Source organism: Streptomyces sp. NPDC001443 (assembly GCF_053597355.1).
The window spans coordinates 1-115,343 of sequence record NZ_JBSFIA010000033.1; the positions used below are offsets into that span (position 1 = coordinate 1).

General features: G+C 71.8%; 81 protein-coding genes and 1 other RNA gene (1 of these 82 running past the window's edge). 47 read left to right on the forward strand and 35 right to left on the reverse strand.

Going from position 1 to position 115,343, the window contains the following annotated elements:
• Window positions 1-174: 174 nt before the first annotated feature.
• Genes ACWC24_RS29055 through ACWC24_RS29075 form a run of 5 tightly spaced genes read right to left on the reverse strand, consistent with a single transcriptional unit; the run spans window position 175 to window position 5,770 of the window.
• The gene (locus tag ACWC24_RS29055; RefSeq protein WP_450665853.1) at window positions 175-1,485 is read right to left on the reverse strand and encodes a DUF58 domain-containing protein; all 1,311 of its coding nucleotides are present in this window, start codon (window positions 1,483-1,485) and stop codon (window positions 175-177) included.
• The gene (locus tag ACWC24_RS29060; protein WP_450665928.1) at window positions 1,485-2,474 is read right to left on the reverse strand and encodes an AAA family ATPase; all 990 of its coding nucleotides are present in this window, start codon (window positions 2,472-2,474) and stop codon (window positions 1,485-1,487) included. Before ACWC24_RS29060 ends, ACWC24_RS29055 begins: the two co-directional genes overlap by 1 nt.
• Complete coding sequence (locus tag ACWC24_RS29065) at window positions 2,474-3,670, reverse strand: DUF4350 domain-containing protein (protein ID WP_450665854.1); 1,197 nt, start codon at window positions 3,668-3,670, stop codon at window positions 2,474-2,476. The genes ACWC24_RS29060 and ACWC24_RS29065 overlap by 1 nt, the downstream gene beginning before the upstream one ends.
• The gene (locus tag ACWC24_RS29070; RefSeq protein WP_450665855.1) at window positions 3,667-4,455 is read right to left on the reverse strand and encodes a DUF4129 domain-containing protein; all 789 of its coding nucleotides are present in this window, start codon (window positions 4,453-4,455) and stop codon (window positions 3,667-3,669) included. Before ACWC24_RS29070 ends, ACWC24_RS29065 begins: the two co-directional genes overlap by 4 nt.
• Window positions 4,456-4,459: 4 nt before the next feature.
• A complete protein-coding gene (locus tag ACWC24_RS29075) occupies window positions 4,460-5,770 on the reverse strand; it encodes a hypothetical protein (protein WP_450665856.1) in 1,311 nt (436 codons plus the stop codon).
• A gap of 140 nt (window positions 5,771-5,910) precedes the next feature.
• Between ACWC24_RS29075 and mtnA the strand changes: the two genes are divergently transcribed.
• The 7 genes from mtnA to ACWC24_RS29110 all read left to right on the forward strand — a co-directional run bounded on the left by mtnA (window position 5,911) and on the right by ACWC24_RS29110 (window position 15,013).
• Window positions 5,911-7,053: an S-methyl-5-thioribose-1-phosphate isomerase gene (gene mtnA, locus ACWC24_RS29080; protein WP_450665857.1), complete on the forward strand. Its 1,143-nt coding sequence runs from the start codon at window positions 5,911-5,913 to the stop codon at window positions 7,051-7,053.
• A 191-nt stretch (window positions 7,054-7,244) separates the two neighbouring features.
• Window positions 7,245-7,934 (forward strand): two-component system response regulator MtrA, encoded by a 690-nt coding sequence (gene mtrA, locus ACWC24_RS29085; RefSeq protein ID WP_187284748.1) that lies wholly within the window; start codon window positions 7,245-7,247, stop codon window positions 7,932-7,934.
• A 1-nt stretch (window position 7,935) separates the two neighbouring features.
• A complete protein-coding gene (gene mtrB, locus ACWC24_RS29090) occupies window positions 7,936-9,999 on the forward strand; it encodes an MtrAB system histidine kinase MtrB (RefSeq protein ID WP_450665858.1) in 2,064 nt (687 codons plus the stop codon).
• The gene (locus tag ACWC24_RS29095; protein WP_450665859.1) at window positions 9,989-11,830 is read left to right on the forward strand and encodes an LpqB family beta-propeller domain-containing protein; all 1,842 of its coding nucleotides are present in this window, start codon (window positions 9,989-9,991) and stop codon (window positions 11,828-11,830) included. The genes mtrB and ACWC24_RS29095 overlap by 11 nt, the downstream gene beginning before the upstream one ends.
• A gap of 276 nt (window positions 11,831-12,106) precedes the next feature.
• A complete protein-coding gene (locus tag ACWC24_RS29100) occupies window positions 12,107-13,057 on the forward strand; it encodes a ComF family protein (protein WP_450665860.1) in 951 nt (316 codons plus the stop codon).
• 314 nt (window positions 13,058-13,371) lie between these two features.
• Window positions 13,372-14,064: a ribosome hibernation-promoting factor, HPF/YfiA family gene (gene hpf, locus ACWC24_RS29105; RefSeq protein ID WP_450665861.1), complete on the forward strand. Its 693-nt coding sequence runs from the start codon at window positions 13,372-13,374 to the stop codon at window positions 14,062-14,064.
• A gap of 205 nt (window positions 14,065-14,269) precedes the next feature.
• Window positions 14,270-15,013: a response regulator gene (locus ACWC24_RS29110; protein WP_152893678.1), complete on the forward strand. Its 744-nt coding sequence runs from the start codon at window positions 14,270-14,272 to the stop codon at window positions 15,011-15,013.
• Between the two features lie 58 nt (window positions 15,014-15,071).
• Here the strand turns inward: ACWC24_RS29110 and ACWC24_RS29115 are convergent, their stop codons facing one another.
• Window positions 15,072-16,241, reverse strand: coding sequence for a winged helix-turn-helix domain-containing protein (locus ACWC24_RS29115; protein WP_450665862.1), 1,170 nt, complete (start codon window positions 16,239-16,241; stop codon window positions 15,072-15,074).
• A 185-nt stretch (window positions 16,242-16,426) separates the two neighbouring features.
• Entirely contained in the window at window positions 16,427-17,005 is a 579-nt protein-coding gene (locus tag ACWC24_RS29120) for a GNAT family N-acetyltransferase (RefSeq protein WP_450665863.1), read from the reverse strand.
• Window positions 17,006-17,260: 255 nt separating this feature from the next.
• On the opposite strand from ACWC24_RS29120, the gene secA reads away from it, so the two are divergent.
• Complete coding sequence (secA, locus tag ACWC24_RS29125) at window positions 17,261-20,080, forward strand: preprotein translocase subunit SecA (RefSeq protein ID WP_450665864.1); 2,820 nt, start codon at window positions 17,261-17,263, stop codon at window positions 20,078-20,080.
• Between the two features lie 137 nt (window positions 20,081-20,217).
• Here the strand turns inward: secA and ACWC24_RS29130 are convergent, their stop codons facing one another.
• The gene (locus ACWC24_RS29130; RefSeq protein WP_450665865.1) at window positions 20,218-20,826 is read right to left on the reverse strand and encodes an Rv3235 family protein; all 609 of its coding nucleotides are present in this window, start codon (window positions 20,824-20,826) and stop codon (window positions 20,218-20,220) included.
• A 361-nt stretch (window positions 20,827-21,187) separates the two neighbouring features.
• On the opposite strand from ACWC24_RS29130, the gene ACWC24_RS29135 reads away from it, so the two are divergent.
• Entirely contained in the window at window positions 21,188-21,703 is a 516-nt protein-coding gene (locus ACWC24_RS29135) for a DUF6912 family protein (RefSeq protein WP_450665866.1), read from the forward strand.
• 50 nt (window positions 21,704-21,753) lie between these two features.
• Window positions 21,754-22,419, forward strand: coding sequence for an HAD family hydrolase (locus tag ACWC24_RS29140; RefSeq protein ID WP_450665867.1), 666 nt, complete (start codon window positions 21,754-21,756; stop codon window positions 22,417-22,419).
• A 98-nt stretch (window positions 22,420-22,517) separates the two neighbouring features.
• Here ACWC24_RS29140 and ACWC24_RS29145 read toward each other — a convergent pair whose 3' ends face one another.
• On the reverse strand, window positions 22,518-23,084 hold the full coding sequence (locus ACWC24_RS29145; RefSeq protein WP_450665868.1) for a DJ-1/PfpI family protein: 567 nt from the start codon (window positions 23,082-23,084) through the stop codon (window positions 22,518-22,520).
• Between the two features lie 875 nt (window positions 23,085-23,959).
• On the opposite strand from ACWC24_RS29145, the gene ACWC24_RS29150 reads away from it, so the two are divergent.
• Together ACWC24_RS29150 and ACWC24_RS29155 are read left to right on the forward strand one after the other, a co-directional pair.
• Window positions 23,960-28,900, forward strand: coding sequence for an NAD-glutamate dehydrogenase (locus ACWC24_RS29150; protein ID WP_450665869.1), 4,941 nt, complete (start codon window positions 23,960-23,962; stop codon window positions 28,898-28,900).
• Window positions 28,901-29,048: 148 nt separating this feature from the next.
• On the forward strand, window positions 29,049-30,506 hold the full coding sequence (locus ACWC24_RS29155; RefSeq protein ID WP_450665870.1) for a hypothetical protein: 1,458 nt from the start codon (window positions 29,049-29,051) through the stop codon (window positions 30,504-30,506).
• A gap of 302 nt (window positions 30,507-30,808) precedes the next feature.
• Here the strand turns inward: ACWC24_RS29155 and ACWC24_RS29160 are convergent, their stop codons facing one another.
• The 4 genes from ACWC24_RS29160 to ACWC24_RS29175 form a co-directional block, all read right to left on the reverse strand.
• Window positions 30,809-32,527 carry a glycosyltransferase family 2 protein gene (locus ACWC24_RS29160; protein WP_450665871.1) on the reverse strand — a complete coding sequence of 573 codons (1,719 nt, stop codon included), beginning with the start codon at window positions 32,525-32,527 and terminating at the stop codon, window positions 30,809-30,811.
• On the reverse strand, window positions 32,524-34,734 hold the full coding sequence (locus ACWC24_RS29165) for a CDP-glycerol glycerophosphotransferase family protein (RefSeq protein WP_450665872.1): 2,211 nt from the start codon (window positions 34,732-34,734) through the stop codon (window positions 32,524-32,526). The genes ACWC24_RS29160 and ACWC24_RS29165 overlap by 4 nt, the downstream gene beginning before the upstream one ends.
• A 219-nt stretch (window positions 34,735-34,953) precedes the next feature.
• The gene (locus ACWC24_RS29170; RefSeq protein ID WP_450665873.1) at window positions 34,954-35,829 is read right to left on the reverse strand and encodes an ABC transporter ATP-binding protein; all 876 of its coding nucleotides are present in this window, start codon (window positions 35,827-35,829) and stop codon (window positions 34,954-34,956) included.
• Window positions 35,822-36,736: an ABC transporter permease gene (locus ACWC24_RS29175; RefSeq protein WP_450665874.1), complete on the reverse strand. Its 915-nt coding sequence runs from the start codon at window positions 36,734-36,736 to the stop codon at window positions 35,822-35,824. The genes ACWC24_RS29170 and ACWC24_RS29175 overlap by 8 nt, the downstream gene beginning before the upstream one ends.
• Before the next feature lie 332 nt (window positions 36,737-37,068).
• Here ACWC24_RS29175 and ACWC24_RS29180 point away from each other — a divergent pair, with 332 nt between their 5' ends.
• Window positions 37,069-37,707, forward strand: coding sequence for a TetR/AcrR family transcriptional regulator (locus tag ACWC24_RS29180; RefSeq protein ID WP_450665875.1), 639 nt, complete (start codon window positions 37,069-37,071; stop codon window positions 37,705-37,707).
• A 49-nt stretch (window positions 37,708-37,756) separates the two neighbouring features.
• On the opposite strand, the gene ACWC24_RS29185 is transcribed toward ACWC24_RS29180, so the two are convergent.
• Window positions 37,757-39,391, reverse strand: coding sequence for a glycosyltransferase family 2 protein (locus ACWC24_RS29185; RefSeq protein ID WP_450665876.1), 1,635 nt, complete (start codon window positions 39,389-39,391; stop codon window positions 37,757-37,759).
• The gene (locus ACWC24_RS29190) at window positions 39,325-40,602 is read right to left on the reverse strand and encodes a glycosyltransferase 87 family protein (RefSeq protein WP_450665877.1); all 1,278 of its coding nucleotides are present in this window, start codon (window positions 40,600-40,602) and stop codon (window positions 39,325-39,327) included. The genes ACWC24_RS29185 and ACWC24_RS29190 overlap by 67 nt, the downstream gene beginning before the upstream one ends.
• A gap of 155 nt (window positions 40,603-40,757) precedes the next feature.
• On the opposite strand from ACWC24_RS29190, the gene ACWC24_RS29195 reads away from it, so the two are divergent.
• On the forward strand, window positions 40,758-42,290 hold the full coding sequence (locus tag ACWC24_RS29195; protein WP_450665878.1) for a glycosyltransferase family 39 protein: 1,533 nt from the start codon (window positions 40,758-40,760) through the stop codon (window positions 42,288-42,290).
• On the opposite strand, the gene ACWC24_RS29200 is transcribed toward ACWC24_RS29195, so the two are convergent.
• The gene (locus ACWC24_RS29200) at window positions 42,238-42,744 is read right to left on the reverse strand and encodes a MarR family winged helix-turn-helix transcriptional regulator (protein WP_450665879.1); all 507 of its coding nucleotides are present in this window, start codon (window positions 42,742-42,744) and stop codon (window positions 42,238-42,240) included. The two genes, ACWC24_RS29195 and ACWC24_RS29200, sit on opposite strands and share 53 nt — an antisense overlap.
• 122 nt (window positions 42,745-42,866) lie before the next feature.
• On the opposite strand from ACWC24_RS29200, the gene ACWC24_RS29205 reads away from it, so the two are divergent.
• Window positions 42,867-43,280 carry an organic hydroperoxide resistance protein gene (locus ACWC24_RS29205; RefSeq protein ID WP_450665880.1) on the forward strand — a complete coding sequence of 138 codons (414 nt, stop codon included), beginning with the start codon at window positions 42,867-42,869 and terminating at the stop codon, window positions 43,278-43,280.
• Here the strand turns inward: ACWC24_RS29205 and ACWC24_RS29210 are convergent.
• The 9 genes from ACWC24_RS29210 to ACWC24_RS29250 all read right to left on the reverse strand — a co-directional run bounded on the left by ACWC24_RS29210 (window position 43,270) and on the right by ACWC24_RS29250 (window position 60,802).
• Window positions 43,270-44,874, reverse strand: a complete 1,605-nt coding sequence (locus tag ACWC24_RS29210; protein WP_450665881.1) for a hypothetical protein — start codon at window positions 44,872-44,874, stop codon at window positions 43,270-43,272. The genes ACWC24_RS29205 and ACWC24_RS29210 overlap by 11 nt on opposite strands.
• Before the next feature lie 84 nt (window positions 44,875-44,958).
• The gene (locus ACWC24_RS29215) at window positions 44,959-46,332 is read right to left on the reverse strand and encodes a hypothetical protein (protein ID WP_450665882.1); all 1,374 of its coding nucleotides are present in this window, start codon (window positions 46,330-46,332) and stop codon (window positions 44,959-44,961) included.
• A complete protein-coding gene (locus ACWC24_RS29220; protein WP_450665883.1) occupies window positions 46,329-48,632 on the reverse strand; it encodes a bifunctional glycosyltransferase/CDP-glycerol:glycerophosphate glycerophosphotransferase in 2,304 nt (767 codons plus the stop codon). The genes ACWC24_RS29215 and ACWC24_RS29220 overlap by 4 nt, the downstream gene beginning before the upstream one ends.
• A 7-nt stretch (window positions 48,633-48,639) precedes the next feature.
• Entirely contained in the window at window positions 48,640-50,841 is a 2,202-nt protein-coding gene (locus ACWC24_RS29225; protein ID WP_450665884.1) for a bifunctional glycosyltransferase/CDP-glycerol:glycerophosphate glycerophosphotransferase, read from the reverse strand.
• Window positions 50,842-51,069: 228 nt separating this feature from the next.
• Window positions 51,070-53,331 (reverse strand): bifunctional glycosyltransferase/CDP-glycerol:glycerophosphate glycerophosphotransferase, encoded by a 2,262-nt coding sequence (locus ACWC24_RS29230; RefSeq protein ID WP_450665885.1) that lies wholly within the window; start codon window positions 53,329-53,331, stop codon window positions 51,070-51,072.
• Between the two features lie 142 nt (window positions 53,332-53,473).
• Window positions 53,474-54,316 (reverse strand): carbohydrate ABC transporter permease, encoded by an 843-nt coding sequence (locus ACWC24_RS29235; RefSeq protein ID WP_450665886.1) that lies wholly within the window; start codon window positions 54,314-54,316, stop codon window positions 53,474-53,476.
• Window positions 54,313-55,593, reverse strand: coding sequence for a carbohydrate ABC transporter permease (locus tag ACWC24_RS29240; RefSeq protein WP_450665929.1), 1,281 nt, complete (start codon window positions 55,591-55,593; stop codon window positions 54,313-54,315). The genes ACWC24_RS29235 and ACWC24_RS29240 overlap by 4 nt, the downstream gene beginning before the upstream one ends.
• A 70-nt stretch (window positions 55,594-55,663) precedes the next feature.
• On the reverse strand, window positions 55,664-57,043 hold the full coding sequence (locus ACWC24_RS29245; protein ID WP_450665887.1) for an ABC transporter substrate-binding protein: 1,380 nt from the start codon (window positions 57,041-57,043) through the stop codon (window positions 55,664-55,666).
• A 219-nt stretch (window positions 57,044-57,262) separates the two neighbouring features.
• The gene (locus tag ACWC24_RS29250; protein ID WP_450665930.1) at window positions 57,263-60,802 is read right to left on the reverse strand and encodes an FHA domain-containing protein; all 3,540 of its coding nucleotides are present in this window, start codon (window positions 60,800-60,802) and stop codon (window positions 57,263-57,265) included.
• A gap of 417 nt (window positions 60,803-61,219) precedes the next feature.
• On the opposite strand from ACWC24_RS29250, the gene ACWC24_RS29255 reads away from it, so the two are divergent.
• The 4 genes from ACWC24_RS29255 to ACWC24_RS29270 all read left to right on the forward strand — a co-directional run bounded on the left by ACWC24_RS29255 (window position 61,220) and on the right by ACWC24_RS29270 (window position 66,844).
• Complete coding sequence (locus ACWC24_RS29255) at window positions 61,220-62,905, forward strand: serine/threonine-protein kinase (RefSeq protein ID WP_450665888.1); 1,686 nt, start codon at window positions 61,220-61,222, stop codon at window positions 62,903-62,905.
• Window positions 62,906-63,052: 147 nt separating this feature from the next.
• Window positions 63,053-64,297: a serine/threonine-protein kinase gene (locus tag ACWC24_RS29260; protein ID WP_450665889.1), complete on the forward strand. Its 1,245-nt coding sequence runs from the start codon at window positions 63,053-63,055 to the stop codon at window positions 64,295-64,297.
• Between the two features lie 327 nt (window positions 64,298-64,624).
• Window positions 64,625-65,728 (forward strand): peptide chain release factor 2, encoded by a 1,104-nt coding sequence (prfB, locus tag ACWC24_RS29265; RefSeq protein WP_450665890.1) that lies wholly within the window; start codon window positions 64,625-64,627, stop codon window positions 65,726-65,728.
• 306 nt (window positions 65,729-66,034) lie between these two features.
• Entirely contained in the window at window positions 66,035-66,844 is an 810-nt protein-coding gene (locus tag ACWC24_RS29270) for a hypothetical protein (protein WP_450665891.1), read from the forward strand.
• A gap of 105 nt (window positions 66,845-66,949) precedes the next feature.
• On the opposite strand, the gene ACWC24_RS29275 is transcribed toward ACWC24_RS29270, so the two are convergent.
• A complete protein-coding gene (locus ACWC24_RS29275) occupies window positions 66,950-67,144 on the reverse strand; it encodes a hypothetical protein (RefSeq protein WP_392610630.1) in 195 nt (64 codons plus the stop codon).
• 263 nt (window positions 67,145-67,407) lie between these two features.
• On the opposite strand from ACWC24_RS29275, the gene ftsE reads away from it, so the two are divergent.
• From ftsE to ssrA, 5 genes are all read left to right on the forward strand, one after another.
• Window positions 67,408-68,097 carry a cell division ATP-binding protein FtsE gene (gene ftsE / locus ACWC24_RS29280; RefSeq protein ID WP_450665892.1) on the forward strand — a complete coding sequence of 230 codons (690 nt, stop codon included), beginning with the start codon at window positions 67,408-67,410 and terminating at the stop codon, window positions 68,095-68,097.
• A 34-nt stretch (window positions 68,098-68,131) separates the two neighbouring features.
• Window positions 68,132-69,049: a permease-like cell division protein FtsX gene (gene ftsX / locus ACWC24_RS29285; RefSeq protein ID WP_450665893.1), complete on the forward strand. Its 918-nt coding sequence runs from the start codon at window positions 68,132-68,134 to the stop codon at window positions 69,047-69,049.
• A gap of 67 nt (window positions 69,050-69,116) precedes the next feature.
• Window positions 69,117-70,292 (forward strand): S41 family peptidase, encoded by a 1,176-nt coding sequence (locus ACWC24_RS29290; RefSeq protein ID WP_450665894.1) that lies wholly within the window; start codon window positions 69,117-69,119, stop codon window positions 70,290-70,292.
• Between the two features lie 69 nt (window positions 70,293-70,361).
• The gene (gene smpB / locus ACWC24_RS29295; RefSeq protein ID WP_450665895.1) at window positions 70,362-70,904 is read left to right on the forward strand and encodes an SsrA-binding protein SmpB; all 543 of its coding nucleotides are present in this window, start codon (window positions 70,362-70,364) and stop codon (window positions 70,902-70,904) included.
• A 133-nt stretch (window positions 70,905-71,037) separates the two neighbouring features.
• Window positions 71,038-71,427, forward strand: a transfer-messenger RNA (tmRNA) gene (gene ssrA, locus ACWC24_RS29300).
• Window positions 71,428-71,475: 48 nt separating this feature from the next.
• Here ssrA and ACWC24_RS29305 read toward each other — a convergent pair.
• Window positions 71,476-71,916, reverse strand: coding sequence for an ATP-binding protein (locus ACWC24_RS29305; protein ID WP_450665896.1), 441 nt, complete (start codon window positions 71,914-71,916; stop codon window positions 71,476-71,478).
• Window positions 71,917-72,050: 134 nt separating this feature from the next.
• On the opposite strand from ACWC24_RS29305, the gene ACWC24_RS29310 reads away from it, so the two are divergent.
• The 4 genes from ACWC24_RS29310 (at window position 72,051) to ACWC24_RS29325 (ending at window position 78,899) form a co-directional block, all read left to right on the forward strand.
• Window positions 72,051-72,863: a helix-turn-helix domain-containing protein gene (locus ACWC24_RS29310; protein WP_450665897.1), complete on the forward strand. Its 813-nt coding sequence runs from the start codon at window positions 72,051-72,053 to the stop codon at window positions 72,861-72,863.
• A complete protein-coding gene (locus tag ACWC24_RS29315) occupies window positions 72,860-73,051 on the forward strand; it encodes a DUF397 domain-containing protein (RefSeq protein WP_450665898.1) in 192 nt (63 codons plus the stop codon). The genes ACWC24_RS29310 and ACWC24_RS29315 overlap by 4 nt, the downstream gene beginning before the upstream one ends.
• A 359-nt stretch (window positions 73,052-73,410) precedes the next feature.
• On the forward strand, window positions 73,411-78,252 hold the full coding sequence (locus tag ACWC24_RS29320) for a ricin-type beta-trefoil lectin domain protein (RefSeq protein ID WP_450665899.1): 4,842 nt from the start codon (window positions 73,411-73,413) through the stop codon (window positions 78,250-78,252).
• Window positions 78,253-78,266: 14 nt separating this feature from the next.
• The gene (locus ACWC24_RS29325) at window positions 78,267-78,899 is read left to right on the forward strand and encodes a hypothetical protein (protein WP_450665900.1); all 633 of its coding nucleotides are present in this window, start codon (window positions 78,267-78,269) and stop codon (window positions 78,897-78,899) included.
• An 87-nt stretch (window positions 78,900-78,986) separates the two neighbouring features.
• On the opposite strand, the gene ACWC24_RS29330 is transcribed toward ACWC24_RS29325, so the two are convergent.
• The 7 genes from ACWC24_RS29330 to ACWC24_RS29360 form a co-directional block, all read right to left on the reverse strand.
• On the reverse strand, window positions 78,987-81,902 hold the full coding sequence (locus tag ACWC24_RS29330; protein ID WP_450665901.1) for a glycoside hydrolase family 3 C-terminal domain-containing protein: 2,916 nt from the start codon (window positions 81,900-81,902) through the stop codon (window positions 78,987-78,989).
• A gap of 96 nt (window positions 81,903-81,998) precedes the next feature.
• Entirely contained in the window at window positions 81,999-83,009 is a 1,011-nt protein-coding gene (locus ACWC24_RS29335) for a LacI family DNA-binding transcriptional regulator (protein WP_450665902.1), read from the reverse strand.
• 76 nt (window positions 83,010-83,085) lie between these two features.
• Window positions 83,086-85,353 carry an alpha-xylosidase gene (gene yicI / locus ACWC24_RS29340; protein ID WP_450665903.1) on the reverse strand — a complete coding sequence of 756 codons (2,268 nt, stop codon included), beginning with the start codon at window positions 85,351-85,353 and terminating at the stop codon, window positions 83,086-83,088.
• Window positions 85,354-85,364: 11 nt separating this feature from the next.
• Entirely contained in the window at window positions 85,365-86,186 is an 822-nt protein-coding gene (locus tag ACWC24_RS29345; RefSeq protein WP_450665904.1) for a carbohydrate ABC transporter permease, read from the reverse strand.
• Window positions 86,183-87,148, reverse strand: coding sequence for a carbohydrate ABC transporter permease (locus ACWC24_RS29350; protein ID WP_450665905.1), 966 nt, complete (start codon window positions 87,146-87,148; stop codon window positions 86,183-86,185). The genes ACWC24_RS29345 and ACWC24_RS29350 overlap by 4 nt, the downstream gene beginning before the upstream one ends.
• Window positions 87,145-88,440, reverse strand: coding sequence for an ABC transporter substrate-binding protein (locus tag ACWC24_RS29355; protein WP_450665906.1), 1,296 nt, complete (start codon window positions 88,438-88,440; stop codon window positions 87,145-87,147). Before ACWC24_RS29355 ends, ACWC24_RS29350 begins: the two co-directional genes overlap by 4 nt.
• A gap of 194 nt (window positions 88,441-88,634) precedes the next feature.
• Window positions 88,635-89,921 (reverse strand): MFS transporter, encoded by a 1,287-nt coding sequence (locus tag ACWC24_RS29360; protein WP_450665907.1) that lies wholly within the window; start codon window positions 89,919-89,921, stop codon window positions 88,635-88,637.
• 83 nt (window positions 89,922-90,004) lie between these two features.
• On the opposite strand from ACWC24_RS29360, the gene ACWC24_RS29365 reads away from it, so the two are divergent.
• The 14 genes from ACWC24_RS29365 to ACWC24_RS29430 all read left to right on the forward strand — a co-directional run bounded on the left by ACWC24_RS29365 (window position 90,005) and on the right by ACWC24_RS29430 (window position 107,765).
• Window positions 90,005-90,976, forward strand: coding sequence for a LysR family transcriptional regulator (locus ACWC24_RS29365; RefSeq protein ID WP_450665908.1), 972 nt, complete (start codon window positions 90,005-90,007; stop codon window positions 90,974-90,976).
• 538 nt (window positions 90,977-91,514) lie between these two features.
• Window positions 91,515-92,198: a hypothetical protein gene (locus ACWC24_RS29370; protein ID WP_450665909.1), complete on the forward strand. Its 684-nt coding sequence runs from the start codon at window positions 91,515-91,517 to the stop codon at window positions 92,196-92,198.
• Window positions 92,198-94,381, forward strand: a complete 2,184-nt coding sequence (locus tag ACWC24_RS29375) for a polysaccharide deacetylase family protein (RefSeq protein WP_450665910.1) — start codon at window positions 92,198-92,200, stop codon at window positions 94,379-94,381. The genes ACWC24_RS29370 and ACWC24_RS29375 overlap by 1 nt, the downstream gene beginning before the upstream one ends.
• Window positions 94,378-95,640 carry an acyltransferase family protein gene (locus ACWC24_RS29380; RefSeq protein ID WP_450665911.1) on the forward strand — a complete coding sequence of 421 codons (1,263 nt, stop codon included), beginning with the start codon at window positions 94,378-94,380 and terminating at the stop codon, window positions 95,638-95,640. The genes ACWC24_RS29375 and ACWC24_RS29380 overlap by 4 nt, the downstream gene beginning before the upstream one ends.
• A gap of 83 nt (window positions 95,641-95,723) precedes the next feature.
• On the forward strand, window positions 95,724-96,380 hold the full coding sequence (locus ACWC24_RS29385; RefSeq protein WP_450665912.1) for a hypothetical protein: 657 nt from the start codon (window positions 95,724-95,726) through the stop codon (window positions 96,378-96,380).
• On the forward strand, window positions 96,377-97,408 hold the full coding sequence (locus ACWC24_RS29390) for a hypothetical protein (protein WP_450665931.1): 1,032 nt from the start codon (window positions 96,377-96,379) through the stop codon (window positions 97,406-97,408). The genes ACWC24_RS29385 and ACWC24_RS29390 overlap by 4 nt, the downstream gene beginning before the upstream one ends.
• Window positions 97,409-97,577: 169 nt before the next feature.
• Entirely contained in the window at window positions 97,578-98,957 is a 1,380-nt protein-coding gene (locus ACWC24_RS29395; RefSeq protein WP_450665913.1) for a nitrate/nitrite transporter, read from the forward strand.
• A gap of 191 nt (window positions 98,958-99,148) precedes the next feature.
• Complete coding sequence (locus tag ACWC24_RS29400) at window positions 99,149-100,300, forward strand: uroporphyrinogen-III synthase (RefSeq protein ID WP_450665914.1); 1,152 nt, start codon at window positions 99,149-99,151, stop codon at window positions 100,298-100,300.
• A 208-nt stretch (window positions 100,301-100,508) separates the two neighbouring features.
• On the forward strand, window positions 100,509-101,126 hold the full coding sequence (locus tag ACWC24_RS29405; RefSeq protein ID WP_450665915.1) for a CGNR zinc finger domain-containing protein: 618 nt from the start codon (window positions 100,509-100,511) through the stop codon (window positions 101,124-101,126).
• 329 nt (window positions 101,127-101,455) lie between these two features.
• A complete protein-coding gene (locus tag ACWC24_RS29410) occupies window positions 101,456-101,977 on the forward strand; it encodes a sigma-70 family RNA polymerase sigma factor (protein WP_010039908.1) in 522 nt (173 codons plus the stop codon).
• Window positions 101,977-102,786: an anti-sigma factor family protein gene (locus tag ACWC24_RS29415; RefSeq protein WP_450665916.1), complete on the forward strand. Its 810-nt coding sequence runs from the start codon at window positions 101,977-101,979 to the stop codon at window positions 102,784-102,786. Before ACWC24_RS29410 ends, ACWC24_RS29415 begins: the two co-directional genes overlap by 1 nt.
• A gap of 64 nt (window positions 102,787-102,850) precedes the next feature.
• A complete protein-coding gene (locus tag ACWC24_RS29420) occupies window positions 102,851-105,184 on the forward strand; it encodes a HelD family protein (RefSeq protein ID WP_450665917.1) in 2,334 nt (777 codons plus the stop codon).
• A gap of 524 nt (window positions 105,185-105,708) precedes the next feature.
• A complete protein-coding gene (locus tag ACWC24_RS29425; protein ID WP_450665918.1) occupies window positions 105,709-107,127 on the forward strand; it encodes a malic enzyme-like NAD(P)-binding protein in 1,419 nt (472 codons plus the stop codon).
• A 356-nt stretch (window positions 107,128-107,483) separates the two neighbouring features.
• On the forward strand, window positions 107,484-107,765 hold the full coding sequence (locus tag ACWC24_RS29430) for an HU family DNA-binding protein (RefSeq protein ID WP_004000874.1): 282 nt from the start codon (window positions 107,484-107,486) through the stop codon (window positions 107,763-107,765).
• Window positions 107,766-107,977: 212 nt separating this feature from the next.
• Here the strand turns inward: ACWC24_RS29430 and murA are convergent, their stop codons facing one another.
• Window positions 107,978-109,318 carry a UDP-N-acetylglucosamine 1-carboxyvinyltransferase gene (gene murA / locus ACWC24_RS29435; protein WP_450665919.1) on the reverse strand — a complete coding sequence of 447 codons (1,341 nt, stop codon included), beginning with the start codon at window positions 109,316-109,318 and terminating at the stop codon, window positions 107,978-107,980.
• Between the two features lie 251 nt (window positions 109,319-109,569).
• Here murA and ACWC24_RS29440 point away from each other — a divergent pair, with 251 nt between their 5' ends.
• From ACWC24_RS29440 to ACWC24_RS29460, 5 genes are all read left to right on the forward strand, one after another.
• Entirely contained in the window at window positions 109,570-110,139 is a 570-nt protein-coding gene (locus ACWC24_RS29440; protein WP_152885050.1) for a YqgE/AlgH family protein, read from the forward strand.
• A 29-nt stretch (window positions 110,140-110,168) separates the two neighbouring features.
• Complete coding sequence (locus ACWC24_RS29445) at window positions 110,169-110,465, forward strand: DUF3039 domain-containing protein (RefSeq protein ID WP_450665920.1); 297 nt, start codon at window positions 110,169-110,171, stop codon at window positions 110,463-110,465.
• A 762-nt stretch (window positions 110,466-111,227) separates the two neighbouring features.
• The gene (locus ACWC24_RS29450) at window positions 111,228-112,850 is read left to right on the forward strand and encodes a beta-N-acetylhexosaminidase (RefSeq protein WP_450665932.1); all 1,623 of its coding nucleotides are present in this window, start codon (window positions 111,228-111,230) and stop codon (window positions 112,848-112,850) included.
• A gap of 713 nt (window positions 112,851-113,563) precedes the next feature.
• On the forward strand, window positions 113,564-114,457 hold the full coding sequence (locus ACWC24_RS29455) for an FAD binding domain-containing protein (RefSeq protein WP_450665921.1): 894 nt from the start codon (window positions 113,564-113,566) through the stop codon (window positions 114,455-114,457).
• Window positions 114,454-115,343, forward strand: the 5' portion of a protein-coding gene (locus tag ACWC24_RS29460) for a 2Fe-2S iron-sulfur cluster-binding protein (protein ID WP_450665922.1). Its footprint extends 679 nt past the window's final position; only the first 890 of its 1,569 coding nucleotides appear in the window; the start codon lies at window positions 114,454-114,456; its stop codon lies off the right edge, out of view. Before ACWC24_RS29455 ends, ACWC24_RS29460 begins: the two co-directional genes overlap by 4 nt.

Here is a 115,343-nt window from a genome sequence, read left to right on the forward strand (position 1 = left end):
ATGGTACTGCAGGGGGGACCCTGTGGGAGAGTAGGACGCCGCCGAACAAATATTGAGAAAACCCCCGTGCCATTCGGCACGGGGGTTTTCTGCGTTTGGGGTCTGGTGACGTCGCATCGAGCGAGTTCGGCTGGGCCGGCCCTTCGGTTCAGAGAAGCTTGCCCAGCCGTCGTCTCAAAGGCGTCCTGCCGATTTCAGGGCCAGGTACGAGTCCGCCAGTGCGGGAGCCAGTTCATCGGGGGTCGCGTCGACGACCGTGACCCCGTGGCGGCGGAGTTGGTCGGCAGTACGCCGGCGTTCCGACTGGGACTGGGCGGCCGCCGCGGATTCGTAGACCGCGTCAACGGAGCCGCGGGCCGACGCCAGACGGGCGATGTTCGGATCGGCGACGGACGCCACCATCACCGTATGGCGCTGAGTGAGCCGACCGAGGACCGGGAGCAGCCCCTCCTCCATCGGAGCCGTGTCGAGCGTCGTGAGCAGCACGATCAGGGAACGACGAGGGGCCGTACGCAGAGCAGTCGCCGTAAGGCCCCGGGCGTTCGTCTCGACCAGTTCGGGTTCGAGCGTGGCCATCGCCTCCACCAGGGAAGGCAGGACGTCACGGGCGCTTCGGCCCTGGACGAGGGCACGGACCCGGCGGTCGTAGGCGAGCATGCCGACTCGGTCACCGGCGCGGGACGCCAGGGCGGCGAGCAGCAGCGCCGCGTCCATCGAGGCGTCCAGCCGGGGGACGTCGCCCACACGGCCCGCCGAAGTGCGGCCGGTGTCGAGCACCAGCAGGATGTGGCGGTCGCGTTCGGGACGCCAGGTGCGGACGGCGACGGTCGTGTGCCGGGCGGTGGCACGCCAGTCGATGGAGCGCGTGTCGTCGCCGGGCACGTACTCGCGCAGGCTGTCGAACTCCGTGCCCTCGCCCCGGGTGAGCACGCTGGTGCGACCGTCGAGCTCGCGCAGGCGGGCGAGCTTGGACGGGAGGTGTCTGCGGCTGGTGAAAGGGGGAAGGACGCGTACCGTCCAGGGGGCGCGGTGGGTGCCCTGGCGGGAGAAGAGACGCAAGGGACCGTAGGAGCGGATCGTCACCCGGTCCGCCTGGCGGTCGCCTCGGCGGGTGGGGCGCAGCCGGGTGGTGACACGCCGGCGCTCGCCCGCGGGGATCGTCAGGAGGTGACGGGAGGCGGGCCCCTCCGTGCCGGGCTGCCAACTGCTCGGCGGCCAGGCGTCCCGGAGCTGCGCGCGCAGCGGCCGATTGGTGGGGTTGGTGACAGTGAGGGTCACGTCGGCGGCCTCGCCCAGACGCACAGAGGTGTCGCCGGAACGGGCCAGGCCGAGACGTCGTACCGGCGCCGCGAGGGCGAAGTCGCAGGCGCACGCCACCGCCACGGAGGCGTTCACGGCGAGGACGCCCGTCCAGCCGGGGGCCCAGACGCCGAGGGGGACCGAGCCGAGTGCCGCGAGCAGGGCGGCGCGTCCGGTGAATCCCATCAGCGCGGGACGGGGACGTGGGCGAGGATCGCGTTGATGACGGAGTCGGCCGTCACGCCCTCCATCTCCGCTTCCGGGCGCAGTTGGACGCGGTGCCGGAGGGTGGGCAGGGCCAGGGCCTTCACGTCGTCGGGGATGACGTAGTCGCGGCCCGTGAGCCAGGCCCACGCGCGCGAGGTGGACAGCAGGGCGGTGGCACCGCGCGGGGAGACGCCGAGGGTGAGGGACGGCGAGTCGCGTGTGGCGCGGCAGATGTCCACGACGTAGGCGGTGATCTCGGGGGAGACGGTCGTCTTGGCGACCGCGGCGCGTGCCGCTTCCAGGTCGGCCGCGTTCGCGACGGGGCGTACGCCCGCGGCGCGCAGGTCGCGCGGGTTGAAGCCCTCGGCGTGTCGGGTCAGTACGCCGATCTCGTCCTGGCGGGAGGGCAACGGGATCGTCAGTTTGAGCAGGAAGCGGTCCAGTTGGGCTTCGGGCAGCGGGTACGTGCCCTCGTACTCGACCGGGTTCTGGGTCGCGGCGACCAGGAAGGGGTCGGGGAGGGGACGAGGAGTGCCGTCCACCGTGACCTGGCGTTCCTCCATGGCTTCGAGGAGGGACGACTGGGTCTTGGGCGGGGTGCGGTTGATCTCGTCGGCGAGCAGGAGGTTGGTGAAGACCGGGCCGGGCTGGAAGGAGAACTCGGCGCTGCGGGTGTCGTAGACCAGAGAGCCCGTCACATCACTCGGCATCAGGTCGGGAGTGAACTGGACTCGTTTGGTGTCGAGTTCGAGCGCGGCGGCGAGGGTGCGGACGAGCAACGTTTTGGCGACTCCGGGGACTCCTTCGAGGAGAACGTGTCCGCGGCAGAGGAGGGCGACGACCAGACCGGTCACGGCGGGGTCCTGGCCGACCACGGCTTTGGCGATCTCGGCGCGCAGGGCTTCCAGGGAGGCCCGGGCGCTGCCCTGGTCCCTGGTGTACCCGGCGTTGTCGGTGGTCGGGTCCATCATGAACGGCGTACCTCTCTTTCGAGGGCGTCGAGTTGGTCGGCAAGGGCGATCAAGGAGGTGTCGTCGCCGGGCGGCGGGCCGAAGAGGAGGGGGTGCAACAGCTGTCCTTCGCCGTCCAGGTGGGCGGAGAGCGCGGGAAGCAGGGCCTCGGGCGCGTGCGCCTGGGCCACGGGGACGCCCACGAGGGGGGCGAGGCGGGTGCGGGTGGTGGAGCGAAGAGCGGTGGCCGCGCGATCGCGGGCGTTCGCTCTGCGGTAGAGGCGGGCGCGGCCTTCGACGGTCTCGGAGGCGCGGATCGCCACGGGGAGATTTTCGGGCACCAGGGGGCCGAGTCGGCGTGCGCGCCACAAGGCGGCCACGGCTGCGGCGACGAAGAGCTGCAAGGCGCCCCACAGCCAGCCGGACGGGAGCAGGTCCAGGAAGTCCTCCTGGTCGTCCTGGTCGGTTGCCGAGGTGTCCGCCGGTGAGGGGAGGTACCAGGTCAGATGAGGGCGCGAGCCGAGGAGTTGAAGCGCGAGCGAGGCGTTGCCCTGTTCGTCGAGGGTGTCGTTGTAGAGGATGTCCGGTGCGCCGAGCACGACGGTGTCGCCGCCGCCGGACGCGTCCGGGACCCGAACCAGGGTGGCCAGGCGTTCGCTGGGGTAGCACTCGTCGGCGTCGTGGTGAGTGGTGGTGTAGCGGATGCCGCCGGTGTCCGCGGTGCCCGCGCGTCGGGCGGCGGGCAGGTCGCAGTCGGGGGAGAGCGTCGCGTCGAAGCTGGTGGCGGGGTCTGCGGTGACCCCGGGGGCGAGCCGTTCGACGGACCAGCTGCCCGCGGCGACGAGTACGGTGCGGCCGCCGGCGCCGCTGGTGGTGGAGTGCAGTCGGCTCTGCTGGCGCTGCGTCAGCAGGTCGGGGACGGCGACCAGGAGGGTGGTGTCCGGGCCGGCCGCGGCGCGGGCTTCGTCGAGGGTGGTCACCACGCGGGTGTCGACGCCGCGTTCGGCGAGGAGCGCGGCGACGGCACGGCTGCCGTAAGGATCGACGGAGCGCGGGTCGAGTGCGCCGTGCCCGGTGTCGGAGCGGACCAGGGCGATCGCGACGGCCCCGGCCAGCAGCAGGACGAGAGCGAGGGCGATTCCGCGCGCGCGGGTCCACAGATGCCGGGCGGAGGGGGAGACCGAGGTGGACGGGAGCGTGGCCTCTTTGCTCATTCGGCGGCTCCCTGGCGGGCGTTGCGGGCCGTGCCGGGGGCGCTGGTCGCGAGGTCGGGCTTGGCGCTTTCCAGGTCGCGGTCGAGTTCGGCGATGCGGTGGTACGACCGCTCGCTCGCCGGGCGTCCGCCGTACGTCACGTCGTCGAAGTCCAGGGCGGCGGTGCGCAACCGGTCGGCATGCTCGCGCAGGACGCGGCCGGCTTCCGCGGCGGCCTCGTCGGCGGTGCGGCCGGGGCGGACGTCGAGGAGAGCTCGCTCCTCCAGGGAGCGGACGATGGCCCGCATGCGTTCCTGGACGGCCCTGTTCCAGTGGCCCTGGGCGGCGTGCGCCTCGGCGGCCGCACGGTGGTCGGCGGCGGTGCGGGGCCGGTCGTCGAACAGGGCGGGTGAGGACGTGGGCGGGCGGCGCGGCGTGCCCAGGCGCCACCACAGGGCGCCCAGCACCGCGACGACGGCCAGGACGATCAGAACCAGTCCGACCGTTCCCCCGGGAGTCGCGGTCGAGGCGGTGGCGAGGAGTCTGCCGATCCACTCCCACACGGCGTTCAGGGCGCGTTCGAACAGGCCGGGGTCGTTCTGGTGGTACACGCTCTTGGACAGCTCGTGGCGGGCCGCCTCCCGCGCGGGATCCCGCCCGATCGTCACCGGCGGTTCGTCGGAGCGTGCCAGTGACCCCATGGATGTGTCGCCGGCGCGCAGCAGGGCCCGTACGGCCGTGCCGGTGGTGCGTGGCAGTGCCGGCAATGCCGGCACTGCTGTGAGAACTCCCCCCGTCGGACTCACCGCATCAGCTCCCTGGGGTGGCGCCGGAGCTGTTGTAGCCCTGGACGCCGGCGGCGCGGGCCAGATCGAGGTCGAGCGCCTCGCGGCGGATGCGCTGGTCGACGTAGAGGAGCACGGTGACGCCCGAGCTGATCGGGAAAGTGATCATGGAGCCGATCACCGAGCCGATGCCGCTGATGACGAGGAACGTCCAGCCGTAGTCGCCGCCGCTGGCGAGGAAGCCGGAGATGCCGCCTCCGCCCAGGGCGGCGGCGAGCAGGGTGAACGGGACGACGACGATCGCGGCGACGATGTTCGCGATGAGCGCCCCGAGCAGCTGGATGCCGAAGACCCGCCACCAGGCGCCGCGCACGAGCTTGGCCGAGCGGCTCATCGACTTCTGGATGCCCTGCTTCTCCAGCATCAGCGCGGGTGCGGCCAGCGAGTAGCGGACGACCAGCCACAGGGCCACCAGGGCGGTGCCCATGCTGCCCAGGACGGCGAGGCCGGCGCCCGGCGCCGCGGCTCCCGCGACGGCGACGAGGATGCCGGGCACCGCGCCCGCGGCGGTGACACCGAACGCCAGGAGCAGGAGCAGCAGGATCAGGCCGCACAGTTTCGCGCCCTGTGGGCGGGCGTCGCGCCAGGCCTCGCCGGTGGTCACCGGCCTGCCGATGACCGCACGGCTGATGACGGTGGCGAGCATGGCGGTGGCCACCAGGGTGCCGATCATGGAGACCAGGATGAGGACACCGGAGTTGAGCAGCGAGTACTCCATGGCGCGGGCGAGCTCGCTCACCGTCGCGCTCGGGTCGTCGAGGGCCTCGGTGCCCGCGCTCTCGTCCAGGACGAGGCCGCGCAGCAGTACGACGACGGTCTCCGTGACGGCCGCGACGGCCAGCGACAGGCCCAGCACCGTGCGCCAGTGGGCGCGCATGGTGGCCACCGCGCCGTCGAGGATCTCACCGACGCCGAGCGGGCGCAGGGGGATCACCCCGGGTTTGGCGGCGGGCGGCGGGCCTCCCCAGCCCGCACCCCAGCCGTAGTGGCCGCCGGGACCGCCGTAGCCGCCGGGACCCATGGGGGGCCGGTGACCCTGGCCCGGGACGGGCGGCGGGGGCGGCGGGGCCTGGCCGGGGTTCGGCGGGACGGCCGGCGCGGACCACTGTGCCGGTGGCGGCTGCACCTGGGACCACTTTGCGGCCGGGTCCTGCGGGTCCGTGTCCGAGGGGGCCGCGGGCTGTGCGGCGGTGGGCTCGGCGGGGCCGGACGCATCGGGCGCCTGCCCGTCGGACGGGGCGGATCCGGGCGAGGCCCAGCCCGGAGTGTCTTTCATCGTCGCTCCTTCACGGTGCCCGTCCGCGGTCGCGGCGGAAGGTTGGCAGACATCGTGCCATGGGGTGGTCATCGGAGGACCGGCCGCGGTCGGGGCTGCACGCCTCCAATTGTCCGACGGATCCGGGGCAGACTGACCGCATGGCTGATCAGTACGCGCAAGCAGGCGAGGGCAAGCGGCCGACCGAGATACCCGTCATCCGCTGGGAGGAACCGCCCGAGGGCCCGGTGCTGGTGCTCCTCGACCAGACGAGACTGCCGAGCGAGGAGGTCGAACTGGTCTGTACGGACGCGTCCGCGCTGGTGGAGGCGATTCGCTCGCTCGCCGTGCGCGGGGCGCCGTTGCTCGGCATCGCCGGGGCGTACGGGGTCGCGCTCGCCGCCGCCCGCGGGTTCGACGTGGACGAGGCCGCGACGGCGCTGGCAGGTGCCCGGCCCACGGCCGTGAACCTCGCCGTCGGTGTGTGCAGGGCCCGGTCGGCGTACGCGGCCGCGCTGGCCCGCGGGGACGCCCGACGGCAGGCGGCCGGGGCGGCGCTGGTCGCGGCGCGGCAGCTGCACCGGGAGGACGCGGAGGCCAGCGCCCGGATGGCCGGGCACGGCCTGGCGCTGCTGGACGAGCTGCTGCCCGGCGGCGGACACCGGGTCCTCACCCACTGCAACTCCGGATCGCTGGTGTCGGGCGGGGAGGGGACCGCGTTCGCGGTGGCCCTCGCCGCGCATCGGGCGGGGCGGCTGCGGCGGCTGTGGGTGGACGAGACGCGTCCGCTGCTGCAGGGCGCGCGGCTGACCGCGTACGAGGCGGCCCGCAGCGGCATGGCGTACACCCTGCTCACCGACAACGCGGCGGGGTCGCTGTTCGCCGCGGGCGAGGTGGACGCCGTCCTGATCGGAGCCGACCGGATCGCGGCCGACGGATCGGTGGCGAACAAGGTGGGGAGTTACCCGCTCGCGGTGCTGGCGCGCTACCACCATGTGCCGTTCATCGTGGTGGCGCCGGTGACGACGGTGGATCCCCGGACGGCGGACGGAGCGTCGATCGAGGTCGAGCAGCGCCCCGGGTTCGAGGTGACCGAGATCACGTCGCCGCAGGCGCAGCCCGCCGGGGCGGGAGGCGGGATCCCGGTGGCGCCGCTGGGCACGCAGGCGTACAACCCGGCGTTCGACGTGACGCCGCCGGAGCTGGTGACGGCGATCGTCACCGAGGAGGGCGTCGTCTCGCCCGTGACGGCCGAGGCTCTCGCCCGGCTGTGCGCCGGGTCGCGCGAGGTGGCGATGGACTGATGTGATCGGGGTGGGGCGAGGCGAAGTGAACGCCTCGCCGGTCACGGTCCGCGGGTGGGTGGTCTGCCGCCCGTGAAAAACGGGGACGCCCACGTCCGTGGCCGAGGGCAGACAGTGATGGCCGGGTACGACTATCGTCACGGGTCGGTGACCCTGCTCACCTGCGCCTCCTTCACCGTTACGAGAATGGGATGATGTCGTTTATGAAGGGACGAGTCCTTGTCGTCGACGACGACACCGCACTGGCCGAGATGCTCGGTATCGTGCTGCGTGGTGAAGGTTTTGAGCCGTCTTTCGTAGCCGACGGTGACAAGGCGCTGGCCGCCTTCCGCGAGAGCAAGCCCGACCTGGTGCTCCTGGACCTGATGCTGCCCGGACGGGACGGCATCGAGGTGTGCCGCCTGATCAGGGCGGAGTCCGGGGTGCCGATCGTGATGCTGACGGCGAAGAGCGACACCGTCGATGTCGTGGTAGGCCTGGAGTCCGGCGCCGACGACTACATCGTGAAGCCGTTCAAGCCCAAGGAGCTGGTCGCCCGTATCCGGGCGCGCCTGCGCAGGTCCGAGGAGCCGGCACCGGAGCAGCTCGCCATCGGCGACCTGGTCATCGACGTCGCCGGGCACTCCGTGAAGCGGGACGGGCAGTCGATCGCGCTGACGCCGCTGGAGTTCGACCTGCTGGTCGCGCTGGCCCGCAAGCCGTGGCAGGTGTTCACCCGCGAGGTCCTGCTGGAGCAGGTGTGGGGCTACCGGCACGCCGCGGACACCCGTCTGGTCAACGTGCATGTGCAGCGGCTGCGCTCCAAGGTCGAGAAGGACCCGGAGCGCCCGGAGATCGTGGTGACCGTCCGCGGTGTGGGCTACAAGGCAGGACCCAGCTGACATGACCGGTGACAGCGCCGCTTCGGCGTCCGGGCAGAACGGGGCCCGAGCCGGGCGGCCTGTCGACCGGAAGACCATGGGCTCCCGCTGGGGGCGGCTGTGGGAGGGCGGTCTGCTCCAGGGCGGCGTCCAGGGCAGTCCGGTGCTGCGTCTGCTCATGCGCTGGGTGCGCCGACCGCTGCTGCCCGTCATGCGGCTGTGGCGGCGCAACATCCAGCTCAAGGTCGTCGTCACGACGCTGCTGATGTCGCTCGGCGTCGTCCTCCTGCTGGGCTTCGTCGTCATCGGGCAGGTGCGCAACGGCCTGCTGGACGCCAAGGTGAGGGCCTCCCAGAGCCAGGCCGCCGGCGGATTCGCGGTGGCCAAGCAGAAGGCCGACGAGGCGGCGGCCGGTACCGACGGCGATGTCTCCACGGCGGACGGCAGGCCGTCCCAGAACGTCATCGAGTGGATGAGCAACCTCGTGTCGTCGCTCTCCAGCGGCGGCCAGGGTGCCTTCGACGTGGTGACGCTGCCCGCGGGCGACGACAGCGCCGGTGGCCGCGGACCGCGCGCCTCCGGCGGTGTCGACCCGACGACGAGCGTGCCCGAGGAACTGCGCGCGCGCATCGACAGCAGCACGGCGGCCGCACAGGAGTACACCCGCATCGTCTACAAGGACGACGACAACGAGTCCCAGCCGGCCCTGGTCATCGGCAAGCAGGTCAACGACCCCAACGGTGACCCGTACCAGCTGTACTACCTCTTCCCGCTGACGCAGGAGGAGAAGTCCCTCAGCTTGGTCAAGGGCACCCTGGCGACCGCCGGCCTCTTCGTCGTCGTGCTGCTCGGGGCCATCGCGTGGCTCGTGGTGCGCCAGGTCGTCACACCCGTGCGGATGGCCGCCGGGATCGCCGAGCGGCTGTCCGCGGGGCGCCTGCAGGAACGTATGAAGGTCACCGGCGAGGACGACATCGCGCGGCTCGGCGAGGCCTTCAACAAGATGGCGCAGAGTCTCCAGCTGAAGATCCAGCAGCTCGAGGACCTGTCGCGGATGCAGCGGCGGTTCGTGTCCGACGTGTCGCACGAGCTGCGCACACCGCTGACGACCGTACGGATGGCCGCGGACGTCATCCACGACGCGCGCGCGGACTTCGACCCCATCACCTCGCGGTCGGCGGAACTGCTCGCCGACCAGCTGGACCGGTTCGAGACGCTGCTCGCGGACCTGCTGGAGATCAGCCGCTTCGACGCGGGCGCGGCGGCGCTGGAGGCCGAGGCGATCGACCTCCGGGAGGTCGTGCGGCGCGTGGTCAGCGGTGCCGAACCGTTGGCCGAGCGCAAGGGCACGACGATCCGGGTCGTCGGCGACCTGCAGCCCGTCGTCGCCGAGGCGGACGCCCGCCGGGTGGAGCGCGTGCTGCGCAATCTCGTGGTCAACGCCGTCGAGCACGGCGAGGGCAGGGACGTGGTCGTCAAACTCGCCTCGGCGGGCGGTGCGGTCGCGGTCGCGGTGCGCGACTACGGCGTCGGGCTCAAGCCCGGCGAGGCCACCCGCGTCTTCAGCCGCTTCTGGCGGGCGGACCCGGCACGCGCGCGTACGACCGGGGGTACGGGCCTCGGGCTCTCCATCGCCCTGGAGGACGCGCGGCTGCACGGCGGCTGGTTGCAGGCCTGGGGTGAGCCGGGCGGCGGTTCGCAGTTCCGGCTGACGCTGCCGCGCACCGCGGACGAGCCGCTGCGCGGTTCGCCGATACCCCTGGAGCCCAAGGACTCGCGGCGCAACCGCGGGCTCGACGAGGCCGGCATCCCGCGTGGGGGAGCCGAGAAGGCCGCCACCGTGCCGATGCAGTCGACCGGTGAGCGCAAGGCGCCGTCGCGGGCTCCGCTCGGGCCGCGCACGACCGGTGTGGCCGCCACCGCGGACCCGACCGCGCTGCCGGGCAACGGCGCGCGCGTGGTGCCAAGGCCCGGTACGGGCGGGCTGAGACAGGACGACACGCCCGCTGTGGAGGCGGCCGTGTCCCGCCGGGACACCCGGTCCCAGGACGCGGACGAGCAAGGGGAGGCATTCCGTGGGCGCTGACCGCGAGGGGGGCGCCCGGCGGATGCCGGGGCGCGCGGTGGTGGCCTACGCCGCCAGTGGGGTCGTACTGCTGGCGGGCTGTGCGTCGATGCCGGACGACGGAGACCTGCGGGGTGTGGAGTCCACGCCGCGCCAGGACATCCAGGTGCGGGTGTTCGCCATGCCGCCGCGGGAGAACGCGCAGCCCTCGGAGATCGTCCAGGGCTTTCTGGAGGCACTGACCAGCGACGATCCGACCTATGCGACGGCCCGCCAGTATCTGACGGGTGAGGCCAGGCAGACCTGGAGGCCCGACGTCTCCACCATGGTGCTGCTGGACGGCCCGGGCACCGAGGCCGGTCCGTCGGGGGGCCGGGCGGACGGCGACGACTTCTCGTTCACCCTGACCGGCACCATGGTCGCGGCCGTGGACGCCCAGCAGGCGTACACGCCCGCCTCCGGGCGCTACAGCCAGCCGGTGCACCTGACGAAGAACAAGAAGACCGGGCAGTGGCGCATCGACGGGCTGCCGCAGGGCGTCGTCATGGGCAAGTCGGACTTCGAGCGCAACTACATGCCCGTCAACAAGTACTACTTCGCCTCCAACAGCGCGGACACCGGGAGCGGGCAGCCGACGGGCGTGGCCGATCCGGTCTATGTGCGCGAGCGCGTGGACCCGATGACGGAGATGGTGCGCTCCCTCCTCCAGGGTCCCACCAGCTGGCTGCGGCCGGTGGTCAGGTCGAGCTTCCCCACCGGTACGGCGCTGGACAAGGGGGTCACCTCGCTGACTCCCGACGACCAGAACAAGCTGACCGTGCCGCTGAACGACAAGGCCGCCCGGGTCGGGCGGACCCAGTGCGACGAGATGGCGGCCCAGCTCCTGTACACGCTGCACAACCTCACCCCGGCGGTGGACGAGGTCGAGCTGCGGGCGGGCGGCGCACGGCTGTGCTCGCTCGACGAGGAATCGGCCGTGGGCGTCGCCGCGCGGGGCTCGGCGAGCCACCCCGACTACCTGTACTTCATCGACGGCCAGCACCGGCTGGTGCGGATCCCGGGCGGCAGCAGCGACACACCGAAGGCCGAACCGGTGCCGGGGGCGCTCGGCGAGGAGGGCAAGCAGTTGCGGGCGGCGGCCGTCTCGCGGGACGAGCACACGGCGGCCGGAGTGAGCTTCGACGGCAAGGCGCTGTACGTCGGTTCCCTGGTCTCGGGCAGTTCGCCCGGGGAGCCCGTGCTGCGCAGCACGGGCAAGACCGAGACCGACCGGCTGACCACGCCCAGCTGGGACGCGCGCGGCGACCTGTGGGTGGCCGACCGCAACCCGGCAGCCCCGCGGCTGCTGCTGCTGGAGAAGGGCGCCGGCGTACCGGTGGAGGTGCGCGCTCCGGCGCTGACCGGGCGCATCAGGGACGTACGGGTGGCCGCCGACGGGGTGCGTATCGCGCTCGTGGTGGAGGAGAAGGACGGCAAGGCGTCCCTGCTCATCGGCCGGATCGAGCGGGACGAGAAGGACGGTGACCGGCCGGTGGTGTCGGTCCTCGAACTGCGGTCCGCCACTCCTGAGCTGGAAGAGGTCACGACCATGGCGTGGGCCGGCGACAGCCGGCTCGTGGTGGTCGGGCGCGAGCAGGGGGGCGTGCAGCAGATGCGGTACGTCGAGGTCGACGGCTCCGTGCCGGAGGGGCCGACGCCCGCCGCGGTGACCGGCGTGAAGGAGATCGCCGCTTCCGAGGACGAGCGGCTGCCCCTGGCGGCCTACTCGGAGGACGGGATCGTCCGGCTGCCTTCCGGGGCGCAGTGGCAGAAGGTGGACAAGGACGGATCGGCTCCGGTTTATCCGGGGTGACAGGGCAGGACGGATCCGGGTTTCCGGGTGCGGGCGTGAAGACAGAGGTTCCGGATTCTTTCCGGGTAAAAGGTTGAAACGGTCGGCCGTTTTCGTTCGGGGTGTCCCCGGTACGGAGACGGCCGTCCGCTTTTCCGGCCTGTCCTGTCGTTTCGCCGCCGTGTGGGGTGCCTGGGTATGTGTGGAGTGCCTGTCCGGAGGCAATGCGCGGAATTTTCCACAGGGTGTTTTCCACAGGCCTGGCCGAGCGGCGCGGGTGCGGGCACAGTGGTGGACATGCGGGGGTGGTGGCGGGACCTCACCGATCTGATGCTGCCGGCCGAGTGCGGTGGTTGCGGGCGGCCTCGTACGGTGCTCTGCGCGCCGTGCCGTGCCGCTCTGTACGGGGCCGCGCCGGGCCGGGTGCGACCGGTGCCGCAGCCACCCGGTCTGCCGGCCGTGCACGCGGCGGCGCGGTACGGGGACGAGGTGCGGGCCGTGTTGCTGGCCCACAAGGAAAGGGGGGTGCTGGCGCTCGCGGGACCGCTCGGCACGGCCCTGGCCGGAGCCGTGCGGTCGGGGCTCTCGTCGGCCGGGAGGCGGGCCGACGGGGCCGTCACCGGGTCCGGAGCGCGCCGGGCCGCGGCGGGGGCCGAGGTGCCGGTGCTGCTCGTTCCCGTGCCGTCCGGGCGGCACGCGGTGCGGGCGCGGGGGCACGACCCGGCGCGCCGGATCGCTCTCGCGGCCGCCGGTGAACTGCGCCGCACCGGGACCCGGGCCCGGGTGCTCGCCGTGCTGCGGCAGCGGCGGGCCGTGGCCGACCAGGCGGGACTCGACTCCCGGCAGCGGCTGGCGAATCTCGCGGGCGCGTTGACGCTGGCACCCGGCGCGGGGCGGTTGCTGGACGAGGGCCAGGTCGTGCTCGTCGACGACCTGATGACCACCGGCGCCTCCCTCGCCGAGGCGGCACGGGCCGTGCGGGCCGGGCGGACCGTGCGGGCGGAGGCGGCGCGGACGGGGGTGTACGGGCGATCGGATACGGACGAACGAGGGTTCATGGGGGCGGCCCCCGTGTATCCGCCAGCAGGTCGGGAAGGCAGAGAGGAACGAACGGACGGGACGAGTGAGGGGAGGCGGCAGCCGGCTCGGTCCGGAGCGTCATGGGCGCACGACAACGAGTGGCGAGGCCTGATCTGTGCAGCCGTGATCGCGGCGCCACCGGATTCTTTCGAAATAAACCGGAACTGACCGTGAGCTTGCATCGTTGCAGGTAATGAGCCGGTCAATTCACCTGAACGGAGGTACGTCGCGTTAGAGGGTGACGACATCCGTCCGGGCGAGATATGTTCGGTTGTGAGGGAAAGCCGCAGGCCACCCTCGCATATCCGAATGCCGTGCCGTGGTTTTGCGCTATCGGTGACGGCATCGGGGGTGTAGATCTTGCCCATGGGGGAGGAGGAGGTGGAAGTCGCCGAGTCCGAGGTTCCGGAGTTCGCCGGAGCCTGGTGCAAAAGGGAGATGCCCCGCCGTTGATGCGGGGCGATCCGGGAACGGAGTTCTGCGTGGACATCGTCGTCAAGGGCCGCAAGACCGAGGTGCCCGAGCGGTTCCGCAAGCACGTGGCCGAGAAGCTGAACCTGGACAAGATCCAGAAGCTCGACGGCAAGGTGATCAGCCTCGACGTCGAGGTGTCCAAGGAGCCCAACCCCCGACAGGCCGACCGCTGCGACCGAGTGGAGATCACGCTCCGCTCCCGCGGTCCGGTGATCCGGGCGGAGGCAGCGGCCAACGATCCGTACGCGGCACTCGACCTGGCAGCGGAGAAGCTCGACGCCCGGCTGCGCAAGCAGCACGACAAGAAGAACACGCGCCGCGGCGCCCGCAGGCTCACGGCGGCAGAGGTCGCCGACCACGTCCCGGGAGTGGCGACGCTCAACGGCAACGGTCACCCCGTCCCGGCGGAGGACGCGGACAGCGTGCCCACGAAGCGGATCGGTTCACTGGAAGTACAGGGCGACGGCCCCCTGGTGGTCCGCGAGAAGACACACGTCGCCGCTCCGATGACGCTCGACCAGGCTCTCTACGAGATGGAGCTGGTCGGACACGACTTCTATCTGTTCGTCGACTCCGAGACCAAGGAGCCGAGTGTCGTCTACCGGAGGCACGCGTACGACTACGGTGTGATCCACCTGAGCACGGACACGATGGTCACCCAGGCGCACTCGCCCGGCGCGGGTGGCGCGCTCGGTGGCTGACCTTCACGGTTGACAGATGAGACGGTGCCCCTGGAGCGCTTGTGCGCCCCCAGGGGCACCGATGTGCGCCCGCTGCGCGCATCGCTCTGTCGCCGTGTTGAGGTCCGGGCATGAAAGCATGGGGGCCGCGGCTCAACCGGTGGGCCGTTGCCTTGGGTTGGCGATGGCACAGGACCACGGGCCAAAGCCTTCAGGGGGAGGAACGATGGCGGACAGCTTCGGACCGATGCATGACGGGGATGCGGGAGGCGTCGTCGGTATGGGCCCGGACGCAGGCACTTCGCGCAAGGAGCCGATCAGAGTCCTTGTCGTGGACGACCACGCCCTGTTCCGCCGGGGCCTGGAGATCGTGCTCGCCGCCGAGGAGGACATCCAAGTGGTGGGCGAGGCGGGCGACGGGGCCGAGGCCGTCGACAAGGCCGCCGACCTGCTGCCGGACATCATCCTGATGGACGTGCGGATGCCGAAGCGCGGGGGCATCGAGGCATGCACCTCCATTAAGGAGGTGGCGCCCAGCGCCAAGATCATCATGCTGACGATCAGCGACGAGGAAGCGGATCTCTACGAGGCGATCAAGGCCGGTGCGACCGGCTATCTGCTCAAGGAGATCTCCACCGACGAGGTGGCCACCGCCATCCGCGCGGTGGCCGACGGGCAGTCGCAGATCAGCCCCTCCATGGCGTCGAAGCTGCTCACCGAGTTCAAGTCGATGATCCAGCGCACGGACGAGCGCCGGCTGGTGCCCGCGCCCCGGCTGACGGACCGCGAGCTGGAGGTGCTCAAGCTCGTCGCCACCGGGATGAACAACCGGGACATCGCCAAGGAGCTGTTCATCTCCGAGAACACCGTGAAGAACCATGTGCGCAACATCCTGGAGAAGCTGCAGCTGCACTCCAGGATGGAGGCGGTGGTGTACGCGATGCGGGAGAAGATCCTCGAGATCCGGTGACGGCCGGACCGCAGGCGGCGGGGCGAGGCGCGGCAGCCAGGGGCAGCCCGGCAAATCCCTAGGCGAGGGCGCGGGCCAGCTCCGCGGTGAGGGGACCGCGCAGTTCGGGAGCGTCCACGCGCTCCACCCGGACGTCCGTGCAGTCCACCCAGCCCGCCGCGGACACCAGGGCCTCGGCCACCGCCGGAACGGCCTTCGGGCCGTCCAGGGTGACCTGCTTGGCGACCAGCGTGCGGCCCTCGCGGGCCGGATCCACCCGGCCGACGAGACGGCCACCGGCGAGGACCGGCATCGCGAAGTAGCCGTACACCCGCTTGGGCTTGGGGACGTAGGCCTCCAGGCGGTGGGTGAAGCCGAAGATCCGCTCCGTGCGCGCCCGCTCCCAGATCAGCGAGTCGAACGGGGACAGCAGCGTGGTGCGGTGCCGACCGCGCGGAGCGGTCTCCAGCGCCGCCGGGTCGGCCCAGGCGGGCTTGCCCCAGCCCTCCACCGTGACCGGGACCAGACCCGAATCCGCGATCACCGCGTCGAACTGCTCGCCCTTGAGACGGTGGTAGTCGGCGATGTCCGCGCGCGTACCGACGCCGAGGGACTGGCCGGCCAGACGGACCAGACGGCGCAGGCACTCGGCGTCGTCCAGCTCGTCGTGCAGCAGCGCGGCCGGGACCGCCCGCTCGGCCAGGTCGTACACCCGCTTCCAGCCGCGGCGCTCGACGCACACCACCTCGCCGTACATCAGCGCCCGCTCGACCGCGACCTTCGTGCCGGACCAGTCCCACCACTCGCTGGTCTTCTTCGCCCCGCCCAGCTCCGTCGCGGTGAGCGGACCCTCGGCGCGCAGCTGCTTGACGACCTGGTCGTAGGTGCCCTCGGGCAGCTCGTGGTTCCAGTGCGGGCGGTTGCGGTAGGCGCGGCGGCGGAAGGCGAAGTGCGGCCACTCCTCGATGGGCAGGATGCAGGCCGCGTGCGACCAGTACTCGAAGGCGTGCGTGTCCGTCCAGTAGGCGTCGTCCACGGTCCGGCGGCCCACGGCGCCCAGGCGCGCGTACGGGATGAGCTCGTGGGAGCGGGCGAGCACCGAGATGGTGTCGAGCTGCACCGCGCCGAGATGACGCAGCACACCGCGGACGCCGGCCCGGCGGTCGGGGGCGCCGAGGAAGCCCTGTGCGCGGAGCGCGATGCGGCGGGCGTCGTCCGCCGAGAGGGTGATGGGGCGCGGGGTCGTCATACATCCGCACGATAGAGGGTGGGACTGACAGCGGAAGACGACAAGGGCGTCCACAGGCGCGCGGACCGCGGGCGCGCCGACACGCGAGCACACGCGGGCACGCAGGGCACGCGGGCGTGCGGCCCACGGGTGGGCGCATGCGCGCGCCCGCCCCCGCGGCGCCGGGCCGCTCCGCAGGTCGGACTCTAGGCGGGGCGTACGGGGGCGGGCAGGTACGGCGCCGTCGACGGCAGTCCCAGGTCCGAGGGCAGCAGGGAGCCCACCCAGCAGTCCCGTCGTACGCCCTTGTTGTTGATCGCGGAGCGCAGCGTGCCCTCGACGGTGAAGCCGGTGTTCTCCGCCACCGCGCGGGAGGCGTGGTTGCCGACCTCGGCGCGCCACTCGACGCGGTCGACGGCGAGCCGGGTGAAGGCCCAGTGGGCGGCGGCGTGGGCGGCCTCGGTGGTGTAGCCGTTGCCGCGGTGCTCCTTCGTGGCCCAGAAGCCGATCTCCGCCATCCCCAGGGAGCGCATGGTGAGCGCGAGCATGCCCACCAGGTCCCCCGCGGGGAGGAACACACCGAAGGTGAACATCGAGCCGTCGGCCCAGCCGTCCGGGACCATCTGGTGCGTGAAGCCCTGGGCGTGCTCGGGAAGGTAGGGGGAGGGGATCGTGGTCCAGCGCTGGATGTCGGGATCCTGGGCTGCGCCGTACACGGCGTCGGTGTCGTCCGGGCCGACGGGGCGCAGGACCAGACGGCCGGTGGTGAGCGTGACGGGTTCCATCGGCCGATTCTGCGCGCGTCCGGCCGGCGGGCGCCATCTCTTTGCGCCGCGTGAGCCGGCGATCACATTTCGTGCAATTCGGCGGCGGGACGCGGCACCATCCGAGTGCTCCGTCCGTTGTGCCCATTGAAGACGTCCGTCGTGGTGGCGGCAGGCCTCCCGGGGTGGTGGGGTCCTCGCATACGATGGCCGTTGCTCAGTAAGTCAAATGGAAACCGACCGTCCCAGGCCCGACCGGCAAGGAGACCAACCCCCGTGTCCGTCCTCTCGAAGATCATGCGTGCAGGCGAAGGCAAGATCCTGCGAAAGCTGCACCGCATCGCGGACCAGGTCAACTCCATCGAAGAGGACTTCGTCGACCTCTCCGACGCCGAGCTGCGGGCCCTCACCGATGAGTACAAGCAGCGCTACACCGACGGTGAGAGCCTGGACGACCTGCTGCCCGAGGCCTTCGCCACGGTGCGCGAGGCCGCCAAGCGCGTCCTCGGCCAGCGGCACTACGACGTCCAGCTGATGGGCGGTGCCGCCCTGCACCTCGGCTATGTCGCCGAGATGAAGACCGGTGAGGGCAAGACCCTGGTCGGCACGCTGCCGGCCTATCTGAACGCCCTCTCCGGAGACGGCGTCCACCTCATCACGGTCAACGACTACCTGGCCGAGCGCGACTCCGAGATGATGGGTCGCGTCCACAAGTTCCTGGGCCTGGAGGTCGGCTGCATCCTGGCCAACATGACGCCGGCCCAGCGTCGCGAGCAGTACGCGTGCGACATCACGTACGGCACGAACAACGAGTTCGGCTTCGACTACCTGCGCGACAACATGGCGTGGTCGCAGGACGAACTGGTCCAGCGCGGCCACAGCTTCGCGATCGTCGACGAGGTCGACTCCATCCTGGTCGACGAGGCCCGTACGCCGCTGATCATCTCCGGCCCGGCCGACCAGGCCACCAAGTGGTACGGCGACTTCGCCAAGCTGGTCACGCGCCTGAAGAAGGGCGAGGCGGGCAACCCGCTGAAGGGCCTGGAGGAGACCGGCGACTACGACGTCGACGAGAAGAAGCGCACCGTCGCCATCCACGAGCCCGGTGTCTCCAAGGTCGAGGACTGGCTGGGTATCGACAACCTGTACGAGTCGGTGAACACCCCGCTCGTCGGTTACCTGAACAACGCCATCAAGGCCAAGGAACTCTTCAAGAAGGACAAGGACTACGTCGTCATCGACGGCGAAGTCATGATCGTCGACGAGCACACCGGCCGTATCCTCGCCGGCCGTCGCTACAACGAGGGCATGCACCAGGCGATCGAGGCGAAGGAAGGGGTGCCGATCAAGGACGAGAACCAGACGCTCGCCACGGTCACCCTGCAGAACTTCTTCCGCCTCTACACCAAGCTTTCCGGCATGACCGGTACGGCGATGACCGAGGCCGCCGAGTTCCACCAGATCTACAAGCTCGGCGTGGTCCCGATCCCGACGAACAAGCCGATGCTGCGCAAGGACCAGTCGGACCTGATCTACCGCACCGAGGTCGCCAAGTTCGACGCGGTGGTCGACGACATCGCCGAGAAGCACGAGAAGGGCCAGCCGATCCTGGTCGGCACCACCTCGGTCGAGAAGTCCGAGTACCTCTCGCAGCAGCTCAGCAAGCGCGGCATCCAGCACGAGGTGCTCAACGCCAAGCAGCACGACCGTGAGGCGACGATCGTCGCCCAGGCCGGCCGCCGGGGCGCCGTGACGGTCGCCACCAACATGGCCGGCCGTGGTACCGACATCAAGCTCGGCGGCAACCCCGAGGACCTCGCCGAGGCGGAGCTGCGCCAGCGCGGCCTCGACCCCGAGGAGCACATCGAGGAGTGGGCCGCGGCCCTGCCCGCCGCCCTGGAGCGCGCCGAGCAGGCGGTCCGGGCCGAGAAGGAGGAGGTCGAGGAGCTCGGCGGCCTCTACGTCCTCGGCACCGAGCGGCACGAGTCGCGCCGTATCGACAACCAGCTGCGCGGCCGTTCCGGCCGACAGGGCGACCCGGGCGAGTCCCGGTTCTACCTCTCCCTCGGTGACGACCTGATGCGGCTGTTCAAGGCGCAGATGGTCGAGCGCGTGATGTCGATGGCGAACGTGCCCGACGACGTGCCGATCGAGAACAAGATGGTCACGCGCGCGATCGCGTCGGCCCAGTCGCAGGTCGAGCAGCAGAACTTCGAGACCCGCAAGAACGTCCTGAAGTACGACGAGGTCCTCAACCGCCAGCGCGAGGTCATCTACGGCGAGCGGCGCCGGGTCCTGGAGGGCGAGGACCTCCAGGAGCAGGTGCAGCACTTCATGAGCGACACCATCGACGCCTACATCGCCGCGGAGACCGCCGAGGGCTTCCCGGAGGACTGGGACCTCGACCGGCTGTGGGGCGCGTTCAAGCAGCTCTACCCGGTGAAGGTCACCGTGGAGGAGCTGGAGGACGCGGCCGGTGACCGTGCCGGTCTGACCGCCGAGTTCATCTCCGAGTCCATCAAGGACGACATCAACGAGCAGTACGAGGCGCGCGAGGCGCAGCTCGGCTCCGAGATCATGCGTGAGCTGGAGCGCCGGGTCGTGCTGTCGGTCCTCGACCGCAAGTGGCGCGAGCACCTCTACGAGATGGACTACCTCCAGGAGGGCATCGGCCTGCGCGCGATGGCGCAGAAGGACCCCCTGGTCGAGTACCAGCGCGAGGGCTTCGACATGTTCACCGCGATGATGGAGGGCATCAAGGAGGAGTCCGTCGGCTACCTGTTCAACCTGGAGGTCCAGGTCGAGCAGCAGGTCGAGGAGGTCCCGGTCGAGGACGTCCAGCCGTCGCTGACGAAGGAGCCCCAGGACGTGGTCCCGGCCCAGGCCGGCGCGCGTCCCGAGATCCGAGCCAAGGGCCTGGAGGCCCCGCAGCGCCGGGACCGGCTGCACTTCTCGGCGCCCACCGTGGACGGCGAGGGCGGCATCGTCGAGGGCGACTTCGCCGACGACGACGAGCCGGTGCGCTCGGAGGCCGACGGCCTCACGCGTGCCGAGCGCCGCAAGCAGGGCCGTCGTATCGGCCGTCGCAAGAAGTGACGCATGCCCCGGGTGGGGCGAGCGTGAGCGGTGAGTCGTGAAGGGCCGGGCATCCTCGGGGTGCCCGGCCCTTCCGTCTGGGTGCGCCCGGTTCGTCGGCGTGGGGGCGTCCGGCCGGGGCGCCGTTGTCGTCGGGTTCAGCAGTCGTCCGTCCGGGGCCTGCGGGGGCCGCCCAGTTCCACCGCCGTGCAACGCCAGCGCCGGTCGGCGCCCAGCTCCAGCCGGAAGGCCATGGCCCGCAGCCGGTCGCCGGCGCCGATGCGGGCGAAGGCCTCGACGGCGCCCGGACGCGGCACGTAGTAGCCGATGTCGCGGACCACGGGGCGGCTGCCCCCGGTGCCGCGCAGGGGACCGTGCTCGGCGAGCCAGGCCAGCTCGTCGTAGGCCCGGCCGACGGTGTGCCGCAGCATGCGGTGGACCGGGTGCAGCCCGCTCAGCACCGCGAGGAGGCGCTCGGCGAAGACATCGGTGGGACGCGGCTGTGGGACCTGCCGGTGGGGCGGCCCGGCGGGTACGGCCGGGACGGTCGGTGCCGGGGACGTGACGGGCCCGACGGGGGTGACGGGCCGGGCGCGGGGCGTCGAGGTGGACGCGAGTGCCGGGGACGGTGCTGTCGCCGCCGGGGTGCGGGACGGGCCCGTGCCCGGCGCGGTGCGGGTGGGGCCGGTACCGGGGCGGCGGGTGTCGTGACGGACCGGCGGGCGGCTGCCGGTGTGGCGGCGGGTCCTGGTCATCACCTTGTTCATGTGCGTCCCCGTTCCATGGGTCCAGCGGCTCCCGGTCCGGCGGTGGGTCCGACCCGGGTGATACCGGCGGGTAACTTGCGATTGGGGATCTTGTACGGGGTCGTGGACCGCAGGAGCAAGGAAGCCGTCGCCCGGGGCGAGGGGCGCGGAAGGTTCACCTATCAGGGTGACCGAGGGGGACGTGCGGCCCGTGTTTCCGGGGGCGTGCCGGGTGAGTTCCGGGGTGCCGGGTGGACGTGTTCAGGGGGGTGGGCAGAGACCCGAAAGGGGACTCGCGCACGTATCCTGAAGGCCCTCCGGGAGGTGCGCCGTCCGGCCTCCCTCAGGTCCACCCGAGCCCCGACCACGAAAGCGGCCAGCCATGCGCGTCTACGTCCCTCTGACCCTCTCCGGTCTCGCCGAGGCGCACAAGACGGGTGAGCTGGGGGCGGAGCCGCTCGTCGCGTACGCCGTCACGCCCGGACTGCGCGAGTGGTACCTCTCCGACGACATCGAGGAACTGGAGTACGCGGCGCTGAGCCGGGCCGCGCTGGCGTCGCTGCGCCTGCTGGCCGCGGACCCCGGCGCGGCGCGGCGGCGCACCGTGGTCGCCGTCGACGTGCCCGACGGCATCGCGTCCGTCGACCCCGACCGGGGGCTCGACCCGGCCGCGCTCGGCGAGGTGCGGGTCGCCGGCGCCGTGGCGCTGGCCAAGGTGGCCTCGGTGCACGTCGACGCGCAGGACGCGGAGGCGGACGTATCGGCCGCGGCGCAGGCGCTGCCGGCGGCGGACGGCGGGGACGACGACGCGCAGTTCGTCGTGGACGGGGCCGAGGACCACGAACTGCTGTGGTTCGCGACCCAGGAGATCCAGAACCTGGTCGGGCTCGGCGGCTGAGGCCACCCGGCGGTCTCTTGGATGTCAGTGGCCGCGGGTAGCTTTTTCCCATGGGGAAGCACGAAGCTGCACACATCGTCTGGGACTGGAACGGCACGCTCTTCCACGACAACGAGGCGATCATCGGGGCGACGAACGCGGCGTTCCTGGAGCTGGGGCTCGAACCGATCACGCTGGAGCGGTACCGGGCGCTGTACTGCGTGCCGGTGCCGAAGTTCTACGAGCGGCTGATAGGGCGGCTGCCGACCGACACCGAGTGGGAGGTCATGGACGAGATCTTCCACCGGTACTACGCCGAGCACCGGGCATCCTGCGGACTGACGACGGGCGCGGTCGAACTGCTCGCGGGGTGGCGGTCGGCGGGCCGCAGCCAGTCGATCCTGAGCATGTACGTGCACGACGAGCTCGTCCCGCTGGTGCGGGGATTCGGCATCGAGTCGCACTTCGTGCGCGTCGACGGGCGGACCGGCCCGTCCGGGGGCAGCAAGGCCACACACATGGTGCGCCACCTCGGCGCGCTCACCGGGGTGGATCCCGCCCGCACGGTCGTGATCGGGGACGCGGCCGACGACGCGATGGCGGCGCTGGCCGCGGGGGCGCGGGCGGTGCTGTACACCGGGGGGTCGCACAGCCGGGCCAGTCTGGAACAGGTGGGTGTACCGGTCGTGGACACGCTGGAGGAGGCGGTCGAGGAGGCCCAGCGGGTCGCGGCCTGAGCTTCGGCCGGCGCCTGAGCCTCGGCCGGGGGCCTGTGGGCCGGGCGGCGGACGGCGCGGCGCTCCAGGAGGCGCCGCGCCGGGGGGCGGGGCCTGGGTCAGGTGACCGGTGCCTTCGCGCGCAGCACCTTCAGGAACTCGCGCATCCAGGCGGAGTGGTCCGGCCAGGCCCGCGCGGACACCAGGGTGCCGTCGACCACGGTCTCGCTGTCCTGGAAGGTGGCGCCGGCGGTCTGCATGTCCAGTTCCAGCGCCGGGTACGCCGTGACGCGGCGGCCGCGCAGGCTGTCGGTCGCCGCGGTGAGCAGGGGGCCGTGGCAGATCTGGGCGACGGGCTTGTCCGTGTCGAAGAACGACTTGAGGATCTTGCGCAGCTCGGGGTCGTTGCGCAGGTACTCGGGGGCCCGGCCGCCGGGGATGACGACGGCGACGTACTCGCCCGGGTCCACCTCGGAGAAGGCGAGGTCCGCGGGCCAGGTGTAGCCGGGCTTCTCGGTGTAGGTGTCGAAGCCCGGTTCGAAGTCGTGGACGACGAAGCGGAGGGTCTTGCGGGTGGGGGCCGCGATATGGACTTCGTAGCCTTCCTCGCGCAGGCGCTGGTAGGGGTAGAGGACCTCCAGGGACTCTGCTGCGTCGCCGGTCAGGACGAGGATTTTCGCGGGCATGTCGGGCGGCTCCCCTCGGGCGGGCGTGGGCTGTCCTGGGCAACGTGCCGGGTGCGGGCGGGGTTGCCAAGAGGCGCGGTCGATTTCAGGGTGCGTGAAGCCGGGGGCGGCGTCGACTTTTCTCGCCCCCGCCGCCCTTGCCCGTCCCACCCCGGGGGCTCCGCCCCCGGACCCCCATCGGCCTGGACGGCCTCGTCCTCAAACGCCGGACGGGCTGGGATTGGCCGGGCGGGGCGTCACCCTCGCCTCCCCCTGCGGGGCTTCGCCCCTGCACCCCTGCGGGGCTTCGCCCCTGCACCCCTGCGGGGCTTCGCCCCTGCACCCCCGCCGCCCTTGCCCGTCCCACCCCGGGGGCTCCGCCCCCGGACCCCCATCGGCCTGGACGGCCTCGTCCTCGAACGCCGGACGGGCTGGGATGTCTCACTGCATGACGGGGGCCCCTTCGCCCCTGTGCAGAGTGTCAAAGTTCCGGTCCCTGTTTTGTACACATACGGCTCATGACGGGCCCCCCGTGGGGGGCGATAGCCTTAGTGGCGTGATCAGCGCGATAGTTCGCGGGGGCATCGTCGCCCCTGCCCTGCGCCCGGGACGCACGGACCACATCCGTGACCGGGCGGCGGTCGCTGGTCCTCGCGGGCGGGACGGGGCTTCGAGAGCTCCCAGGACGCCGTACACATCACCGGGCGGGACGCGGCAGAGAGCAGCGTCACACCACGTGCGGGTGTCGAACATGGCTGATAAACCCCCGCTCATCTCACCTTGCGGCATAGCGTCGGAACCGACCGGAGACCCCGCGTCGTGGCGCTGCACCGGAAGGCGCGAGACCGTACTTCCTTCTACGTCACGCAACGGCGCGCGACAGGAGCCAGAGGACAATGCAGACCAAGCTGGACGAAGCCAAGGCCGAGCTGCTCGAGAGGGCCGCCCGGGTCGCTGAGAACAGCCCGGTCGGGGGGCACCTACCGACTGGGACGACGAAGCAGGGGGCCCCGGACCGGGACTCCGTGCTCGCGTTCCTCCAGCGTTACTACCTGCACACCGCCCCCGAGGACCTCTCCGGCCGCGACCCGGTCGACGTCTTCGGTGCCGCCTTCTCCCACTACCGCCTGGCGGAGAACCGCCCGCAGGGCACCGCCAACGTGCGGGTGCACACCCCGACGGTCGAGGAGAACGGCTGGACGTCCAGCCACTCCGTCGTCGAGGTCGTCACCGACGACATGCCCTTCCTCGTGGACTCGGTGACCAACGAGCTCACCCGTCAGGGACGCGGCATCCACGTCGTCATCCACCCGCAGGTCGTCGTCCGCCGTGACGTCACCGGCAAGCTCGTCGAGGTGCTCACCGAGCCGCCGGCCGGCGGGCTGCCGCACGACGCGCACACCGAGTCCTGGATCCACGTCGAGATCGACCGTGAGACCGACCGCGCCGACCTGAAGCAGATCACCGCCGATCTGCTGCGGGTGCTCTCCGACGTCCGCGAGGCCGTCGAGGACTGGGAGAAGATGCGGGACACGGCCGTCCGGGTCGCCGACGGGATCGTGGACGAGCCCGTGCCCGCCGACCTGGCCCGGCCCGAGGTCCAGGAGGCCCGCGAGCTGCTGCGCTGGCTGGCCGCCGACCACTTCACCTTCCTCGGCTACCGCGAGTACCAGCTGCGCGGTGACGACTCCCTCGCCGCCGTCCCGGGCACGGGTCTGGGCATCCTGCGGTCCGACCCGCACCACTCGGAGGACGAGGGCCACCCGGTGAGCCCCTCCTTCGAGCGGCTGCCCGCCGACGCCCGCGCCAAGGCCCGTGAGCACAAGCTCCTCGTGCTGACCAAGGCCAACAGCCGCTCCACCGTGCACCGGCCGTCGTACCTCGACTACGTGGGCGTGAAGAAGTTCGACGCGGACGGCAACGTCGTCGGCGAGCGGCGCTTCCTGGGCCTGTTCTCCTCCGCCGCCTACACCGAGTCCGTCACGCGCGTGCCGGTCATCCGGCGCAAGGTCGAGGAGGTACTCCAGCGCGCCGGGTTCTCGCCCAACAGCCACGACGGGCGCGACCTGCTCCAGATCCTGGAGACCTACCCGCGCGACGAGCTGTTCCAGACGCCGGTCGACGAGCTCCAGTCCATCGTCACGTCCGTGCTGTACCTCCAGGAGCGCCGCCGGCTGCGGCTCTACCTGCGCCAGGACGAATACGGGCGCTACTACTCCGCGCTCGTCTACCTGCCCCGCGACCGCTACACCACGGGTGTCCGGCTGCGGATCATCGACATCCTGAAGGAGGAGCTCGGCGGCATCAGCGTCGACTTCACCGCCTGGAACACCGAGTCGATCCTGTCCCGGCTGCACTTCGTCGTGCGCGTCCCGCAGGGCACCGAGCTGCCGCAGCTCAGCGACTCCGACAAGGACCGCATCGAGGCCCGTCTGGTGGAGGCCGCGCGGTCCTGGGCCGACGGGTTCGCCGAGGCGATGAACGCCGAGTGCGGCGAGGAGCGGGCCGCCGAGCTGCTGCGCCGCTACGGCAGCGCCTTCCCCGAGGGGTACAAGGCCGACCACACCGCGCGCGCCGCGGTCTCCGACCTCGTCCACCTGGAGCGGCTCAGCGAGGAGGCGGGCAACGACTTCTCACTCAGCCTGTACGAGCCGGTGGGCGCGGGACCCGGCGAGCGCCGCTTCAAGATCTACCGCAAGGGCGCCGCGATCTCCCTCTCCGCGGTGCTGCCGGTCCTCAACCGGCTCGGCGTCGAGGTGATCGACGAGCGGCCGTACGAGCTGCGCTGCTCGGACCGCAAGAGCTCCTGGATCTACGACTTCGGTCTGCGGATCCCCAAGTCGCTGGGCGGCGGCAACGGCGACTACCTGGGCGAGGACGGCCGTGAGCGCTTCCAGCAGGCGTTCGAGGCCACCTGGACCGGCAAGGCGGAGAACGACGGCTTCAACGCCCTCGTGCTGAGCGCCGGGCTGAGCTGGCGGCAGGCGATGGTGCTGCGGGCGTACGCCAAGTACCTGCGCCAGGCGGGCTCCACCTTCAGCCAGGACTACATGGAGGACACCCTCCGCAACAACGTCCACACCACCCGGCTGCTGGTCTCCCTCTTCGAGGCGCGGATGGCGCCGGAGCGCCAGAGCGCCGGCCTGGAGATCGTCGACGCCCTCCTGGAGGAGCTCGACGCCGCCCTCGACCAGGTGGCCTCCCTCGACGAGGACCGGATCCTGCGGTCCTTCCTCACCGTGATCAAGGCGACCCTGCGCACGAACTTCTTCCAGGAGGCCGAGCCGGGCGTGCCGCACGCCTACGTCTCCATGAAGTTCGACCCGCAGGCGATCCCCGACCTTCCGGCGCCGCGTCCGGCGTTCGAGATCTGGGTGTACTCGCCGCGGGTGGAGGGCGTGCACCTGCGCTTCGGCAAGGTCGCGCGCGGTGGTCTGCGTTGGTCCGACCGGCGCGAGGACTTCCGGACCGAGATCCTGGGCCTGGTCAAGGCGCAGATGGTCAAGAACACCGTCATCGTGCCCGTCGGCGCCAAGGGCGGCTTCGTCGCCAAGCAGCTGCCGGACCCGGCCGTCGACCGGGACGCGTGGCTGGCCGAGGGCATCGCCAGCTACCGGACGTTCATCTCGGCGCTGCTGGACATCACCGACAACATGGTGGCCGGCGAGGTCGTGCCCCCGGCGGACGTCGTACGGCACGACGAGGACGACACCTACCTGGTGGTCGCGGCCGACAAGGGCACGGCGACGTTCTCGGACATCGCCAACGAGGTCGCGCAGTCGTACGACTTCTGGCTCGGCGACGCCTTCGCCTCCGGCGGCTCGGCGGGCTACGACCACAAGGCCATGGGCATCACCGCCCGCGGCGCCTGGGAGTCGGTGAAACGGCACTTCCGCGAGCTGGGCGTGAACACCCAGGTCGAGGACTTCACGGTCGTCGGCATCGGTGACATGTCCGGTGACGTGTTCGGCAACGGCATGCTGCTGAGCGAGCACATCCGCCTGGTCGCCGCCTTCGACCACCGGCACATCTTCATCGACCCGAACCCGGACGCGGCCACCTCCTACGCCGAGCGCCGCCGTCTGTTCGAGCTGCCGCGCAGCTCGTGGGCCGACTACGACAGCGAGCTGATCTCCGCGGGCGGCGGTGTCTTCCCGCGCACGGCGAAGTCCATCCCGGTCAACGCCCACATCCGCGAGGCGCTCGGCATCGAGGCCAAGGTCGCCAAGCTGACCCCCGCCGACCTGATGAAGGCGATCCTCCAGTCCCCGGTGGACCTGCTGTGGAACGGCGGCATCGGTACGTACGTCAAGGCGTCCACCGAGAGCCAGGCGGACGTCGGCGACAAGGGCAACGACGCCATCCGCGTCGACGGCCGCGACCTTCGGGTCAAGGTCGTCGGCGAGGGCGGCAACCTGGGTCTGACCCAGCTCGGCCGGATCGAGTTCGCGCTCCAGGGCGGCCGGATCAACACCGACGCCATCGACAACAGCGCCGGCGTGGACACCTCCGACCACGAGGTGAACATCAAGATCCTGCTCAACGGTCTGGTCACGGAGGGTGACATGACCGTCAAGCAGCGCAACAAGCTGCTCGCCGAGATGACCGACGAGGTCGGCGCCCTGGTCCTGCGCAACAACTACGCGCAGAACACGGCGATCGCCAACGCCCTCGCCCAGTCCAAGGACATGCTGCACGCGCAGCAGCGCTTCCTGCGCCACCTGGTGCGCGAGGGCCACCTCGACCGGGCCCTGGAGTTCCTGCCCACCGACCGCCAGATCCGCGAGCGCCTCAACACCGGCCAGGGCCTGACCAGCCCGGAGACGGCCGTCCTGCTGGCGTACACGAAGATCACGGTCGCCGAGGAGCTGCTGCACACCTCGCTGCCCGACGACCCGTACCTGCGCGGCCTGCTGTACGCGTACTTCCCGACGGCCCTGCGCGAGCAGTTCGCCGAGTTCGTCGACAGCCACCCGCTGCGCCGTGAGATCACCACGACCGTGCTGGTCAACGACACGGTCAACACCGGTGGCACCACCTATCTGCACCGGATGCGCGAGGAGACCGGCGCGTCGCTGGAGGAGATCGTCCGGGCGCAGACCGCGGCCCGCGCGATCTTCCGCGCGGCTCCCGTGTGGGACGCGGTCGAGGACCTCGACAACAAGGTCGACGCCGTGGTCCAGACCCGGATCCGGCTGCACTCGCGCCGCCTGGTCGAGCGCGGCACCCGCTGGCTGCTCAACAACCGGCCGCAGCCGCTCCAGCTCGCCGAGACGGTCGAGTTCTTCGCCGAGCGGGTCGAGCAGGTCTGGCAGCAGCTGCCGAAGCTGCTGCGCGGCGCGGACCTGGAGTGGTACCAGCACGTCTACGACGAGCTGACGGGCGCGGGCGTCCCGGACGAGCTGGCCACGCGGGTGGCCGGGTTCTCCTCCGCCTTCCCGGCCCTCGACGTGGTCTCGGTCGCCGACCGCATGGGCAAGGAGCCGCTGGACGTCGCCGACGTCTACTACGACCTCGCCGACCGTCTGCACATCACCCAGCTCATGGACCGCATCATCGAGCTGCCCCGTGCGGACCGCTGGCAGTCCATGGCCCGCGCCTCCATCCGCGAGGACCTGTACGCGGCCCACTCGGCCCTCACCGCGGACGTCCTGGCCGTCGGCAACGGCACCTCGACGCCGGAGCAGCGCTTCGAGGCGTGGCAGGAGAAGAACGCGGCGATCCTGGGCCGGGCGCGCACGACGCTGGAGGAGATCCAGGGTTCGGACATGTTCGATTTGGCCAACCTGTCGGTGGCCATGCGGACCATGCGGACGCTGCTGCGCACGCACTCGTAGCGCACGGTCCCGCCACACGAGAGGGGGAGCCCCGGCCACAGCGGCCGGGGCTCCCCCCTTTCGGTTTCCTTTCGTGATGTCTGTCGCGATTAAGTTAAAGTGTCGCGAATGACGGTGAATACGTCGTTCCGGTCCGGTGCGCGGCGCATTGCATAGGGCGACCGCGGCCCTGGCGCCCGCGGTCGCGGCGCTCGTCCTGGTTCTCCTGCTCCTGGTGATCGTCCGCCTGCCCTGGGCGGGCGATCTCGGCATGCACGCGGCGACCGTGGAGCGTCTGCGGCACCACCTGGCCGATCCGGGCAACCCGCTGGTCGACGCCGACACGCCGAGCCCGTACTACTCGCCGTGGACCCTGCTGCTGGGGTGCCTCGCGCGGGTGACGGGGTGGCCGGTCTTCGCCGTCCTGCGCGTCGGGGCATTCGTCGCGCTCGGCCTGCTGGTGACCGGGGTCTGGCGGTACGTGCGGACGCTGAGCCGGCATCCCGCGGCACCCGCGCTGGTGCTGCTGTGCCTGGTGTTCCTCTGGGGCACGACCCTGTTCGAGTGGAGCGGCTTCCTCGGTCTGAACTCCCTCGCGCTGACCGTGTCGTATCCCAGCGTGCTGGCGCTCGGGCTCGCCTTCCACTTCTGGGCGTGGCTGGCGCGGGCGCTGCGGGAGACCGGTGGGTGGGGGGCCTGGCTCGGGCTCGGGGCGCTGTGGGCGGTGATCCTGCTCTGCCACCAGTTCTCGGGGGTCGTGGCCTCGCTGGGCGCGCTCGCCACGGTGCTCGGCGCGCGGCCCGCGCGGGCGGTGTGGGGCCGGGCGGCGGCGGGCCTGCCTCTGGGGCTGCTGGTGCTGTGGCTGTGGCCGTACTACGACTTCTTCGCGCTGTTCGGGGCCGGTTCGGGGCTGGAGTCGGTGCACCGGGCGCTGTACCGGGACCTGGTGGGACGGTTCTGGCTGGTGCTGCTCGGGGTGGTGGCGCTGGGGCTGCGGTGGCGGCGCGACCGGTGGGATCCGCTGGTCCTGTTCTTCGCGCTCGGGCTCGTGGTGTGCGCGGGGGGCTGGCTGAGCGGGCACTACTCCTGGGGCCGTGCGCTGCCCGCGGTGCTGATCCCGGCGCAGACCGCCGCCGCGCTGGAGACGGTGACGGCCGGACGGCGCCGGGCGCGGACCGCGTGGGCGTGCGTGCTCGGCGCGGCGCTGGTGGTGGGGGCGTGGACCCAGGCCGGGACGCTGGGGTACGTGGTCCCGCGCGGACGGCTGCCCGAGGCGGTGGCGGCGAAGTACCGGCAGCCATGGGCGGGGTACCGGTGGATCACCCCGTGGGTGCGGTACGGGGACGTGGTGCTGGCCCGGACGTCCGAGGCACGGCAGATCCCGGCCTACGGGCCCTACACCGTGGCTCCCGGGTACCCAGACTTCTTCCTGCCGGACGAGGCCCGGCGGGCGGACGCGGTGCGCAGGTACTTCGCGGCGGGGACGGTACCGGGGGTACGGGAGGACATCGTCCGGGCGTACGGGGTGCGGTGGGTGGTGGACCGGGGTGCCCTGCGGGAGACCGACGGGCTGCGCAGGGTGGCCCGGGGACCGGGCGGACAGGTGCTGTACGCCGTCGTGCCGTGACACCACCCGCCGGTCGGCTTCCGTGGGTCGGCCTTCGTGGGTCGGCTTCCGCGGGACGGCTTCCGCCGGTCGGCTTCCGTGGGTCGGCCTTCGTGGGTCGGCTTCCGTGGGTCGGCTTCCGTGGGTCGGCTTCCGTGGGACGGCTTCCGCCGGTCGGCTTCCGCCGGTCGGCTTCCGTGGGTCGGCCTTCGTGGGTCGGCTCCCGTTTCCCGGCCCTCGTAGACCGGCCCCCGTAGGCCGGATTCCGTCGGACGGCTTCCGGGGCCGGTCCGTGCGACCGGCCTCGTCGCCGTGCGGCGCCGTCACCTCAGCGCGCTGCGTACCAGGCGGGCCGCCCGTCGTACCTTCGGCGGTGCCACCTTCTGCGCCAGCGGCCGTACGACGCGTGCGGTCATGCCCACCGGGGCCCACCGCACCTGGAGACGGCCCGGGTTGCGGCCCTCCGGTTCCACCGTCACCCGGTGGGGCGAGGTGCCCGAGCGGTAGCCGACGCGGGCGGTGAGGGTCGGGAAGTCGAGCGGCGCCAGGAGGATCGAGGTGTGCGGAAGGCCGTTCTGTTCGAGGCGGAGCAGCGGGTGACGCACCCCGGCGAAGCCCTGGAGGGGCGGGGCGGCCGCCACGAGATCGAGGTGGACGTGTCCTTCGAAGACGCCGGGGCGGACCGGGAGCAGTCGGAAGGGGACCGTGAGCCGCCGGCCGGGGGTGAGCAGGAGGCAGGCGCGCTGCGGACCGACGGCCAGCCGCAGGCCCGGGTCGTAGGTGCGCACGGCCAGGTCGAGCGAGGCGCCGGGACCCGGGGTCAGCTCGACGATCTCGTGCCGCAGCAGCGCGCCCGGGAAGGGGCGGGTGTCCAGTTCCAGGTCCGTGACGTCCAGTTCACGGCGGGAGCGCGGGCCCTGCGCGACCGTGTCGCCCCAGTAGGTCCGGCCCTGCGCGTCCGCGGTCACCGTCCTCGGGGCCACCCCGTGGCCCAGGCCCCGGGCCGCGACCCGGACCTGCGCCGTGCGGCCCTCGCGGACCAGTTGGAGGACCACCCGCTCGGTCCGCGGCAGCCGGGCGTACGCGCCGGGCGCGAGCGTCGCCAGATACGGGTTCACGATCTGCGCGAACGACTCCAGCCACGCGTCGTCCCGGTAGGGCAGGTCCCCGGCGTACATCCGGAAGTCGTGCTTGAGGAACTTGTAGTCCTTGTCCTCGCGCAGCGACTCGTGCCCGCTCTCGGCGAGGAAGGCGTCGATCAGCCGCTGCACCCGGACGCGGTCGGCGACGTTGCCGAGCTTGTGCCGCTGGTTGGAGATCGACCTCGACCCCGCGTCCGCGTACGGCTCGATGTACCAGCGGTAGACCGGCTTCGGGACGATCGTGAACTCCTTGGCGAGGCAGTACGCCTGCGCCGTGAACAGCTGGTCCTCGTAGTGGATGCCCTCGGGGAAGCGCAGACCGTGCCGGTCGAGGAAGGCGCGCGCGTACATCTTGCTCGTGGACAGGTGTTCGAACAGCAGCCGCGGGTCGGCCTCGATGCCCTCCACCGTGCGGCGCCGGTCGACCAGGTGGGGCATCCAGGTGGACCGGCGCCCGGTGTCGATGCGCACCCGCTGCACGGCGCCCATCGTGAAGTCGACCTCGCGCTCGCGGTGGGCGGCCAGCAGCAGTTCGACGGCGTCGGCCGGAAGCTCGTCGTCGCTGTCCAGGAACATCAGGTACGGGGCGCGGGCGATCTCCAGCGCGCGGTTGCGCGGGGCGCTGCACCCGCCGCTGTTCTCGGGCAGCCGCAGGTACAGGATCCGCGGGTCCTCGGCCGCCAGCCGACGGGCCACCTCCGGGGTGGCGTCGGTGGAGTGGTCGTCGCTGATGATGATCTCGATGTCGGCGTGCGTCTGGCGGCGCAGCGAGGCGACGGCGCGCGGGAGGCGCTCGGCGTCGTTGTAGACGATCACCGTGACCGTGACATCGGGGGCGTCGGAGGTGTCGACGGCGTCGGCGGGGTGCGGGGCGTCGGGGGCGGTCTCGGGCGTGGTCATCGGGCGTCCGCCTCCTGCGGGGTCGGGGCCGGGGTCCGCTCGTCGACGGGGACCGGCCGGGGCAGCGACTGCTCGCTCTCGCCGAGGAAGACCCGGCGGACGACCCGCTCGGTGGCGCGTCCGTCGTCGTACGCGCAGAAGCGGCGCCGGAAGGCGGCCCGCGCCTTCGCCGCGCGCTCGTCGCGCCAGGCGTCCGAGACGAGGATCTCGGTCAGTTCCTCCTGGGTGCGGGCCACCTGGCCCGGCGCCTCGGCCGTCAGGTCGAAGTAGACGCCCCGGGTCGTCGCGTACGTCTCCCAGTCGTCGGCGTAGATCACGATCGGGCGGTCGAGGTTGGCGTAGTCGAACATGATGGACGAGTAGTCCGTGACCAGCGCGTCGGCGGCCAGGGCGAGTTCCTCGACCGGGTCGTAGCAGGAGACGTCGATGATGCGCCCGGTGCGGCGCAGGCCGGCCAGGGGCGAGGCCGAACCGTCGTAGAAGTAGTGGCCGCGGACGAGCAGGACGGTGTCCTCGCCGAGCCGGTCGGCGAGGGCGGCGAGGTCCAGGCGCGGGGTCCAGCCGGCCTCGTAGTCGCGGTGGGTGGGGGCGTACAGGACGGCCCGTCGGCCGGGCGCGATGCCCAGGCGGGCACGGACCGCGCGGACGTCCGCCGCGGTGGCCGTGTAATAGACGTCGTTGCGCGGGTAGCCGTGGTCCAGGGAGACGTAGCGGGACGGGTAGGCGCGTTCCCACATCCGGGTGGAGTGGCTGTTGGCGGAGACGCTGTAGTCCCACTTGTCGACGCGGGCCAGCAGCGCGGCGAAGTCGATGCCCTGCGCGGCGGCCGGGAAGCGCAGCTGGTCCAGGCCCATGTGCTTGAGCGGGGTGCCGTGGTGGGTCTGGAGATGGACCGCGTCCGGGCGTTTGATCACCGCGTCGGCGAAGTTGACGTTGTTGACCAGGTACTTGGCGCTCGCCAGGACGTCCCAGTAGCGGGGGGTGTTGGGGACGACGTGGTCCGTGCCGGGCGGCAGCAGCGCGGCGTTCGCCGCCGACACCACCCACACCTGGTGGATGTGCGGGGCGAGTTCGGTGAGCCCGGCGGCGATCGCGGCCGGGTTGCAGGCGATCCCGCGGTTCCAGTAGGCGGAGAACACCGCGAGGCCGGGGTCGACCGGGCGGCCGAGCGCGCTGCGGTACCGGTGGTCACGGAACTTCGCGCCGATCCGGCGGCCCTGGGTGCGCACGGCCGACCTGGCCGCGCGGCGCGTGCGGTTGGCGGCCTGGAAGGCCCGGTACTTGGTGTACGCGCCCTCTTCCAGGAGGGCACGGCGTACGCCCTCGAAGCCGGCCGGGTGCTGGTGGCGCTCCGGGCGCCCGCGGACCGCGGCGAGCGAGGCCCGCCGGAAGAACTCCCGTGCCACCGTTTCCGGCATCGCCGAGCGGGCGAAGGTGCGCAGGCAGTCCTGGACCATCACGTCGTACAGCACGGCGTGCGGGCCGGGGCGGTCCGGCGTGGTCCGGGTGAGGAGCGACTCGTAGCGGTCGATCATGGCGAAGCGTTCCTGCGGGGTGACCCGGGGGAGGCTCTCCGGGCGTGGCTCGCGGTACTCGTACGCGATGTGGGGCAGGCAGGCGACGCGCTCGGCGTGCAGCAGGGCGGCGTGGGCGGCGAACGGCTCGTCGTCCGTGCCGAGGTCCTTCGCGTGCGCCCGCCAGAAGTCGGCGCGGACGGCCCGGTTGCCGAGCAGCGGGGCGAGCCGCAGCAACTGCGGGGCCTGGTCGAGGACGACGGCGGTCCGGCCCGTGCGGGCCAGCAGCAGACCGTCCGGGGAGGGCGCTCCCGTCGTCTGCCAGGTGGAACGGACGTGGTCGAAGAGGAGTACGTCCACCGGGTCCGGCGACGCGGTCAGTTCGGCGGCCCGCTCGGCGACCGTGTGCGGGGCGTCGGCCGGCAGTCCGTCGCCGGCCCGGACGAAGTGCAGCCAGCGACCGGACGCCCGCGCGGCTCCCGCGGCCCTGGCCTCGGCGTCCCCGGTGCCGGCCGGCAGGGGCAGCACGGTCAGCTCGGACGCGTGCCCCTGGGCGGTCTCATGGGCCCAGTCGCCCACCGCGGCGACGATCACCTCGACGTCCGGGAGCGGATGGGCGGCCAGGCCGTCGAGGAGGGCGGCCAGCCGGCCCTGGGTGTTCGGGCCGTGGACGATGACGCTGAGCTCGGGCATCGCGGCGATCTCCTTCGCGTGGTGACCTCTCGTCGTCGTCCGCCTTCGGTCGGTCGGGCGCACCTTTCCGGACATACTGTCACTGATCGGATGAAAAGGTTGAAAGTGGCTGCGGCGATCGGTGCGATTGGCCCGAATGGTCCGGGTGCCGGAAACGGCGCGGCCCGGCCGCGATCGTGACCGGTGTCACGATCGCGGCCGGGCCGCGGCACGCTCGGATCAGGAGGGTACGGGGATCTTCTGCTGCCGCAGTTCGGCCTGGGTCTCCCGCAGCGGCCGCGGCGCCTTGCCGTTGCCGTTGGTGAACTCCTCGTACTGGTCCATGACCTCTTCCGTGGGCCCGTCCATGAGCAGTTCGCCGCGCTCCAGCCACAGGACCCGGTCGCAGGTGTCGCGGATCGACTTGGAGCTGTGGCTGACCAGGAACACGGTGCCGGCCTCCTTGCGCAGCTCGCGGATGCGCTCCTCGGAGCGCCGCTGGAACTTGCGGTCGCCGGTGGCCAGCGCCTCGTCGATCATCAGGACGTCGTGGTCCTTGGCGGCGGCGATGGAGAAGCGCAGCCGGGCGCCCATGCCGGAGGAGTAGGTACGCATCGGCAGGCTGATGAAGTCGCCCTTCTCGTTGATGCCGGAGAAGTCGACGATCGACTGGTAGCGCTCCTTGATCTCCTCACGGGACATGCCCATGGCGAGACCGCCCAGGATGACGTTCCGCTCGCCGGTGAGGTCGCCCATCAGGGCCGCGTTGACGCCGAGCAGCGAGGGCTGGCCGTCGGTGTACACCCGGCCGGTCTCGGGCGGCAGCAGGCCGGCGATGGCCCGCAGCAGGGTCGACTTGCCGGAACCGTTGGTGCCGACCAGGCCGATGGCCTCGCCACGGTAGGCGACGAAGGACACGTCCTTGACCGCGTGCACCTTGCGCACGCCCGCCGCCTTCTCGGTCTTGCCGCGGCGCACGATGCGGTTGAGCGCGGCGGTCGCGGTGCCGCGGCCGGTGCCGGTGCCGTTGACCCGGTAGACGATGTTGACGCGGTCGGCGACGACGGTGGGGATCCGTTCGCCTGCGGAAGTCGGGGAAGTCGGGTTCTCAGCCACGGCCGTACGTCTCCTCAGCCTTCCAGAAGTAGATGAAGCCACCGACGCCCGCGACCAGCGCCCAGCCCACCGAGACCAGCCACACGTGCGGCGGCAGCTGGCTCGCGTGGAAGCTGTCGATCAGGGCGAAGCGCATCAGGTCGATGTAGACCGCGGCGGGGTTGCACTGGAGCGCCGTCATCGCCCAGTGGGGCAGATCGTCGTTGCTGAGCACCTTGTCGATGCTCCACATCACGCCGGAGACGTACATCCAGGTGCGCAGGATGAACGGCATCAGCTGCGCGATGTCCGGGGTCTTCGCGCCCATCCGGGCCATGACCATCGACACACCGGTGTTGAACGTGAACTGCAGCGCCAGGGCGGGCAGCACCAGCAGCCAGGACATGCTGACCGGCACACCGAAGCAGAGCAGGATGACGATCAGTGCGACCATCGAGAACAGCAGCTGCTGGAGCTGCTGGAGGCAGAAGGAGATCGGCAGGGCCGCCCGCGGGAAGTGCAGGGCTCGTACGAGGCCGATGTTGCCGGAGATCGCCCGGGTGCCCGCCATGATCGAGCTCTGGGTGAACGTCCAGACGAACACACCCGTGACAAGGAACGGCACGAAGTCGGGGACGCCGTGCGAGGTGCCCAGCAGCATGCCGAAGATGAAGTAGTACACCGCCGCGTTCAGCAGCGGGTTCATCACTTGCCAGAGTTGCCCCAGCTTCGCCTGGCTGTACTGTGCGGTGAGTTTGGCGGTGGCGAAAGCACTGATGAAGTGGCGTCGCGCCCAGAGCTGACGGATGTACTCCGGCAGGGAGGGGCGGGCACCACTGACCGAGAGGCCGTGGCGGGCGGCCAGGGCCGAGAGGTCGTCGTCGGCCGGGGCCGGGCTGGGGGGCGGTGTGTGGAGGACCTGGCTCACATCCGCTGCTTTCGTTCGGGGGGAGGGGGTGGGTGCGTCCGGCCGGGAACCGGGGCCGTCGCCCGTGGTTTCCCGACGTTTTTCTGTGCATTTACTCACGTCGGGACGGCACCGTATCGTCGCAACGTGAGCGTAGGACGACTTGGCGTCGGAACGCAACCGTTTCGTCGTGACGAACTACGCGAGGACGAGACCGTATCGACGCCGGGCCGAGATGTTTCGCGGGCGGGGGGCGCCGGGTGACGGCGGGTGATGTGCGGGGCGTCCGGGGGACGAGATCGTCGCCGCACCCGGCTTTGCGTGGGGACGGGACCGTATCGTCGTAACGCCCTATGCTGTTCGGCATGACGACGAACGCCGAGGAGTCCCAGACGCGTCCGCGCCGCCGCACCCCGGCGGGAGCCGCTGTACTCCGCGAGGATGTGACGGAGGCCATTCGTGCGGCCGTCTTCGAGGAGCTCGCGGCCGTCGGCTACGCGCGGATGTCGATCGAGGGCATCGCCCGTCGGGCGGGGGTCGGCAAGACGGCGGTGTACCGCCGCTGGCGCTCCAAGCTCCATGTGGTCCTCGACGTCGTCTCGGCGATCGCCGTGCAGGGCCTGCCCACCCCGGACACGGGGTCCCTGGAGGGCGACCTGCGGCTGCTGTACGAGATGACCTCCCGGGCGCTGCGCCACCCGGTGGCCTCGCAGATCATCCCGGACCTCCAGGCCGAGGCGGCCCGCAACCCCGAGATCGCCGAGGCCGTGCAGAACACGCTGCGCGAGGGGCAGGAGGGCGTCGCCAGCGGGATCGTCGCGGCGGCGAAGCGGCGCGGCGAGGTCCGGGCGGGCATCGACGAGGAGCTCGCCCTCGACCTGGTCTCCGGGCCGCTGTACTGGCGCTCGGTGGTGATCCGCAGCCCGAAGCTCCCCAAGGGATACCTGGGGGGCCTGGCACGAGCGACCACGGCGGCACTCAAGGCCCTGTGATCCGCCCGGCGGCGACCTTCCGCCGGTCACCCCGCGCCGCGGCCCCCGGTCAGACGATCAGGCGGCGCAGCCTGGCGTGGGCGACCGAGACGATTCCCCCCGCTCCCGGAGCCAGCCGCAGGGCCAGCGCCCCGGAGTGGGTGGCGTAGGGCTGCACGAGGACGACGGCGTGCCGGGCGCTCACCACGGCGCGACGGCGCAGCAGCCCCGGGCCGACGGCGGCGTGCGCCGTCGTCTCGCGGCTCGCGCCGTCCGCGAACAGCACCCGCAGCCGCAGGTCCCAGGTACCCGTGCCGTACGCCGCCAGCGCGGCCAGGTGCACGGCCGTCTCGGCCGTCCAGGTGCCGTCCGGGGCGGGCGCGAGCGCGACGGTACGGCGCCACCGGGCGTCCCCGGTCCGCGCGGCGCCGGTCCGGCCCGGCGCGCCGTCACGCGGCCGCCACTCCACCTCCAGCGCCTCCGGCCCCGCCGCCGCCACCCGGCCGTACAGTTCGTGGAGGCGCAGCCGCAGCACGGTGCCCCGCGCGCGGGGCCGCAGCCGGGCGTCGACGGCGACCGGAAGGAGCCGGACCGGGCAGGTCAGCAGGGACTCCAGGGTGACCTGGGGGAGGTCGGCGGACCAGACGGGCGTGCCGTCGGCCGCGCGCGCGTGGGGCGGCAGCAGCCGTGCCGGGCGGGCGGCCAGCTCGCCGAGCCGGGGCAGGTCGCGCGGTTCGGGGGAGGCGAGGACGACCTGCGCGAGGAGCCGGCCGGGCGCGGCGGGGCGGGGACCGTGATCGGCGGCGTCGTACGTCGCGAGGTACTCCCGGGTGTGCGCCCACCAGGCGCGCCGGTACGACTCGTCGCGCAGCCCCAGCTCGCGCAGGTACAGGCGCAGCTCGTGGTCGAGGAACTTGGCGCGGGCCGCCCGCGCGAGCTCCTTCTGTCCGGCGTCCAGCAGGATCTCGTGGGCGATCGAGCTCGCCCGGGTGCGGGCCCGCCAGTTGTCGATGCCCGCGCGGTCCAGGGAGATCGACAGCCGCTCGGCGGACCGGCGGACGTGCCACACGTACACCCGGTCCGGGACGAGGACGATGCGGGGGGCCGCGGCGAGCACGCGCGCGGTGAAGACGAAGTCCTCGTAGCGGAAGCGGCCCTCGGGGAAGCGGATGCCGTGCGAGACGAGGAACGCGGTGCGGTAGAGCTTGTTGACGCAGAGCGTGTCGCGGACCAGGAGCGGGCGCTGCGCCGGGCGTCCGACCACGGCGCGCGCCGAGTACAGGCGCGGCTGCCAGGGCACCTCGCGCCCGGAGGGCAGTTCGCGGCGCACGCACAGCCCGCCGGCCACCTCGGCGTCCTCCTCGGCCGCCGCGGTGAGCAGCGCGTCGACCGCGCCCGGCGGCAGGACGTCGTCGCTGTCGAGGAACATCACGTACGGCGCGGTGACCGCGTCGAGCCCGGTGTTGCGCGGGGTGCCGCAGCCGCCGCTGTTGACCGCGTGCCGCACCACCCGCAGCCGCGGCTCCGTCCCGGCGAGGCGGGCGAGCAGCTCGGCGCTGCCGTCGGTCGAGCAGTCGTCGACGGCGACGACCTCACGGACGGCGGGGCCCTGCGCGAGCGCCGAGCGCACCGCTTCGGTCACATGCGCGGCGTCGTTGTGGCCGATGACGACGACGCAGACCTGGTGGGGGGTGAGGCGGTGCATGAGGTCCAGGGGGCCGGAGCGGAGGAGGGGATTTCGGCGTGCGCGGACCGCCACAGCCGGACGAACGACAGGACGGCGGCCGTGGCCAGCAGCCCGTTGCGCACGAGCATCAGCGCACACCCGGTCCAGGTGGAGGCGACGACATCGCCGTAATAGAGGGGGAACACGACGGTGCTCACCGCGGTGGCCGCCACGATCAGCCAGGCTACCGGGCGCTGGGTGGTGTGCCGCGAGGTCAGGCACACGGCGGCCAGGCCCAGCAGCCAGACCATGTACTGCGGGCTGATCACCCGGCTGGTGACGGTGAACAGCAGCACGGCGCTCAGCGCGGCGTCGAGCGGCGTCGCCTCGCTCCACCGCCGGGCCCGCAGCCGCCACAGCACCAGCAGCCCGAAGACGACGGCGGTGAGGGCGAGAGCGATGTGCGCGACGGCGGTGACGTACGGGCCGGTGAACTCCATCGAGCCGTACCGGTAGTGCACCCGGCCCGGCCAGCCGGCGCGGGTCGCGAGGTTGAGGACGGTGCCGCCGAGGGACTCGATCTGCACGCCCCGGCCGCCCTGCTGCCACAGGAACGCGAGCGGGTTGTGGAACAGCGCCGCGAGGGAGGCGAAGACCACCGCTCCCGCGGCCGCCGCCCAGGTCCACGCCGACCGGGTCGCCCGGCCCTTCGCCACCCCCACCAGCACCAGCAGCGGCCACACCTTCACCAGTGCCGCGAGCGCCGCGAGCACCCCGCACGCCCGGGCGGAGCGCGACAGCGCCAGCAGCGCGAGCATCGCGAGCACCGTGACCTGGACGTCGTAGCGGGCGAACGGCAGCCGCAGCAGCAGCGGCAGGGCACCCACCCACAGCCCGGCCCCGAGCAGGCTGCGGCCGGGCCGCAGGCCGGTGCGGGCCAGCGCCGCCGTGGCCGTCGCGTCCGCCGCGAGGGTGATGACGACGAACGCCTGGAGGTACGTCAGTCCGGGCAGCAGACCGGGCGCGAGCAGTACCGCCCCGGCGCCCGGCGGGTACTGCCACAGCCGGTCGTGCGCCGGGAAGGCGCCGTGCGAGAGGACGACGTACCAGTGGTGGTACAGCCGCCACACCTCCCGCGCGACGCGCCCGCCCAGCAGCGGCAGGGAGTCGTGGGCGAGCAGCCACAGCATCAGGGCCCGGGTGACGAGCCAGGCGGAGGCCAGCGGAAGGAGGCGGTGGTGACGTGTCATCACCGCGGATGGTAGGACGGACGAGTGCCGCAGATGAGGTGATACGCCGTCAATACACAAGAGACGCTGATTAATAGTACAAAATCGTTGTCGTGGTGAGCGGAAGGCCGAGGCGCCCGAGGGGCGGTGCGGCGGGTGCGCCGGGTGTACCGGGTGTGGCAGGTGTCCTGGCGGTGGCCGTCCCCGCCGCCGTCATGCTCGGGCTCGGACTGTGGGGCCTGGACCGCGGCGGCACCTGGCGCGACGAGGCCGTCACCCTTCAGGTCGCGCGGCGCTCGGTGCCGCAGATCTGGCGGCTGCTGCACGAGGTGGACGCGGTGCACGGCCTCTACTACCTGTTCATGCACGCCGTCCTCGCCGTCCCCGCTGTCCCTGGGGTCGGCGCGGTCGCCGACGAGGTCCTGCTGCGGCTGCCGTCCGTCGTCGCCGCGTCCGCCGCGGCCGGTCTGGTCGCGGCGCTCGGCAGCCGGCTGGCCCGGCCGCGGGTCGGCCTGTGGGCCGGACTGCTGTACGCCATCACCCCGATGGTCGGTCACTACGCGCAGGAGGGCCGCTCGTACGCCCTGGTCGCGGCCGGGGCGGCCGGGGCGACGCTGTGGCTGGCGAAGGCCGTGGACGGGCGGCGGTCGTGGTGGCCGTACGCGGCGCTCGTCGCCGGCACCTGTCTGCTGCACGAACTGGCGGTGCTGATGCTGCCCGCCCACGCGGTGACCCTCGCGCTCGCGCGGGTCGCCCGACGGGAGTGGGGCCGCTGGGCGGCCGCGGCCGGCGGCGCGCTGCTGCCGGTGGCACCCCTCGTGCTCGTCTCGGGCCGGCAGGCCGGTCAGGTGGCGTGGCTGACGCCGCCGGACGCCGGGACGGCACTGCGGCTGCTGTGGCAGTTCACCGGCCGCGCGGACGGGGCGCTGTGGGTGTATCTCGGCCTCGTCGTCGTGGCCGCGACGGCGCTGCGGCGCTCGGCGCTGGTCCGGGTGGCGCTGCCGCTGGCGGTGCTGCCGCCCCTGGCCCTGATGGTCCTGTCGCAGGTGCGGCCGATGTACGACGACCGGTACGTGCTGTTCGCGCTGGCGGGCGCGCCGCTGCTGGCGGCCGCCGGCGCCGACCGGCTGCTCGGCGCCCTGCCGCGCGCCGGTACGGCCGCCGGTGCGCGTGCCGTCGTCCTCGCGGGCGCGTCGGCCGTCGCACTCACGTTCGCCGGGCAACTTCCGCTGTACCGCCTCGACCGCGACCCCGGCCGCCGCCCGGACAACCTCACCGCGGTCGCCGCGCTCGCCGCGCGCGAACTGGCGCCGGGCGACCCGGTGGTGTTCCTGCCGTCCATCGGGCGGCGCCCGGCGCTGGCGTACCCGAGGGCGTTCCGGCGGACGCGCGACCTGGCCCTGAAGGTGTCGGGACCCGCGTCCGGGACGCTGTACGGCGTCGAGGTCGACGCGGGGCTGCTGCGCCGCAGGCTCGACGCCGTCGACCGGCTCTGGGTGGTCGCCGAGCCGTACGCCCTGCGCTCGCCCTGGTATCCGGGCGACCCGGCCGAGCGGCTCAAGCTCACCGTGGTGAACGAGGAGTTCGTCCCCCGCGAGCCGCGGCGGGAGTTCGTGAGCGGGGGAACCGTCCTGCGCCTGTATGTGCGCCGCCCGGCTACGGGCAGTCGGGTATCTCCTCCAGCGCTGCCGCGTCCAGCGCCGTGGTGAGCCGGTCGAGGCGTTCGTGCAGGTCGCGGATCTCGTCGAGGCCGAAGCCGGTCGCGGCGGCGATCCGCTGCGGCACCTGGAGCGCCTGTTCGCGCAGCGCGAGGCCCGCCCCGGTCAGCCGCACCTCCACCGAGCGTTCGTCGCGCGCGCTGCGCTCCCGGGTGACCAGGCCCGCCGCCTCCAGTCGCTTGAGCAGCGGCGACAGGGTGCCGGAGTCGAGGCGCAGGAACGAGCCCAGCTTCTTCACCGGCAGGTCGCCCCGCTCCCACAGGACCAGCATCACGAGGTACTGCGGGTAGGTGAGCCCGAGGTCCTTGAGGAGCACGCGGTAGACCCCGTTGAAGGCGCGCGAGGCGGCGTGCAGGGAGAAGCAGATCTGGCGGTCGAGGCGGAGCCAGTTCTCCCCGGTCTCGTTCTCCCCGGTCTCGGTGCTGGGCTGCTGGGTGGGCGTCATGCCCCCAGGGTAGCTCTTGCGAGCCATTTAATTGCGCACAACTGAATTGCGTGCTCTACTTGTGGTCGTGAGGGCGGCCGGACCGGGCCGCCGGAACGTCACTTCGAGAGGGATGGTCTTCCATGGACGCGCTCTACACCGCTGTCGCCACCGCCACCCACGGCCGCGACGGCCGTGCCGTCTCCTCCGACGGCAAGCTGGACGTCCAGCTGGCCCCGCCGGTGGAGCTGGGCGGCAACGGCCAGGGCACCAACCCGGAGCAGCTCTTCGCCGCCGGTTACGCCGCCTGCTTCGCCAGCGCCCTGGGCGTGGTGGGCCGGGCCGCCAAGGTGGACGTGAGCGACGCCGCCGTCACCGGTGAGGTCGGCATCGGCAAGCAGGGCGTGGGCTTCGGCCTGAAGGTCACCCTGCGCGTGGAGCTGCCCGAGGGCGTGGACGAGAGCACCGGCCGCCAGCTGGTCGAGCAGGCCCACCAGGTCTGCCCCTACTCCAACGCCACCCGCGGCAACATCGACGTCGACCTCGTCATCGAGTAGGTCCCCGCACGGCCTCCCCGCGGGAGCGGGAGCCGTAGTCGACCCGCGCCAGCACCTCCCCCGTCCGTCGGCTCCACGCCACCACCACCGCCTCCTCGGGCACGGTGCGCCAACGCGTGAGCAGCAGCCAGCGCACGTGGTACCGGCGGCCGATCGCGGCCCGCTCGGCGCGGGTCGCGGTCGGGGCGAGGTAGGCCTGCACGTCGGCGAGCCGCCGAAGCCGCACCCGCTCGTCGAGCGCCGCGTCCGGCCAGGCGGGCGCGGCGAGGTTCGGACCGTAGCCCGCGATCGCGTGGACGGCGTAGTACCCGTCGGCGATCACCACCTCGCCGGGCCCGATGTGCTGCGCGGCCCACGCGTACGTCGGCCAGTCCGGCGGCTGCTCGAACCCGACCGGGTCCAGTGCCCGCGGGATCACGGCCCCGGCCTGCACGGTGAGGAAGCCGACGCAGGCCCCGGTCGCCGCCAGCACGCCCAGCACCCTGCGCCACACCGGCCACGGCCGGGCCGCCGCCAGCTCCACGGCCAGCGCGAACTGCGGCCCCACGAGCGTCAGTCCGAGGATCCGGCCGTAGGTGTAGTGCCCGCTGAACCAGCCGTACGCCACCACCAGGCAGTCCAGCACGAACATCAGCACCAGCGGATCACGCCACGACGACCGGCGGGCCCGCAGCCACAGCGCCGGCAGCCCGAGCAGGGCCAGCCAGAAGTGGCCGCCGAGATCCAGGTACAGCGGCCGGTGCATCGCGTCCACGCTGTCGTCCCCGGCCAGGGCGAACACGTTGAAATACGGCCAGCAGGCCCCGACGGCCACGGCCACCGCGCCCGCCAGCGCCCACCGCGCCCACACCGCCGGCCGCCGGTCCCGCCGCCGGCCCGCGACCAGGGCGGCCGCCCCCGTCACCGCCGCCACCGACGTGATCGGATGGACCAGCAGGATCACCCCGTACAGCGCGCCGACCGCCGCGTACCCGGCGAGACCGCGCAGCCCGCTCGGCCCCACGTACCGCACCCGCCGGGTGTCGCGGACCCGGGCGCCGGTCAGCGACCAGGCCCAGAAGGCGAGCCCCGCCGCGAACGCGGACGGGTAGGCGAGCGTCCCGGTCATCGACATCAGGCCGAGATAACCGCTCCACCAGGCCCGCTCGGTGCCCCACAGCAGGGTCATCGACGCCAGCGCCAGCACCGGCGCCCACGGCCGGGGCGACAGCACCTTCACGAAGCGGCCGACGCCGGTCAGCAGCACCAGCAGGTTCAGCGGACCGGCGAGCCTGACCACCTCCCAGCCGGACAGCCCCGTCAGCCGGGCGAAGACACCCTGCGCGAGCGCGTACGGCGAGTAGTACGGGCTGCTCGCGCCCGGCAGGTCCGCCATCGGGTGCCGTGGGTGCAGCAGATGCGCCTTGAGGCGTTCGACGACCGCCGCGTGCTGCCCCGCGTCGCAGCACAGCGGGACCCGCCAGTACGCCAGCGACATCACCAGCCAGAACAGGAAGCCGAAGACCTGGTACGGCGTGGGACGCCGGAGACGGCCGCCGCCGCGCAGCGCGGTGGCTCCGCGGGCCGGTCGTCGGACGAGGGCGCCGGCGCTCACCGGACCGGCGCGAGGACGTGGAAGGACTTCAGGGGCATTGGCCGTACCTTCCCGCCGTGATCACAGGCCCACCCGACTGTCACCTCATCGGGTGAGCCCGGCGGACCTGGCCCCGGCCCCGGCCCCGGCGTCGGCCCCGGCCCCGGCGTCGGCCCCGGCCCCGGTCCCGGCCCGGTCCTGCGCGGGGACGGCAGGGACGGCGGGGACGGCCGGGACGACGGCCCGGCCCCGCACGAGCGGCTCCAGCAGCAGCGGCACCCCCACCACGGGCAGCAGCCAGGCCAGGACGATCAGCCGGTCGCCCCACACGGTGATGTCGGGATGCGCGGCCTGGGTGAGGACCCCGGTGAACGCGGCCGCGAGCAGGAACCCGCCGAACGCCCGCCGCCGGCGCAGCGCCCCGCATGCCCCGGCGGCCAGCGCCGCCAGGAACAGCGGCTCCCGCACCTCCCGTCTGAGCCATTCCGGCCAGAAGTTGCCCTGGAGCTGGCGGAACTCCGCCCACGGGCGGATCCGGTCGGGCCGCGCGAAGTGGTCCGTCAGCAGATCCTGCACGCTCTCCGAACCGGACGGGTAGTGCAGCGCGTTCGCCAGCAGCACCGTGCCGAGCACGCCGCAGCAGCCCGCCACCGCGACCGCTGCCGCGCCCGCCGCCGGGGCGCGCCCGTATCCCGCACCCGCCCGCCACCGCCGTACGGCGATCACCGCGCCGGCCGCCGCCAGGCATCCCGCCAGGAACAGCGCCTGGGAGTGCTTCACGGTGAACAGCGCGGCCAGCGACCCGCAGACGAGCAGCGTGCCCGCGCGGACCCGGCGGTCCAGGGCCAGCGCGCAGCCCCACACCGCCGTCAGGGTCAGGGCCAGCATCAGCCCCTCGGCCATCGGGCGCATGGCGGTGGTGCCGCACGGCAGGACGTAGTACAGCGCCTGCCCGGTCAGACACAGGGAGGCCGGCACCCGCAGCGTGCGCAGGACCAGGAAGACGAGGACACCGCCCGCCACCGTGACCACCACGCTCGCCGCCCACATCCCCCACGTCACCCCGAACACCGTGATGAACGGCAGCAGGAACACGGGATAGCCGGGCCGCACCTCGAAGATCCGCATGAACCGCTCGGAGAGGTACGGCAGCGTGTGCCCGCCGGTCTGGCCGGCCGCCAGCCGCGCCTCGACGACCTGGAGTTCCCGGGCCCGGCACTCCGCCAGGACCTGCGGAGCGGGGTCCGCCCGGTGGAAGTGCACCACGTCCACGCTCTGGTCGCGGGCGGCCAGCGCCGCCCGGCTCGAACAGATGTAGTCGACGGTGGCGGCCGCCGTCGCCTGCTTGCTCTCGCCGCGCAGACTCAGCGCGTACGCCAGGTAGTTCTTGCTGTCCGGGGTGTCCCGGCCGGTCACGTTCGTGAGCTGGAGCAGGGCGAAGACCGCGCCCAGCACCAGGACCCAGGTGCGCGGCCTCACGAGGACGCGAGCAGGTCGTGTCCGGCGGCCGGTCCGGGCACCCGCGCCCGCCCGGCCGCGGACGGCATGGACTCGCCCAGCAGCAGCGTCCGTACGACGCGTTCGGCGGCGCGCCCGTCGTCGTACGTGCAGAACCGTTCCCGGAAACGCGCCCGCAGCCGCGCCGACTCCTCGTCCCGCCAGCCGCCGGACGCGAGCAGCCCGGCCAGTTCCCGGTAGGAGCGGGAGACATGGCCGGGCGGCTCGGCGGTGATGTCGAAGTAGGTGCCCCGGCTCGCCGTGTACGCGGCCTGGTCGTCGGCGTGCACGACGACCGGCCGGTCCAGACAGGCGTAGTCGAACATCAGGGCCGAGTAGTCGGTGACCAGCACGTCGGAGGCGAGCAGCACCGTCTCCACGTGCGGCTCGTCCGTCGCGTCGCGCAGCACCCCGCGCCGGTGCAGGTCCGCCAGGCCGAGACCGCGCGCAGGACCGGTGGCGAGCGAGGGGTGCAGCCGTACGACGAGGGTGTGGCCCGGACCCAGGTCCGCGGCGAACCGGGCCAGGTCGATGCGGTCGACATGGCCGCCGCGCCGGTACTCGCGGCGGGTCGGCGCGTACAGCACGACCGTGTCCTCCCGCGGGATGCCCAGCCGGTCCCGGGCGGCCGCGCTCTCGGCCGGTCCGGCGCCGACGAGGACGTCGTTGCGGGGGCTGCCGGTGCGGGCGGACGCGAAGTGGCACGGGTACGCCCGCTCCCACACCAGCTCGGAGTGCCGGTTGGCGACCAGGCTGTGGTCCCAGCGGTCGGCGCGGCGCAGCATCTGCGGCACGTCCAGGCCGTACCGGGCGCCGGGCTTGTCCCGCAGATCGGCACCCATGTACTTCAGCGGGGTGCCCTGATGGGTGTGGATGTGCACGCTCCCGGGGCGTTTGACCAGGGTGCCGGGCCAGTTGACGTTGTTGACGAAGTACGTCGCCCGCGCGGTGATCTCGTGGTAGCGCAGGGAGTCGAGCAGGACGTGCTCCACCCCCTCCGGCAGCAGCGCCGGGTCGGCGGCCTCCTCCTCGCCGGCCACCACCCACACCCCGCGCAGGTGCGGGGCGATCTCGCGGGCCTTGCGGTAGACGGCCGCCGGGTCGCCGAGCACGCCCCGGTGGGAGAACGCCGAGTACACGACGAGGTGCGGGTCGAGCGGACGGCGGGCGTGCAGCGCGGACCAGCCCTGTTTGAGGCGTCCGGCCGCCGCCCTGGACACCGGCAGGGCCCGCCGCCCGAGCTCCCGGGCCGCCCGGCCCGTGCCCCGCTTCAGCAGATAGGCCGGGTAGCCGCCCTCCAGCAGTCGCAGTTCCCCGGAGACCGACGTGCCCTGCGGCCGGTGCCTGCGGAACATCCGCGCGGTGAGCCGGAAGAACTCGGCCCGGTCCGCGGGCGGCAGCCGGTCCGGTTTGGCGAGGATGTCGAGGCAGTGCTCGCCCATCTTGCGGTGCAGCCAGGGGCGCCAGACGGCCAGTTCGGGGCGGGCGCCGACGAACGCGAAGACCCGCTCGTACTGGTCGTGGATGTCGAAGTGCTTGCGGCTGGTGGTGGACAGGATGTTGCCCTGGCGGCGCTGGCGGTAGTTCAGGCAGATCCGGTCCAGGGTGGCGATCCGTCCGGCGCTGAGCAGCACCGGGAACGTCCAGGGCGTGTCCTCGTAGTACCCGGGCGGGAACTCGAAGCCGTTCTCCGCCACGAACTCCCGCCGGTAGACCTTGTTCCAGACCACCATCAGCAGGTCGAGGATCTCCGGGCGCCCGGCGGCCGTGAACGTTTCGCCGTCACCGCCACCACCGCCGTCACCGCCACCACCGCCGTCACCGCCACCACCGTCGTCCGGACCCGCGCCCGCGCCGCCGTCCGGTGCGAGCAGATGGGCGAGGGCGTTGCGCCGGGTGCCGCCCCACCAGTAGGTGCGGGCGTAGTCGAAGACCAGGACGTCCGGGTCGCCGGTCTCGTCGAGCCGGTCGGCCATCGCGCGCAGCGCGCCCGGCGTGAGGGTGTCGTCGCTGTCGAGGAAGAAGAGGAAGTCGCCGGTGGCGTGGGGCATCCCGGCGTTGCGGGCGCGGCCCAGGCCGACGTTCTCCGGCAGGTGCAGCACCGTGACGCGCGGGTCGCGGGCCGCGTACTCGTCGAGGATCGCTCCGCAGCCGTCCGGGGAGCGGTCGTCGACGGCGATCACCTCGATGTCCCGGTACGACTGCTCCAGGACCGAGTCGAGGCACTCGCGCAGGAAGCCCTGCACCTTGAAGCAGGGGATGATGACGCTGAAGCGGGGCACTGCGGGGTCAGCTCCTCACGAGAGTGGCGGCGGCGGGCGCCGGGACGCGCCGGTCGAGCGGCAGCACCGGCGGGATCGCCTCCGGCGGCTCGCCGAGCAGCACCCGGCGCACCACCCGCTCGGCGGCCCGGCCGTCGTCGAACTGGCAGAACCGCTCCCGGAAGGCGGCCCGCAGCGCGCGGGAGCGCGGCCCCGCGTACGAGCCGTCGGCGAAGACCCGGGCCAGTTCCCGCGGGGTGCGCGCCACCGGTCCTGGCGGCTCCTCGAGCAGGTCGAAGTAGACGCCCCGGGTCTCCCGGTAGACCTCCCAGTCGTCGGCGTACACGACGATCGGCCGGTCCAGGTTGGCGTAGTCGAACATGATCGACGAGTAGTCGGTGATCAGTGCGTCGGCGGCCAGGCAGACGTCCTCGGAGGAGCGGTGCGAGGTCACGTCGATGATCCGGCCGCTGCCTGTGCCGTGGCCCCGGTCGTAGAAGTAGTGGGCGCGCAGCAGGACCACGACGTCCTCGCCGGCCTCCGCGCAGAACCTCTCCAGGTCCAGGCCCGCCTCGAAGTCGCTCTGGTGGTCGCGGTGCGTCGGCGCGTACAGGACGGCCGTCGCGCCCTCCGGGACGCCCAGCTCCCGGCGGACCCGGGCGACGTCCTCGGCGGTCGCGGTGAGGTAGACGTCGTTGCGCGGATAGCCGTACTCCAGGGCCTCGTAGGAGCCGGGGAAGGCGCGCTCCCACATCTGGGTGGAGTGACGGTTGGCGGAGAGGTTGTAGTCCCAGCGGTCGACGCGGCCCAGCAGCTTGGTGAAGCTGCCGGTCGCCGCGGCCACCACGGGGTACGTCGACTGGTCGACGCCCATCTTCTTCAGCGGTGTGCCGTGCTGGGTCTGCACGTGCACGCTGCCGGCGCGCTTGACCACGCCCTCCGCGAAGTTGGCGTTGTTGATCAGGTACGTGGCGCGGGCCAGGACCTCCCAGTAGCGGCGGCTGCCGATCACCACGTGCTCGACGTCCTCCGGCACGGTGTGCGCGTGTTCGGGCTCCACCAGGAACACCGACCGGATGTGCGGGGCGAGTTCACGGGCCTTGGCGTGGATGGCGGCCGGGCTGCACGCGTAACCGCGGCCCCAGTAGGCGCAGTACACCGCCAGCCGGGGATCGAGGGGTCGGCGCAACTGCCTGCGGTACCGCAGCCGGGTGAGCACCGTCCGGGGGCGCGGGACGCTCCGGGCGGCCCGCGCCGCGACCTGGTTGGCGCCGCGCAGGGCGCGGAACGCGGTGTACGCCCCCGCCGCCAGCAGCCGGTGCTGCACGCCCAGGCTGCCGGCCGGCCTGCGGAAACCGGCCGGGCGGTGGCGGCGGTACAGACGGCCGGCGCGACGGAAGAAGGCGCGCCTGCCCGACGTCAGCCGCTGGGGGTGGGCCGCGGTTCTCAGCACCTGCGCGAACAGCTGCTCGAACAGGGCGCCCGCCCGTTCGCCGGACAGCCCCTGCCCGGCGGCCCGCGAGAGCACCAGGTCCGTCTGTTCGAGCAGCTCGAAGTGGTGCGCGCCCGGCTGGTTCGACCGGCTGCCCTGGCGGCGCAGCCGGTGCCGTACGACCACCGAGCGCAGTACGGCGACCCGTTCGGCCGCGATCGTGACCAGGCCGCCGAAGCCCAGCTCCGCGAAGTGGCCGTCGGGGAAGGCGATCTGCCGCTCGACGAGGAACGCCCTGCGGTGGGCGGCGCTCCGGACGGGCAGCCGCACACAGGTCACCTCGGGCGCCCGGTCGGGGGCGAAGGCGTCCGGCGGGGCCTGCGCCAGCAGCGGTGCCGCCGGGCTGGTCGGCTCGCCCTCCCACCACGGCGTCCGCTCGTGCTCGAAGTACAGGACGTCGACGTCACCGGTGGTGTCCAGCCGGTCGGCCAGCGCGGCCAGCGCGCCCGGGGCCAGCACGTCGTCGCCGTCGAGGAACAGCAGATACGCGCCGGACGCCACCCGCATCCCGGCGTTGCGCGCCGCGCCCGGCCCGGCGGACGGAGGTGAGTGCACCGGCGTCACCCGCGCGTCCCGCCCCGCGTAGCCGGCGGCGACCTCCGCCGCCGGGGCGTCGGGCGCGTCGCAGACCGGGATCAGCTCGAAGTCGCCGAAGGACTGGGCGAGGACGGAGTCCAGCGCCAGGGACAGCCGGCCTCCGATCCCCGGGGACGGGACGATGATGCTGAAGCGGGGCATTCTGCTCTTTCTCTGTCGAGGTCCCGGTCGGGGTGCCGGCCGGGGGCGCGGCCGGCACCCCGACCGGCGTACCGGCCGGCCTGCCCGGTCGGGGTCCGGTCCGGGTCCCGGCACTCAGGCCGTACGGACCCGGCCCGGCCGCCCGGTCGGCCGCCAGGTGGGAGGCCGGGACGGGGTGGGCCGCGAGTTGCTGAGGGGCATGGGAACTCCCGATAGGGCAAACGGTGTTCAGTGGCTGTCGGTGACGGGGGACGGACCGGAAGGTTGCGCCGTCGTGGCGAGCGGGGAACACGTGAGCGCCTCGGCCGCAGACGGCACCGGGCGCCGCCGGTCGAGCGGCACGACCGCGGGCAGCCCCGGTGTCTGGCCCAGCACCACATGGCGTACGACCCGTTCGGCGGCGTGTCCGTCGTCGTACGGGCAGAACCGCTCCCGGAAGGCGGCGCGCAGCCGCTCGGAGCGCGCTCCGCGCCAGTGGCCGCTCGCGAAGACGGTGGTCAGCTCGTCCTCGGTGCGCACGACCGGGCCCGGCGGGAAGGCGCGCAGGTCGAAGTAGGTGCCGCGGGTCGCCTCGTACGCCTCCCGGTCGGCGTCGTGGATCACGATCGGCCGGTCCAGGTTGGCGTAGTCGAACATGATCGACGAGTAGTCGGTGACCAGCGCGTCCGCGGCCAGGCACAGCGACTCCACGCTCGGGTGGCCGGTGACGTCGACGATGCGGGCGCCCCGGGCCGGGGGGCCGGCCTGCCCCTGGTGGGAACGGGCCAGGATCATGAAGCGCGGGCCCAGGCGGCGCAGCAGGCGCTCCAGGTCCAGGGGGGTGTGCCGGGTGGTGCGGTAGTCCCGGTGGGTGGGCGCGTACAGGATCGCCACCGTGCCCTCGGGGATGCCCAGGGACGCCCGCAGCAGCGCGATGTCCGCCGCGCTCGCCCGCTGGAGGACGTCGTTGCGGGGGTAGCCGTAGTCGAGCGTGGTGTAGCCGCCGGGGTAGACCCGCTCCCAGGTCAGCGTGGTGTGGCGGTTGGCGGACAGGACGTAGTCCCACTTGTCGACGCTCCTGAGGAGCTCCGCGAAGTCCATCCCGCGCGCCGCCGCCGGACGGTCCTGGAGATCGAGGCCCATGCGCTTGAGCGGGGTGCCGTGCTGGGTCTGGACGAAGACCTGGCCGCGGCGCTTGACCAGGCGCCGGTCGAAGTTGACGTTGTTGACGAGGTACTTGGAGCGGGCCAGCGCCGTCCAGTAGGCGGCCGTGCCCGGGGTCAGCCGGCCGGTGCCCGCCGGGATCGTGTCGTGGTGCTCGGGCCGGGCGATCCACGCCGTGCGGATGTGCGGGGCGTGGGTGCGGAAGGCGGTCTCCAGCGCGCCCGGGTTGCAGCCGTGGCCACGGCCCCAGTAGGCCGCGAAGACCGCCTGGTCGGCACGGAGCGGAAGGCGCAGCTGGACGCGGTAGTGCAGCTGCAACGTCCCGGCCCGCGCCACCTCGAGCAGCCGGTCGGCGAGCCGCCGGGTCCGGCGGTACAGGCCCGTCGCCCGTTGCAGCACGCGGTAGGTGCGGTGCAGGCCCAGGCGGACCAGGCCGTGCCGCAGCCGGGTGCGCGGCGAGACGGGGGCGCCGGGGACGCGATGACGGCGGTACTGGGCGCGGGCCCTGCGCAGGAACTCGGCGCGGGCGGCGCGCGGCAGCCGGCCCGGCCTGGTGAACACCGTCGAGAGGTGGTCGACCATGCGGCGGAACAACAGCGGCTTCCAGCAGGCGAGTTCGGGCCGCCCGTCGAGGAACGCGAAGACCCGGTCGTACTGCTCGAACACATCGAAGTGCCGACGGCTGGTGGTGCCCAGGATGTTCCCCTGGCGGCGCTGCCGGTAGTGCACGCACACCCGGTCGAGGGTCGCGAGGGACCCGGCGGCCATCAGGACCGGATAGGTCCAGGGCGTGTCCTCGTAGTAGCCGGGCGGGAACCGCAGCCCCTCGCGTTCCACGAAGTCCCGGCGGCACGCCTTGTTCCAGGCCACCATCAGCACCCGCAGCAGGTCCGGCCGGTCCGCGAGCCGGAACGGTGCCGGGCCCTCCTCGGCGAGCCGGCCGGCGAACCTGTTGCGGACGGCCTCGCCGGTCCAGAACGTGCGGGCGTAGTCGTAGACCAGCACGTCCGGTTCGCCGGTCGCCTCGAGCCGGTCGGCGATCGCGTCGAGCGCACCCGGGGTGAGCGTGTCGTCGGAGTCGAGGAAGACCAGGTAGTCGCCCTTGGCCTGCTCCATGCCGGCGTTGCGGGCCGGGCCCAGACCCTGGTTCTCCGGCAGATGCAGCGCCCGTACGCGGGGATCGCGGGCCGCGAACTCGTCGATGATCGCGCCGCAGGCGTCCGGGGAGCAGTCGTCGACCGCGATCAGTTCCAGATCGGCGTACGACTGCGAGAGCACCGATTGCAGGCATTCGTGCAGGTACGCCTGAACCTTGTACGCGGGGACGATGACACTGAACCTGGGCACGGGACATCCATGGGTCGGCGCGGGGCGTTCTGCCCGGGAACGTCCGATGGAGTGACTTGGTTACGGTGTGTGCGGCATACGGGGGATGCCGGGTGAACGGCGAAGGGCGGGCCGATGACCTCGACCCGCCCCGGAACGCGCGTCACTTGACGGCGCCCGCCATCACGCCGGTGACGAACTGCCGCTGGAACACGAAGAAGACGGCCAGCGGGATCACCATGGAGATGAACGCGCCCGGCGCCAGCACGTCGATGTTGTTGCCGAACTGCCGTACCTGCGTCTGGAGCGCGACCGTGATCGGCTGGCTGTCCGCGTCGGTGAACACCAGCGCGACCAGCATGTCGTTCCACACCCACAGGAACTGGAAGATGGCCAGGCTCGCGATCGCCGGACCGCCCAGCGGCAGCACGACCCGTGCGAACAGCCGCAGTTCGCCCGCTCCGTCGAGGCGGGCCGCCTCGAGGAGTTCACGTGGGATCTCCGCGAAGAAGTTCCGCAGCAGGAACACCGCGAACGGCAGGCCGAACCCGACGTGGAACAGGATCACCCCGAGGATGGACCCGAACAGCCCCAGTTTGCCGAACAGTTCGGCGATCGGGATCAGCGCCACCTGCACGGGCACGACCAACAGCCCCACCACGCCCAGGAACCACCAGTCCCGGCCCGGGAACTCCATCCACGCGAACGCGTAGCCCGCGAGCGAGCCGATCGCCACCACCAGCACGGTCGCCGGGACCGTGATCAGCACCGTGTTGACCAGGGAGCCGGTGATGTCGCCGTTCTCCAGCAGGTTGCGGTAGTTCTCCCAGGTGAGTTGGGACGGCTGGGAGAAGACCTCCCACCAGCCGCTCGCGCTCATGTCGGTGGGGGAGCGCAGCGACGACAGCAGCAGACCGATCGTCGGCACCAGCCAGAACAGGCCGACCAGCAGCAGGAAGACCCGGACCAGACCGCTGTTGACCTTCGCGAGCAGCCATGCCGTCATCGCCGCACCTCCCGCCTGAGCCGCCGTACGTTGAACCACATCACCGGGATGACCAGCAGCAGCAGGAACACCGCGATCGCGCTGGCGACGCCCGGCTGGTCCTCGGAGAAGCCCTTGCGGTACAGCTCCAGGGCGAGCACGTTCGCGTCGTCCTGGGAGGACCCCGGGGCGATGATGAAGACCAGGTCGAAGACCTTCAGCACATTGATCATCAGCGTGACCGCGACCACCGCGAGGACGGGGGCGAGCAGCGGCACCGTGACCCGCCGGAACACCTGCCACTCGTTGGCGCCGTCGACCCGGGCGGCCTCCAGGAGTTCCCGGGGCACGCCCGCGAGCCCGGCCGCGATCAGCACCATCGCGAAGCCCGCCCACATCCAGACGTACGAGCCGATGATGGCCGGGGTGACCAGCGAAGGGCCCAGCCAGTTCACGCCGTTGTACGGCGCCTTGAAGTTGCTCGCGGGCAGCCGCAGCAAGGCCCCGTCCGCGGCGGCCGGGAGCGTGAAGGTGCCGTCGGCGGCGGCCTTCGCCGACGCCACGACCCGGCCGTCCTTCACCGCCTCGATCCGCATGCCGGAGTAGCCCGGTTCGGACGGGTCGGGGGCGCCGAGCGTGCCCACCCCCTTGCCGCGGGTGAAGTCCTGCCAGGTGGTGCCGGTGATCTTCCCCGGCTCGGCCTTCGGCTTCGCGGCCGGCGCGGCGCCGTCGGGCATCTGGTCGGGGGCGACACCGACGAGCGGCAGGGTGACGGCCTCGCCGGTGCGGACCGGGTCCTTGGTGACGAACCCGCCGCCCTGGGCGACGAGCGGCGAATCGCGGCCAGGGTGGGCGTTCGGGAACGCCGACGACTGCGCGAACGTGTCGTGCACCCCGACCCACACCGCGTTCGCGACGCCCTTGTCCGGGTCCTGGTCGTAGACCAGCCGGAAGATGATGCCGGCCGCCAGCATCGAGATCGCCATCGGCATGAAGACGACCAGCTTGAACGCCGTTCCCCAGCGCACCCGTTCGGTCAGTACCGCGAAGATCAGACCGAGCGCGGTGGCGACCGTGGGCGCGAACACCACCCAGATGACGTTGTTCTTCAGCGCCGTACGGATGCCGTCGTCGGTGAACAGGGCCCGGTAGTTGTCGAATCCGGCGAAGCCGTCACCGGAGCGGTCGTAGAAACTGCGTACGACCGAGTACCCGATCGGGTAGACCACGAGCGCGCCGAGCAGCACCAGGGCGGGCAGCAGGAACAGCGCCGCCACGGTCCTGCGGGTGCCGGTCACGCTCTTGCGTCTGCTCGGCCCGGCGGGGGCCGGACCGGCCCCCGCCGGGATGTCCGACGCCATCGCCGGATCAGCTCCCGTTCCCGTACGCCGCCGCCGCGTCCTTCTCCAGCTTCGCCTGGGTGCCCGCCACGTCCGACGGGTTCTTCAGGAAGTCCTGGAGGTCCTTCCACTCGCCCTTGCCCGGGGTGCCGCCGAAGGCCTGCGGGGCCTGGTCGGACATGTCGAAGCGGAAGTCGTCGCCGGCTGCGATCAGCGCCTTGGCCATCTTCTGCTGCACCGGGTTCGGGTACACCGACGGGTCGACGTTCTTGTTCGGGGAGAGGTAGCCGCCCAGCTTCGCCTGCACGGTCGCGGCGTCCGGCGAGGCCAGGAAGGTGGCCAGCGCCTGCGCGCCCTTGGAGTCCTTCAGCACGACGGCCGCGTCGCCGCCGCTGACCACGGGCGCGGTGGCGCCGACCTTCGGGAACGGGAACACCTTCGCGTCCGTGCCCACCTTCGCCTTCGTCTCGCCGATGTTGACCTGCACGAAGTCGCCCTCGAAGACCATGGCCGCCTTCGGCTGGTCGCCGCCGGTGAAGGTCTGCGTCACGGATGCCGGGAACTCGGTCTGGAGCGCGCCGTCCGCGCCGCCCGCCACGTAGCCCTTCTTGCCCCAGACCTGGGCGAGGGTGGTCAGCGCCTCCTTCACCGAGGGGTCCGTCCACTTGATCTTGTGCTGGGCCAGCTGGTCGTACTTCTCCGGGCCCGCCTGGGAGAGGTAGACGTTCTCGAACCAGTCGGTGAGGGTCCAGCCGTCGGCGCCGCCGACGGAGAACGGGGCCACCCCGGAGTCGTAGACGGTCTGCGCGGTGTTCAGCAGCTCTGGCCAGGTCTTCGGCTCGCTCGCCCCCGCGTTCTCGAAGACCTTGGCGTTGTACCAGATCAGGGACTTGTTGGCGGCCTTGTAGTAGACGCCGTACTGCTTGCCGTCGACCTTGCCGATGTCCTGCCAGGCCTGGGAGTAGTTCTTGGCGAGCTCGGCCTGCGCCTCGGCGCCGAGCGGCTTGGCCCAGTTCTTCTCCACGGCCTGCTTGATCGCGCCCGGCTGGGGCAGCATCGCCACGTCCGGCGGCTGACCGCCCGCGATCTTCGATCCGAGGAAGTTGATGATCGGGTCCTGGGCGGGCACGAAGGTGACCTTGGCGCCCGTGCGCTTCTCGAACTCCGCCAGCACCTTCTTGAAGTTCGCCTGTTCGGCCCCGGTCCAGACGGCGGCGACCGACAGGGTGGTGCCGTCGAGCCTGGGAAGGGCGACGGTGCCGTCCGCGCTCGCGGTGCTCCCGCCGTCGCTCTTCTTGTCGCCGCCGCCTCCGCACGCGGTGAGCGAGAGTGCCAGTGCGCCCGCGGCGACGGCTGCCGCCGCTCTCGCGGTCGTGCGTGTCCGGTGTGTTCTGCTCGTCCTCAGCATCACTGCCCCGTTCTTCGTTCGTCGTCGAACGTCGACCGCTTGCCCCGTGCGCTCCGGTCTACGCCGGGTCCATGGGGTCGGCAAGAGCGCATACGGTGTCAAGTGGGCGATCGTGACCACGTCGTGATCGGGCGCGATCGGGACGGAACGGACTCGCGGCGGATCGGACTCGGGGCCTGTCCGCTCGGGGCCTGTCCGGCGGACAGGCCCCGGGACGCGTCAGAGCAGGGACGGCACCTGCGCCGCCGACACCTCCCGGGCCGCCCGCTCCAGCGCGCTGGCCAGCAGGGCCAGGTCCGTCGGACCGTTGCCCAGTTCCCGCACCGGACGGCGGGCCGGCGGGTCGCCCATGCGGGACCAGTCCAGCGGGACCACCGTGGGCCGCAGGGTCGCCGTGCGGGGGATGCGGCCGGTGACCCGGCCGCCCTGGAAGGGGACCGTCCGCCCGTCCGCGACGCTGAGCTGTCCGCGCCCCGGCGCCGGCTCGTCGGCCCCGGACTCCGGCGCCTCCAGCGTCACCCGCAGCGCGGCCCGGCGGGCCGGTTCCGTCTCCGCCGTACGGCCGCCGGGGCCGGTGGCCGCCACCAGGTGGACGCCGAGCCGCTCGCCCTCGCGGGCCACGGCCTCCAGCGCGCGCATCACGGAACCCGCGGCGGGCCGCCCGGGGGAGCCCAGCGCGGGGGAGACCAGCGCGTCCAGGTCGTCCACGACCACCACCAGCCGGGGCAGCGGCGGCGGCGCCTCGGTCCGCCGCCCGGCCGCGCCCGGCCGCAGCCGGATCGTCGCGCTGGGTGGGGAGTCGAGATCATCCGAGCCGTCGGACCCGAGACCCGCTCCCGTCCCGAGCCCGGCTCCGGACCCGCCCCCGGGCCGGGACGTACCGCGGGCCGACGCCGTGCGCTGGGCGACGATCCGGCCCGAGACCTCGCGACGGGCGTGCCAGGAGGCGAAGTCGGAGCGGCCGAGCAGCTCGGCCCGGCGCTTCAGCTCGGAGCTCAGCGACTGCGCGAACTCCCGCATGCGCACGGGGTCGTTGGCGGTGAGATGCGTGGTGACGTGCGGTACGTCCGTACAGACCCGCAGACCCTCGCCATGGCCGCCGCCCGGGTTGCCCGAGCCGTCCCGGCCGTCCACCAGGACGATGCCCAGCCGGTCGGGGCGCTCGGCGGCGGCGAGCGAGGCGACCAGGGCCCGCAGCAGCTCCGTACGCCCGCTGCCCGCCGGTCCCTCGACCAGCAGATGCGGGCCCTCGACGACGAGGTCCACGCCGACCGGTCCGCGCGGTCCGGCCCCCAGGACGGCCGCCGCCCGGCCGCCGAGCGCCTCGGCGTCGTCGCCGGCGTCGGCCCAGCGGGCCATCAGGGACGCGGGGGTCGCCCGCGCCAGACCCAGCTCGTCCAGGAGCCGCGCCGCCTGCGGCAGCGGCACCGACACGCGCGGCTGCCGCTGGCCCGGGGCGCCGTCCGGGCGCAGCGGCGCCAGCGCCCGCCCGAACCGCTCGGCCCAGGCGAGCGAGACGGCGTCCACGGCCGCGACCGTGCCATGGCCGATGGGGCCGTGCCCGGCCGGGTCCGCCGCGATCCGGCCGACCCGCATCAGCTGCACCGCCGTCGCCACGTCCCCGCTGAGCAGCGCCACCGCGCCGCACTCACGGAACACCGGGGTCGCCGCGCAGGCCGCGTCGTACGTCTGTGTCACCGGGGAGGCGGGCGAGGCCGGGGCCGTCTCGGCCAGGCACACCACGTGGATGCCGGCCCGCGGGCCCTCCACCACCAGCCGGGCCACCGCCTCGCGCAGGTCCGCACCCCCGGGGTCGCCGTCGACGACGACCACGGTGTACGGCCCCGGGAAGGCCTCGGCCGAGTCCGCCGCGCCGTCGTCCCGGGCCCAGGAGGGGCGCCGGGGGGAGGGCACGGCCGGCCGGCCGTACGGCTCCGACCGGTGGGCCGCGGGGGCCGGGTCCTCCGGGTGGTCCGCCAGCCGGCGCAGCAGTTCCTCGGTGCGGGCCGCCGTCTGCTCACGGTCGTAGGCGAGCAGCAGCCGGCAGTCCTGGCCGTGCGCCGGGCGCACATGGGGCAGCCAGCCGAGCCAGGCCCACTCCGCGGCACGCTCCTCCACCGGGCGGGAGCGGTCCGCGCTGAGCAGGACGATCTCCAGGGTGTCCGGGGAGTGCAGCGCGGTGAGCTGCGCCACGACCGCGCGCGCAAGCCCGGACAGCCGGGGGCGCGGACCCGCGAGGCCCAGCGCCCCGGCCTCGCGCAGATCGGCGGTCACCGGTACCGCGGGCAGCGGACCCGAGCCGTCGGGCGCGGTCCGGTCGGTGGTGCCGAGCCGCACCGTGAGCGTCTCCGGGTGCCCAGGGCCGCGCTCCCACAGCCGGGGGCCGGGGCCCAGCGCCGTCAGCAGCAGGGCGGCCGGGTCCGGCCAGGTGTCCGGTCTGCGGGGCGACAGCGCCGACGGGGCGACGGCCCCGCCCTGCGGCTGCTCGTCGTACCCGCCGGGTCCTGCCGGGTCCGGCGTGCCGCGGCCGCCGGCCAGCCGCCGGGCCCACCCGGTCAGGCCGCCGGAGCGCCTGCGCGCGGCCGGTGCTCCGCCGGGCGTGTGGAAGGTGTGCGGGGGCGCGGGGTCGGCGTCCGCGCCGGGGCCGGTCCCGGACCGGAGGGCGTCCGTCGTACCACTGCCGAAGCGGTCGCCGCCGAAGCGGCCGGGGTCCGTGGTGCCGGAGCCGTCCGCCCCGGTCCGTCCGCCGTGGGTGTCGCCGTCGCCTCTGCCGTACGTCGTGCCGCCGCCCGGCGCGGCGCCGTGGTTCTCGATCAGCGGGGCCCCGCCCTGGACCGGCACGACGGGGGGTTCCACCGGGCCGTGGGCGCGGGCGCCCGACGCGGTGCCGGAGGCGCCCCAGCTCACCGAGCCGTAGGCGTGTCCGGTGCCCGTGTCGGGGGTGTCGGGGGAGCCGGCGCCGGCCGCGGCGTCCGGCGCTCCCGGAGCCTGCGCGGACGTGCCGGACGTGCCGGCGCGGTGCGCGGCCCGGTCCTGGCCGTCACCGGCGAAGGACTCGTTCCCGGCCCCGCAGGCCACCCGCACATGTCCCTCGCCGTCGGGCGTCGTCGCCACCCTCGCCCCGGGGCCCCCGGCGGGGGCGAGCCGCAGCGCCGACTCGCCTATGCGCAGCAGGGCGCCCGGCGTGAAGCGCACCGGGCGGGTGTGCACCCGGGTGCCGTCCAGGGCGGTGCCGTTGGTGGAGCCGAGGTCGGCGACCGAGACGCGGCCGTCGGGGTCGAGGGTGACCGCGCAGTGCAGCCGGGAGACGTCCGGGTCGTCGAGCGGGACGTCGGCGTCGGCGGAGCGGCCGATGTTCACCGGGCCGCCGTGCAGCAGATGGACCCCGCCCGCGTCCGGGCCCGCCACCACGTGGAGCTGGGCCGGGGCGTCGTCCATCTCGGGGTGCGGCTCGGGCTCGGCGGGGGCGCCCAGGGACAGCACCGCGCCGTCGATCAGCGGGGGTTCGCCGAGCGTGCAGCGCTGGGCGTCCAGCCGCTCCGCGCCGACGTACAGCACCACGGGACCGCCCGCGGACTCCCGGGGGCGGTCGTGCGCGGAGCCACCCGCCTCGCCGGAGACCGACGAGGACAGCGCCGCCGCCACCGCCGCCAGGGCCGTCCCCGCGGGCGCGGTGACCAGCACGTCGCGGGCGGTGGCGCGCCCCCGCGGATCGGAGGGAGGACCCAGGGGGTCTACGACGGTCAGCCGGATCTGCATCGCCGTCAGCGGTCCCTTCTGCGCGGGCGCCCGCCGGGCGAGGACGAAGCCGTGCCGCGGTCCCCCACCGCGGACTTCTCCCACCCCGCACGAGCACGTCGGCCAGTACTGGGGGCATCCTCGCACTTGCCACCGACAACGCGCCCGCCGCCCACCACCAAGTGATCTTGAATGGTCGGCTCTGCCCGCAAAAGTGCCTGACCCGGACCGTGCGGGCGACCGCTTGAGATCGGTCACGTTCGCTTACGGCAACCACGGTGGCCCCGGCGAGCGTCTTTCCTTCGAACATGTACGGGCTCGGGTACGTAAGACCCACAGAATGACGACATCCCGGTGCCGGACGGGGCGGCACTAGAGTGGGTCGGAACATCCGACAGTTGGGCCGGAACACCAGGCAAGCAGCAGGGAGCACATGACGTGCGGCCGGTAGGCAGCAAGTATCTGCTCGAGGAGCCGCTCGGACGCGGCGCCACGGGCACCGTCTGGCGAGCCCGCCAGCGTGAGACCGCGGGCGCCGAGGCGGCCGTTCCCGGCCAGCCCGGCGAGACCGTCGCGATCAAGGTCCTCAAGGAGGAGCTCGCGAACGACCAGGACGTCGTGACGCGGTTCCTGCGGGAGCGGTCGGTCCTGCTCCGGCTGACCCATCCGAACATCGTCCAGGTCCGCGACCTGGTCGTCGAGGGCGATCTGCTGGCGCTGGTCATGGACCTCGTCGACGGCCCCGACCTGCACCGCTACCTGCGCGAGAACGGGCCCTTCTCACCCGTCGCCGCCGCCCTGCTCACCGCCCAGATCTCGGACGCGCTCGCCGCCAGTCACGCCGACGGCGTGGTGCACCGCGACCTGAAACCGGCCAACGTCCTGCTGCGGCAGGACGGCGGCCGGATGCACCCGATGCTGACCGACTTCGGCATCGCGCGCCTCGCCGACTCACCCGGCCTCACCCGCACCCACGAGTTCGTCGGCACGCCCGCGTACGTCGCCCCGGAGTCCGCCGAGGGCCGCCCGCAGACCGCCGCCGTCGACATCTACGGCGCCGGGATCCTGCTGTACGAACTGGTCACCGGGCGTCCGCCGTTCGGTGGCGGCTCCGCGCTGGAGGTGCTGCACCAGCACCTGAGCGCCGAGCCCCGCAGGCCCTCCACCGTGCCCGACCCGCTGTGGACGGTCATCGAGCGCTGCCTGCGCAAGAACCCGGACGAACGGCCGAGCGCCGTGAACCTCGCGCACGCCCTGCGGGTCGTCGCCGAGGGCATCGGCGTGCACGCGAACTCCGCGCAGATCGCCGCCGCGGAGGCCGTCGGGTCCCTGCTGGCGCCGTCCGTGGTGCCCGGGTCCGCGGACGCCACCCAGGTGCTGCCCACCGGCCAGGCGCCCGGGATGTACGACCCGAACGCCGCGACCAGCTTCCTGCCGCACACCGGGGGCCCGGCGGGCGCCGCCGACCCCACCGCCGTACTGCCCAACCGGGGCGCGGCGGACCCGACCGCCGTCATGCCGCCGGTGCCGCCGAACCAGCCCGGACAGCGGCCGGGCGGCCCGGCGGAGCCGCACCCCTGGCAGTCCCAGCTGAGGGCCGCCCGCGACCGCAACGAGCAGACGCAGGTCCAGTACCTCGACCCCGGCGAGGACCCGCTGCGGCGCCGCCCGCAGCGCCAGGTCGCGCGCCCGCAGCAGCCCGCGCCGCGCCCGGCCCGACAGCCGCAGCAGCAGCCGCAGCAGCGCGGTCAGCAGGGCTACCAGCAGGGGTACGGGTACCAGCAGCCGCAGCAGCAGCCCCGGCAGCCGCAGCAGTACGCGCCGCCTCAGCAGCCCCGCCAGCCGCAGCAGCCGCAGCGGCCCGCCCGGGAGCCGCGCGAGCCCCGCCAGCGCAGCGCCAACCCGATGAAGATCCCGGGTCTGGGCTGCCTGAAGGGGTGCCTGTTCACGATCGTCATCCTGTTCGTCGCCGGCTGGCTGATCTGGGAGCTGACCCCGCTCCAGGACTGGATCGGCACCACCCGGAGCTTCTGGGGCCAGATCGTGCACATGTACGACCAGGTGTCCGGCTGGATCGGGGATCTCGGCAACAGCGGCGCGCCGACCGGCGGCGGCAACAACTGACGGACCGGCCGGACCGGCGGGGCGACCGCCGGCCGGCCGTCTGTCTGGGGATTTGTCGACACCTGACAGGTGATTTCCGCCTCGGCGGTGAAGGTTGGCTCGCCGGACGCGTAGTTTTAGCGACAACACGCGTCCGTAGGAGCAGCCTTGGCACGGAAGATCGGCAGCCGGTACGCCGCCCACCAGATCCTGGGGCGCGGCAGCGCCGGCACGGTGTGGCTGGGCGAGGGGCCCGAGGGGCCCGTCGCCATCAAGCTGCTGCGCGAGGACCTCGCGTCCGACGAGGAACTCGTGGGCCGCTTCGTCCAGGAGCGCACGGCGCTGCTGGGCCTCGAACATCCCCATGTGGTGTCCGTGCGGGATCTCGTCGTCGACGGGAACGACCTGGCGCTGGTCATGGATCTCGTCCGCGGCACGGACCTGCGCACCCGGCTGGACCGGGAGCGCAGGCTGGCGCCCGAGGCGGCGGTGGCCATCGTGGCGGACGTGGCGGAGGGACTCGCGGCCGCGCACGCCGCCGGGGTCGTCCACCGGGACGTCAAGCCGGAGAACGTCCTGCTGGACATGCAGGGCCCGCTGGGTCCCGGCGGCGCGCATCCGGCGCTGCTGACGGACTTCGGGGTCGCCAAACTGATCGACTCGCCCAAGCGCACCCGCGCCACGAAGATCATCGGAACGCCGGACTATCTGGCGCCGGAGATCGTGGAGGGGCTGCCGCCGCGGGCGGCGGTGGACATCTACGCGCTCGCGACCGTGCTGTACGAGCTGCTGGCCGGGTTCACGCCCTTCGGGGGCGGGCATCAGGGCGCCGTGCTGCGCCGGCACGTGACCGAGACCGTGGTGCCGCTGCCGGGCATCCCCGACGAGCTGTGGCAGCTGATGGTGCAGTGCCTGGCGAAGGCACCGGCCTCGCGACTGCGCGCCTCGGAGCTGGCGGCCCGGCTGCGCGAGCAGCTGCCGATGCTGGCCGGGATGCCGCCGCTCGACGTGGACGAGCCGGACGCGGAGCCGGGGGAGGCCCCGATGGACGAGGCGGGCGAGCCGGCCGCGCCCGTCGGTGAGCGCGCGGTGCGCCGGCGCGGGGCCGTACCCCTGGTGCCGGGCGCGAAGCCGGACTCCAACCGGGACACGCACACGTCGATGAGGGTGCCGGGCCCGGACGAGCTCGCGGGCGGCGCCCGGGGCACGGCGCGCGCGCCGCGGGCCGCAGGGGCGCCCCGGCCCGGATCCGCGCGCCACCGGGCCTCGGCGCGCAGACGCCGGGTGACGCTGGGGACGGCCGCGGTGGTCCTCGTGGCCGCGGTCGGGATCGGCACCTGGTGGGCGACATCGGGGGACGACACGGGGACACCCCCGCAGGACAGCAAGCACTCGGCCCCGCAGAACCCGTGACCTGAGCGGACCGGACCTGCCCTGCCCGCGAACCGGGACCGGACCCGGCCCGCCTGGGCGGACCGGACCTGCCCCCGGGGCTCCGCCCGCGGACCGAAGCCGGGCCCCGGGACCAGCCCGCGCCCCGCGTCCGCCCGAGCCCCGGGCCGACTCCGAGGCCGGTCGGTGCCGGACCCGCCCGTCGCTCGTGTCGGACCGGGTCGTGGTCCGTCCCGGCTCCGTCCGCTGCCCATCCCGGCTCCGTCCGTCGCCCGGCCCGAACCGCCCGGGTACGAGGTCACGCCTGCCCCGGCGCTCGTCGCCCGGCGGAGCCGTTACGCTGGATGCGTGGCAGTCGTCGATGTATCCGAAGAGCTCAAGTCCCTCTCCTCGACCATGGAGTCGATCGAGGCCGTTCTGGACCTCGACAAGCTGAGGGCAGATGTCGCCGTGCTCGAGGAGCAGGCGGCCGCGCCGTCCCTGTGGGACAACCCGGACGAGGCGCAGAAGATCACCAGCAAGCTGTCCCACCTCCAGGCCGAGGTCAGGAAGGCGGAGGCGCTGCGCGGACGGATCGACGATCTCGTCGTGCTCTTCGAGATGGCCGAGGAGGAGGACGACCCGGACACCCGCGCCGAGGCCGAGTCCGAGCTCACCGCCGTCCGCAAGGCGCTGGACGAGATGGAGGTCCGTACGCTCCTGTCCGGCGAGTACGACTCCCGTGAGGCCCTCGTCAACATCCGCGCCGAGGCCGGTGGCGTCGACGCCGCCGACTTCGCGGAGAAGCTCCAGCGGATGTACCTGCGGTGGGCGGAGCAGAAGGGCTACAAGACCGAGCTCATCGAGACGTCGTACGCGGAAGAGGCCGGCATCAAGTCGACCACCTTCGCCGTGCAGGTGCCGTACGCCTACGGCACCCTCTCGGTCGAGCAGGGCACCCACCGTCTCGTCCGTATCTCCCCCTTCGACAACCAGGGGCGTCGGCAGACCTCCTTCGCGGGCGTGGAGATCCTGCCCGTCGTCGAGCAGACCGACCACATCGAGATCGACGAGTCCGAGCTGCGGGTGGACGTCTACCGGTCGTCCGGCCCCGGTGGCCAGGGTGTCAACACGACCGACTCCGCGGTCCGGCTGACCCACCTTCCCACCGGCATCGTCGTCTCCTGTCAGAACGAGCGGTCGCAGATCCAGAACAAGGCGACCGCCATGAACGTTCTCCAGGCGAAGCTGCTGGAGCGGCAGCGCCAGGAGGAGCGGGCCAAGATGGACGCCCTCAAGGACGGCGGCAGCTCCTGGGGCAACCAGATGCGTTCGTACGTCCTGCACCCGTACCAGATGGTCAAGGACCTGCGCACCGAATACGAAGTCGGCAACCCCGAGGCCGTGTTCAACGGTGAGATCGACGGTTTCCTCGAGGCCGGGATTCGCTGGCGCAAGCAGCAGGAGAAGTAACCCGACGGAACGATTTGTCGACAAGGCAACTGCCGCCGAACAGGCGGCAGTTGCCTTTTTTCTGTCCGGCGACTGGGCTTTTCGTCACACTCTTGCCCGCAGGGTCCGGCATAGGCCCCGTACGAGGACATCGCGCGCGCAACGGCCTTGACGTTGCTTTGAAAAGTGGGAAGGGTAACGCGCGGCATGCGTATCTCTGGGGCGCATGTGAACCGGGGGCGCGGCGAACTTCTCAGCCGTCCCCGTTGATCACCGCCCCCCGTACGCGGCCCTCACTGACGATCGGCTACTGGGGGTAGCAATCAGATGACCAAGAAGACGCGTATCCGCTTCGCGCGGATAGCCGCCGGTGCCGTGATCGCGGCCGGTGCCTCGCTGACGGTGGCCGGTGCCGCCTCGGCCCTCGACCTCGGCGTCTCCGTCTCCGGAGTGGGTGCGCCGGACGGCACGTCGGAGGGTACGTCCGAAGGCACTTCCGAGGGCACCTCGACGGGTACCTCGGAGGGTACGTCCGAGGGCGCCTCGGTGGGCGTGACCGAGGGCACCTCGTCGGGCACCTCGGAGGGTACGTCCACGGGCACGTCCGAGGGCACCTCGACGGGTACGTCGGAGGGTACGTCCACGGGTACCTCCGAGGGCACCTCGACGGGTACGTCGGAGGGTACGTCCACGGGTACTTCCGAGGGCACCTCGACCGGTACTTCGACGGGCACGTCCACGGGTACCTCCGAGGGCACCTCGACCGGCACCTCGACGGGTACGTCCACCGGCACCTCGGGGGGTTCCTCCACCACCGGCGGCTCCAGCTCCACCGGCGGTTCGAGCTCCACGGGCGGCTCGGACTCCACCGGGGGTTCCGGCGCCACCGGTGGCAACACGAACACCGACACCAACGGCACCAACGACAACTCCGCGCAGGAGGAGGGCTCCTCGGCCCTCACCGACACCTCGGAGGCGTCCAACACCTCGGCCCAGAGCAACGGCGAGCAGCTCGCCGAGACCGGTGCCGGCCAGACCGCGTTCCTGCTGATCGGTGCCGCCACGATGATCGCCGGTGGTGTCGCCTTCCGCGTGCTGCCGCGTCTCGCGGGCGGCCGTGGCGGCGCTGCCGCCTGACGGTGACCGATTACGTACGGAACGTGTGTGCCCGTACACGGACATGAGGAAGGGCCCGGAACGAAGCCATCGTTCCGGGCCCTTCGTGCGAGCTGCGTACCGTGCCTACACGGTCTGGTGCGCGAGCAGCGCCACCGCCGCGATCAGCACCGCCAGCAGCGCGATCAGCGTCATCGGGTTCATGCCTGCGAGGAAGTTGTTCTCCTGTTGCAGCCGCTCACGGTTCGCGCGGCACACGGGGCATCGGCCCTCGTTCACGGGCGCCGCGCAGTTCGCGCACACCAGCCGGTCGTACGTCATGCGCTCACCCTCCTCGCACCGGTTCACGTACACAACGCTCTCCGAAGCGAGAACGTTCCCCCTCCACTGTGCCAGGTTCCGCGGAATTCGGCGCGGCCCCCTTTATGCTGCCCCGACGCCCGACCCGGCAGGCCTCCCGCCGCCGCGGAAAACGCCCGCACAAATGCACACATCAAGCACGCAACCATGACCGGAGCCTGCGCTTGCCTGCCCCGGTCGCGTATGGTCACGCTCATCTACCCCCGGCGACCCGTGGTGCATCCGTGATCCGATTCGACAATGTCTCCAAGGTCTACCCCAAGCAGACCCGCCCCGCACTGAGGGATGTCTCCCTCGAGGTGGAGAAGGGCGAGTTCGTGTTCCTCGTGGGGTCCTCCGGCTCCGGGAAGTCCACCTTCCTGCGGCTGGTTCTCCGCGAGGAGCGGACCACCCACGGGCAGGTGCACGTCCTGGGCAAGGATCTCGCACGCCTCTCCAACTGGAAGGTGCCGCAGATGCGCCGCCAGCTGGGGACGGTCTTCCAGGACTTCCGGCTGCTGCCGAACAAGACGGTGGCGGAGAACGTCGCCTTCGCGCAGGAGGTCATCGGCAAGTCGCCCGGCGAGATCCGCAAGTCCGTGCCGCAGGTGCTCGATCTGGTCGGGCTCGGCGGCAAGGAGGACCGCAGACCGGGCGAGCTGTCCGGTGGTGAGCAGCAGCGCGTGGCCATCGCGCGGGCCTTCGTGAACCGGCCCAAGCTGCTGATCGCGGACGAGCCCACCGGCAACCTCGACCCGCAGACCTCCGTCGGCATCATGAAACTGCTCGACCGGATCAACCGGACGGGCACGACGGTGCTGATGGCGACCCACGACCAGAACATCGTGGACCAGATGCGCAAGCGCGTCATCGAGCTGGAGCAGGGCCGCCTCGTCCGCGACCAGGCGCGTGGCGTCTACGGCTACCAGAACTGATCCACCGCCCACGGAAAGGCCCGAAAAAGACGCCATGCGCGCGCAGTTCGTTCTCTCGGAGATTGGTGTAGGTCTCCGCCGCAACCTGACGATGACCTTCGCGGTCATCGTCTCCGTCGGCCTCTCCCTGGCCCTCTTCGGCGGCTCGCTCCTGATGAGCGACCAGGTCAACCAGATGAAGGGCTACTGGTACGACAAGGTCAACGTCTCGATCTTCCTCTGCAACAAGAGCGACGCGGAGTCCGACCCCAACTGCGCCAAGGGTGCCGTCACCGCGGAGCAGAAGCAGCAGATCAAGACCGACCTGGAGAAGATGTCGGTCGTCGACAACGTGCTGTACGAGTCGCAGGACCAGGCGTACAAGCACTACAAGGAACAGTTCGGCGACTCCCCGCTGGCCAGCAGCCTCACCCCGGACCAGATGCAGGAGTCGTACCGCATCAAGCTGAAGGACCCGGAGAAGTACCAGGTCATCGCGACCGCCTTCAACGGCCGGGCCGGTGTGCAGTCCGTGCAGGACCAGAAGGGCGTCCTGGACAACCTCTTCACGCTGCTCGGCTATCTCAACTGGGCCGCGCGCGGCGTGATGTTCGTGATGCTCATCGTGGCGATGCTGCTGATCATCAACACGGTGCGCGTCTCGGCGTTCAGCCGGCGGCGGGAGACGGGGATCATGCGCCTGGTGGGCGCCTCGGGCTTCTACATCCAGGCGCCGTTCATCATGGAGGCCGCCGTCGCCGGCGTCATCGGCGGCACCATCGCGTGCAGCTTCCTCGTGCTCGGTCAGTACTTCGTGATCGACAACGGGGTCTCCCTGGCAGAGAAGCTCCCGCTGATCAACTTCGTCGGCTGGGACGCCGTGCTCACGAAGCTGCCGCTGATCCTCGCGGCGAGCTTCCTGATGCCCGCCCTCGCCGGGTTTTTCGCGCTGCGCAAGTACCTGAAGGTGTGACACATGCCAAAAGGGCCGTACGGACAACCGTCCGTACGGCCCTTTGCGTTGTCCTAGACTCACCGCCATGTCAGGTCGTGACCCGTTCTGTCAGCCCCGTCGCTTCGGCCGCGGGGCCGCCCTGACATTGGTGTTCGCGAGCGTGCTCGCCGCCGGTGCGGCGACGGGCTCCTTCCCCGACCCCGAGTCCGAGCCGAAGAGCGCCGCGGGCACGGTCCGCCCGGCCGACGCCGCCGGCCACCACGAGGACGTGGCCAGGGCGGCCGCCGAGGCGATGGCCGCGGGCAAGTCCCCCATGGAGGCCGCGGAGCGTGCCGTCAGCCGCAGCGGGGACCGCTGGGGCGCGGTGTACTCGCAGGGGGAGTACCAGGAGTTCGAGGAGGCCCTCGACGGCCAGTACACCGGTGTCGGCCTGTGGGCGCGGCGCGAGCGGGACGGCCGGATCGAGGTGACCAAGGTCGCCGCCGGGTCCCCGGCGTCCTCCGCCGGGATCGCCAAGGGCGACCGGCTGCGCAGCGTCGACGGCGAGAAGGTCGACGGGCGGCCCGTCACCGAGGTCGTCTCCTTACTGCGCGGCGACGCCACGGACGCGGCCGCCGGCACCGAGGTCACCCTCGGTCTGGAGCGCGGCACGCGCACCTGGTCCCGGACCCTGCGCCGGGCCACGCTGTCCACCGACTCCGTGACCGTGCAGAAGGCCGTGGGCGGTGTCACCGTCATCACGGTCGCCGCGTTCACCAAGGGCGTCGGCGACGACGTGCGGGCCGCCGTGCGGCAGGCCCCGGCCGGCGCCGGGGTCATCCTCGACCTGCGCGGCAACTCCGGCGGGCTGGTCACCGAGGCCGTCACCGCCGCCTCCGCCTTCCTCGACGGCGGCCTCGTCGCCACGTACGACGTGGACGGCGCCCAGCGGGCCCTGCACGCCGACCCCGGCGGCGACACCACCAGACCGCTGGTCGCGCTCGTCGACGGCGGCACGATGAGCGCGGCCGAGCTGCTCACCGGGGCGCTCAAGGACCGGGGCCGGGCGGTCGTGGTGGGCTCCAGGACCTTCGGCAAGGGCTCGGTGCAGATGCCGAGCAGGCTGCCGGACGGCTCCGTCGCCGAGCTGACCGTCGGGCACTACCGCACCCCGTCGGGTCGGGGCGTGGACGGCACGGGCATCACACCCGACGTGGAGGCCGACGGCGCGGCGCTGACGCGGGCGCGGACCGTGCTGAGCGGCCTGGGCGACACCACCTGACCTCTCGGGAATCGGCTTTCCCTCCGACCCCTGTGTAGTGCGAAAATGACAAGCACTATGTCCAAGGGAATGTACGTACCGAAAGAGTCCCAGCAGAAGCAGCAGGGGACGGCCGCCAAAGCCAGGGATGGCGAGAAGGGCGGCAAGCGCAAGATCGTCGCGCAGAACAAGAAGGCCCGGCACGACTACGCGATCATCGACACCTACGAGGCGGGCATCGTCCTGAGCGGCACCGAGGTGAAGTCGCTGCGGCAGGGCCGGGCCTCGCTGGTCGACGGCTTCGTGCAGATCGACGGGCACGAGGCGTGGCTGCACAACGCCCACATCCCCGAGTACAGCCAGGGGACCTGGACCAACCACTCGGTGCGCCGCAAGCGCAAGCTGCTGCTGCACCGCGAGGAGATCGACAAGCTGGAGGCGAAGACCCAGGAGACGGGCCACACCATCGTGCCCCTCGCCCTGTACTTCAAGGACGGCCGGGCCAAGGCCGAGATCGCGCTCGCGCGCGGCAAGAAGGAGTACGACAAGCGGCAGACGCTGCGCGAACAGCAGGACCGCCGGGAGAGCGACCGCGCGATCGCGGCCGCGAAGCGCAGGCAGCGGGGCGCGTAGCGGCCGGGAATGCGTCGGCGGGGAATACAGTGGCATCGGTGCGTGTTGGTCACGTACGATGGCACTGCACCTCACAGCGGGTGCACGCCCTCCTCGGAGGGGCCCTCTCCGGAGGGATTTGAAAAAACAACATGGGGATGATCGGTTTCGACAGCGGCTGTTGAACCAGGGGAAGCGTGTCGAGGAAGCGGCAATGATCTCGTTAACCATATGTCGCAACCAATAATCGCCAACTCTAAGAGCGATTCCCAGTCCTTCGCCCTCGCTGCCTAATTAAGCAGTGAGTGAAGGACCCTTAATGGGTGTCAGCCCGGGGATGTTCCCGACCCGGATCCTGGCATAATCTAGGGAACTAAACCGTCCGACCCGGTCACGGGGTCGGACGGGAAATCAAACAGTGACTGGGCCCGTCGGCGACTTGTTCGCGTGATCGCCGGGGCCGAGAAAAGCGCAGCGAACTGCACACGGAGAAGCCCTGATTTTGCACCGTTGGACGCGGGTTCGATTCCCGCCATCTCCACTCATCCCATGTGGACGAAGGCCCTGCCGCTCTCGAGCGGCAGGGCCTTCGTCATGCATCGGGCGCGCATGGCGCGCACAGCTCGAACCACACCGTCTTGCCGATGCCCCCGGCGCGAGGTTCCGCACCCCAGCCGTCCGCCAGTGCGGCCACCAGGGCCAGACCCCGTCCGGACTCGTGCTCCGGTGCGGTCTCCCGAGGTGTCGGCAGCACGCCGTTCGCGTCCGCCACCGAGATGCGCAGGCGGTCGCCGTGCAGGAGACACAGGGCCCGGATCTGGCGGCCCGCAGGCACCCGCGCATGGCGGTACGCGTTCGTCATCAGCTCGCTGAGCAGAAGGACCGCTGTTTCGGTCGTCTCTTCCGACAGTTCCCAGCGGGCGGCTTGTTCCCGGAAGAGATTTCTGGCCCGGCCCACGCTGCGGGCGTGCCGGGAGAAACACCACTCGATTCTCCGGGGGGCGGTGGCGGGGTCGGTGGGGGAGGTCGGCATACGTGCTGGATTCCTTCGGTTCCTCGCGGGTGGTTCTCCGTCGTTCGGTGGGATCAGGCTGGTGGTCGGTGCGTAGCCTCGGGAGTGGCGGAGCGGGTACACGGAGTGGCTGTACACGGGGAGGCGGTGGGCAGGTGGCTTCCGGGGAGTCCCAGCAGGCCCAGCAGAACTGGCGGTACTGCGGCGGCCAGGTGAAGTTGTGGCGCGAGGAGGCGGGGGTCGGCCGCCAGGCGCTGGCCGAGGAGGCGGGCTACGACATCGAGTACGTGAAGTCGATGGAGTGCGGAAGACGCCGGCCGACGCTGCGGCTGTTGCAGATCGCGGACCAACTGTGCGGGGCGCGGGGGAAGTTGGTCGCTGGGCATGAGTACCTCAAGCCCGAGAAATATCTCTCGTACGCCGAGGACTATGTGCGTTACGAGGCCGAGACGATCTCCCTGGGCTCCTACCAGCCCTTGCACATCCCGGGGTTGTTGCAGACCGAGGAGACCGTCCGGGCACTGCTCAATGCGTATCTGCCTCCGCTGGACGACGAGGAGATCGAGGAACGAGTCGCCGGGTGGCTTGAGAGGCAAGCGCTACTGGGAATGCGAACGAGGGCGTTCAGCTTTGTGGTCGGGGAGGCGGCGCTGAGGAACCCTGTCGGGGGCTCGGAGGCGCACAAGCGACAGTTGTTCCGACTGCTGGAGGCGGCCGAGGCGCGTAACGTGACGATCCAGGTACTTCCCTTCGTGGGCGCAGGTCCTGGTGTGGATGGCCCATTCGTCGTGCTGGAGACGGTCGAGCATGAGCTGTTGGTCTTCGAGGAAGGCCAGGCGACGGGAAGGCTGTACTCCGAAGCGGACAAGGTCAGCGCCATCGTCCAGCGGCATGCCATGATCCTTCGGCAAGCCCTCAGCCCTGACGAATCTGCCCGGTTGATCGCAAAGGTGATGGAGGAGCTGTGAGCCCCGAGTCGGCATGGTTCAAGTCCAGCTACAGCAGCAGCGGGGGCGGTGAATGCCTCGAAGTCTCCCCCTCCCCCCAAACCGTCCACGTCCGGGACTCGAAGTTCGGCGCTCGTGGTCCGCGGGTGGACGTTCCGGTGGACGCCTGGATCCCCTTCGTCGCGTACGTCGCCGCCCGGCCCGTCTGAAGTCGTCGGGCATACGAGGCAACCGAGCCCCTGCCTTCTCGCTCTTCACAGACGCCACACATGTGGTTACCGTTCGGTAGATGCCGCTGGCCTTAGGCCAGTTGGCCGCCGCGCGCTCGGTGGAGCTGACCACTCCGCTGCCGCGTACGTCGATCGGCGACCGGGGGAACACCGTCGCTACGGGGAGGGGTACGTCGTCATGCCGCGATTCCTGAAGCAATCGAGCCGCGCCTGCGCCTGACCCGCGCACGGCACTTCCACCTCTTCGAGCGGGTGCCCTGGCCTGCCCTCTTCCGTCACGGAGAACATTTCCTTCACGAAGAACGGATGCTCTTTTGCGCTCCAGACCATGGTTCGCCATGTCCCCGGCACGAAGAACCGGATATCTCAAGCGACTTGTGCCCTCCGTGCTCGCCCTCGCCGTGCTGGCCACGGTCGCCGGGCAGCCGGAACTGACCCACAACCGGGACGACGACTTCAGCCCGGTGGCCGACAGCTACGACGGCTTCGACGCCAAGGCCGCCGAGCAACTCCGCCAGGACCAGTGCCTGATGTCCGATGTGCTGCGCATGGGCGGCCCCGCCATGTACGGCATCGCGCAGGACGGCCTCAACCAGACCCCGGACAAGCTCCGTACGGCGGCCAACCGGGAGTACTGGACCGACACTCCGCTGAGTGTCGCGTTCCAGAAGGACCGCGACGACATCGACAAGATCGACCTCTACGGTCGGCTCAAGGAGTGGCAGAAGTCCCTGGCCCAGCTCTCCACGCCCGGGAACTTCAATTCCGTCGCGGACTTCTACGATCCTCCGGGCACGGCCGGCCGTGGCAAGGACTTCTTCGAGCAGGTGGGCATCACTCCGTGGCTGGGCGCGCGGTGGTGGAAGAGCGAGGACGACTACTACAAGGACCCTTCTCCGGAGGCTGACGAGGCCACGGCCAAGGCGGTCACCGACCTCGGCACTCCGCTCTACGGCAAGGACGCGGACCCGAACCTTCCCAGGGACGAGTGGAACCGGGCGCTGGAGGAGAGGGACGCGTGGCGGAACCTCACGTTCATGCACCCGCTCTGGGAGGACGACGCCCGACTCTTCCTCGCCTCCGGCGGCTTCCCGCGGATCGCGCCCGAGCCGGGCAGCGTCGAGTACCGCATCGCGGTCGAGGATCTGAAGACCCGGTTCGCCTCGTGCGCGTGGCACAACCCTTCCGACCCGAGCAAGGTCCTCGGCAAGGAGGTCGCGGCCGCGTCCGCCGAGTGGCAGCAGGAGATCGCCGCCCAGGCCGGTCCGCGCAACCAGATCCTCAACGCCAACCGTGACTCCACCAAGGCCCTGGCCAGCGGTGCCTCGGCGCTGGGCGAGATGCTGGGCCAGTCCTGGATCGCCGACCATCTCACCCGCTGGCAGGACTACTGGTCCCCCGGCGGCGTCGGCTGGATCGGCGACAGCCCGATGATCATCCACGCGCACGGCGCCACCGACAAGTGCCTCGAAGTCGGCGGTGGCAAGAAGGACAACGGCACGCCGGTGCAGATCTACACCTGCAACGGCTCGGCCGGCCAGAAGTGGCAGATCAGCGGTGACGCGCTGGTCAACGTCAACTCCGGCAAGTGCCTGGACGTGAAGGGCTCCGGCACCGCGAACGGCACGGTGTTGCAGATCTACACCTGCAACAGCAGCGCCTCCCAGAAGTGGGCGTACAACTCCCACGCGACCACGCGGCTGTACAACCCGGGCACCGCCAACTGCGTCGACCTCGCGACGTACGACAACGGCCGTGACGGGCGGATGTGGGACTGCAAGGGAACCGACCCGCAGAAGTTCGACATCGCCCCCTCGGGCCACAACGGCACCGACAAGCTCGACTATCCGACCAAGGCGCAGTTCGACAAGGCGAAGAAGGGCGTCGCCGACGCGCAGGCCGAGTCGAAGAAGCAGCTCGACCTGATCAAGGCGCAGGTCGCTGTCGCGAAGAAGTCCGCGACCGACACGGACACCGCCACGAAGGCCGCCTACGCGATCGCCGACCAGGCCGGTGCCCCGCGGGGGCGCGGTCTGCTGGTCGGGCAGCAGAAGGCGCAGGTGACCAAGGCGTCGGCGGCCGCGCTGGACGCGCTGTCGAAGGCCGGTGACACCGCGTACGCGGCGACCCGTGCCGCCGCCGGGGACAGCGAGACGATCGCCGCCCGTGCGCTGACGCAGGCCGCGCAGTCGAAGGCCGCGTTCCGTACGGCCGCCGCGCAGGAGGCCAACGCCCAGGCGAAGGCCGCCGCCGACGCGGCCGCCGTGCAGGCGAAGACGGCCAAGGACGCGCGGGACACCGCGCGGGCCAAGCTCGCCGAGACGCTGAAGGCCGAGGCGGACGCGAAGGCGGCCGCCGCCACCGCGCACGCCAAGCGGCTCGCGGCGGAGGCCGAGGAGGCGACGGCCAAGGCGGAGAAGGAGACCGCGGCGGCCAAGCAGACGGAGGCCGCCCAGCACAAGAGCAACGCCGAGGGGTACGCGAAGACCGCCGCCGACGCCAAGGGGCGGGCGGAAAGCGCCGAGGGCACTGCCCGCAGCAAGCGGCAGGACGCCGAGGCCGCGCGGGACCGGGCGAAGGGCAAGCGGGACGACGCCTGGGACGCGGAGAGCAAGGCGAACGCGGCCCGTGCCAAGGCCGACGCCAAGGACGCCTACGCCGACGCACACGACTCCTCCGACGACGCCGGCGAGTCGCGGGCTGCGGCGAACGACGCCGACAAGGCCGCAGACGACGCGGAGACGGCGGCGGGTTCGGCCCGCTCCGAGGCGGACGCGGCGACCAAGGCGGCCGCCGACGCGGACGCCGCGGCCACCCGTGCGGAGGCGGCGGCCAAGCGCGCCCGCTCCGACTCGGACGCGGCGCAGGCCGCCAAGGCGAAGGCGGACGCCGCCGTACGCACGGCGACCAGCGCGGCCGCGGACGCCATCGTGGCATCCGAGGCGGCGGCGAGCGCGGCCCGTACGGCCGTGAAGCTGGCCGACGACGCCGAGAAGAGCGCCGCCGACGCCAAGAAGCAGGCCGACGCCTCGAAGGCGGAAGCCGCCAAGGCGGTCGCGGGTGCGGCGGACGCCGCGGGTCACGCCTACACCACCGCGCAGGCCGCGGAGGACGCGGGCGCTTCCGCCCAGCAGGTCGCCGCGCCGGCGAACGACGCGATCCAGCTCGGTTCCCCGTACGTCACCACCGACTCGGCCGCCGGACTCGTCGTGCTGACGGGCCAGTCGTCGAAGACGATCGCCGAGCAGCAGCAGGCGGTCGCGGAGGCGCACGCGGCCAACGCGCAGAAGAACGCCGAGCAGGCGCAGACCCTCGCGAACGCGGCGACCGGCGACGCGAAGGCGGCGTACACGATCGCCGCCGAGGCTGCCGGCCACGCGGCGGACGCCCGCAAGTCGGCGAAGGAGGCGCTGGGCTACGCCTCCGAGGCGGCGAAGGCCGCGGCGGACGCCCAGCTCTCGCTGGCCCGTGCCATCGACTACGACCAGCAGGCCGGAGAGGACGCGGCCGCCGCCGACAAGGCGGCCGGACGCGCCGAGGGCTACGCCAAGGACGCCCGTTCCTCCGCCGACCAGGCGGCCCAGGACGCCTCGGCCGCCCGTGCGGCAGCCGCGGAGGCCGAACAGTCCGCGAAGGACGCCCGCGCGGCGGCCGACCGAGCGGACGCCGAGGCCACCGCGGCCGAGGAGGCGGCGAAGGACGCCCAGAAGTACGCGGAGTCGGCCCAGCAGGCGGCCGAGGAAGCCGGGCGCAACGACGCCAACAAGCAGGTGCAGACCGGCGCCGGAACCGGCGTCGGAGGCGTGTTCTCCGTCATCGACGACATCAAGCAGAACGGGGAGCCGGAGCGGCTGCCCAACGAGTGCCACGGGCTGGACTGCAACACCTTGGTGTTCAAGGTGAACTTCGACGCGGTGGTCAGCTACTACCTGTGCACCGATCCCGATGTCCCGGCCACGGAGGCCGGCTGCCCCGCCGAGGACACGCTCTTCCTCAAGACGCTGACGGTCAAGGGCCTGACCAAGACGGTCAAGGTCTCCGCGTGGGACGTGACCAAGGACGTCTGGAAGGGCATCTACGACTCGATCATCGGCGACTTCACCGGCTGCTACCACAAGCTCAACGGTGACGGCAGCGGCAGCTACGGCGATTGCGCCTGGGCCGCCACCTGGCTGCCGCTCGGCGGCCCGGTCGGGAAGATCGCCGACGCGATCCGTGCCGTGGACGCCGCCATGCGCACCGGGGTCGGAGTCGCCGACGCCCTCAAGGCGCTGCGGGTGCTGGACGTCGACGCCCGGACGCTCGCCGAGATCGAGCGGAGCGCCAAGGTGTACGAGGAGGCTCGCACCGCCTGCCGGATCAACAGCTTCCCCGGTGGCACCGAAGTGGTGCTGGCCGACGGCAGCCGCAAGGCGATCCGTGACGTGCGGTTCGGGGACCTGCTCCTGGCGGGCGATGCCGGTACCGGGCGTACCCGTGGCGAGTCCGTCACCCGCACGTTCGAGCACACCACCGGTGATCTCCTGGACGTCACCTTCGCGGACGGCGGAAGCCTGACGAGCACCCCGGGACACCCGGTCTACGTCACCGGCCGTGGCTGGACCCTGGTGTCCGACCTGCGGGCCGGAGACAGCCTGCGCGCCCCGGACGGAAACCTGCGCACCGTGGCAGCGGTCCCCGATCGAGCCGACTCGACACCCCGGACGGTGTACGACCTGACCGTGTCGGGACTGCACACCTTCTATGTCGTGGCGGGCGGTGCTCCGGTCCTGGTCCACAACTGCAATGACCTCGTGGGTGACGCGGCGGCGTTCCCGGGCCTGGCGCATGCCCTCGACGAACACACGGCCGGCGCCGGGGTCGGATTCGTCACCAGCCGTGCGCGGGCGACGGAGATCGCCATCGAGAAGGGCGGACCCAATGGGGTGTTCACCGACCTCGACACCGCACAGAAGGTCGTGGACCACGCGCTGGCCGGCAAGGCGGGAGAGATCCAGAAGTGGCTGCGGGGCACGCAGCGGGAGAAGGTACTGACGGGTACCTTCGGGACGGACTCCCTCGGCTACGTGGCCAAGACCGACCGCAGCTTCAGCGACGCGGGGAACGCGTACAGGATTGTTCTCAAGCGGGCGAAGGGTCACAAGTCGGGCTTCTATGTGTTCACCGCGTTCCCGATCTAGGAGGTGGAGGAGCGATGCAGCGGGCCGATGAGTGCGACTTCGGCGTGACCTGGCTGATGACCACGTTCCACGAGGACTGGCACCACCACGGGCCGACTGCCGCCGACGCGGTCCGGTACCAGCTCTGGGAGGAACTGGACCAGGCGAGCGTTCTCGCGCTCCGGCAGGACGCACGGCGGCTGCACGGCCTTGGCTCGGAGACGATCGAGGTTCTGTGGCAGGCCGGGACGGGCGCGGGGGCGGACTTCTTCTCCGGAAGCCGTACCGGCGTCACTTCGGGCACGCAGTGGATGGAAGAGCTGGTCGCCCTGTGTGACGCATGGCTGTCCACGAGGCAGCGGGCCTGCGCGGTCACAGAACACGCCGATGCTCTGGACGGCGTGGACGTGGCGGACGAAGTCCTGGCCGAGATCGGTCGGACCCGGTTCGTGACGGACGACGTCAGACGGGCTCTGGCGGAGTGCGCTCGCCGCTGTACTCCTGATCTCGCGTTCCGGCTGCTGCTCAGGGCGATGACCGAAGTCGGTGTGCGTTCCGGCGCAACGTTGACTGCCGAGCAGTACGCGAGGCTGGAGGGCATCGGGTCGGCCCTCCACTACGGCGAGTACGTGGTCGACGCCGTCAAGTTCCTGGTCGAACAGGACTAGACGGCAGATCCGAGCCCGCACGCACGGCGTTCCTTCCCGGGGTCACTCCCGGGGCGGAACGCCGTTTCGCGTGTGACGGCCGGAGGGTCAGCGCAAGCCGAACGTGGACACCCGCACCCCCTGCGACAGCACCAGGTACACGTCGGTACGTCCCTTCGCCGCGCCCGCGAGGTCCGTCGAAACCGTCGTGTAGTCGTACGGCGACGACGTGCCGGCGAAGTGGGCCGTGCCGGCCAGGCGGCCCGTCGGGGAGCCCAGGCGGACCTCCACCGTGCCCGGGGAACCGGCGAGGCGGGCGCTGAACTGTGAGGCGCCCGAGCCCAGTTGCGTGTCCGCGAACTTCAGCCAGGCGCCGTCCGCCGTCGCCGACACCGCCGTACCGGTCGCCTTCGACTCGTCGACCAGGCTGATCGCGCCGTAGTCGTCGAAGTTCTCCGCCCTGGTGGGCGAGGAGAGGTTCCGGGGCGGGATCGTCTCGCCCTTCACCCGCCAGACGGCCCGGGCGCGGATGTCCGTCGAGGAGGATCCGGCCATGACGTCGTAAGTGCCGGTCTCCGTCACCCACTTGGAGCGGGTGACGTCCCAGTGGGCCAGGTCGGAAGCCCGCAGCTTCAGCTTCACCGTCTTCGTCTCGCCCGGCTTCAGCGTCACCCGGTCGAAGGACTTCAGCTGCTTGATCGGCTGGGTGTCGCGGGACGTGCGCTGGTGGACGTAGAGCTGGACCACCTCGGCGCCCGTCCGGCCGCCGGTGTTGGTGACGTTCACCTCGTAGCCGCCGGGCACCTGCTTCAGGGCGCCGTAGCGGAACGTGGTGTAGGAGAGGCCGTAGCCGAACGGGTAGAGCGCCCGGCCCTTGAAGTACTGGTAGGTGCGGCCGGACTTGATGATGTCGTAGTCGAGGATCGACGGGAGGTCGGCCGCCGACTCGTACCAGGTCTGGGTGAGCCGGCCGGCCGGGTTCGCGTCGCCGTACAGGAGGTCGGCCAGGGCGTTGCCGGTCTCCTGGCCCGCGTGGGAGGTCCACAGCAGGGCCGGGACCTGCTTCTGCAACGCCCCCAGCGTGGTCGGGTAGCTGTTCTCCACCACGACCACCGTCTTCGGGTTGGCCGCGCGCACCGCCTTGACCAGGGCCTCCTGGGCGGGGGCCAGGCCCAGGTCGGTGCGGTCGTGGGCCTCGCGCCCGTTGATCGCGGGCATGGAGCCGACCACCACGACGGCCGTGTCCTTGCCCCGGACGGCGGCGACCGCGTCGTCGATCCCGCTGCGCACGATGTCCTTCGTGTAGTGCGCGGCCGCGTCCTTCGTCACCAGGCCGAGGGTGCCGGCCGCGTCCGTCGGGCCGAGGTAGACCGGGTTCGACCACCAGGACTCGCCGGTCTCGTAACCCGCGTAGCGCAGCAGGTACGTGCCGTCGTCCTGCTGCTCCAGCTTGAACTGCTGCTGTACGAACCAGCCGCCCGGCTGTACCTGGTCGTTGACGAAGTCCGACCAGTTGTAGCCGACGTACTTGCCGTTGGCGGCCGAGCGCAGGGTGACGACGCCCGAGCCCCAGTCGAACACGTCGAACCGGGCGGAGGTGCCGGAGTCCGCGGCCTCCTTCAGGGGCGCGCCGGTCTCCTCCGTGCCCGCCGTGACGTACTTCCCGGTCGCCGTGTTCCTCAGCGCGATCCGGTCCACGCCCTCGCTGCTCGCGACCGGTGTGCCGAGCTTCGCCGCGATGCCCTGCTTCGGGGTGACCGTGTACGGCGGGGTGCCGGAGTACCAGTCGGTGTAGACGGTGTCGGCGAGCGGGCCGACCACGGCGGCGCCCGCGGACTTGCGCAGCGGCAGCGTGCCGTCGTTCTTCAGCAGCACCGCGGACTCGGTGGCGGCCTCGCGGGCCAGCTCGCGGTGGGCCGGGCTGTCGATGGCGGAGGCGTCGATGGCGCCGTACCGGCCGCCGCCGGGGTCGAACTCGCCGAGCCGGACCCGGATGTCCAGGACGTGCCCGGCGGCGGTGTCGACGTCCGACTCCTTCAACAGGCCTGTGGACAGCGCCGACTTGATCGCGTTCGTGGTCGGCGCGGAGTCGGTGTCGTTGTCGGTGAAGCTGTCGATGCCCGCGGTCAGCGCCGCCGCGTCCGCCTCGGCCTGGGTGGCGAAGTACTGCTGGCTGCCGGTGAGGTTGCCGGGCGCGAACGCGTCGGTCACGTTCAGCAGGTCCCGCGAGGTCCAGGTGCGCACGGTGTCGTCCAGGGCCGGACTCGCCGTGTTCGGACGGCCGTTGACGAGGTTGTACGAGGACATCACGCCGGTGGCCGCGTCCGCCGCGATCGCGGGCTTGAACGCCTGCTCGTCGTACTCCTTCAGCACCCGCGGACGCAGCTCGGAGGAGGTGGTGTCGCGCTGGACCTCGTTGTTGTTGGCGAGGAAGTGCTTGATCGTGGGCGCCGTCTTGAGGTGGTCCGGATCGCCGCCGGTCAGCCCGGTGCCGTACGCCGTGGAGATCGAGCCGGTGAGGTACGGGTCCTCGCTGTAGCCCTCCTCGTTGCGGCCCCAGCGCGGGTCGCGCAGCAGGTTGACCACGGGCGCCCACAGGTTCAGGCCCCAGCCCGCCGGGCGCTGCTGCTGGAAGCCGCGCGCCTCGTCGCCGACCGCCGAGCCGACCCGCTCCATCAGCGCGGGGTCCCAGGTCGAGGCCAGTCCGATCGCCTGCGGGAAGACGGTGGCCTTGCCCAGCCAGGCGACGCCGTGCAGCGCCTCGGTGCCGGTGCGGAAGGGCTGGATGCCCAGGCGGGGGATCGCGGGCTCGTACTGGTGCAGCAGGGAGATCTTCTCGTCGAGCGTCAGCCGGGACAGCAGGTCGGCGACCCGGGCGTCCACCGAGCGGCCGGGGTCGCGGAACGGGTACGCCGGGTCGTCGGCCGCGTGGCCGGGGACGGTGGCGCCGAGGCCCGCGGTCAGGGCCAGGGCGACCACGAACGTGGTTCTGCGTCTTCTCTTCGTGCGCTTCGTGCGCTTCATGCCTTGCGTGCTTTTTGTGCCTTTCGTGCCTTTCATGTCGCGGCTCCTTCGAAGGTTCGATCAGGGCCTTGCACGAGGGGGTGGCAACGGGGGGGATCAGGGGGTGTCGCGCGGTGCCGTGCTCGCCCGGCGGGTCAGCCGGGGCGGCAGCAGGGTGGCCTCGGGCACGGCGTCCCCGGCCAGCTTGCGCATCAGCAGTTCCACCGCCCGCTCGCCCACCTCCGCCGACGGCAGGGCGATGGAGGTGACGGGCACCCGCAGGGACTCAGCGAGCTCGTCGGGGCAGATCGCGGTGACGGACAGGTCGCCCGGGACCCGCAGCCCGAGCTGCTCGAAGGCGTCGACCAGCGGTTCGAGGACCGCCTCGTTGTGGACGACGACCCCCGTCAGCGCGGGCTGTTCGCGCAGCAGCTGTTCCGCGACCCGGCGGGCCGCGGCGGGCGCCGCCTCGCACGGGTGGACGGCCGAGGCGAGCCCGTTGCGGTCGGCGGCCGCGGTGAACCCCTGGACCACGCGCTGCGCGAACGCCGTCTGCCGCACGTACACCTCCGGCGGCGACCCGACCAGCGCCACCACCCGGTGCCCGAGCTGCGCCAGATGTTCCACGCACAGCTCACCGGCCGCCTTGAAGTCGAGGTCTATGCAGGTCAGCCCGTCGGCCTGGGCCGGGAAGCCGATCATGACCGAGGGGCGGTCCAGGGAGCGCAGCAGTGGCAGCCGGGGGTCGTCGAGCTGGACGTCCATCAGGATCAGCGCGTCCACCAGCGCCGTGTCCGCGACCCTGCGCAGCCCCTCCTCGCCCTCCTCCTGGGTCAGCAGCAGGACGTCGTGGTCGTGCCGGCGGGCGGTGGTCACCACCGACACGGCGAACTGCATGACCACCGGCACATGGATGCCGGTGCGCAGCGGGACCACCAGCGCCAGGACGTTCGAGCGGCTGCTGGCCAGCGCGCGGGCGCCGGCGTGCGGGCGGTAGCCGAGCTCGCGGATGGACGCCTCCACCCGCTGCCGGGTCTCCTCGGAGATCGGCCGCTTGCCGCTGAGCGCGTACGACACGGTGCTGGGGGAGACCCCGGCGTGCCGGGCCACATCAGTGATCTTCACCATCGGCCCAGCTCCAGCGTCGGTCCGGCCGTCATCGGTCCGGACACCGTCGGTCCGGCCGCCATCAGTCCAGATGTCATCAGTCCAGCTCCACCGTCAGGAACCCGGTCCCGGCCGGTGCCCGTACCTCGCGCTCGCCGGCCGCCAGGCCCCATGGCGCCGAGGGGTCCTCGCACGACGCCCGCAGGGTGTCGCCCTCCCGCACGACCGTGAAGGTCACGTCCCCGGCCCGTACCGTCACCCGGGCGCCGCGCCGCAGCCCGTACGCCCGCAGGGTGACCCCGTCGGCGAAGTCGTAGTCGGGCCGGTCGGCCACCGCGCCCACCGGGATCACCGCCCCGGGCCGCACCAGCAGCGGGACGCTGTCGAAGCCGTGCCGCTCGCGCACCCAGCGCGGCCCGGTCACCGTCCGCCCGGTGCGGAAGTCGGTCCAGTCGCCCTCGGGGACGTAGTAGGTGACGTCGCCCTCGTCGCTGAAGACGGGCGCGACCAGCAGGTCGGGGCCGAGCATGTACTGCCGCTCCAGGTGCGCGCACCCGGGGTCGTCCGGGAACTCCAGCGCCATCGCCCGCATCACCGGCGTGCCCTCGGTGTGCGCGGTGCGGGCGGCGTCGTACAGGTAGGGCATGAGGGCGAGCTTGAGCCGGGTGAAGTGGCGCAGCACGTCCACCGACTCCTCGTCGAACAGCCACGGCACCCGGTAGGAGGAGCTGCCGTGCAGCCGGCTGTGCGAGGACAGCAGGCCGAAGGCGATCCACCGTTTGAACAGCGCGGGGGACGGCGTGCCCTCGAAGCCGCCGATGTCGTGGCTCCAGTACCCGAACCCGGACAGTCCGAGCGAAAGACCGCCGCGCAGCGACTCGGCCATCGACTCGTACGACGCCTCGCAGTCGCCGCCCCAGTGCACCGGGAACTGCTGGCTGCCCGCCGTGGCCGAGCGGGCGAAGACGACCGCCTCGCCCTCGCCGCGGTGCTCGCGCAGCACGTCGAACACGGTCCGGTTGTAGAGGTACGGGTAGTAGTTGTGCATCCGCTCCGGGTCGGAGCCGTCGGACCAGGCCACGTCGACCGGGACGCGCTCGCCGAAGTCGGTCTTGAAGCAGTCGACGCCCTGGTCGAGCAGTGCCTTCAGCTTCTGCGCGTACCAATCGCGGGCCGCCGGGCTGGTGAAGTCGACCAGCGCCATTCCCGGCTGCCACAGGTCCCACTGCCACACGCTGCCGTCGGGCCGGCGCAGCAGGTGCCCGAGCGCCCTGCCCTCGGCGAACAGCGGTGAGCGCTGGGCGATGTACGGGTTGATCCAGGCGCTGATGCGCAGCCCGCGTTCCTTCAGCCGGGCCAGCATGCCCTCCGGGTCGGGGAACACCCGCGGATCCCACTGGAAGTCGCACCAGTTGAACTCGCGCATCCAGAAGCAGTCGAAGTGGAAGACGGACAGCGGCAGTTCGCGGTCCCGCATGCCGTCGATGAACTTGGTCACCGTCTCCTCGTCGTAGGAGGTGGTGAACGACGTTGACAGCCACAGCCCGAACGACCAGGCCGGCGGCAGGGCCGGCCGGCCGGTCAGGGCCGTGTACTTGCGCAGGATCTCCTTCGGGGTCGGCCCGTAGATGACGTAGTACGTCAACTGCTGGGCCTCCACGCTGAACTGGACCCGTGACACCGCCTCCGAGCCGACCTCGAAGGACACCTTGCCCGGATGGTCGACGAAGACGCCGTAGCCCGCGTTCGTCAGGTAGAACGGGACGTTCTTGTAGGCCTGTTCGGTGGCGGTGCCGCCGTCGGCGTTCCAGATGTCGACGACCTGGCCGTTCTTGACCAGCGGGCCGAACCGTTCGCCGAGGCCGTAGACGCTGGTGCCCACCCCGAGTCCGAGCTGTTCGCGCAGGTAGTGGGCACCCGTCGCGTCCCGCATGATGCCCATGCCCTTGGGACCGCTGCCGGTGAGCGCCCGGCCGTGGGCGAGGAAGTCGACGCGCCAGGGGCCGGTGCGGGCCACCCGCAGGGTGAGCGCGCCGGAGGTCAGGGCCGCGTGCTCGTCGTCGTGGGTGATCTGGGGGCTGAACTCCTCCCGGCTCACCTCGAACTCGGGGCCGCGCGGCTGCTCGCCCTCGAAGTGGGTGAGGGTGACGCCGATGACGTCGGGCAGCGGCGCGTGCGCGCTGATCGTCACGACCGGTCCCTTCAGCAGGTCGCCGCGGTGGCGGATGGGCTGGGTGGGCGCGTGGATCTCCAGGGTGCCGCCCCCGGAGGGGGTGCCCGCGGTGGCGGTGACATCGAGGACCTCGACCGGATGGGCCGCGGTGACGCCCTCGCGCAACAGCCAGTAACCATCGGTGAACTTCACGTGGGGGGTCCTTACTTGACGGCACCCACGGCGATGCCGCGGGTGAGGGTCCGCTGGAAGACGAGGAAGAACACGATCGCGGGCAGCACGCCCAGCAGCGCCGCCGCGTTGGTCATCGTGGCGTCCATCAGACGCTGGCCCTGGAGGACGCCGAGGGCCACCGACACGGTCTGGTTGTCGTTGGAGATCAGCATCACCAGGGGGAGCAGGAACTCGTTCCACGTCCAGATGAAGAAGAAGACCAGGAGCACGCCTATGGTGGGGCGGCTGACCGGGACGACGATCCGCCACAGCACCTGCCACTTGCCCGCGCCGTCGATCCGGGCCGCCTCGATGATCTCGCGCGGGAACCGGCCGAGGACGGAGGAGAGCAGATAGGTGCCGAACGCCGTCTGGATCACCGTGAACACGATGATCACGCTCAGCCGGGTGTCGTACAGTCCGGCCTGCTTGCTGAGGTAGTACACCGGGTAGACCAGTGCCTCCTGCGGCAGCATGTTCGCCAGGACGAAGAAGGCCAGCACCCAGGTGCGGCCCTTGATCCGGCCGATGCCGATCGCGTACGCGTTCAGCACCGACAGGACGGCCGCTCCCACGGCCACGCAGCCGCTGATCAGCACCGAGTTGACCAGCTTCTGGCTGTAGTCGACGCGTTCCCAGAAGTCCTTCAGGCCGTCCAGGTAGAAGCCGTCGGGCAGGCTCAGCGGGCCGTTCTGGGAGTACTCCGTCGGCGACTTCACGGCGTTGAGCGCGACGACGAGGAACGGCACGACCATGAACAGGGCGGCCAGGCACAGGGCCACGAGGACCGGGTAACGGCGCAGGGCGGTCATGTCCGCACCCCTTCCTCCGCGTCCTCCGCGCGGGTCTGGAGCTTCAGTCCGACCAGCGAGAGGGCGAGGATGATCACGGTGAGCACGGTGGAGATCGCGGCGCCGTAGCCCACCTGGGTCTTCTCGAAGAACGTGGCGAAGGAGAAGTACGACGGGACGTCGGTCGCGCCGCCCGGACCGCCCTTGGTGAGCACGTACACGGCGCCGAACACCTTGAGCGCGGCGATCGAGCACCAGGTCAGCACGACATACGTCTCGGGGCGGATCTGCGGCAGCGTGATGTGCCAGAAGCGGCGCCACCAGCCGGCGCCGTCCAGCTCGGCGGCCTCGTACAGTTCCGGGTCGACACGTTGCAGCCCGGCCATGAAGACCACCAGCGGGAAGCCGAGCTGCACCCACACCATGACCCCCATCACGCTGTAGAGCGCGAGGTCGGGGTCGCCGAGCCAGTCCTGCTGCCAGGAGCCGAGGCCCACCGCCTTCAGCAGGGCGTTGAGCGAGCCGTTGTCGGGGGCGAGGATCCAGCTCCAGACGATGCCCGCGACCGCGATCGGCAGCACCTGCGGCAGGTAGAAGCAGGCGCGCAGCACCGCGGCGACCCGGCTGCCGAAGTGCTTGCCGACGTAGTCGAACAGGGCGGCGGCCAGGACGAGTCCGAGCCCGGTCGGCAGGACCGCCATGGCAAGGACCATGAACAGGCTGTGCCGGAACGACGCCCAGAACTCGGCGTCGTCCAGCAGCTCGCGGTAGTTGGCGAGCCCGGACCAGGTGGGACTGCCCACCCCCTGCCAGTCGGTGAAGCTCACGCCGGTGTTCATCAGGAACGGCACGACGACGACCGCGAGGAAGGCGAGCGCGCCCGGGACGAGGAACAGCGCGTAGGAATCGCGGGGGCGGCGCGGGGGCCGGGGGCGTCCGCCCGTTCCGGCCACCCGCGCGCTCCGTTCGACGGTGACCGTCATTTCTTCGGTACGCCGTTGTCGTACGCCTTCTGCAGGGCGTCGAGGTAGGCGTCCGGCGACTCGCTGCCCGTGATCAGCTTCTGGGTCTCGGAGACCAGGACGTCGTAGAACCCGGCCACCGGCCAGTCCGGGTAGAAGGCCAGGCCGTCCCGCCCCGACAGGGTGTTGAAGTTCGTGATGAGCTGCTGCGACTTCGGGTCGGTCACCGCGCTGGCGTCGGCGGCCACCGGGACACCGCCCTTGTTGCCGAGCAGGTTCTGGATCTTCTTCGACATGGTGATGTCGATGAAGTCGTAGGCGAGCTCCTTGTTCTTGGCGTTCTTGGGGACCACCCACAGGTTTCCGCCGGAGCCGAGGGTCAGGTTCGAGCCGGGCCACAGGAAGCTGCCCCAGTCGAACTTGACCTCGTCCTGGAACCGGCCGTACCACCAGCTCCCGGAGAACAGGATCGGCGACTTGCCCTGGATGAAGGAGACGCCCGCCTCCTCGGCCTTGGTGCCGCTGGAGGTCTTGGCGATGTAGCCCTTCTTCACCCAGTCGGCGAAGGTGGTCGCCGCGTAGGTCCAGGCCTGGTCGTGGAAGTCGGTCTTGCCCTTGTACAGCTCGTAGGAGTCGACCCAGGAGCGGTCGGCCTGGGACAGGGCGAGCTGGTACAGGTACTGCTGGGCGAGGTACTCGGCGCCCGCGTTCGCCAGCGGGGTCACCTTGTTCTTGACGAACACGTCCATGGCGGCGGTCAGTTCGTCGACCGACTTCGGCTCGGCGAGCTTGTACTTGGCGAAGAGGTCCTTGTTGTAGAACACCATCGTGTACTCGGCGTAGTTGGGCACGCCGTACCAGTTGCCGGAGCCCATGACGCCCTTGGCGTCGTAGCGGCTGGTGGTGGCGACGCCCGCGCTGAGCTTCTTGTCCCAGCCGCGCTTGGCGACCTCGGCGCTCAGGTCGGTGAGCAGGCCCTGCTTGGACAGCAGACCCGCCGTCGCGTTGCCCTTGTTGTACTCCATGAGGTCGGGGGTGTCGGAGGAGTTCAGGACCATCTGGGCGGTCTTCTGGATCTGTTCGAAGCTCTTCTCCTCGTACTTCACCTTCACGCCCGGATGCGAGGCCTCGAACTCCTTGATGGCCTCGTTCCAGGCCGCGCCCATCGCGCTGTTCGGAGCCTCGTAGTGCCACAGCTTCAGGGTCTTGCCGTCGCCGGACGAGCCGCCGTCGGAGCCGCCGCAGGAGGTCAGGAGCAGCGATCCGGTCAGGATCACCGCACCCGCCACCACACGCCTTCGTGTCGTCAACATCCCGTGTCTCCTGGGGAGTCGGATGGGAATCGGGGTGTCACGCATCGAATCGTCGAATCGATTCGATGCGTGACGTCGAAGCGCTTCGACGGGGGAAGGTAGGTGGCGGCTGTGGACACGTCAATGGGGTGCGCGGGAATTGCCTCGCGCGGACCGTGGCGGGTCCGGTGCGGGAGCGGTGCGGTTACGTTGTGTCACTCGCCGAAGGTCTGGTGGGCGAGGGAGATCAGCAGGGCCACCGCGGCCGCCGTGACCGGAACCCCGAACCCGGCGGCCGGGGCGGCGTGCTCGGACATCCAGCCGCCGGCCGCGCTGCCGCACGCGATACCGCCGAGCAGACCGGTCACCGCGAGCGTCATGCCCTCGTTGAGACGGCCCTCGGGGGTGCGCTCCTGCACCAGCGCCATCGTGGTGATCATCGTGGGGGCGGTGGCCGTCCCGGCGGCGAACAGCGCCACCGCCAGCAGCGCGGCCGATCCGGTCAAGGTCGCCGCGAGCAGCGGGAGCGTCAGCATCGCCGTCATCGCGGCCAGGCACCAGGGGTGCCGCCACTCGGCGGGCCCGGACGGCTTCAGCGCCCCGTACACGAGCCCCGCCACGCACGAACCGGCCGCCTGGAGGGCGAGCACCACGCCCGCCGCCGCGCGGTGCCCGTGCGCGTCGGCGAACGCGATCGTGACGACCTCCGTCGACCCGAACACCGCGCCCGTGGCCAGGCACACCGCGAGCAGCGGTGGCATACCGGCGGCGCGCAGTGGGGAACGGGCCGTGGTGGTGCGCTGCGGCGGCGGCTGGGTGGCACGCTGGGCGGCGAAGACGAGCACCCCGGTCACCAGCAGCGCCACCCCGGTCAGCGTCCCCGCCTCCGGGAAGAAGGCCCCGCACAGGAAGGCCGCGAGGACCGGGCCGAGCATGAAGCACAGCTCGTCCGCGGCCTGCTCGAAGGAGTTCGCGGTGTGCAGCGCCTCGGGCGTGTCCGCCAGCAGATGCGCCCAGCGGGCGCGCGACATGCCGCCGGTGTTGGGGGTGGTCGCGGTGGCCGCGTAGGCGGCGAACAGGGTCCAGTCCGGGGCGCCGCGGCGCACGCACAGCACCAGCGCCAGGGAGCCCAGCGCCGCGAACAGCGTGGCGGGCACGGCGACCCGGGCCTGGCCGTGCCGGTCCACGAGCCGGGCGATCCAGGGGGCGACCAGCGCGGTCGCGGCGAGACCGGTCGCGGTGACGGCGCCGGCGAGGGCGTACGAGCCCCGGGTGCCCGCGATCATCACGACCGCGCTCACGCTGAACATGCCCATCGGCAGCCGGGCGATCAGGTTCCCGGCGGTGAACGCGCGGGTGCCGGGGCGGGCGAAGAGCCTGCGGTAGGGCCCGGGCGGGCGGTCGCGGCGGCGGGGGGCGAAGTCGACGGCGACGACGGCATCGGCGGTGACGGTCCAGAGCGGAACCCCGCCGGGGGTGTCGCGGGGGCTGGGCTGCGGCATGGACCAACGGTGGCGCCGGGCCCGCCGACGGGTCCAACACCTTCTCGGGGCCGATTCACGCACTCCTGTTGTAAGTTCACCGGATGCCCGCCCCCCGACACCTCGACCCCAGGCTCCTGCGCGCGTTCCTCGCCGTCGCCGAGGAACTGCACTTCACCCGTGCCGCGGCTCGGCTCTACGTCGCCCAGCAGGCGCTCAGCCGCGACGTGCGGCGGCTGGAGCGGGAGTTGGGGGCCGAGCTGCTGGTGCGCACCACCCGGCAGGTGACGCTGACCGGCGACGGCGAGCGGCTGGTCCCGCTGGCCCGCCGGGTGCTCCAGGCGCAGGACGACCTGCTCGGCGCCTTCGGGCAGGCCCGCCCGCTGCTGGTGGACCTCAACTTCCCGGACCAGCCCACCGCGCGCCGGGTGCTGTACCGGGCCCGCGAACTCGCCCCCGACCTCGAGCTGATGGCCCGCTACGAGAGCGGTCTCGCCGGGGCGGCGGGGGAGATGGTGGCCGGGCGGCTCGATGTCTCGTTCGGCCGGTTCGCCGGCCTCGACCCGGCGCTGCGGTCCCGGCTGGAGCACCGGCTCGTGCGGTACGAGCCGATGGCGGTCGTGCTGCCCGAGGACCACCGGCTGGCGGCGCTGGCGGAGGTGCCGCTGGCCGAGCTGGCGGGCGAGACGGTGTACGCCGGTGCGGGCAACCCGCGGACGACGGAGTGGACGGACCTCGCGCACCGTCTGTTCGAATACCGGGGCATCGCGATCGCGGCCCCCGCACCCCTTGCGGTGGGGGACGAGGAGTTCCGACGGATCATGGCGAAGTTGCGAAACCCGATTCTTGCCGTAGTGGGCTTTCCGGCCATGCCTGGGACGGTGCTGCGGCCGCTCGTCGATCCGGTCCCCTTGTCGCCCGTGTCGCTCGTATGGCGAAAGGGGCTGGTCCATCCAGGATTTGACGCTCTTCGACGGGCCGCGGACGAAATCGCGACGCGGGAGAGATGGTTGAGCCGGCCGACTGATGGATGGGTTCCGGCCATTGACGAAGATATGATCGAGACCCACACCTGACACGCTGCGCACATGGATCACGCCTGTGCGCTACATTCGAGGGTCTGAGCACGGTGTGGTAATGGGGCGCGTTCGAATCGGGTGGGGGCCCGGTTCGGCGGCGGGTGCTCGGCTTCGTACGCGCTTCCGGAACCGTCCCGTGGGGGGAAGTGCGCACGTGAAGAAGTGGCGGAAAGACGCCCAACCGGAATGGTCTGCCGGCTCATCGCCGAGCCAGGACCAGCAGTCGACGGGGGAGAACGCTCAGAGCTTTTCAGGAACAGGCAGAACCGGGACGACTCCGGAACGAACCGGACCGTCCTCGGCAGGAACCGGACAGGCTCCCGGTGCCCGGCGGGCCGGCCGGCACGGCGGCCGTGCCAGGATCGCGACACCTGCGACCGGACCCGACGCCGGACCGGGCCTCGGCTCACGGCCCGGGGCCGAGATCCTGTCGTCGGGCGGCGCCACGCCGCCCGCCGTCCGCGACCCCTGGAGCGAGTCCGGGTCGTCGGCGGGGCGCGGGAACGAGCACGACCCGGACGAGGTGACGGTCCAGATGGACGCCGTCCAGTTCGGCGAGAGGCTCGCGCGGGCCGCCAAGGACAGCGGACCGGAGCCTTCCGACGTGCCCGTGTTCGTGGACGAGTCGGGACGGCGCAGCCGCACCTTCCGACGGATCGGCATCGCCGTGGGGCTCGCCTGCGCGGCCTACGCCGCCGTCATCGTCGTCACCCTGCTGTCGGGCAACTCCACCGCGCCCTGGCTCCCGGTCCCGGTCCCCGGCCAGGACGACGACAAGCCCGCCGGCCAGGTCGACACCTCGCCGGTGCCCAGCGCCAAGTCCCACCCGACGCACGCCGGTCCCGGCGCCGCGGTACCGGGCGTGACCTCGCCCGGCGGTGCGACCGCCACCTCGAGCACCGGCCCGAAGCCCAGCGCGTCCGGCCCGAGCGGCAGCCCGAGCGCCTCCGCGAAGCCCCGGTCGTCGACCAGCGCCTCCGCGAAGCCCAGTCCCAGCACGAGTTCCAAGAACCCGGTGACGGAGCCGACCCCGCCGGTCGTCTCGTCCCCGTCCCCGTCGGCGCCGGGCGACAGCTCGCCCACGCCCTCGGCTTCGGCAAGCCCGGACTCCGGCGCGGCGCACCCGGTCGCGCAAGCGGCCCCGGACCCGGTCCCCGTCGGGTCGGGCGCCACCGCCGCCTCCTCGAACTCGTCCTCGCACACGGAGAACGTCCTCTGATGGCATCCCGTTCCAACCGTCGCTCCGCGAAACGGGCGGCCGGCCGGCGACGGCTGCCGCTGCGCAGCCTGCTCCCGCTCCTGCTCCTGTGCGCGATGCTCGCCATGCTGATGCTGCGCGGCTACGTGCACAGCGAGATCCTCGCCGACTTCCGGGTACGGCCCGAGGCGTCCACCGACAAGGTGCCGCAGAAGATCCTCGACGGCGGGCCGGTGATCGACACCCGCGGCGGCAAGGAGACCAGCCTGCACCTGCCCGACCACCGCATCGTCCTCACCTTCGACGACGGCCCCGACCCGAAGTGGACGCCGAGGGTCCTCGACATCCTCAAGAAGCACAACGCGCACGCCGTCTTCTTCGTCACGGGCACCATGGCCTCCCGCTACCCGGACCTCGTCCGGCGCATGGTCGACGAGGGGCACGAGGTCGGTCTGCACACCTTCAACCACCCCGACCTCTCCTACCAGTCCACGAGCCGCATCGACTGGGAGCTGTCGCAGAACCAGCTCGCGCTCGCGGGCGCGGCCGGCATCCGCAGCTCGCTCTTCCGGCCGCCGTACTCGTCCTTCGCCGACGCCATGGACGACAAGTCCTGGCCGGTCACCCAGTACATCGGCTCGCGCGGCTACCTCACCGTCGTCAACGACATCGACAGCGAGGACTGGCGCAAGCCGGGCGCCGACACCATCATCGCCAACGCCACGCCCAAGGGCGGCAAGGGCGCGATCGTCCTGATGCACGACTCCGGCGGCGACCGCCACCAGACCGTGCAGGCCCTCGACCGCTACCTGCCACAGCTCCAGAGCCGGGGCTACGAGTTCCAGAACCTCACCGAGGCGCTGGCGGCCCCGAACGCGGACACCCCGGTCACCGGCCTCGACCTGTGGAAGGGCAAGGCCTGGATCTTCCTGGTGCAGGCCTCCGACGACGTGACCGGCGTCCTGGTCGTCGGTCTCGCCGTCGTCGGCGGCCTGGTCCTCGCCCGCTTCGGCCTGATGCTGCTGCTGTCCGTCCTGCACGCCCGCAAGACCCGCCACCGCAACTTCCGCTGGGGCCCGCAGCCGATCACCGAACCGGCGTCGGTCCTGGTCCCGGCGTACAACGAGGCCAAGTGCATCGAGAACACCGTGCACTCCCTGATGGCCAGCGAGCACCCCATCGAGATCCTCGTCATCGACGACGGCTCCAGCGACGGCACCGCCCGCATCGTCGAGGACCTGAACCTGCCCGACGTACGGGTGATCCGTCAGCTCAACGCGGGCAAGCCGGCCGCCCTCAACCGAGGCCTGGCGAACGCCCGGTACGACCTGATCGTGATGATGGACGGCGACACCGTCTTCGAACCGGCCACCGTCCGCGAACTGGTCCAGCCCTTCGCCGACCCCAAGGTGGGCGCGGTCGCGGGCAACGCCAAGGTCGGCAACAAGGACCTCCTCATCGGCGCCTGGCAGCACATCGAGTACGTGATGGGCTTCAACCTCGACCGCCGCATGTACGACGTCCTGCGCTGCATGCCCACCATCCCCGGCGCGGTCGGCGCGTTCCGCCGCTCCGCGCTCGAACGCGTCGGCGGCATGAGCGAGGACACGCTCGCCGAGGACACCGACATCACCATGGCCATCCACCGCGACGGCTGGAAGGTCGTCTACGCGGAGAAGGCCCGCGCCTGGACCGAGGCCCCGGAGTCGGTCCAGCAGCTGTGGTCCCAGCGCTACCGGTGGTCGTACGGCACCATGCAGGCGATCTGGAAGCACCGCAGGGCCGTCGTCGAACGCGGCCCGTCCGGCCGCTTCGGCCGCGTCGGCCTGCCGCTGGTCTCCCTGTTCATGGTGCTGGCCCCGCTGCTGGCGCCCCTGATCGACATGTTCCTCGTCTACGGCCTGATCTTCGGCCCCACCCAGAAGACGATCGTGGCCTGGTTCGGCGTCCTGGCCGTCCAGGTGGTCTGCGCGTCCTACGCCTTCGTCCTCGACCGTGAGCGCCTCACCCCGCTCATCTCCCTGCCCCTCCAACAGATCCTCTACCGACAGCTCATGTACGTCGTCCTGCTCCAGTCCTGGATCACGGCCCTGACCGGCGGCCGGCTGCGCTGGCAGAAACTGCGCCGTAAGGGTGGGGTGTCGGCACCGCCGAACATGCCCGCGCAGGAACAGCGCGTCATGGACGGAAGGCCGGTCGCATGAACCCGTACCATCCCGAAACCACCACGACCACCCAGCCGCCGAACCCGGCGCGCATACCGCAGCAGCCCTCGGCACCGGACCCCGCGCCCGAGTCCGCGGCCACGTCCGCCGAGGAGCCGAAGCGCGCCTCCGGACGCGACCGGTACTTCGACCTGCTGCGCGCGATCGCCCTCTTCCGGGTCGTCTTCTACCACCTGTTCGGCTGGGCCTGGCTGCCCGTGGTGTTCCCGTCCATGGGCGTGATGTTCGCCCTGGCCGGCAACCTCATGGCCAACTCGCTCGGCAAGCGCCCCGCGGTGCAGGTCGTACGCGGCCGGATGCGACGCCTGCTGCCCCCACTGTGGCTGCTCGGCGCGGTCGGCGTCACGGGCATGCTGATGGGCGGCTGGGGCCCCGACTCCGACGGACACCCCGGCTGGTGGTGGATCCACCTCGGCTTCTGGATCCTGCCGCTGAGCGACCCGCCGTTCGGCGACCAGGTGCACGGCATCCACGGTCTGATCGGCGACGAGTGGGCCACGGAACTGGCCGTACCCCTGTGGTACATCCGCGCCTACCTCTGGTTCGTGCTGCTCTCCCCGCTCATGCTGCGCGCCCTGCGCCGGCTGCCCTGGCCGACGATCCTCGCGCCGATCGCCCTGTCCGCGGCACTGGAGTTCGGCCTGCTCACCGTGCCGTTCTCACGGCTCGACTCCAACCTCAGCGACTTCGGGGCGTTCGGCTCGTGCTGGCTGGCGGGCATGGCCCACCAGCAGGGCGTCCTGAAGAAGCTCCCTCGCTATGTCGTGCCGTCCCTGGCACCGGTCGTCGCGGGCATCGGCCTCTGGTACGCGCTCACCCACGGCTTCGCACCGGGCCACGACCTCGACGACATGCCGTTCGCCCAGGCGCTGTGGTCCTTCGCCACCGTGCTGTTGCTGCTGCACATCAGCCCCTCGTGGTCCGAGTGGCCGCGTCCGCTGCGCCGTTGGGACCGTCTGGTCACCCTCTTCAACGCCCGCGCGGTGACGATCTATCTGTGGCACAACGTGTGCATCGTCGTCGCGGACACCCTGTGGGACCACCTGTGGAACGTCACGTTCCTCTACGAGGACGCGCCCTGGTTCCTGACGAGTTCCTGGCCCGTGCTGATCGTGGTCTGGGCCCTCACCGCCTGCTGTGTCCTCTGCTTCGGCTGGATGGAGGACGTCGCGGCAAAACGCAGGCCACGGCTGTGGCCCGACGGCTCGGGCTCGCGCGCGGGAACGCACCGGGCCTGACGGCCCGTCCGGCCGCACTGGTGTCATGACGCGAAGCCCCGCTACCGTAGCGGGGCTTCGCCACTACGACACAGGAGCCTCCCGTGACCCGCCGCCCTCGCCTGCTCACCACAGCCGCCGCCGGAGCGACGGCGCTGCTCCTCCTCACCGGGTGCGGTGGCGGAGACGGTGGATCGAAGGGCAACGACAAGATCGCGGGCGCGGACACGGACACGTCGCCGTCGGCCTCACCGAGCCCTTCGGCATCGCAGGCGGCGGACCGCCCGAAGATCGAGCTGCCGTCGGATCTGTCGTACACCTTCGACTGGCCGAAGACGGGCAACGCGGACAAGGACGCGGTCCTTGCCGACAGCGAGCAGTCCATCAAGGCGGTCGACCTCGCGATCACCAACCAGAACGCCCTCGACAAGGCGTACCTGTACTACTACGAGGGCGAAGCCGCCGCGCAGATGGAGCAGTACATCAAGCTGTACATCAAGGCCTCGGCACGCACGACGGGCAGCTACCGCTATTACAACGCGGTGGTCAACGTCAGCGCGCCCAACAAAGCGTCACTGGTCTACTGCGAGGACCAGGGCAAGGCTTACGACTACTACCTGAAGACGAAGAAGACTGACAAGACGGCGGTCACCAAGAACAGCTACGTTCTCTACGCCACTCAGATGAACAAGAACGCCAAGGGTGTCTGGGTCATCGAGAAGCTTCAGTCTCAGAGGGGGAGCTCCAAGTGCCAGCCATGAAAGCCGGTTCGAGAGCGCTGATCGTCACGACGTTGGTGGGCTCCATCATTGCCGGTGCGTCTCCCGCCATGGCGGACACCAAGATCGGTGGAGGTGACAAGTCTCCTCCGTCCGGCAGCGAGACCTCCGGCAACGTGAACGGCGACACCGTCTCCGCCTCCGCCGCCGGCGTCGTCTTCGACACCTCCAAGAACGGCCATGGTTCGTCCGTAGGGCCCGTTGCCTCCTCCAACAGTTCCTGGACCCCGCCCGCCTGCTGGTACGCGCCGAAGTACACGCCCCAGGAGTTGCAGGACACCCTGGAGCCGATCTGGGAGGCGGGTTCCACCGGTGACGCGTGGGACGCCGAGCAGCGCGCCTACTACGTCGACGGCAAGTACAAGGACTTCAACAAGGAGAAGACCGGCAAGGGCTACTGGTGGGACTCGTACGTCAACAAGAGCTTCCCGCCGGGCTGGGACAAGTGCGACCACCCTCCCTTCTGGGTGGACAACGGTGACGCCCCGCCCGCCGACATCCCGAACGTGGTGACCCCGGAGATCCTCGCGGGCCTCGCCTACGCCGAGATCCGCGTCCCCACCAAGCCGGTCACCCTCAAGCCCGAGGGCACGACCAAGGTGAACCTGCCGACCTGGGCGTGGCTGGACGGCGCCGACTTCAAGCCCGTCTCCGTCACCGCCCGTGTCCCGGGCATCAACGGCCTCTTCGCGACCACGACCGCCGAACCGGTCGCGCTGAAGATCGAGCCCGGCACGGCGGACGCGGAGACGTATCCGGCGTCCGGGGTCTGCGAGATCAGCGGCGGGCACATCGGTGAGGAGTACGCCGCGGGCAAGCAGAACGAGACACCGCCGTGCGGGGTGAGGTACCTGCGCTCCTCCGGCGACGGCTCGTACCACCTCAGGGCCACCGTCACCTGGAAGATCCACTGGGTGGGTTCCGGCAACACCGGCGGTGACCTTCCCGACGGCACCTTCGGCGCCGACCAGGACGTCGTCGTCCAGGAGATCCAGGCCGTCAACCGCTGAGGTCCCGGAAGGGGACCACCTCTCACCCGACCGCTTCCCGGGGTGAGGGCAAAGTTCCCTTCCGGTCACTCACAGCCACAGCCAGGAAACGCGCCCTCCCTACCTTCGGGACTCAGCACCGTTCGTCACCGCGCGAACCGTCCGAGTCCCGAAGCACCGTGGAGGCGTCATGACTGCCCCTGATACAGCCCCCGCAGCGAGCAGGGGAGGCCGTTGGATCGAGCACTGGGATCCGGAGGACGAGGCCTTCTGGCAGGAGTCGGGGGAGAAGGTGGCCCGCCGCAACCTGCTCTTCTCCGTCCTCGCCGAACACATCGGCTTCTCCGTGTGGACCCTGTGGTCCGTGCTGGTGCTCTTCATGGGCCCGGAGTACGGGCTGACCCCGGCCGACAAGTTCCTGCTGACGTCCGTGGTCACGCTGGTGGGGGCCGTGGTGCGGGTGCCCTACACCTTCGCCGTGGCGGTCTTCGGCGGCCGGAACTGGACGGTCATCTCCGCCTCCCTCCTGCTGATCCCCACCGTCGCCGCGTTCACCGTGATGGAGCCGGGGACGTCGTTCTCCACGTTCCTGCTGGTCGCGCTGCTCGCCGGGGTCGGCGGCGGCAACTTCGCCTCCAGCATGACCAACATCAACGCCTTCTTCCCGCTCCGGAAGAAGGGCTGGGCCCTCGGGCTCAACGCGGGCGGCGGCAACATCGGCGTACCGGTCATCCAGCTCGTGGCGCTCGCGGTCATCGGCGCGAGCGGCGGACCGCGCGTGGTGCTCGCGATCTACATCCCGCTGATCGTCCTGGCCGCCACGCTCGCCGCGCTCAGGATGGACAACATCGCGTCCGTGAAGAACGACACCGGCGCCGCGATCGACGCCGCGAAGGACGCGCACACCTGGATCATGTCCTTCCTCTACGTCGGCACCTTCGGCTCCTTCATCGGCTACAGCTTCGCCTTCGGGCAGGTGCTGACCAACGAGTTCGGGCGTACGCCCCTGCAGGCGGCCTACCTCACCTTCATCGGCCCGCTGCTCGGTTCGCTGATCCGGCCCGTGGGCGGGCGGCTCGCCGACCGCTTCGGCGGTGCGCGGATCACGCTGTACAACTTCGTCGGCATGGCGGCCGCCACGGCCTGCCTGGTCTTCGCCTCCATGGCGAAGTCGCTGCCGCTGTTCGTGTCGGTGTTCGTCGTCCTGTTCGTGCTCAGCGGGCTCGGCAACGGCTCGACGTACAAGATGATCCCCGGCATCTTCCACACCAAGGCACTCGCCCAGGGGCTGACGGGCGAGGCGGCCGCCCGGCACGGACGCCGGCTCTCCGGGGCCTCCATGGGACTCATCGGCGCGGTCGGCGCGCTCGGCGGCGTCGGCATCAACCTCGCCTTCCGGCAGTCCTTCCTCTCCTACGGCTCCGGCACCGGAGCGTTCGTCGCCTTCCTCGCCTTCTACGGACTGTGCTTCGCGGTGACCTGGTCCGTATACCTTCGCCGTCCGGACGCCCGGCCCGAAGCCGAGGTGGCCGCAGAGACGAAGCCGCAGCTCAGCTACGCCGAGGTGTGACGTAACACCGGCGACACGGGGCCGAACCGAGTCTGTCACGCACCGTTGGCAGGCTCGCTCGGCACGTAGGCGCACATCGTTCCTTTGGGGGCCGAGTGGGAGAGAGTGCTGTTGCCATGCGTGCCAGAACACAGCCGAACGCAGTCAGCGAGCAGCAGTTGCCGACCTTCTCCAGCGCGGGACGAGAGCCTATGTACGACGAAGAGAATCGACCGGCGCCCGGCCCCCTCGCGGGCTTCACCGTGGGCGTGACGGCCGCGCGGCGGGCCGACGAACTCGGCGCGCTCCTCGGGCGCCGCGGGGCCGCCGTGCTGCACGCCCCGGCCCTGCGCATCGTGCCCCTCGCCGACGACGGCGAACTGCTCGCGGCGACGAAGCAGTTGATCGACCAGGCGCCGGACGTCGTGGTGGCCACCACCGCCATCGGCTTCCGCGGCTGGGTCGAGGCCGCCGACGGCTGGGGCCTCGGCGAGTCGCTGATCGAGCGGCTGCGCGAGGTGGAACTGCTGGCGCGCGGGCCCAAGGTCAAGGGAGCCGTCCGGGCCGCCGGGCTGACCGAGGACTGGTCGCCGTCGAGCGAGTCGATGGCCGAGGTGCTCGACCGGCTCCTGGAGGAGGGGGTCGACGGGCGCCGGGTCGCCGTACAGCTGCATGGTGAGCCGGTACCGGGTTTCGTGGAGGCGCTGCGAGCCGCGGGCGCCGAGGTCGTCGGGGTCCCGGTGTACCGCTGGATGCCGCCCGAGGAACTCGCGCCCCTCGACCGGCTGCTGGACGCCACCGTCTCGCGCGGACTGGACGCGGTCACCTTCACCAGCGCCCCGGCCGCCGCGTCCCTGCTCTCTCGCGCCGAGGACCGCGGGCTGCTGCCCGAGTTGCTCGCCGCGCTCCACCACGACGTGCTGCCGGCCTGCGTCGGGCCGGTCACCGCGCTGCCGTTGCAGGCCCGGGGCATCGACACGGTCCAGCCCGAACGCTTCAGGCTCGGACCGCTCGTCCAGCTGCTCTGCCATGAACTGCCCGCACGGGCAAGGGCGTTGCCGATCGCCGGGCACCGGGTGGAGATCCGGGGGCACGCGGTGCTGGTGGACGGTGACCTCAAGCCCGTACCGCCGGCCGGCATGTCCCTGCTGCGGGTGCTGTCCCGGCGTCCCGGCTGGGTGGTATCCCGCTCGGAACTGCTGCGCGCGCTGCCCGGCGCGGGCCGTGACGAGCACGCGGTGGAGACGGCGATGGCCCGCCTGCGCGTGGCTCTCGGCGTGCCGAAGCTGATCCAGACGGTGGTCAAGCGCGGGTACCGCCTGGCGCTGGACCCGGCGGCGGACGCGAAGTACGCGGACGCGTAGGGCGGGGCCCCGGGCCGTACGCGGCGCGGGAGGCGACGAGGGGTTCCGGCCGGGCGAACGAGCGGGCACTGTGGGAGGGAACGGTTCTCCCGTCCCCTCCCTCCGGGACTCCGTCGGATTCCGCGCGGGGTCTTCCGGAGCCGTCGGAGTGCACCGGAACCCACCGGCCCCGTCCCCCGCGGGGCAACCCCTAGGCGGTGACAGGCACATGGCACTGGGTACGGCCACAGCCCCGTACGAGATGCGGTTCGACGCCGGGCGACTCTGTCTGGATCTCCTCGCGACCAGCCATCCCGGCGAACGCCTCGACTCCCTCGTGGCGTTGCGCGCCTGGATCACCCGCGCCGGACTGGTGCCGCCCGGCACCCCGCTGGCGCACGCCGACGCGTCCTGGCCGATCGCGTTCCGCGAACTGCGTTCACAGACAGCGTGGTTGGTAAGCGGTTGCCTCGGTGTCCACGCCCGCTCGCACGGCGACGGCGACGCCGCGTCCCGGGACCTCGCGTTGACACGCGTCAACGAGTTCGCCCGTGCCGCGCCGCCGGCCCCGCGCGCCGTCCGCGCCGAGGGCGGCACGCTCGTACGGGAGTTGGCCGGTCCGCCGGAGTGCGCGGCACTGCTCGCGGCGGTCGCCAGGGACTGCGTGGAACTGCTCACGGATCCCCTCGCGCGGGCCGGACTGCGGCAGTGCGAGGGGGACAACTGCCCGATCGTCTACCTGGACACGTCACGGGGGCGCAGAAGGCGCTGGTGCTCCAGCGAGGTCTGCGGAAACCGCGAGAGAGTGGCGCGGCACCGTCGTCGGGTGGCCCTCGCCCAGGCCTGAGTGTCGCCTTTGCGGCTTCTGTGGCGCGGGAGCAGGGGAATTGACGGAGTGATTTCGGTAACACCCCGTTTGCCTTCGGTGTGGCGCGGGCAGTCGAGGCGATCTTGCCCTCGTGGGGGAAATGTAAAGATCGCGCAGGGGGAATGTGCGCTCATGTCCGTCACGTCATGCCACCACGAAGAAAACTGACGGTCTGGTTTGAACATCCCGCGACCCGTGTCCGTACCCCTCGGCGAGCGACCGACTGGGGGATCCCCCGGACATCGGAGGTGGGCGTGCGCAAGGATTCTGCTGTGGCCAATGAACGTGGACCGAGGGCCCGGCATCGCATGTCCCAGCCCTCGGAGCCTGATGAGGAGCTGATGCGTGCCCTGTATCGGGAGCACGCCGGACCCCTCCTTGCGTATGTCCTGAGGCTGGTCGCAGGTGACCGGCAGCGTGCCGAGGACGTGGTGCAGGAGACACTCATCCGTGCCTGGAAGAACGCCGGTCAGCTCAACCGTGCGACCGGATCGGTACGCCCCTGGCTGGTGACGGTCGCGCGTCGCATCGTCATCGACGGCCACCGCAGCCGGCAGGCCCGGCCGCAGGAGGTCGATCCGTCGCCGCTGGAGGTCATCCCCGCGGAGGACGAGATCGACAAGGCGCTGTGGTTGATGACGTTGTCGGACGCGCTGGACGACCTGACCCCCGCCCACCGGGAGGTGCTGGTCGAGACGTACTTCAAGGGGCGTACGGTCAATGAGGCGGCCGAGACCCTGGGCATACCCAGCGGCACGGTCCGCTCGCGGGTGTTCTACGCCCTGCGGTCGATGAAGCTGGCGCTGGAGGAGCGGGGGGTGACGGCGTGATGAGCGTATACGGGGGGTTCGGAACGGGCGGTTCGGGTATGTCTGGCCCTATGCAGGGAACACCGGCCCCGAACGAGCACGAGACCGTCGGCGCCTACGCCCTCGGGATTCTTGACGACAACGAAGCAACCGCTTTCGAATCCCATCTCGCGACCTGTGAATGGTGTGCCCAGCAGCTCGAGGAGCTCGCCGGGATGGAGCCGATGCTGGCCGCCCTCGCGGACCTGCCCGGCGCAGGCACCCCCGCGATCGGCGAGTCCCTGTCCGCGATGCCCAGCCCACGGCTGGCGGAGAAGCTCGTCGACGAGGTCGCCGAGCGTCGCGCGGCCAAGCGCCGGCGCGGTTTCTACCTGGTGGCGGCCGCGGCCGCGCTGATCGTCGGCGGTCCGCTGACGGTGCTGGCGGCGACCGGCGGCTCGGACTCCGGCGCGAACAACGTGGCGGCGGGACCGGCGCAGGCCGCCTTCCAGACCATGACCGACAAGAAGTCCGCCACGGACCCGACGACCCATGTCAGCGCGACCGTGGCCGTGGAGAAGAAGGACTGGGGTACCCACGCCGTCCTCCAGCTCAAGAACGTCAGCGGACCGGAGAAGTGCTCGCTGATCGCCGTCGGCAAGAACGGCGAGCGCGAGACCGTCACCTCCTGGTCCGTGCCGAACTGGGGCTACGGCCTGGCCGACGCCAAGACCGAGACCGCGAAGAACCCGCTGTACGTCCACGGCGGTGCCGCCTTCACCCCCAACCAGATCGACCACTTCGAAGTGATGACCTTCGATGGCAAGCGGTTGGTGGAGGTCGACGCCTAACTTCCCGGACGGGGTCCCCTTCGCGTACGGTTGACGGCTGCCCAGCACGTCAGAAGGGGGCCCGGTGGCCGCTCAGGCTCAACAGGAAACCGCGGTCGGTTCGGTCCACGGCGAAACGCACGACTCCGTACGGGACCGGGAGATCGGCATCGAGCAGGTACACCTGGACCAGGTGTACCGCAGGCTCGAGGAGAAGATCCACGAGGCCGAGTTCCTCATGGACGACGCGGCCAAGCGCGGCCAGGTCGGCACGCCCGGCGCGCTCGCCGAGCGGGACGCGCAGGTCTTCCGGGCGGGGGTGCACCTCAACCGGCTCAACAACGAGTTCGAGGACTTCCTCTTCGGCCGGATCGACCTGCTGCGCGGCAAGGACGGCAAGAAGGGGCCCGACGGCGCCTACACGGCCGTCGAGCCCGCCGAGGGAGCCGTCCGCGACGACAGCACCGCCGACATCGCCGAGACCCTCCACATCGGCCGCATCGGCGTCCTCGACCAGGACTACTCGCCGCTCGTCATCGACTGGCGGGCCCCCGCGGCCGCGCCGTTCTACCGCTCCACGCCGGTCGACCCCGGCCGGGTCGTGCGGCGCCGGGTCATCCGCTCCAAGGGCCGCCGCGTCCTCGGCGTCGAGGACGACCTGATGCGCCCCGAGCTGACCGCCTTCCTCGACGGCGACCGGCTGCCCGTCATCGGCGACGGCGCGCTCATGGCCGCGCTCGGCCAGGCCCGCAGCCACACCATGCGGGACATCGTCGCCTCCATCCAGGCCGAGCAGGACCTGGTGATCCGCGCACCCGCCGCCTCCGTGACCTACGTCGAGGGCGGCCCCGGCACCGGCAAGACCGCCGTCGCCCTGCACCGGGCGGCCTACCTCCTCTACCAGGACCGCCGCCGCTACGCGGGCGGCATCCTGATCGTCTCGCCCACGCCCCTGCTGGTGGCGTACACCGAGGGCGTCCTGCCGTCCCTCGGCGAGGAGGGCCAAGTCGCCATCCGGGCGATCGGCTCCCTGGTCGACGGCGCGGAGGCCACCCTGTACGACTCTCCGGCGGTGGCCCGCGCCAAGGGCTCGTACCGGATGCTGAAGGTGCTGCGGAAGGCGGCGCGCGGGGCGCTGGACTCCAAGGACACGCCCACCCGGCTGCGGGTCGTCGCCTTCGGCCGGCGGCTGGAGCTGGAGGCCGACCGGCTGGAGCGCATCCGCAACAACGCCCTCGGCGGCACCGCGCCCGTGAACCTGCTGCGTCCGCGGGCCCGCAAGCTGCTGCTGGACGCCCTGTGGGAGCAGTCCGGCGCGGCCGGCCGGCACTCCGACCCCGAGCTGGCCGCCGAGCTGCGCTCCTCCTTCGACGAGGACGTGACCACCGAGGACAGCTTCATCGAGTTCCTCGACGCCTGGTGGCCCGAGCTGGCCCCGCGGGCCGTGCTGGCGGCGATGGCCGACGAGCGGCGGCTGGGTCGCTGGGCCCGGCGGATCCTCAACCCCGGCGAGGTGCGCCGGGTCGCCCGCTCCCTCGCCCGGGACGGCCTGTCCGTGCACGACGTGGCCATGCTGGACGAACTGGAAGCCGTCCTCGGCGCCCCGGTCCGCCCCCGCAAGCGGCGCGAGCTGGACCCGCTCGACCAGCTCACCGGCCTGGAGGAGCTGATGCCCGTACGCGAGGAGACACAGCGCGAGCGGGCCGAGCGGCTGGCGCAGGAGCGCACCGAGTACGCGCACGTCATCGTCGACGAGGCGCAGGACCTCACACCGATGCAGTGGCGCATGGTGGGCCGGCGCGGCCGGCACGCCACCTGGACGATCGTCGGGGACCCGGCGCAGTCCTCGTGGTCCGACCCCGACGAGGCCGCCCAGGCCCGCGACGAGGCCCTGGGCACCCGTCCGCGCCGCCGTTTCCAGCTCACGGTGAACTACCGCAATCCGGCCGAGATCGCCGAGCTGGCCGCCAAGGTGCTCGCGCTCGCCATGCCCGGCTCCGTCTCCCCGTCCGCCGTGCGCTCCACGGGGGTGGAGCCGCGCTTCGTGGCGACGAACCAGGCTCAGGGCGCCGCCGGCCGGAACCCGCTCGCGGAGACCGTCCGCGAGGAGGCCGCCCGGCTGCTCGACCGGGTCGACGGCACGGTCGGCGTGGTCGTCGCCATGAACCGCCGCGAGGAGGCCAGGCGCTGGCTCGCCGGGCTCGGCGACCGGGTGGTGGCCCTGGGCAGCCTGGAGGCCAAGGGACTGGAGTACGACGCGACGGTCGTGGTGTCGCCCGCGGAGATCGCGGACGAGTCACCGGCCGGGCTGCGGGTGCTGTACGTCGCGCTGACCCGGGCCACCCAGCAGCTCACGGTCGTCTCGGCCGGACGGGACGAGCCGGACGAGGCGGGAGTGCCGGACCTGCTCAGGGACTGAACCCGGCGGGCGCCCCGGGACCGGTCGGACCGGCCCCGGGGGCTGGTCGGGACCGCCCCGGGACCGCCGGGAGCGGCCGTCCGGGGCAGGCGGGAGCGGCCGTCCGGGACCGCCGGGAGCGGCCGTCCGGGGGCGATTCCGGTGAAACCCCGGTCGGTTTCCTGTGAACTCCGCGCACGGGAATGGTCTTGCCCGATCCGTTTGTTAGCCTGGGTGTGACACCGGCTCGATCCAAGCCCCCGGGCCCAACCTTCGTCGCCACGAGCGACCACTTGCCGCGAGGCGAGCATGGCGGGTCGGTGTCATGAACGAAGAAGAGGCTCACATCACGCTGTGATGTGGGCCTCTTTCTTTGGCCTTCCCAACCCATCGGCTTCCGTATCATGGAATCCGTCTTCCGAAATCGGCATCGAGCTGCGAACAATACGTCCGCAATCCGGGGCGACTACCGCGTACTCGGGGGTAGGTGCGACGATCGGACGGCATTAGCGAAGCGACACGGTGAAAGCAGAAGGAAGTCGGCCATGGCAACGGCGCCCAGCGTCTCCTACTCGATGACGATCCGGCTGGAGGTGCCCGCGAGCGGAACGGCCGTCTCGCAGCTCACCAACGTCGTGGAGTCCTCCGGAGGCTCGGTGACCGGCCTCGACGTCACCGCGTCCGGGCACGAGAAGCTCCGTATCGACGTCACGATCGCGGCCAGCTCGACCGCGCACGCCGACGAGATCGTCGAGAAGCTCCGCGGCATCGAGGGCGTCACCCTCGGCAAGGTCTCCGACCGTACGTTCCTGATGCACCTCGGCGGCAAGATCGAGATGGCGTCGAAGCACCCCATCCGCAACCGTGACGACCTGTCCATGATCTACACGCCGGGTGTGGCCCGGGTGTGCATGGCGATCGCGGAGAACCCCGAGGACGCGCGCCGCCTCACGATCAAGCGCAATTCCGTTGCGGTCGTGACGGACGGCTCCGCCGTACTGGGTCTCGGCAACATCGGCCCGAAGGCCGCGCTGCCGGTGATGGAGGGCAAGGCGGCCCTGTTCAAGCGGTTCGCCGGCATCGACGCCTGGCCGCTGTGCCTGGACACCCAGGACACCGACGCGATCGTCGAGATCGTCAAGGCGATCGCCCCCGGCTTCGCGGGCATCAACCTGGAGGACATCTCCGCGCCCCGCTGCTTCGAGATCGAGGCCCGGCTGCGCGAGGCCCTCGACATCCCCGTCTTCCACGACGACCAGCACGGCACCGCGATCGTCGTCCTCGCCTCCCTGACGAACGCACTGCGCGTGGTCGGCAAGGGAATCGAGAACGTACGCGTCGTCATGTCGGGCGCCGGCGCGGCCGGCACGGCCATCCTCAAGCTGCTGCTCGCCGCGGGCGTCAAGAACGCCGTCGTCGCCGACATCCACGGCGTCGTGCACGCCGGCCGCGAGGACCTGGTGGACGCCGCGGCCGACTCGCCGCTGCGCTGGATCGCCGACAACACCAACCCCGAGGGTCTCGTCGGCACCCTCCGGGAAGCCGTGCGCGGCGCCGACGTCTTCATCGGCGTCTCCGCCCCGAACGTCCTCGACGGCGACGACGTGGCCGCCATGGCCGACAACGCCATCGTGTTCGCTCTCGCGAATCCGGACCCCGAGGTCGACCCGGCAATCGCCCGTCAGACCGCAGCAGTTGTGGCCACCGGCCGCTCCGACTTCCCCAACCAGATCAACAACGTGCTGGTCTTCCCGGGCGTCTTCCGCGGACTGCTGGACGCGCAGTCCCGGACGGTCAACACCGAGATGATGCTCGCGGCCGCCAAGGCCCTCGCCGACGTGGTGACCGAGGACGAGCTGAACCCGAACTACATCATCCCGAGCGTGTTCAACGACAAGGTCGCGGGCGCGGTCGCGGGCGCGGTCCGGGAGGCCGCGAAGGCCGCGGGCGCGTCGGTCTCGTAGGCTCGGCGAAGGCGGGAGACCCGGCCTGTGGAGGCGTTGTGACGATTGCCACGGTCGGGTTTCGTCCCGGCGCGTCGCGGAACCAGGTTCGCCGACAGCCCTCTATCGTGACGGCCGGGCTCGGTCCCCACATTTCGTGTGACTCCCAAGGGTGTTCTCACGACTGCTGGGGGTGCCGGATTGGCTTTCCCGCCGCAGGTGGGGGCAGGATGCGTCTCTGGGCGCGAGGGTTCTGACGACGGACCCGGGTCCAGGGTATGTCCGAGGACCCTGGCAGCATCGAGTTCGCTGTGCCCAACTATGCGGCTCCGCCGCGTGGCACGCCTCAACGGCAAGAAGAACACGGGAGTAACAACATGAACCGCAGTGAGCTGGTGGCCGCGCTGGCCGACCGTGCCGAGGTGACCCGCAAGGACGCCGACGCCGTGCTGGCCGCGTTCGCCGAGGTCGTCGGCGACATCGTCTCCAAGGGCGACGAGAAGGTCACCATCCCCGGCTTCCTGACCTTCGAGCGCACCCACCGTGCCGCTCGCACCGCGCGCAACCCGCAGACCGGCGACCCGATCCAGATCCCGGCCGGCTACAGCGTGAAGGTCTCCGCGGGCAGCAAGCTCAAGGAAGCCGCGAAGGGCAAGTAAGCCCGTCGCAGGGCGGCAGGCCCGCAGGGCGACTGCGCCCGCGCCCGCGCCCCGGGACGGCATCGACGTCCGGGGCCCGCGCCCCGAGACGGCATCGACGTCCGGGGCCCGCGCCCCGGGACGACGCGCGCGTCCGGGACGACCGAGTGACGCCGATGGGGCGGCCCCCGTGACCGGGGGCCGCCCCATCGGCGTACGTACGGGCGTGGCGGCTAGCCGAGCGCCTTGCCCGGCAGCTCGACCTTCGCGCCCAGCTCCACGAGCTTCTCCATGAAGTTCTCGTAGCCGCGGTTGATCAGGTCGATGCCGTGCACGCGGGACGTGCCCTGCGCCGCCAGGGCGGCGATGAGGTACGAGAACCCGCCGCGCAGGTCGGGGATGACCAGGTCGGCGCCCTGGAGCTTGGTGGGGCCCGAGACGACCGCGGAGTGCAGGAAGTTGCGCTGGCCGAAGCGGCAGTCGGAGCCGCCCAGGCACTCGCGGTAGAGCTGGATGTGAGCGCCCATCTGGTTCAGGGCGGAGGTGAAGCCCAGCCGGGACTCGTAGACCGTCTCGTGGATGATGGACAGGCCGGTGGCCTGCGTCAGCGCGACCACCAGGGGCTGCTGCCAGTCCGTCTGGAAGCCGGGGTGCACGTCCGTCTCCAGGGCGATGGACTTCAGCTGGCCGCCCGGGTGCCAGAAGCGGATGCCCTCGTCGTCGATCTCGAACGCGCCACCCACCTTCCGGTAGGTGTTCAGGAACGTCATCATCGAGCGCTGCTGGGCCCCGCGGACGTAGATGTTGCCCTCGGTGGCCAGCGCCGCGGACGCCCACGAGGCGGCCTCCAGGCGGTCCGACAGCGCCGCGTGGGTGTAGCCGCCGAGCGAGTCCACACCGGTGATGCGGATCGTGCGGTCGGTGTCCATCGCGATGATCGCGCCCATCTTCTGCAGCACGCAGATGAGGTCCTCGATCTCCGGCTCCACGGCCGCGTTCGAGAGCTCGGTGACGCCCTCCGCGAGCACCGCCGTCAGCAGTACCTGCTCGGTCGCGCCCACGGACGGGTACGGCAGCCGGATCTTCGTGCCGCGCAGCCGCGTCGGCGCCTCCAGGTACTGGCCGTCGTCCCGCTTCTCGATCCGCGCGCCGAACTGCCGCAGCACCTCGAAGTGGAAGTCGATGGGACGCCCGCCGATGTCGCAGCCGCCCAGGCCCGGGATGAACGCGTGACCCAGACGGTGCAGCAGCGGGCCGCAGAACAGGATCGGGATACGGCTGGAACCCGCGTGGGCATCGATGTCGGCGACGTTCGCGCTCTCCACGTGCGACGGGTCGAGCACCAGCTCGCCCGGCTCCTCGCCGGGGCGGACCGTCACGCCGTGCAGCTGGAGCAGACCGCGCACGACCCGCACGTCACGGATGTCGGGGACATTGCGCAGGCGGCTCGGCTCGCTGCCCAGCAGCGCGGCGACCATGGCCTTCGGTACGAGGTTCTTCGCACCGCGGACACGGATCTCGCCCTCCAGCGGGGTTCCGCCGTGGACAAGCAGGACATCGTCGTTGACGGTCATGTATCTCGCGTTCCGATGAGTTGGGCCAGTGGAGATGAGACAGAGTAATCGCCGCGTACCCCTCTCCTGTAAGCCCAGGCACCGCCCAGGCAGGTCATAGCTGTGTCACAACACGAACCGTTCCCAATCGGACACATGGGGTCACCGCCAGGGCCGTGCGCGTGGGATGCGTCCGTGCGCCCTGAGCTGCCTTCACTCCCGTGCCCCGATTGGCTCCCCATGCGGCGGCCGGATGCGGGATCATGTCTGGCATGACCGAGGTGTCCTCGCTCACAGGGCGGCTGCTCGTGGCGACGCCCGCCCTGGCGGACCCGAACTTCGACCGTGCGGTCGTGCTCCTTCTCGACCACGACGAGGAGGGCTCCCTCGGTGTCGTCCTCAACCGTCCGACACCGGTGGGGGTGCGCGACATCCTGGAGGGCTGGGCCGACCTGGCCGGCGAGCCCGGCGTGGTCTTCCAGGGCGGCCCGGTCTCCCTGGACTCGGCGCTGGGCGTCGCGGTGATCCCGGGCGGCGGCTCGGCGGCGGCGCCGCTGGGCTGGCGCCGGGTGCACGGCGCGATCGGGCTGGTGGACCTGGAGGCCCCGCCGGAGCTGCTCGCCTCGGCGCTCGGCTCCCTGCGGATCTTCGCCGGTTACGCCGGCTGGGGGCCGGGTCAGCTGGAGGACGAACTGGTCGAGGGCGCCTGGTACGTCGTCGAGTCCGAACCGGGTGACGTCTCCTCCCCGGCCCCCGAGCGGCTCTGGCGCGAGGTCCTGCGCCGCCAGCGCAACGAACTGGCGATGGTGGCCACGTATCCGGACGACCCGTCTCTCAACTGATGCCTTTGAGCTTCAGTACCCTTGGGCCTATGAGCACTCTCGAGCCCGAGCGCGGGACTGGTACGGGAACCCTCGTAGAGCCGACGCCACAGGTGTCCCACGGCGACGGTGACCACGAGCGCTTCGCCCACTACGTCCAGAAGGACAAGATCATGGCGAGCGCCCTCGACGGGACGCCCGTCGTAGCGCTGTGCGGCAAGGTCTGGGTGCCCGGCCGCGACCCGAAGAAGTACCCGGTGTGCCCCATGTGCAAGGAGATCTACGACTCCATGGGTGCCGGCGGCGACGGCAAGGGTGGCGGCAAGGGCGGCGACGGCAAGAAGTAGCCCCTCCTCCGCAGGATCTCCCCGAACGTTCAGAAGGCCCCCGGGCGCACCGACCGTGCGCCCCGGGGGCCTTCGCCGTGCGGTGGGCGCGGTCTCGGTCACGGATTGGTTCAGACCTCTTGTGGGGGTGTCCGTGATGTCCTTAGTCTCGACGGTGTTGTGCATTGCGAAACTGCCGTTGCATATGTTGCATCGCCCGCCGAAGGGTTCATCGTGAAACCGTCCGCCCGGAGTTCCGGTCCGTGCGGCCCGGCGCGCTTCGGGCGGGCCACGGGAATTCGGCCACGGCTTCGACCGGGGCCGGAGCCGATCGCTTTTTCCCGCCGAGATCACCGTGCTCCCATTTCGGAGCCGCGGCGACCCGATTGCGCCTCTGCCTCCGTGCCGACTCCCGCTTCCGGTTACCCGTCCGCTTCCGCTGCGGGGTCGGGTCGCCGAGCGTCGGTACCCGGGTCCGCGCGACCGCCGGGAACAGCCCCGGAACAGCCCCGGAACGGCCCGGGAACGATCCGGGAACGGTCCCGGAAAGCCGTGCGGAGACCCCGGCGGAGATCACGTTCCGCCGTGCGGCGGACCGGGCCCGATTCCCCCCGGCGGGCCCTCCGTCCGCCCGCCCGGCCGGATGTCGGGGCGGCTTCGGCAATGCCGGCGATTCCGGTGCCGTTCTTCCCCGGTTGCCCCTCGGGATCTTCCTCGTACTCGTGCAGCGACGACCGGCCCCCGGGCCGGGCGGAGCGGTAAAGGACTGATGTGACAGACGTGATGGGACTTATTCCGGCGCCCCGGCACATTTCCCGGAACCCCTCGGGCCGCGGGCGGCTCGGCAGGGCGACGCGCCTGGTCGCCGGGCCCGGTACCGAGGGCGTCGCGCGCTGGCTGCGGGCGACGGTCGGGGCGGCGACCGGCCTGCCCCTCGCGGAGGGCGGGGGCGCGGACGGCACCGGGGACCGCATCGTGCTGGGCGTCGATCCGGCGCTGCCCCCGGAGGACTATCGCCTGGTCGTGGACGGCCCGGAGTGCCGCATCCAGGGCGGTGGCGCGGCCGGCGTCCTGTGGGGCGCGCAGACCCTCCGCCAGCTCCTGGGCCCCGACGCGTTCCGCCGGGCTCCGGTGCGGCCGGGGCGGGAGTGGGACCTTCCGGCGGTCACCGTCGAGGACGGCCCCCGCTTCCGCTGGCGCGGACTCATGCTCGACGTGGCCCGGCACTTCATGCCCAAGGAAGGCGTGCTGCGTTATCTCGATCTGATGGCCGCGCACAAACTCAACGTCTTCCACTTCCACCTGACGGACGATCAGGGCTGGCGCGTGGAGATCAAGAAGTATCCGAAGCTGACGGAGACCGGTTCCTGGCGCGCGCGCACGAAATTCGGTCACCGGGCCTCCCCGCTGTGGGAGGAGAAGCCGCACGGTGGCCACTACACGCAGGACGACATCCGGGAGATCGTCGCCTACGCCGCCGAGCGGCATATCACCGTCGTCCCCGAAATCGACGTGCCGGGGCACTCGCAGGCCGCCATCGCCGCGTATCCGGAACTCGGCAACACCGATGTCGTCGACACGTCCGCCCTCACGGTCTGGGACAACTGGGGGATCTCTCCGAACGTACTCGCCCCCACCGACAACACACTGCGCTTCTACGAGGGAGTGTTCGAGGAACTGCTCGATCTGTTCCCGTCGGAGTTCGTCCACGTCGGCGGTGACGAATGCCTCAAGGACCAGTGGCGGCGGTCGCCCACCGCACAGGCCCGCATCGAGGAGCTCGGGCTCGCCGACGAGGACGGACTCCAGGCCTGGTTCGTCGGGCACTTCGCCGACTGGCTGGCCGCGCGCGGGCGCCGGCTCATCGGCTGGGACGAGATCCTGGAGGGCGGCCTGGCCCCGGGCGCGGCCGTGTCCTCGTGGCGCGGCTACGCGGGCGGGGTCGCCGCCGCACGGGCGGGCCACGACGTCGTCATGTGCCCCGAGCAGCAGGTCTACCTGGACTACCGGCAGCACGACGGCGCGGACGAGCCCGTACCGATCGGATATGTCCGCACTCTCGAGGACGTGTACCGGTTCGAACCCGTTCCGGAGCAGCTGACGCCGGAGCAGGCGCGGCACGTGCTGGGCACCCAGGCCAACGTGTGGACCGAGGCGATGGAGGACCGCGCCCGGGTGGACTACCAGACGTTCCCGCGGCTCGCGGCGTTCGCCGAGGTCGCCTGGGGCAGGCTGCCCGCCCCGGCGGACCGGGACTTCGCCGGCTTCGAACGGCGCATGGCCGACCACTACCGGCGGCTGGACGCCCTCGGCGTCGCCTACCGGCCGCCCGCCGGTCCGCACCCCTGGCAGCGGCGCCCCGGCGTCGCCGGCCGCCCGCTCGACGGGCCGCCCCCGAGCCGGTAGCGCGGGGCGGCGGGCCGGGACGGGTGCGGGCCGCGCCCGAGCGCGGGCGGGTGCGGGTGCGGGAACGGCCGTCGTCCGCGATCCCGGGGCGTCTCCGCGGCCCCAGGACCGTGTCGGGCCGTTCCGGGCCGTGTCGGGCCGTTCCGGGCCGTGTCGGGCCGTTCCGGACTGCGCAGGGCTCTTCCGGGCCGTGGGCGGGCTCTTCCGGGCCGTGGACCGGACCGATGCCGGACCGTTCCCGGCCGTCGTCCGCGGTCCCGGGGCGTTTCCGTGGCCCCAGGGCCTGCTGTGCCGGGCCGTTCCGGGCCGTGTCGGGCCGTTCCGGACTGCGCCGGGCTCTTCCGGGCCGTGGGCGGGCTCTTCCGGGCCGTGGACCGGACCGACGCCGGACCGTTCCCGGCCGTCGACCGGGGGCTGACGCCGGACCGTTCCCGGACCCGGCCCCGCGGCAGGGGTGGGGCCGGGTCCGAACAGGTCACGGAAAAGCCGCGCAAGAGTCACCGAAGAGTGTCAATCGGCGTGCACCGGAGATGCCGTACGAAAACCGGCCATCTCCCCGGTGAGGTGGGCGAATGCCTCCTAGCGGACCCCCGCGTTCGGGTCCTGCGAAGATGTGCCAGAGTTGCCACGTCCGCCCTGTCAGCACGTACCGTACGGCAGCACAGGTGGGACCAGGTGGGACCCAAGTGGGGCAGCGGGAAGGGGCAGCCGGTTTGACCACGCACGCACCGCAGGCGGCGCAGGCCGTTACGCTGCCCACGACATTGGACGAGGCCGTGGCAGCGCTCTCCGCCATGCCCACGGCCGTGCCCGTCGCAGGCGGCACCGACCTCATGGCCGCGGTCAACTCCGGCCAGCTCAGGCCGGCCGCCCTGGTCGGCCTCGGCCGGATCAGCGAGATCCGCGGCTGGCAGTACCAGGACGGTCACGCACTGCTCGGCGCGGGCCTGACCCACGCCCGGATGGGCCGCCCCGACTTCGCCGCGCTGATCCCGGCGCTCGCCGCCGCGGCGCGCGCCGCGGGCCCGCCGCACATCCGCAACGCGGGCACCCTCGGCGGCAACATCGCCTCGGCCTCGCCCACCGGTGACGCGCTGCCGGTGCTCGCCGCCCTGGAGGCGACGCTGATCATCGCGGGCCCGGGCGGGACCCGCCGCGAGATGCCCGTGTCGCACCTGCTGGCGGGCATGGAGATGCTGCGCGCCGGCGAACTCATCGGCTACGTGCGCGTGCCGCTGCTGCACGCCCCGCAGGTCTTCCTGAAGGCGACCGGCCGCACCGGCCCGGGCCGCGCCACCGCGTCCGTCGCGCTGGTCCTGGACCCCGCCCGGCGCGGTGTCAGGTGCGCCGTCGGAGCCATAGCGCCGATGCCGCTGCGGCCCCTGGAGGCCGAGCAGTGGGTCGCCCGGCTCATCGACTGGGACAACAACCGCACGATCGTCCCGGAGGCGCTGCACGCCTTCGGCGAGTACGTCGCCGCGGCCTGCATCCCGGACCCGGCGCCGGAGGTGGACGGTTCCGTGCCGACGCTGCCGCCCGCCGTACTGCACCTGCGGCGCACCGTCGCCGCGCTGGCCCGACGAGCACTGGGGAGGGCGCTGTCGTGAGCGACGACCAGCACGGACAGGACGCTCCCAGGGGCGGAAGCGGTGGCCGCTGGGACCCGCTGCCCCAGGGCGACTACGACGACGGGGCCACCGCCTTCGTGAAGCTGCCCGAGGGCGGCATCGAGGCCCTGCTGGCCGGGCGCGGCGACAGCCCGCTGGCCGCCCCCGGGCACGGTTACGTCCCGCCGCAGATCTCGGCCACGTCCCCGGACGCGCCGACCGACCCGGCCGCCACCGGCGGCTGGGGGGCGCCCGCGGAAGCCGGGCGCTGGCCCGAGCCCGACGCCATGCCCCAGCAGACCGGCGCGAGCGACCGGTTCACGTACCACCCCGGCTCCACCGGCCAGTGGAACTTCGAGGACCCCGCGGCCGCCGGACCGGCCGGGCCCGCCGCGGCCCCCGGGCACGACGTGACGGGCCGCTGGTCGATCCCCGTCGCCAACGGAGACCTGCCGGACGAGTCCGGCGAGTTCACCACGTCGGCGCTGGTGGAGCAGTGGGGCGGGACCCCGCCCGCCACCCTGCCCGGCGGCGCGCCCGCTCCCTGGGCCACCGACACCACCGGGGCCGCGGGAGAGCCGTGGGGGCAGCAGGCGCTCGCGCAGCCGCACGCCGAGACCCACGTCGACCCGCACGCCGAGCCCCACGTCGCGCCGCACACCGAGGCGCACGCGGAGCCGTACGCGCCCGCCCAGGCCGCTCCCGAGCCCTCCGGGGCCCCGGAGGGCGCCGGCGCACCCGAGGGCGCCCACGAGGCCCCTGGGGCGCGCGAGGAGGCCCCCGAGGCCGACGCCGAGGCCGAGGCGCCCCCCGCGGACGCTCCGGCGGACCACACGGAGACCGACGCCCCGCAGGACGGCGCCCCCGCGCCGGACGACGAACCCGC

Bases quoted from the DNA above. Each gene is read 5' to 3' on its own strand.
- ACWC24_RS29055 (WP_450665853.1), bottom strand. From the start codon at position 1,485: ATGGGATTCACCGGACGCGCCGCCCTGCTCGCGGCACTCGGCTCGGTC.
- ACWC24_RS29060 (WP_450665928.1), bottom strand. From the start codon at position 2,474: ATGGACCCGACCACCGACAACGCCGGGTACACCAGGGACCAGGGCAGC.
- ACWC24_RS29065 (WP_450665854.1), bottom strand. From the start codon at position 3,670: ATGAGCAAAGAGGCCACGCTCCCGTCCACCTCGGTCTCCCCCTCCGCC.
- ACWC24_RS29075 (WP_450665856.1), bottom strand. From the start codon at position 5,770: ATGAAAGACACTCCGGGCTGGGCCTCGCCCGGATCCGCCCCGTCCGAC.
- mtnA (WP_450665857.1), top strand. From the start codon at position 5,911: ATGGCTGATCAGTACGCGCAAGCAGGCGAGGGCAAGCGGCCGACCGAG.
- mtrA (WP_187284748.1), top strand. From the start codon at position 7,245: ATGATGTCGTTTATGAAGGGACGAGTCCTTGTCGTCGACGACGACACC.
- mtrB (WP_450665858.1), top strand. From the start codon at position 7,936: ATGACCGGTGACAGCGCCGCTTCGGCGTCCGGGCAGAACGGGGCCCGA.
- ACWC24_RS29100 (WP_450665860.1), top strand. From the start codon at position 12,107: ATGCGGGGGTGGTGGCGGGACCTCACCGATCTGATGCTGCCGGCCGAG.
- ACWC24_RS29110 (WP_152893678.1), top strand. From the start codon at position 14,270: ATGGCGGACAGCTTCGGACCGATGCATGACGGGGATGCGGGAGGCGTC.
- ACWC24_RS29115 (WP_450665862.1), bottom strand. From the start codon at position 16,241: ATGACGACCCCGCGCCCCATCACCCTCTCGGCGGACGACGCCCGCCGC.
- ACWC24_RS29120 (WP_450665863.1), bottom strand. From the start codon at position 17,005: ATGGAACCCGTCACGCTCACCACCGGCCGTCTGGTCCTGCGCCCCGTC.
- ACWC24_RS29130 (WP_450665865.1), bottom strand. From the start codon at position 20,826: ATGAACAAGGTGATGACCAGGACCCGCCGCCACACCGGCAGCCGCCCG.
- ACWC24_RS29135 (WP_450665866.1), top strand. From the start codon at position 21,188: ATGCGCGTCTACGTCCCTCTGACCCTCTCCGGTCTCGCCGAGGCGCAC.
- ACWC24_RS29140 (WP_450665867.1), top strand. From the start codon at position 21,754: ATGGGGAAGCACGAAGCTGCACACATCGTCTGGGACTGGAACGGCACG.
- ACWC24_RS29145 (WP_450665868.1), bottom strand. From the start codon at position 23,084: ATGCCCGCGAAAATCCTCGTCCTGACCGGCGACGCAGCAGAGTCCCTG.
- ACWC24_RS29150 (WP_450665869.1), top strand. From the start codon at position 23,960: ATGCAGACCAAGCTGGACGAAGCCAAGGCCGAGCTGCTCGAGAGGGCC.
- ACWC24_RS29160 (WP_450665871.1), bottom strand. From the start codon at position 32,527: ATGACCACGCCCGAGACCGCCCCCGACGCCCCGCACCCCGCCGACGCC.
- ACWC24_RS29165 (WP_450665872.1), bottom strand. From the start codon at position 34,734: ATGCCCGAGCTCAGCGTCATCGTCCACGGCCCGAACACCCAGGGCCGG.
- ACWC24_RS29180 (WP_450665875.1), top strand. From the start codon at position 37,069: ATGCTGTTCGGCATGACGACGAACGCCGAGGAGTCCCAGACGCGTCCG.
- ACWC24_RS29185 (WP_450665876.1), bottom strand. From the start codon at position 39,391: ATGCACCGCCTCACCCCCCACCAGGTCTGCGTCGTCGTCATCGGCCAC.
- ACWC24_RS29190 (WP_450665877.1), bottom strand. From the start codon at position 40,602: ATGACACGTCACCACCGCCTCCTTCCGCTGGCCTCCGCCTGGCTCGTC.
- ACWC24_RS29200 (WP_450665879.1), bottom strand. From the start codon at position 42,744: ATGACGCCCACCCAGCAGCCCAGCACCGAGACCGGGGAGAACGAGACC.
- ACWC24_RS29205 (WP_450665880.1), top strand. From the start codon at position 42,867: ATGGACGCGCTCTACACCGCTGTCGCCACCGCCACCCACGGCCGCGAC.
- ACWC24_RS29225 (WP_450665884.1), bottom strand. From the start codon at position 50,841: ATGCCCCGCTTCAGCATCATCGTCCCGTCCCCGGGGATCGGAGGCCGG.
- ACWC24_RS29235 (WP_450665886.1), bottom strand. From the start codon at position 54,316: ATGACGGCATGGCTGCTCGCGAAGGTCAACAGCGGTCTGGTCCGGGTC.
- ACWC24_RS29245 (WP_450665887.1), bottom strand. From the start codon at position 57,043: ATGCTGAGGACGAGCAGAACACACCGGACACGCACGACCGCGAGAGCG.
- ACWC24_RS29250 (WP_450665930.1), bottom strand. From the start codon at position 60,802: ATGCAGATCCGGCTGACCGTCGTAGACCCCCTGGGTCCTCCCTCCGAT.
- ACWC24_RS29270 (WP_450665891.1), top strand. From the start codon at position 66,035: ATGACCAAGAAGACGCGTATCCGCTTCGCGCGGATAGCCGCCGGTGCC.
- ACWC24_RS29275 (WP_392610630.1), bottom strand. From the start codon at position 67,144: ATGACGTACGACCGGCTGGTGTGCGCGAACTGCGCGGCGCCCGTGAAC.
- ftsX (WP_450665893.1), top strand. From the start codon at position 68,132: ATGCGCGCGCAGTTCGTTCTCTCGGAGATTGGTGTAGGTCTCCGCCGC.
- ACWC24_RS29290 (WP_450665894.1), top strand. From the start codon at position 69,117: ATGTCAGGTCGTGACCCGTTCTGTCAGCCCCGTCGCTTCGGCCGCGGG.
- smpB (WP_450665895.1), top strand. From the start codon at position 70,362: ATGTACGTACCGAAAGAGTCCCAGCAGAAGCAGCAGGGGACGGCCGCC.
- ACWC24_RS29305 (WP_450665896.1), bottom strand. From the start codon at position 71,916: ATGCCGACCTCCCCCACCGACCCCGCCACCGCCCCCCGGAGAATCGAG.
- ACWC24_RS29320 (WP_450665899.1), top strand. From the start codon at position 73,411: ATGTCCCCGGCACGAAGAACCGGATATCTCAAGCGACTTGTGCCCTCC.
- ACWC24_RS29325 (WP_450665900.1), top strand. From the start codon at position 78,267: ATGCAGCGGGCCGATGAGTGCGACTTCGGCGTGACCTGGCTGATGACC.
- ACWC24_RS29330 (WP_450665901.1), bottom strand. From the start codon at position 81,902: ATGAAGCGCACGAAGCGCACGAAGAGAAGACGCAGAACCACGTTCGTG.
- ACWC24_RS29335 (WP_450665902.1), bottom strand. From the start codon at position 83,009: ATGGTGAAGATCACTGATGTGGCCCGGCACGCCGGGGTCTCCCCCAGC.
- ACWC24_RS29345 (WP_450665904.1), bottom strand. From the start codon at position 86,186: ATGACCGCCCTGCGCCGTTACCCGGTCCTCGTGGCCCTGTGCCTGGCC.
- ACWC24_RS29350 (WP_450665905.1), bottom strand. From the start codon at position 87,148: ATGACGGTCACCGTCGAACGGAGCGCGCGGGTGGCCGGAACGGGCGGA.
- ACWC24_RS29355 (WP_450665906.1), bottom strand. From the start codon at position 88,440: ATGTTGACGACACGAAGGCGTGTGGTGGCGGGTGCGGTGATCCTGACC.
- ACWC24_RS29360 (WP_450665907.1), bottom strand. From the start codon at position 89,921: ATGCCGCAGCCCAGCCCCCGCGACACCCCCGGCGGGGTTCCGCTCTGG.
- ACWC24_RS29365 (WP_450665908.1), top strand. From the start codon at position 90,005: ATGCCCGCCCCCCGACACCTCGACCCCAGGCTCCTGCGCGCGTTCCTC.
- ACWC24_RS29370 (WP_450665909.1), top strand. From the start codon at position 91,515: ATGGACGCCGTCCAGTTCGGCGAGAGGCTCGCGCGGGCCGCCAAGGAC.
- ACWC24_RS29375 (WP_450665910.1), top strand. From the start codon at position 92,198: ATGGCATCCCGTTCCAACCGTCGCTCCGCGAAACGGGCGGCCGGCCGG.
- ACWC24_RS29380 (WP_450665911.1), top strand. From the start codon at position 94,378: ATGAACCCGTACCATCCCGAAACCACCACGACCACCCAGCCGCCGAAC.
- ACWC24_RS29390 (WP_450665931.1), top strand. From the start codon at position 96,377: ATGAAAGCCGGTTCGAGAGCGCTGATCGTCACGACGTTGGTGGGCTCC.
- ACWC24_RS29395 (WP_450665913.1), top strand. From the start codon at position 97,578: ATGACTGCCCCTGATACAGCCCCCGCAGCGAGCAGGGGAGGCCGTTGG.
- ACWC24_RS29400 (WP_450665914.1), top strand. From the start codon at position 99,149: ATGTACGACGAAGAGAATCGACCGGCGCCCGGCCCCCTCGCGGGCTTC.
- ACWC24_RS29405 (WP_450665915.1), top strand. From the start codon at position 100,509: ATGGCACTGGGTACGGCCACAGCCCCGTACGAGATGCGGTTCGACGCC.
- ACWC24_RS29410 (WP_010039908.1), top strand. From the start codon at position 101,456: ATGTCCCAGCCCTCGGAGCCTGATGAGGAGCTGATGCGTGCCCTGTAT.
- ACWC24_RS29415 (WP_450665916.1), top strand. From the start codon at position 101,977: ATGAGCGTATACGGGGGGTTCGGAACGGGCGGTTCGGGTATGTCTGGC.
- ACWC24_RS29425 (WP_450665918.1), top strand. From the start codon at position 105,709: ATGGCAACGGCGCCCAGCGTCTCCTACTCGATGACGATCCGGCTGGAG.
- ACWC24_RS29430 (WP_004000874.1), top strand. From the start codon at position 107,484: ATGAACCGCAGTGAGCTGGTGGCCGCGCTGGCCGACCGTGCCGAGGTG.
- murA (WP_450665919.1), bottom strand. From the start codon at position 109,318: ATGACCGTCAACGACGATGTCCTGCTTGTCCACGGCGGAACCCCGCTG.
- ACWC24_RS29440 (WP_152885050.1), top strand. From the start codon at position 109,570: ATGACCGAGGTGTCCTCGCTCACAGGGCGGCTGCTCGTGGCGACGCCC.
- ACWC24_RS29445 (WP_450665920.1), top strand. From the start codon at position 110,169: ATGAGCACTCTCGAGCCCGAGCGCGGGACTGGTACGGGAACCCTCGTA.
- ACWC24_RS29450 (WP_450665932.1), top strand. From the start codon at position 111,228: ATGGGACTTATTCCGGCGCCCCGGCACATTTCCCGGAACCCCTCGGGC.